This is a genomic window from Rhizobium sp. 21-4511-3d, assembly GCF_053522545.1.
Map to the genome: position 1 here is coordinate 55,125 of NZ_JBNWCF010000017.1, position 85,256 is coordinate 140,380.

The 85,256-nt window shown below is 62.1% G+C and carries 74 protein-coding genes and 1 pseudogene (1 of these 75 only partly in view); 34 read left to right on the top strand and 41 right to left on the bottom strand.

The window, feature by feature from the left end; all coding sequences use genetic code 11:
• Positions 1-1,176: the 3' end of a hybrid sensor histidine kinase/response regulator gene (locus ACQZ5H_RS28110; protein WP_449099636.1), read on the top strand. The gene continues 2,211 nt to the left of window position 1, outside the view; only the last 1,176 of its 3,387 coding nucleotides appear in the window; the start codon falls outside the window, past its left edge; the stop codon is at positions 1,174-1,176.
• A complete protein-coding gene (locus ACQZ5H_RS28115) occupies positions 1,169-2,086 on the top strand; it encodes a response regulator (RefSeq protein WP_449099637.1) in 918 nt (305 codons plus the stop codon). The genes ACQZ5H_RS28110 and ACQZ5H_RS28115 overlap by 8 nt, the downstream gene beginning before the upstream one ends.
• A 274-nt stretch (positions 2,087-2,360) precedes the next feature.
• On the opposite strand, the gene ACQZ5H_RS28120 is transcribed toward ACQZ5H_RS28115, so the two are convergent.
• The 7 genes from ACQZ5H_RS28120 to ACQZ5H_RS28150 form a co-directional block, all read right to left on the bottom strand.
• Positions 2,361-3,329 (bottom strand): 2-hydroxyacid dehydrogenase, encoded by a 969-nt coding sequence (locus ACQZ5H_RS28120; RefSeq protein WP_449099638.1) that lies wholly within the window; start codon positions 3,327-3,329, stop codon positions 2,361-2,363.
• Positions 3,330-3,483: 154 nt separating this feature from the next.
• On the bottom strand, positions 3,484-4,608 hold the full coding sequence (locus ACQZ5H_RS28125) for a branched-chain amino acid ABC transporter substrate-binding protein (RefSeq protein WP_112711427.1): 1,125 nt from the start codon (positions 4,606-4,608) through the stop codon (positions 3,484-3,486).
• Between the two features lie 219 nt (positions 4,609-4,827).
• The gene (locus ACQZ5H_RS28130; protein WP_112711428.1) at positions 4,828-5,181 is read right to left on the bottom strand and encodes a DUF6867 family protein; all 354 of its coding nucleotides are present in this window, start codon (positions 5,179-5,181) and stop codon (positions 4,828-4,830) included.
• A gap of 24 nt (positions 5,182-5,205) precedes the next feature.
• Positions 5,206-5,934 (bottom strand): ABC transporter ATP-binding protein, encoded by a 729-nt coding sequence (locus ACQZ5H_RS28135; RefSeq protein WP_075856526.1) that lies wholly within the window; start codon positions 5,932-5,934, stop codon positions 5,206-5,208.
• Positions 5,934-6,797: an ABC transporter ATP-binding protein gene (locus ACQZ5H_RS28140; protein WP_449099639.1), complete on the bottom strand. Its 864-nt coding sequence runs from the start codon at positions 6,795-6,797 to the stop codon at positions 5,934-5,936. The genes ACQZ5H_RS28135 and ACQZ5H_RS28140 overlap by 1 nt, the downstream gene beginning before the upstream one ends.
• Positions 6,797-8,188: a high-affinity branched-chain amino acid ABC transporter permease LivM gene (gene livM / locus ACQZ5H_RS28145; RefSeq protein WP_112711430.1), complete on the bottom strand. Its 1,392-nt coding sequence runs from the start codon at positions 8,186-8,188 to the stop codon at positions 6,797-6,799. The genes ACQZ5H_RS28140 and livM overlap by 1 nt, the downstream gene beginning before the upstream one ends.
• A 5-nt stretch (positions 8,189-8,193) precedes the next feature.
• Entirely contained in the window at positions 8,194-9,096 is a 903-nt protein-coding gene (locus ACQZ5H_RS28150; RefSeq protein WP_075856523.1) for a branched-chain amino acid ABC transporter permease, read from the bottom strand.
• A gap of 475 nt (positions 9,097-9,571) precedes the next feature.
• Here ACQZ5H_RS28150 and cysQ point away from each other — a divergent pair, with 475 nt between their 5' ends.
• On the top strand, positions 9,572-10,360 hold the full coding sequence (cysQ, locus tag ACQZ5H_RS28155) for a 3'(2'),5'-bisphosphate nucleotidase CysQ (RefSeq protein ID WP_449099640.1): 789 nt from the start codon (positions 9,572-9,574) through the stop codon (positions 10,358-10,360).
• A 102-nt stretch (positions 10,361-10,462) separates the two neighbouring features.
• A complete protein-coding gene (locus tag ACQZ5H_RS28160) occupies positions 10,463-11,500 on the top strand; it encodes a DUF2793 domain-containing protein (protein ID WP_449099641.1) in 1,038 nt (345 codons plus the stop codon).
• Between the two features lie 3 nt (positions 11,501-11,503).
• On the opposite strand, the gene ACQZ5H_RS28165 is transcribed toward ACQZ5H_RS28160, so the two are convergent.
• A complete protein-coding gene (locus ACQZ5H_RS28165) occupies positions 11,504-12,250 on the bottom strand; it encodes a LuxR C-terminal-related transcriptional regulator (RefSeq protein WP_130283983.1) in 747 nt (248 codons plus the stop codon).
• Positions 12,251-12,646: 396 nt separating this feature from the next.
• Between ACQZ5H_RS28165 and sciP the strand changes: the two genes are divergently transcribed.
• On the top strand, positions 12,647-12,922 hold the full coding sequence (gene sciP, locus ACQZ5H_RS28170) for a CtrA inhibitor SciP (protein WP_034476390.1): 276 nt from the start codon (positions 12,647-12,649) through the stop codon (positions 12,920-12,922).
• Positions 12,923-12,941: 19 nt separating this feature from the next.
• Here the strand turns inward: sciP and ACQZ5H_RS28175 are convergent, their stop codons facing one another.
• Positions 12,942-13,409, bottom strand: a complete 468-nt coding sequence (locus ACQZ5H_RS28175) for a paraquat-inducible protein A (RefSeq protein ID WP_449099642.1) — start codon at positions 13,407-13,409, stop codon at positions 12,942-12,944.
• 114 nt (positions 13,410-13,523) lie between these two features.
• Here ACQZ5H_RS28175 and ACQZ5H_RS28180 point away from each other — a divergent pair, with 114 nt between their 5' ends.
• Positions 13,524-13,802 (top strand): GNAT family N-acetyltransferase, encoded by a 279-nt coding sequence (locus ACQZ5H_RS28180; RefSeq protein WP_112711435.1) that lies wholly within the window; start codon positions 13,524-13,526, stop codon positions 13,800-13,802.
• Positions 13,803-13,912: 110 nt separating this feature from the next.
• On the opposite strand, the gene ACQZ5H_RS28185 is transcribed toward ACQZ5H_RS28180, so the two are convergent.
• Positions 13,913-14,263 carry a flagellar export protein FliJ gene (locus ACQZ5H_RS28185; RefSeq protein WP_112390402.1) on the bottom strand — a complete coding sequence of 117 codons (351 nt, stop codon included), beginning with the start codon at positions 14,261-14,263 and terminating at the stop codon, positions 13,913-13,915.
• 442 nt (positions 14,264-14,705) lie between these two features.
• Here ACQZ5H_RS28185 and ctrA point away from each other — a divergent pair, with 442 nt between their 5' ends.
• The gene (gene ctrA / locus ACQZ5H_RS28190; protein WP_112711438.1) at positions 14,706-15,407 is read left to right on the top strand and encodes a response regulator transcription factor CtrA; all 702 of its coding nucleotides are present in this window, start codon (positions 14,706-14,708) and stop codon (positions 15,405-15,407) included.
• Between the two features lie 155 nt (positions 15,408-15,562).
• Here the strand turns inward: ctrA and ACQZ5H_RS28195 are convergent, their stop codons facing one another.
• Both ACQZ5H_RS28195 and chpT read right to left on the bottom strand, forming a co-directional pair.
• Complete coding sequence (locus ACQZ5H_RS28195; RefSeq protein ID WP_112711439.1) at positions 15,563-15,925, bottom strand: response regulator; 363 nt, start codon at positions 15,923-15,925, stop codon at positions 15,563-15,565.
• A gap of 119 nt (positions 15,926-16,044) precedes the next feature.
• On the bottom strand, positions 16,045-16,692 hold the full coding sequence (gene chpT / locus ACQZ5H_RS28200; protein ID WP_112711440.1) for a histidine phosphotransferase ChpT: 648 nt from the start codon (positions 16,690-16,692) through the stop codon (positions 16,045-16,047).
• Positions 16,693-16,881: 189 nt separating this feature from the next.
• Between chpT and ACQZ5H_RS28205 the strand changes: the two genes are divergently transcribed.
• On the top strand, positions 16,882-17,478 hold the full coding sequence (locus ACQZ5H_RS28205; protein ID WP_449099643.1) for a DUF1134 domain-containing protein: 597 nt from the start codon (positions 16,882-16,884) through the stop codon (positions 17,476-17,478).
• A gap of 119 nt (positions 17,479-17,597) precedes the next feature.
• Positions 17,598-18,752, top strand: a complete 1,155-nt coding sequence (locus tag ACQZ5H_RS28210) for a hypothetical protein (protein WP_449099644.1) — start codon at positions 17,598-17,600, stop codon at positions 18,750-18,752.
• A 3-nt stretch (positions 18,753-18,755) separates the two neighbouring features.
• Here ACQZ5H_RS28210 and ACQZ5H_RS28215 read toward each other — a convergent pair whose 3' ends face one another.
• A complete protein-coding gene (locus ACQZ5H_RS28215; protein WP_449099645.1) occupies positions 18,756-19,574 on the bottom strand; it encodes a TrmH family RNA methyltransferase in 819 nt (272 codons plus the stop codon).
• A gap of 3 nt (positions 19,575-19,577) precedes the next feature.
• Positions 19,578-19,961 (bottom strand): hypothetical protein, encoded by a 384-nt coding sequence (locus ACQZ5H_RS28220; RefSeq protein WP_112711444.1) that lies wholly within the window; start codon positions 19,959-19,961, stop codon positions 19,578-19,580.
• A 36-nt stretch (positions 19,962-19,997) separates the two neighbouring features.
• Between ACQZ5H_RS28220 and ACQZ5H_RS28225 the strand changes: the two genes are divergently transcribed.
• On the top strand, positions 19,998-21,032 hold the full coding sequence (locus tag ACQZ5H_RS28225) for an RluA family pseudouridine synthase (protein WP_413710098.1): 1,035 nt from the start codon (positions 19,998-20,000) through the stop codon (positions 21,030-21,032).
• Positions 21,033-21,195: 163 nt separating this feature from the next.
• The gene (gene rpoH / locus ACQZ5H_RS28230) at positions 21,196-22,104 is read left to right on the top strand and encodes an RNA polymerase sigma factor RpoH (RefSeq protein ID WP_112711446.1); all 909 of its coding nucleotides are present in this window, start codon (positions 21,196-21,198) and stop codon (positions 22,102-22,104) included.
• 593 nt (positions 22,105-22,697) lie between these two features.
• Here the strand turns inward: rpoH and ACQZ5H_RS28235 are convergent.
• Entirely contained in the window at positions 22,698-25,145 is a 2,448-nt protein-coding gene (locus ACQZ5H_RS28235; protein WP_449099646.1) for a hypothetical protein, read from the bottom strand.
• A 59-nt stretch (positions 25,146-25,204) separates the two neighbouring features.
• The gene (locus tag ACQZ5H_RS28240; protein WP_112711449.1) at positions 25,205-26,500 is read right to left on the bottom strand and encodes an adenylosuccinate synthase; all 1,296 of its coding nucleotides are present in this window, start codon (positions 26,498-26,500) and stop codon (positions 25,205-25,207) included.
• Between the two features lie 196 nt (positions 26,501-26,696).
• Between ACQZ5H_RS28240 and ACQZ5H_RS28245 the strand changes: the two genes are divergently transcribed.
• Complete coding sequence (locus ACQZ5H_RS28245; RefSeq protein WP_449099647.1) at positions 26,697-27,614, top strand: DMT family transporter; 918 nt, start codon at positions 26,697-26,699, stop codon at positions 27,612-27,614.
• Here ACQZ5H_RS28245 and ACQZ5H_RS28250 read toward each other — a convergent pair.
• Complete coding sequence (locus ACQZ5H_RS28250; RefSeq protein WP_112711451.1) at positions 27,611-28,456, bottom strand: GNAT family N-acetyltransferase; 846 nt, start codon at positions 28,454-28,456, stop codon at positions 27,611-27,613. The genes ACQZ5H_RS28245 and ACQZ5H_RS28250 overlap by 4 nt on opposite strands.
• Before the next feature lie 403 nt (positions 28,457-28,859).
• On the opposite strand from ACQZ5H_RS28250, the gene ACQZ5H_RS28255 reads away from it, so the two are divergent.
• Positions 28,860-29,720 carry a DUF6030 family protein gene (locus tag ACQZ5H_RS28255; protein WP_449099648.1) on the top strand — a complete coding sequence of 287 codons (861 nt, stop codon included), beginning with the start codon at positions 28,860-28,862 and terminating at the stop codon, positions 29,718-29,720.
• A 3-nt stretch (positions 29,721-29,723) separates the two neighbouring features.
• Here the strand turns inward: ACQZ5H_RS28255 and ACQZ5H_RS28260 are convergent, their stop codons facing one another.
• From ACQZ5H_RS28260 to ung, 3 genes are all read right to left on the bottom strand, one after another.
• Positions 29,724-30,332 (bottom strand): alpha/beta hydrolase, encoded by a 609-nt coding sequence (locus ACQZ5H_RS28260; protein WP_449099649.1) that lies wholly within the window; start codon positions 30,330-30,332, stop codon positions 29,724-29,726.
• 13 nt (positions 30,333-30,345) lie between these two features.
• A complete protein-coding gene (locus ACQZ5H_RS28265; RefSeq protein ID WP_199627699.1) occupies positions 30,346-31,278 on the bottom strand; it encodes a VOC family protein in 933 nt (310 codons plus the stop codon).
• A gap of 138 nt (positions 31,279-31,416) precedes the next feature.
• Positions 31,417-32,118, bottom strand: a complete 702-nt coding sequence (gene ung / locus ACQZ5H_RS28270) for a uracil-DNA glycosylase (protein ID WP_449099650.1) — start codon at positions 32,116-32,118, stop codon at positions 31,417-31,419.
• Between the two features lie 152 nt (positions 32,119-32,270).
• Between ung and ACQZ5H_RS28275 the strand changes: the two genes are divergently transcribed.
• From ACQZ5H_RS28275 to ACQZ5H_RS28290, 4 genes are all read left to right on the top strand, one after another.
• A complete protein-coding gene (locus ACQZ5H_RS28275) occupies positions 32,271-33,692 on the top strand; it encodes a phosphomannomutase (RefSeq protein WP_449099651.1) in 1,422 nt (473 codons plus the stop codon).
• 31 nt (positions 33,693-33,723) lie between these two features.
• Positions 33,724-35,151 (top strand): mannose-1-phosphate guanylyltransferase/mannose-6-phosphate isomerase, encoded by a 1,428-nt coding sequence (locus ACQZ5H_RS28280; RefSeq protein WP_449099652.1) that lies wholly within the window; start codon positions 33,724-33,726, stop codon positions 35,149-35,151.
• A gap of 98 nt (positions 35,152-35,249) precedes the next feature.
• Complete coding sequence (locus ACQZ5H_RS28285) at positions 35,250-36,566, top strand: UDP-glucose dehydrogenase family protein (RefSeq protein WP_449099653.1); 1,317 nt, start codon at positions 35,250-35,252, stop codon at positions 36,564-36,566.
• 2 nt (positions 36,567-36,568) lie between these two features.
• Positions 36,569-37,591: an NAD-dependent epimerase gene (locus tag ACQZ5H_RS28290; protein WP_449099654.1), complete on the top strand. Its 1,023-nt coding sequence runs from the start codon at positions 36,569-36,571 to the stop codon at positions 37,589-37,591.
• Here the strand turns inward: ACQZ5H_RS28290 and ACQZ5H_RS28295 are convergent.
• From ACQZ5H_RS28295 to ACQZ5H_RS28320, 6 genes are all read right to left on the bottom strand, one after another.
• A complete protein-coding gene (locus tag ACQZ5H_RS28295; protein ID WP_449099655.1) occupies positions 37,588-39,375 on the bottom strand; it encodes a putative bifunctional diguanylate cyclase/phosphodiesterase in 1,788 nt (595 codons plus the stop codon). The two genes, ACQZ5H_RS28290 and ACQZ5H_RS28295, sit on opposite strands and share 4 nt — an antisense overlap.
• 186 nt (positions 39,376-39,561) lie before the next feature.
• On the bottom strand, positions 39,562-40,455 hold the full coding sequence (locus ACQZ5H_RS28300) for an NAD(P)-dependent oxidoreductase (RefSeq protein ID WP_449099656.1): 894 nt from the start codon (positions 40,453-40,455) through the stop codon (positions 39,562-39,564).
• On the bottom strand, positions 40,452-41,438 hold the full coding sequence (gene denD / locus ACQZ5H_RS28305) for a D-erythronate dehydrogenase (protein ID WP_449099657.1): 987 nt from the start codon (positions 41,436-41,438) through the stop codon (positions 40,452-40,454). The genes ACQZ5H_RS28300 and denD overlap by 4 nt, the downstream gene beginning before the upstream one ends.
• A 142-nt stretch (positions 41,439-41,580) precedes the next feature.
• Positions 41,581-44,778 carry an efflux RND transporter permease subunit gene (locus ACQZ5H_RS28310; protein WP_449099658.1) on the bottom strand — a complete coding sequence of 1,066 codons (3,198 nt, stop codon included), beginning with the start codon at positions 44,776-44,778 and terminating at the stop codon, positions 41,581-41,583.
• 232 nt (positions 44,779-45,010) lie between these two features.
• Positions 45,011-46,198: an efflux RND transporter periplasmic adaptor subunit gene (locus ACQZ5H_RS28315; protein ID WP_449099659.1), complete on the bottom strand. Its 1,188-nt coding sequence runs from the start codon at positions 46,196-46,198 to the stop codon at positions 45,011-45,013.
• 48 nt (positions 46,199-46,246) lie between these two features.
• Positions 46,247-47,059: an alpha/beta hydrolase fold domain-containing protein gene (locus ACQZ5H_RS28320; protein WP_449099660.1), complete on the bottom strand. Its 813-nt coding sequence runs from the start codon at positions 47,057-47,059 to the stop codon at positions 46,247-46,249.
• A gap of 165 nt (positions 47,060-47,224) precedes the next feature.
• Here ACQZ5H_RS28320 and ACQZ5H_RS28325 point away from each other — a divergent pair, with 165 nt between their 5' ends.
• Positions 47,225-48,136, top strand: a complete 912-nt coding sequence (locus ACQZ5H_RS28325; protein WP_449099661.1) for a LysR substrate-binding domain-containing protein — start codon at positions 47,225-47,227, stop codon at positions 48,134-48,136.
• A gap of 234 nt (positions 48,137-48,370) precedes the next feature.
• Here the strand turns inward: ACQZ5H_RS28325 and ACQZ5H_RS28330 are convergent, their stop codons facing one another.
• Together ACQZ5H_RS28330 and ACQZ5H_RS28335 are read right to left on the bottom strand one after the other, a co-directional pair.
• Positions 48,371-49,273: an SDR family oxidoreductase gene (locus ACQZ5H_RS28330; protein ID WP_449099662.1), complete on the bottom strand. Its 903-nt coding sequence runs from the start codon at positions 49,271-49,273 to the stop codon at positions 48,371-48,373.
• A 75-nt stretch (positions 49,274-49,348) separates the two neighbouring features.
• Positions 49,349-50,089 (bottom strand): SDR family oxidoreductase, encoded by a 741-nt coding sequence (locus tag ACQZ5H_RS28335; protein WP_449099663.1) that lies wholly within the window; start codon positions 50,087-50,089, stop codon positions 49,349-49,351.
• A 118-nt stretch (positions 50,090-50,207) separates the two neighbouring features.
• Between ACQZ5H_RS28335 and ACQZ5H_RS28340 the strand changes: the two genes are divergently transcribed.
• The gene (locus ACQZ5H_RS28340) at positions 50,208-51,125 is read left to right on the top strand and encodes a LysR family transcriptional regulator (RefSeq protein WP_449099664.1); all 918 of its coding nucleotides are present in this window, start codon (positions 50,208-50,210) and stop codon (positions 51,123-51,125) included.
• A complete protein-coding gene (locus ACQZ5H_RS28345; protein WP_449099665.1) occupies positions 51,122-51,709 on the top strand; it encodes a DNA-3-methyladenine glycosylase in 588 nt (195 codons plus the stop codon). Before ACQZ5H_RS28340 ends, ACQZ5H_RS28345 begins: the two co-directional genes overlap by 4 nt.
• Here ACQZ5H_RS28345 and ACQZ5H_RS28350 read toward each other — a convergent pair whose 3' ends face one another.
• Genes ACQZ5H_RS28350 through ACQZ5H_RS28360 form a run of 3 tightly spaced genes read right to left on the bottom strand, consistent with a single transcriptional unit; the run spans position 51,710 to position 54,941 of the window.
• Positions 51,710-53,254, bottom strand: coding sequence for a DHA2 family efflux MFS transporter permease subunit (locus ACQZ5H_RS28350; protein WP_449099666.1), 1,545 nt, complete (start codon positions 53,252-53,254; stop codon positions 51,710-51,712).
• Between the two features lie 12 nt (positions 53,255-53,266).
• Positions 53,267-54,484 (bottom strand): HlyD family secretion protein, encoded by a 1,218-nt coding sequence (locus tag ACQZ5H_RS28355; RefSeq protein WP_449099667.1) that lies wholly within the window; start codon positions 54,482-54,484, stop codon positions 53,267-53,269.
• A complete protein-coding gene (locus ACQZ5H_RS28360) occupies positions 54,477-54,941 on the bottom strand; it encodes a MarR family winged helix-turn-helix transcriptional regulator (RefSeq protein WP_112720030.1) in 465 nt (154 codons plus the stop codon). The genes ACQZ5H_RS28355 and ACQZ5H_RS28360 overlap by 8 nt, the downstream gene beginning before the upstream one ends.
• Positions 54,942-55,358: 417 nt before the next feature.
• Here ACQZ5H_RS28360 and ACQZ5H_RS28365 point away from each other — a divergent pair, with 417 nt between their 5' ends.
• Entirely contained in the window at positions 55,359-56,540 is a 1,182-nt protein-coding gene (locus ACQZ5H_RS28365; RefSeq protein ID WP_112720029.1) for an efflux RND transporter periplasmic adaptor subunit, read from the top strand.
• Positions 56,537-59,725: an efflux RND transporter permease subunit gene (locus tag ACQZ5H_RS28370; RefSeq protein ID WP_449099668.1), complete on the top strand. Its 3,189-nt coding sequence runs from the start codon at positions 56,537-56,539 to the stop codon at positions 59,723-59,725. Before ACQZ5H_RS28365 ends, ACQZ5H_RS28370 begins: the two co-directional genes overlap by 4 nt.
• A gap of 9 nt (positions 59,726-59,734) precedes the next feature.
• Here ACQZ5H_RS28370 and ACQZ5H_RS28375 read toward each other — a convergent pair whose 3' ends face one another.
• The 4 genes from ACQZ5H_RS28375 to ACQZ5H_RS28390 form a co-directional block, all read right to left on the bottom strand.
• Positions 59,735-60,742, bottom strand: a complete 1,008-nt coding sequence (locus ACQZ5H_RS28375; protein ID WP_449099669.1) for an acyltransferase family protein — start codon at positions 60,740-60,742, stop codon at positions 59,735-59,737.
• A gap of 47 nt (positions 60,743-60,789) precedes the next feature.
• Positions 60,790-62,055: an O-antigen ligase family protein gene (locus tag ACQZ5H_RS28380; protein WP_199627714.1), complete on the bottom strand. Its 1,266-nt coding sequence runs from the start codon at positions 62,053-62,055 to the stop codon at positions 60,790-60,792.
• 13 nt (positions 62,056-62,068) lie between these two features.
• A complete protein-coding gene (locus ACQZ5H_RS28385) occupies positions 62,069-63,334 on the bottom strand; it encodes a polysaccharide biosynthesis/export family protein (RefSeq protein WP_130284042.1) in 1,266 nt (421 codons plus the stop codon).
• Positions 63,335-63,409: 75 nt separating this feature from the next.
• A complete protein-coding gene (locus ACQZ5H_RS28390) occupies positions 63,410-64,090 on the bottom strand; it encodes a sugar transferase (protein WP_130284044.1) in 681 nt (226 codons plus the stop codon).
• 785 nt (positions 64,091-64,875) lie between these two features.
• Between ACQZ5H_RS28390 and ACQZ5H_RS28395 the strand changes: the two genes are divergently transcribed.
• Together ACQZ5H_RS28395 and ACQZ5H_RS28400 are read left to right on the top strand one after the other, a co-directional pair.
• Positions 64,876-65,160 (top strand): exopolysaccharide production repressor protein, encoded by a 285-nt coding sequence (locus ACQZ5H_RS28395; protein WP_449099670.1) that lies wholly within the window; start codon positions 64,876-64,878, stop codon positions 65,158-65,160.
• A 110-nt stretch (positions 65,161-65,270) separates the two neighbouring features.
• A complete protein-coding gene (locus ACQZ5H_RS28400) occupies positions 65,271-66,269 on the top strand; it encodes a glycosyltransferase family 2 protein (RefSeq protein WP_449099671.1) in 999 nt (332 codons plus the stop codon).
• A 3-nt stretch (positions 66,270-66,272) separates the two neighbouring features.
• On the opposite strand, the gene ACQZ5H_RS28405 is transcribed toward ACQZ5H_RS28400, so the two are convergent.
• Positions 66,273-67,232, bottom strand: coding sequence for a glycosyltransferase family 2 protein (locus ACQZ5H_RS28405; RefSeq protein WP_449099672.1), 960 nt, complete (start codon positions 67,230-67,232; stop codon positions 66,273-66,275).
• A gap of 532 nt (positions 67,233-67,764) precedes the next feature.
• Here ACQZ5H_RS28405 and ACQZ5H_RS28410 point away from each other — a divergent pair.
• The 7 genes and pseudogenes from ACQZ5H_RS28410 to ACQZ5H_RS28440 all read left to right on the top strand — a co-directional run bounded on the left by ACQZ5H_RS28410 (position 67,765) and on the right by ACQZ5H_RS28440 (position 76,249).
• Complete coding sequence (locus tag ACQZ5H_RS28410) at positions 67,765-68,883, top strand: acyltransferase family protein (RefSeq protein WP_130284050.1); 1,119 nt, start codon at positions 67,765-67,767, stop codon at positions 68,881-68,883.
• Positions 68,884-68,886: 3 nt separating this feature from the next.
• Positions 68,887-69,678 carry an endo-1,3-1,4-beta-glycanase ExoK gene (exoK, locus tag ACQZ5H_RS28415; RefSeq protein WP_449099673.1) on the top strand — a complete coding sequence of 264 codons (792 nt, stop codon included), beginning with the start codon at positions 68,887-68,889 and terminating at the stop codon, positions 69,676-69,678.
• Between the two features lie 81 nt (positions 69,679-69,759).
• A pseudogene (locus ACQZ5H_RS28420) lies at positions 69,760-70,902 on the top strand (glycosyltransferase); the annotation flags it as partial.
• Positions 70,903-70,962: 60 nt separating this feature from the next.
• Positions 70,963-71,958 carry a glycosyltransferase family 2 protein gene (locus ACQZ5H_RS28425; protein ID WP_449099681.1) on the top strand — a complete coding sequence of 332 codons (996 nt, stop codon included), beginning with the start codon at positions 70,963-70,965 and terminating at the stop codon, positions 71,956-71,958.
• Positions 71,958-72,884 (top strand): glycosyltransferase, encoded by a 927-nt coding sequence (locus ACQZ5H_RS28430; RefSeq protein WP_449099674.1) that lies wholly within the window; start codon positions 71,958-71,960, stop codon positions 72,882-72,884. The genes ACQZ5H_RS28425 and ACQZ5H_RS28430 overlap by 1 nt, the downstream gene beginning before the upstream one ends.
• Entirely contained in the window at positions 72,881-73,885 is a 1,005-nt protein-coding gene (locus ACQZ5H_RS28435; protein WP_449099675.1) for a glycosyltransferase family 2 protein, read from the top strand. The genes ACQZ5H_RS28430 and ACQZ5H_RS28435 overlap by 4 nt, the downstream gene beginning before the upstream one ends.
• A gap of 6 nt (positions 73,886-73,891) precedes the next feature.
• Positions 73,892-76,249, top strand: a complete 2,358-nt coding sequence (locus ACQZ5H_RS28440) for a polysaccharide biosynthesis tyrosine autokinase (protein WP_449099676.1) — start codon at positions 73,892-73,894, stop codon at positions 76,247-76,249.
• Here ACQZ5H_RS28440 and ACQZ5H_RS28445 read toward each other — a convergent pair whose 3' ends face one another.
• Positions 76,250-76,987 carry a metallophosphoesterase gene (locus ACQZ5H_RS28445; protein ID WP_449099682.1) on the bottom strand — a complete coding sequence of 246 codons (738 nt, stop codon included), beginning with the start codon at positions 76,985-76,987 and terminating at the stop codon, positions 76,250-76,252. It abuts the gene before it with no gap.
• A gap of 228 nt (positions 76,988-77,215) precedes the next feature.
• Here ACQZ5H_RS28445 and ACQZ5H_RS28450 point away from each other — a divergent pair, with 228 nt between their 5' ends.
• Complete coding sequence (locus ACQZ5H_RS28450; RefSeq protein ID WP_449099677.1) at positions 77,216-78,301, top strand: acyl-CoA dehydrogenase family protein; 1,086 nt, start codon at positions 77,216-77,218, stop codon at positions 78,299-78,301.
• Here the strand turns inward: ACQZ5H_RS28450 and ACQZ5H_RS28455 are convergent, their stop codons facing one another.
• Entirely contained in the window at positions 78,302-78,772 is a 471-nt protein-coding gene (locus ACQZ5H_RS28455) for an RrF2 family transcriptional regulator (RefSeq protein ID WP_112720013.1), read from the bottom strand. It lies immediately after the preceding gene.
• Positions 78,773-79,206: 434 nt separating this feature from the next.
• Between ACQZ5H_RS28455 and ACQZ5H_RS28460 the strand changes: the two genes are divergently transcribed.
• The gene (locus ACQZ5H_RS28460) at positions 79,207-80,346 is read left to right on the top strand and encodes a porin (protein WP_199627724.1); all 1,140 of its coding nucleotides are present in this window, start codon (positions 79,207-79,209) and stop codon (positions 80,344-80,346) included.
• A 105-nt stretch (positions 80,347-80,451) separates the two neighbouring features.
• Here ACQZ5H_RS28460 and ACQZ5H_RS28465 read toward each other — a convergent pair whose 3' ends face one another.
• The 3 genes from ACQZ5H_RS28465 to katG all read right to left on the bottom strand — a co-directional run bounded on the left by ACQZ5H_RS28465 (position 80,452) and on the right by katG (position 84,045).
• Positions 80,452-80,907: an RrF2 family transcriptional regulator gene (locus ACQZ5H_RS28465; protein ID WP_165402763.1), complete on the bottom strand. Its 456-nt coding sequence runs from the start codon at positions 80,905-80,907 to the stop codon at positions 80,452-80,454.
• Positions 80,908-80,986: 79 nt separating this feature from the next.
• Positions 80,987-81,490: a hypothetical protein gene (locus ACQZ5H_RS28470; RefSeq protein ID WP_199627725.1), complete on the bottom strand. Its 504-nt coding sequence runs from the start codon at positions 81,488-81,490 to the stop codon at positions 80,987-80,989.
• Between the two features lie 365 nt (positions 81,491-81,855).
• Positions 81,856-84,045 (bottom strand): catalase/peroxidase HPI, encoded by a 2,190-nt coding sequence (gene katG, locus ACQZ5H_RS28475; protein WP_203428146.1) that lies wholly within the window; start codon positions 84,043-84,045, stop codon positions 81,856-81,858.
• 161 nt (positions 84,046-84,206) lie between these two features.
• Between katG and ACQZ5H_RS28480 the strand changes: the two genes are divergently transcribed.
• Positions 84,207-85,127 carry a LysR substrate-binding domain-containing protein gene (locus ACQZ5H_RS28480; protein WP_449099678.1) on the top strand — a complete coding sequence of 307 codons (921 nt, stop codon included), beginning with the start codon at positions 84,207-84,209 and terminating at the stop codon, positions 85,125-85,127.
• Positions 85,128-85,256: the final 129 nt, after the last annotated feature.

An 85,256-nucleotide genomic window follows, 5' to 3' on the forward strand; every position in this document is an offset into this window, starting at 1 on the left:
AAGATCGAGGCCGGGCGCCTGCAGGTCTATTCCAACGAGATCAACATCCAGGATTTCCTCGACCAGATCGTCGACATGTTCCGCCCGCAGGCGCAGGCCAAGGGCCTCGCCTTCATTCACGACCGCACGCCGTCGCTGCCGCAATTCGTGCGCACCGACGAGAAGCGCCTGCGCCAGATCCTCGTCAACCTGCTCTCAAACGCCATCAAGTTCACCGACGAGGGCAGCGTCACCTTCGATGTCGGCTATCGCAGTCAGGTCGCGACCTTCACCGTTTCAGATACCGGCCGCGGCATCGCCGAGAAGGATCTGAGCCGCATCTACGAACCCTTCCAGCGCGGCGAGGCCGACAGCATCCGCCCGATGCCGGGCCTCGGCCTCGGCCTGACGATCACCCGGCTTCTGACCAATACGCTCGGCGGCGAAATTCTGGTGACGAGCGAGAAGGACCAGGGCTCGACCTTCCGCGTCCGCCTGATGCTCTCGGCCGTCATGCGCGAGATGACCGCGCCGCCACAGGAGAAGAAGATCGTCAGCTATGACGGCCCGCGCCGCACCATCGTCGTCGTCGACGACAACGAGGATCACCGCGAGATGATGCGGGAAATCCTGGCGCCGCTCGATTTCGTCGTGCTGACGGCGGCCAGCGGCACCGATTGCCTGACGCTGATCGAGGGCATCCAGCCCGATCTCTTCCTGGTCGATATCTCCATGCCCGGCATGAGCGGCTGGCAACTCGCCTCGCGCCTGCGCGAAAACGGCCAGACCTCGCCTATCGTCATGCTGTCCGCCAATATCGGCGATGCCGCAGCGACAGCCGAAAGCGATGACAGCCATAATGACGCGATCGGCAAGCCCGTCGATATCAGGCAGCTGCGCGACAAGCTGGCGCTGCATCTCGGCCTGAAATGGACCTACGCGGACACGGCGGCAGCGCCCGCCCCACCGCCGAAACCGCCGCTTGTCAGCCCCGGCATCGCCCATGTCGCGGAACTGATGCGGCTCTGCGAAATCGGCTACATCCGGGGTATCGAAGCCAAGCTCAACGACCTTGCCAAGGACGAGGCAAATCAGCCATTTACCGAGGAGCTTCGCGCCTATGTGGCGGCGTTCGATCTCGACGGCTGCATGACCTTCCTGCACCGGTTCAACGAAAAGGTGGAAACCATTGGCTGATCAGGCCCACCCCCGCGATATCGTGCTGCTGGTCGACGACTCGCCCGAGGCGCTCGGCTTCCTCACCGATGCGCTGGAGCAATCCGGTTTCTCCGTGCTGATCGCCACCTCCGGCTCGGCGGCACTCAATATCGTCGAGCGCATCACGCCGGATCTCATCCTGCTCGATGCCGTCATGCCCTCGATGGATGGCTTCGAGACCTGCCGCAAGCTGAAAGAGAACGCCGCCGTTAGCCAGGTGCCGGTGATCTTCATGACCGGCCTGACGGAAACCGAGCATGTGGTCCACGCGCTGGAATCCGGCGGTGTCGACTACCTGACGAAGCCGATCAATATCGACGAGCTGCGCGCCCGCATCCGCGTCCATCTGCGCAACGCCCGCTCGACGCAAAGCGCCCGCGTCGCCCTCGACGCCGCCGGCCGTCATCTTCTGGCGGTGAAGGGCGACGGCAAGATCCACTGGTCGACGCCCCAGGCAACCCGCCTCGTCAACGCCGCCATGGGCAGCGACGATGCGCTCGCCAGTGTCACCGCCCATATCGCCGTCTGGATGAAGGACCGCATGGCGACCGGCCGCGACGCCGCCTTCTCGATTACTCACGCCGGCCAACCCGCCCTCCAGCTCGCCTTCCTCGGCACCATCGGCCCCGACGAATACCTCTTCCGCCTGACCGCCATCAGCCAGCGCAGCGACGACGCGGTGCTGCGCCAGCATTTTTCGCTGACCCAGCGGGAGTCCGAAGTGCTGCTGTGGATCGCCAAGGGCAAGGCCAACCGCGATATCGGCGAGATCCTGGGGCTCTCGGCGCGGACGGTGAACAAGCATCTGGAGCAGATCTATGTGAAGCTCGGGGTGGAAAACCGGGCGTCGGCCGCGGTGAAGGCGGCGCATGTGTTGCATGAGGGGTAGGCGCGCGTTGGGCCTAGCTTGACCCGCGAGCTTCCAGCAAGTTCGCCCCCCTCTGCCCTGCCGGGCATCTCCCCCACAGGTGGGGAGATTGGCTGGGCGCACCCGCTCGCCCTGGCATCCAGAAATCGAAGCTGAGAGCACATTGGTTCAATGAATGCGGGAGCGCGCCACGAGTCATCTCCCCACCTGTGGGGGAGATGCCCGGCAGGGCAGAGGGGGGCGAACTTGCTCGGAGCCCGAAAGCAGACTTGCTCAACCCTCAGCCAACCAACCCTCAAACCACCCGATCCGCGGGCTCCCGACCCTCGAAGAACGCCGTGATATTCTCCACCACCTTCATCCCCATGGCCGTGCGCGTTTCCTCCGTCGCGCTGCCGAGATGCGGCAGAAGGACGACGTTTTCCATCGCCTTCAGCTTCTCCGGCACCTGCGGCTCCGCCTCGTAGACGTCGAGCCCGGCCCCACGGATCACACCGGTCTGCAGAGCCGCAATCAGCGCCGTCTCGTCGACGACATCGCCGCGCGCCGTGTTGATCAGGAACGCCCCCTTCTTCATCGCAGCAAAGCGCGCCGCATTCATCAGGTGCCGGTTTTCGGCCCCACCCGGGCAATGCAGCGATACGAAATCGGAAGCGCCGAGCGCGTCCTCGACGGTCGCAAGCTGACGGGCGCCGTAGCGGGCGGCTTCGGCCTCATCGACCTTGGAGCGATTGTAGAAGACGACATCCATGCCGAAGCCGAAATGGCAGCGCTGGGCGAAGGCCTTGCCGATGCGGCCGAAACCGATGATGCCGACGGTCTTGCTGGAGACTTTCGTGCCGATCATATGTGTCGGGCACCAGCCCTTCCATTCGTCGGCGCGGATCTGACGCTCGCCCTCTCCGCCGCGCCGCGCGACGGTAAGCAGCAGCAGCATGGCGATATCGGCGGTGCAGTCCGTCAGCACGCCCGGCGTATTCGTCACGGCAATGCCCTTGGCCTTGGCGGCCGCGACGTCGATGTGATTGTAGCCGACGCCGAAATTGCCGAGGATTTTTGCGCGCGGACTGCCCTCGAAGACGGATGCCGGCAGCTTGTCGGAGACGGTCGGCAGCACCGCGTCATAATCGGCGAGCGCCTGGCGCAGCTGATCGGCGGTCATCGGCAGGTCAGCTTCGTTGAGGGTCACGTCGAAACGCTCGGCAAGAGCGGTTTCGGCAGCGGCAGGCCAGCGGCGGGTGACGAGAATGCGCGGTCGGGACATCGAAATTTCCGTTTCTGAATTCTGGCAGGGCGTGAAAGCTAGCCCATCGCATCAGGATTGAAAACGTCACTCCGGCGCAGAACCGTCGCCAAAAACAAAGAAGCCCGGTCGAAACCGGGCTTCCTCTAAACGGTCGGAACCGTGCAAGCGATGCTTACTTCGCGGCCTGCGGGAAGTAGCTGTACTTGCCGTCCGGGCCCTTCTTCCATTCGTACATGATGTAGCCCGGGAGCTTCGGGTCGCCCTTTTCATCGAAGGACATGTCGCCGAGAACGGTCGGGAACGGACCCTTTTCCTTCATGGCCTTGGCAACGGCTTCCGGATCGTTAGAACCAGCGGCCTTTGCAGCGCCTGCGATCGACTGCATCGCAGCGTAGGAGTAGAGGGTGTAAGCTTCCGGGTTGAAGCCGGCAGCCTTGAACTTCTCGACGAGGTCCTTGTTGGCCGGGTTCAGCGTCGGATCCGGGCCGAAGGTGTTCAGCGTGCCTTCGACAGCGTCGCCAGCGATCGAAGCCAGTTCGTTCGAAACGATACCGTCACCCGATACGAGCGTTGCCTTCAGGCCCTGGTCCTTTGCCTGGCGGATGATGAGACCAGCTTCGGTGTGCAGACCACCCCAATAGATGATCGAAACGCCGGCTTCCTTCATCTTGGCGATGAGGGCCGAGAAGTCCTTGTCGCCGACGTTGATGCCTTCGTAGACGGCTTCGGTGATACCAGCGGCATTCATGGCCTTCTTGGTTTCGTCAGCGAGACCCTGGCCGTAAGGCGTCTTGTCGTGAACGACAGCGATCTTGGCGTCCTTGAAGTGGTCGGCAAGATACTTGCCGGCAATCGCGCCCTGCTGGTCGTCACGGCCGCAAGTACGGAACGTGTTCCAGAGACCACGCTCGGTGAACTGCGGGTTGGTCGCAGCCGGGGTGATTTCGAGGATGCCGTTTTCTGCGTAGACTTCAGAAGCCGGGATGGAAACGCCCGAGTTGAAGTGACCGACGACAAACTTGACGCCGTCAGCAACGAACTTGTTGGCGACCGAGATGCCCTGCTTCGGGTCGGAGACGTCGTCGCCGAGCTCGACCTTGATCTGCTCGCCGTTGATGCCGCCAGCAGCGTTGATGTCAGCAGCTGCCTGTTCGGCACCCTTCTGAAGCTGTGCACCGAACGCAGCGTTCGGGCCGGTCAGCGGACCACCAACACCAACCAGCAGGTCAGCGCGAGCGGCGTTGCTGAAAGCAACCATAGCCGTCAGAGCCACTGCCGACAGAAGATACTTCTTCATGTTTTTACTCCCAATTTTTGGGCGGGTTCCGGTCCAAACCCAAGCGCACTACCCACCAATAACTGCGCTGGGGAAAGCTGTTCCTCTCTGGGGGCATGAACCGGCTGCTTTACGCTTTGCCGGCCTGGGCCATGCCCTTCGATTTTTTATCAGTGGCGGATTTCCGTTTGCTTCCGGGCACCGCCGCTGAGGCAATTCATGCCTAGTTTCAACGGGCTGTCAATGTTTGTTCTTCCACGAAAACGCGGAAGTTTTTTCGTACAGCCAGTAATAGTTGTTGACCATCTGATTGGTACGGCGGAAGCGGAAGCCGGCCGTCGAGAAGACGAGCAGCAGCACGAAATCGATGATGTAGTAGAAGCCGCTCAGCATCGGGCCGTTGAACAGCGCGTGATGCAGGAACTGCATCACCCAGGCGAGCAGGAAGGTATAGGCGATCACCAGCGGGTAATCGCTCCAGCCCTCGGCTGCGGCCTTGCCGGCGCGCCATGCGGTCCAGAAACCGATGAGCATGACCAGCGCGCGGATGACGGTTCTGACGCCCATGTCCGGTTCGAAGAAAAGTCCCTGCATATCAAAGTCTCCCTTCTGCCCGGATCAATGCCGTCCGCCTTCGAGATAGGCGGCACGGACTTCGGGATTGGCGAGAAGTTCCTTGCCGGAACCGCTCATCGTCACCTTGCCGTTCACCATCACGTAGGCGCGATGCGAAAGCTTGAGGGCAGCAAATGCGTTCTGCTCGACGAGGAAGACGGTCAGGCCTTCGGTTTCGTTGAGCTTCTTGATCGCCTCGAAGATGCCCTTGACGATCAGCGGCGCGAGGCCGAGCGACGGCTCATCGAGAAGCAGCAGCTTCGGACGCGCCATCAGCGCGCGGCCGATCGACAGCATCTGCTGTTCGCCGCCCGAAAGCGTGCCGCCGCGCTGCGTCTGGCGTTCCTTGAGGCGCGGGAACATCACGAAGATCTTTTCGAGGTCTTCGTGGAAGTATTTGAGGTTATCGAGACCGGCGCCCATCTGCAGATTTTCCAGCACGGTCATGCGCGGGAAAATACGGCGTCCTTCCGGAGACTGGGCGATACGCAGACGCGCGATTTCGTGCGTCGGCATCTTGGTGATGTCGCGGCCGTCGAAGGTGATTGAGCCGGTGCGCGCCTGCGGGCTGCCGCAGATCGTCATCATCAGCGTCGACTTGCCGGCGCCATTGGCGCCGATCAGGCTGACGATCTCACCCTTGTTGACTTCGACATCGATGCCGGCGAGCGCGCGGATATTGCCGTAATAGGTCTCGACGCCCTGAACCTTGAGAAGCTGTTCCCCGGCCATCAGTGTGCGCCCCCTTCTACGGTCGCGATGACCTCTTCAACTTCTTCGTCTTCGACACCGAGATAGGCCGCGATGACCTTCGGGTCGTTCTTCACGTGTTCGGGCGTACCGTCGGAGATCTTCTGGCCGTATTCGAGAACGACGACGTGGTCGGAAATCTCCATGACCACGGACATGTCGTGCTCGATGAGCAGGATCGACGTTCCGGTTTCCGCGCGGATGCCGCGCAGCAGCTCGTTGAGTGCCAGCGATTCGCGCGGGTTGAGGCCGGCGGCCGGCTCGTCGAGGCAGAGCAGCTCCGGACCGGTGCACATGGCACGGGCGATTTCCAGGCGGCGCTGGGCGCCGTAAGGCAAGTCGCCCGCCGGATCGTCGGCGCGATCGATCAGATCGGCCTTTTCCAGCCAGTAGCGGGCAAGCTCGATGGAGGCTGCCGCTTCCTTCTTGTAGCCGCCGATGCCGAGCAGGCCGAGGATCGTGTAACCCGAGGCCTTCATCAGCTTGTTGTGCTGGGCGACGAGCAGGTTTTCCAGGACCGTCAGACCCGAGAACAGGCGAATGTTCTGGAAGGTACGGGCGACCTTGGCTTCCTTGGTGATGCGGAAGTCAGGCAGGCGCTCGAGCAGATACTGCTTTCCGCCCTTCTGGTTCATGGTGATCATGCCCATCGTCGGCTTGTAGAAGCCGGTGATGCAGTTGAACACGGTGGTCTTGCCTGCGCCGTTCGGGCCGATCAGCGCAGTGATATCGCCGCGCTTGGCTTCGAAGGAGAGATCGTTGATGGCCATCAGGCCGCCGAACTTCATCGACAGGTGCTCAACCTTGAGCAAGGTATCGTTGGACATCGTTTCTACAGGGCTCATCAGCCGTGGCCCTCCTTGGTGAAGCTTCCGGATACCGCCTTGCGCTCCTTGAGGAAGGCGGTCGGTTCACGCGAGCCGACGAAACCGCGCGGCTTGAACAGCATGACCACGACCATGGCCAGGCCGAAGAGCAGCATGCGGTAGAGTTCCGGCGTGAAATCGGGGCCGAAGACGACCTTCAGGAAGTCCATTTCGCGCAGCACTTCCGTGCCGCCGACCATGACGACAGCCGCAATCGCGATACCGGTCAGCGAACCCATGCCGCCGAGAACGACGATGGCAAGGATGACGGCCGATTCCAGGAAGACGAAGGATTCAGGCGAGACGAAGCCCTGGCGCGCAGCGAAGAACGAGCCGGCGAAACCGCCGAACATGGCGCCCGTCGCAAAGGCGGTGAGCTTGGTCGTGACCGTGTTGATGCCGAGTGAACGGCAGGCGATTTCGTCTTCGCGCAGAGCTTCCCAGGCGCGGCCGATCGGCATGCGGCGAAGCCGGATGGTGACGTAGGCCGTGATCAGGCAGAGCGCCAGGATCAGATAGAACAGGAAGATCTTGTAATAGGCGGACGACATCGGCAGGCCGAGCAGCTTGGCAAAGCCGCCGGCGGACGCATCGAACGGAATGCCGAACAGCGTTGCCTTCGGAATACCGGAGATACCGAAGGTACCCTTGGTCACGTCGGTCCAGTTGATGAGGACGAGACGGATGATTTCACCGAAGGCGAGCGTCACGATGGCGAGGTAGTCGCCGCGCAGACGCAGGACCGGGAAGCCGAGGATGATGCCCCAGAGAGCGGCGAAGATGCCCGAAAGCGGCAGCAGCACCCAGAAGGACAGGCCGAAATAGCTGGAGAGCAGCGCGTAGGAATAGGCGCCGACAGCGTAGAAGGCGACATAGCCGAGGTCGAGAAGACCGGCGAGACCGACGACGATGTTCAGACCCCAGGCCAGCATCACGTAGATAAGGATCTGGATACCGAAGTTGTCGACCCACTTCAGCGAGCCCTGTGCGCCGACCAGCGCATAGATCACCATCGGGTAGAGCAGCAGCGCCACCAGAGCGATCTTCAGGAAATGCGTGTGGAAGAAACCCTTGTCCGTCGAGATATCGAGCTCGCCGTGCTTTGCCTTGGCAAGTTTGCGGCGGTTGATGTTCGGCTGCACGAAGACGACCATGATGAAGCGGCCGATGGCGGCGATTGCGACGAAGATCGCAAGCAGGCCCCAGCGCTGGACGATGATCAGTTCGTTGTTGATGTTCTGCTGCGTGCCGAGACCGACATAGAGAACGAACAGGCCGAGCGAGACGAGACCGGTGAAGAAAGCTTCACGGATACCCTTCTGGACAAGCCCGGCCTCGGGCTTGCCTGCGGAAGTTTCGATGTTTGCCATGACGTTTATACCTTCTCGACTTCCGGCCGTCCGAGAATACCGGTCGGCTTGAAGATCAGGACGAAAGCCAGGATCGCGAAGGTCGCGACGTCCTTGTAGGCGATGGTGAAATATGCGGACCAGAGCGACTCGATGAGGCCGATCAGCAGACCACCGAAGACTGCACCCGGCAGCGAGCCGATACCGCCGAGAACGGCAGCCGTGAACGCCTTGACGCCAGGGGTGAAGCCATCCGTGAAGGACGCAACGCCATAATACATCAGGTACATCGTACCGGCGACGGCAGCGAGCGCGGCGCCCATGATGAAGGTGATGGAGATCGTCTGGTCGACATTGACGCCGAGAAGCGCCGCCATCTTGCGGTCCTGCTCGGTGGCGCGCTGGGCGCGGCCGAGCGCCGTGCGGTTCACGAGGTACCAGAAGGCAGCCAGGAGAACGACGGTGATGACGATGATGATGATCTGCTTCAGCGAGACCGAGATACCGCCGATATTATAGACCGAACTTACCAGCGGCGGGATCGGCTTGTTGCGCGGGCCCTGCGTCACCTGGATGAAGTTGGAAAGCGTGATCGACATGCCGATCGCGGTGATCAGCGGCGCCAGGCGGAACGAACCGCGCAGCGGACGGTATGCAACTCGCTCGATCGTCCAATTCCACAAACTCGTCATCAGCATCGCAACAACAAGCATCGCCAGCAGAAGAACTGCTACCGGAAGACCTGCAAAGATGGATGTGAGAACGAGAAAGACGATAAGAGCAGCGAAACCACCGAGCATGAAGACATCGCCATGGGCGAAATTGATCATGCCGACAATGCCGTAAACCATCGTATAGCCAATAGCGACGAGACCATAGATGGATCCAAGAGTCAGCCCATTGAAGAGCTGCTGGATAAAGTACTCCATATGTCATTTCCCCTGGATGCGAACCAACATGGCTGCATCTCTTTTTGGTTAGGGCTCCGCTTTTAAATCGGAACCTCGTAGCCGCATGCATAGCGCTTTCAGGGAAAATGTGAAGACAAAAAGGCTTTACTGAGTCAGATTCTTGCTCAACTGCGCTTAAATGGCGCGATACAAATCAAAATCCACACGAAAAAGGCATTATATGACAAAAATTTAGCCAAACCGCGCCTGTGGATTAACCATTGCGGCAATTCGGTGGCAGCCATCATTTCGGATTTGCGAATGCTATTCCACAAGACTGGAATTCGAAGCAAATTCTGACCAGCTAAAACGCGAGCCGGTGAAAACTATTCCAGGCCACCGCCTTTGACTGCGACGACCAGGAAAAATGCAAAACACTGGCCTCATCCCTATATTTGCGGCTATAGTTGCCGCTTCGCCGGGTTCGCTTCCCGGCCCCAAACCGCAAGAGCCGATGCTATCGACATTCGAAAATGCAGCCCTGGAAGCAGGACGGAAGATCATCGAGATATTCCGCGCCGGATGCGCCGTCTCGACCAAGGCCGATGCCACGCCGGTGACGCTCGCCGATCATGAAGCCGAGATCATCATCCTGGCGCATCTGAGCCGCGATTTTCCCGACATCCCTGTCATCGCCGAGGAATCGGTTGCCGCGGGACATGTGCCTGACATCGCCGGCCGACCGTTCTTCCTTGTCGATCCGCTCGATGGCACGCGCGAGTTCGTCGACAAGCGCAAGGAATTCACGGTCAATATCGCCTATATCGAAAACGGCGTACCGCTGGCGGGCATCGTCTACGCCCCTGCCCTCGGCGTCGCCTTCGTCGGCGAATCGGGCAGCGCCGAGAAACTGCATGTCGGCGACGACTTCACCGTTGACCGCCGCGAGAAGATCGCCGTGCGCGACGAGCCGGAGCATCGCCTGGCGCTCGCCAGCCGCTGCCACAACAGCCCGGCCACCGACAGCTTCCTGAAGAAGCACGCCATTTCCGAATGCACCAATATCGGTTCGTCGCTGAAATTCTGCCTGCTCGCCGAGGGCAAGGCCGATGTCTATCCGCGCTTTACCCGCACGATGGAATGGGACACGGCCGCGGGTGACGCCGTGCTCAGGGCCGCGGGCGGCACGACGCTGACGCTGGACGGCGAGCCTCTCGGCTACGGCAAGCCCGGCGATCCGGATTTCGTCAATCCGGATTTCATCTCCTGGGGCAGCCGCAAGCGGGCGCTGCAGCGCGCATAAGCAAGGCCGAAATGGCTTGGAGATCAGCGGGAAGCGAGCCTTGCCCTCCCCGCGCATCTGAGCGGACATAAGATCAGTGGCACCGCTATGGAGGCCGCATACATGTCCGACATGACAGTCAATCTCGCCCTTCCCTATATCCTGCCGTCGCAGGCCCAGAAGCACGTCACCCATAACGAAGCGCTGCAGCTGATCGATGCCGTCACCCAGTTAACGATATCAGCCGAAGCGTCCGCCGCGCCGGAAGACCCGGCCGAAGGCGCCTGCTATCTCATTGGGTCGGGAGCAACAGGCGCCTGGTCTGGTAAGGACGGCCGTCTCGCCTTCCGGCAGGACGGCGCCTGGATCTACATTCTGCCGCGCGATGGCTGGCGGGCCTATTTCGCCGCCGTATCGAGGCTCCGCGTCTTCGCCGCCGGCGTCTGGAGCGATCTGGTACCGCCACCGCCGGCCAGCCTGCCGCTTCTCGGCCTGAACGCCAGCGCCGACGCACAGAACCGGCTGGCCGTCGCCTCCCCCGCCAGCCTCTTCAATCACGAGGGCCACGGCCATCAGGTGAAGGTCAACAAGGCATCGGCCGCCGAAACGGCATCGCTGCTCTTCCAGTCCAACTGGTCGGGCCGCGCCGAGATGGGACTTGCCGGAAATGATGAATTCGCAATCAAGGTCAGCGGTGACGGGTCTGCCTGGGAGACGGCGCTGGCGATCGCCGCAGGTGGCATCGTCAAGACCCCTGCCCGCCCGGTCGCCCGCGCCGCACTGGCGGCGGCGACCACGACGCCCGGCAACAACACCCGCACCGGCTTCAACGCGCTGCATGTGCAGCAGGGCGGCTTTTCGCTTGGCGCAGCCGTCCCCTCCGGCAGCGGCAACCGCCTGACGGTTCCGGCCTCGGGTCTCTACCTGCTGATTCTGTCGGTGAGCACCGTGACGAGCTCGGCTTATGGCGCGCGGCTGGAAGCCAATGGCAGCACCGCGCTTGCGGCGATCGCCGGTGCGGCGACCACCGTCGCATCAAGACAGACGGCCTTCGGCCTCGCACAGCTTGCCGCCGGCGACTGGCTGTCGATCCTGCATACGGGAACGGCGCAATATAAGTTCGGCGCCGGAGAAACGGAGATCAGTGCGATCCTGCTCTAAGGATCAGAGCAGGCGGTAGCGGAGCGCACGGGCGACGGCCTGCATGCGATTGACTGAATCGAGCTTGCGCATCGCGCTCTTCAGATAGCCGACGACGGTATGCGACGAGAGATCGAGAATGATGGCAATCTCGTCGCTGCTTTTTCCAGCCGCCGACCAGCGCAGACATTCGATTTCGCGACGCGTCAGCGTTTCCGCCGGTCCTTCTTCGCCGCGATTGGCAATGCTGAACCGGTCAAGCGCCTGCATGGCCGCGAAGAAAAGTGCCATCTGCTCTTCATATTCCAGCGCAGCGCGTGTTCCCGAGAATGCAAAGATGTACTGTTTTAGATCAGCGTCATGCAGCGAAAAGCCGAAAGTTGCCTGCAGGCCATGCATCTGGAAGACCGCGTTCAACCGGCGGTTTTCAATATTTGCAGCCGCGCCGCCAAAAGTTCCCGCATTGCAATAGACCGGGATGATCGTGTGCTTCAGCGCGTTAACCAGCTCGCTGCAGTAAAACATGTCGGCCTCTTCATAGAGGTTGACGAGCGTCTGCGGCCAGTTACTGGCAATACGGTTTTCGACAAAGGAGGTGGCGTCGCCGCGTGGGAAGGATGCAATAAGGAAGAAATCGAAGCCCGCTTCCTTGGTCATGCGCTCAAGGCTGCGCTTGAACTCGATCTTGAGATCGCCTTGGCGGGCGGTGGTAGAAAGCGAAAAAGCGTTATCGTCTGCGCAGTTACGCACTGCGCGCTCACGTCTCGTCATCTCTTATGTCCTCAACCGCGCGCGCCTGCCCAGCTCTCGCACCGGCAGGCCATCCACGGCGCCGGAAACAGCAAAAGAAAGCCGCGAAGCCCCGCGTCGGTGTGACGGGAGCTGCAAACACTATTCTTTGACTGATACTGCGAGAAGAACGGAGACGATGTCTTGCGCTCATTCTTAATGTTGCAGCGCTTATAAATCTTCCCGCGAAATATAGATATTATTTATTACGCATGGGAGCCATGCAGCCGGCTCAAATTGACGTAACGGAAGTTCGTCCCGGGGTGGGTAGCTCCGGCACTTAAAGTTGTTATCAAAGTCTTACGATCAGTTTAGGCAATTTTTAAATGTGACGGGCTAGAGTGCCATCTGTGGTCTTGAGTTGTGTAGAGAGTCCCAATGACCGAAATGATACGACCCCGAGTAAAATATGTCATCGGCCCCGATGGCAGCCCGCTTACGATTGCGGACCTTCCCCCGCCGAATACCCGGCGCTGGGTGATCCGTCGCAAGGCTGAGGTTGTCGCGGCAGTTCGCGGTGGCCTGTTGAGCTTGGAAGAAGCGTGCGAGCGTTACACGCTCACCGTTGAAGAATTCCTGTCCTGGCAGTCGTCGATCAGCAGCCACGGCCTTGCCGGCCTGCGCACGACACGTATCCAGCAGTACCGCCACTAATCGCCGCAAGGCAACGACATTACTTCGGGCCGGACGCATTCTCGCTGAGAGAATGAAGAAGGCCCGAAATTATTGTCGACGCGGCGTAGCACCAGAGGCCGGGCTGGGTGAAAGCATCCGCAAGCCCCGTCGTCTTTGCCGCCGCAATCACGACCGCCACCAATAAAACGTCCATCATTGACCACTTGGACAGGTGAGGTACGGCGTGACGATAAAACCAGCTGCCGGTTCCGCCGCCGGCCGCTGTCGCCTCAACGGCGAGACTGACAATCTTGCAGACCGGCAGAATGATCGACACGAGAACGACGATCGCCGCAAGCAATGCATCGCCGCCGCTCCACAGCGAAGCGATGATCCCGATCAGCGACGGCGTCTCGTCGAAAAAGTAAAGCGTCTCGAAGCGGATCAGCGGCAGCACCAGCCCAAGCGCCAGAAAGAACGGCGCCGCAACCAGAAGCACCGGCTTTATCCACGACAATCTCGCCATCAATCCCTCTCCCCCGTCAATCCGATGAACACTGCGTCGCCACCTGCCCCGGCTTGTGAGCCCCTGCCCGCCATGCCACGTTCGGGCAACGCAACTCTTTCGGAGGACAATAGAATGGATATCCGCAACGAAGAAAATGCCTCGGGCGGCCGTTATGTCGCTGAAGTCGAGGGACACGAGGCCGAAATGAGCTATTCCCGCACCTCGCCGAAGCTCGTCATCATCGACCACACCGGCGTTCCCGATGCCCTGCGCGGCAAGGGCGTCGGCCAGGCACTCGCCCTGCACGCCGTCGAGGAAGCCCGCAAGGGCGGCTGGAAGATCTTCGCGCTCTGCCCTTTCTTCAAGGCACAGTCCCAGCGTCATGAGGAATGGCGCGATGTCGTGAACTGAGAGGCTAGAAAACACCAAAAGCCACGTATGACGGACTGAGGCCCATCATACGTGGCTTTTTCTTCGGCGATTCCCCAGGATGCCGGTGACGGCATCCATCGCCAGCTTGATTACGCCCGTGCGCGAATTGCGCCGTCACGCTCCTCGAGGGCGGCTGCGCGGGCATATTCTGCCTGCATCTCCTCGAGCGCCTGTTCCAGAGCTTCTTCCTGCATCTTCAGTTCCTTGATCGAAACCTGAAGATTGTCGGCACGCTGACGAGCGGCCTTGGCGAAGGTCGGGTAGGCGAAGTGATTCGGATCGGAAATGCCGGACTTCTTCTCTTCGACGACGATCTGGCTCTCCAGATCCTTCGTCATCCGTTCGAATTCCGACATCATCATCTGCAATTGCTGCAGCTGACGTCGTTTTTCGTTCACCTGAAATTCCTTCAGGCGAACTAGGCTCTCACGCGACTTCATACGCATTACTCCAGTGATGCGAGACCCCGGCTCTACTAAATTGCCCCTTGCGCACCGCTTTGAGACGGTCTGCCCAAAAAATTTCCGTCGGTATTAACAAAAACCTACCGCTGGTAACCTTTCGTTTACGGGCATCGTTAATGATAGGCCCGATGATTTAAGGCTCGGTAAACATCACTACGCGATTTCCGAAACCTTTTCATTGCTGAGTCGAATGAATCGCTTAGCGGCCGCTCTTAATGTAAAAGTTAAGGATTTGGCCTTGCGGATTCTCGTTGGAAAACAGCGGAATGGACAAAATATTTAATAAATTCGTTACCCCTTGCCAGAGTGGAATAGAATTTGTTAACCATTTCGTGGCAGCTTCCAAATCACGCAGTGACATATTTCGGTATCGCGTAGGGGGCCAGACCACCTTTCGGCGGCGGTAAAGGGGATAATAATGCGGGTACTACTGATTGAAGACGACAGCGCGACAGCGCAGAGCATCGAACTGATGCTCAAGTCCGAGAGTTTTAACGTTTACACCACCGATCTCGGTGAAGAAGGCGTCGACCTCGGCAAACTGTATGATTACGACATCATCCTTCTCGATTTGAACCTTCCCGACATGTCCGGATATGAAGTGCTTCGCACTCTCCGCCTGTCCAAGGTCAAGACACCGATCCTCATCCTCTCGGGTATGGCCGGCATCGAAGACAAGGTCCGCGGTCTCGGCTTCGGCGCCGACGACTACATGACCAAGCCGTTCCACAAGGACGAGCTCGTCGCCCGCATCCACGCCATCGTCCGCCGTTCGAAGGGCCACGCTCAGTCGGTCATCATGACGGGCGAGCTCATCGTCAACCTCGACGCCAAGACCGTCGAAGTCGGTGGCCAGCGCGTTCACCTGACGGGCAAGGAATACCAGATGCTGGAGCTGCTTTCGCTCCGCAAGGGCACCACGCTCACCAAGGAAATGTTCCTGAACCACCTCTATGGCGGCATGGACGAACCGGAACTGAAGATCATCGACGTCTTCATCTGCAAGCTGCGCAAGAAGCTTGCGAATGCTGCCGGCGGCGCCAACTACATCGAAACCGTCTGGGGCCGCGGCTATGTGCTGCGCGAGCCCGATGGCAGCGAATACGCCGAAAGCGCCTGATACCGAACCCCCTTTACCAATTCAGAAATCCCGCCCTTCCGGCGGGATTTTTTTGTTTTTGCGGGTCGAAGGTAGCGGGAATCTGCCACTGCATGGACAAACGCAAAATGCTCGGGACAGGCCCGAGCATCGTAAGAACTTGAAATGGAAGAGAATTAGGCGGCGATCGCCCGGTTGCCGAAGACGGCGGTCAGAATCTTACGGTCGAAGGGCTTCAGCAGAAAGTCGGTCGCCCCTGCCCGCTTGCCGGCCATCAGCTTCTTCAGATCGGCTTCGATGACGCAGTAATAGATCTTCACTTCCTTGCCGCCATCCATGCCGCGGATGGTGGTGATCAGCTCGAGGGCGCCCTCGATGCCGGAATCGACGATGAGGTAATCGGGCAGTTCCGTCTGGCAGGCCGACAGCGCTTCGGAAGCGTTTGACGCCTCGCTGACCAGGAAATCGAGTTCGGACAGGATACGCTTTCCGACCTTGCGAACGACGTCCGAACTGTCGGTGATCATGAAACGCTGCATGACTGCTCCTTCGCCCCACTTCTGTCCCGGTGGCGCTTCCTCAGCCTGAAAGGATAGGTCGATTAGGCTAAGGAAGTCTTACCGAGAAAGAGACAAACTGCTCTCATGCAACCGTAACGTTAGGCCGCAGCGATTTCGGCTGTAAAAATAATCTCTTCGCCGGTTGCCGAATGGCCGAGCTGCATGCCGCATTCCTCGGCGAGCAGGACGGTGTAATAGGGCTGGATCGAGTGAGCATCGACAGCCTCTTCGACATGGCCGGAAGCGATCTCGACGAATTTCGGCGGCATGCGCATCAGCTTGCCCTTGGCGACGAGCTTGAACTTGGCGTCGAATTCCGGATTTTCCAGCGTGATCTCGATCGAGCCGCCGCGCGGGATCGAGGAGTAGGCAACGAGGAACAGGTTCAGCAGCAGCTTCACGCGGTTCTTGGCGACGATGGCGCGCGGGCCAGTCCAGGTGACCTCGGTCTTCTTCTCCGCGGCCGCGAAATCCTTGGCGGCACGCTCGGCTTCGCCCGTGTCGATCGACGCGCCGACGGAGCCGGAGGCACCGAAGGCAAGGCGGGCGAACTTGAGGCGGACGGAGGCGTTCAGCGCGCTGGTGCGGATCAGATCCATGGCATCGGCGTCGGCGCCGCCCTCGTCGAGCAGTTCGAGACCGTTATTGATGGCGCCGACGGGCGAGATGACGTCATGGCACACGCGGCTGCAAAGAAGAGCAGCCAGGTCCGGGCCGGTCAAAGTAAGATTTGGGTTCTTGGACATCATCGTCTCCTGATGGCGAATACTTCATTCCGCCATATCTTGCCTGATCAAAATTGCACGAAGTTTGCGCCCGTACTCGGCGCCATAATGACACCATATTTGGTAAACCGATTGTTAAGACGATCGGAGCAAAATGCGTCAATTGCCGGAAACGGCTCATTGAACCGACCATGATGAACGGATGACACCATGCACCTTCAATCCCCAAGAAGATTTATGGGCTTCTGCCGGCTTATTGTCGCGCTGACCATTTCTGCATTCATGCTCTCCTCGCAGCAGGCGGCCGCCCAGCAGGCCAACAGCAGCCAGTACACCGTGCAGGAGATCGTCGACGCCGGCCACTCCTTCTTTGGCTCCACCAGCGGCGGCCTCGCCAAGGTTGTCGAAGCCGCATTCCAGAAATACGGCCTGCCGAACGGCTACATTCTCGGCCAGGAAGGCTCTGGCGCCTTCATCGCCGGCCTGACCTATGGCGAGGGCCAGCTCAACACCAAGAATGCCGGCGAGCATCCGCTCTACTGGCAGGGCCCGTCGCTCGGCATCGATTACGGCGGCCAGGGCACCCGCGTCATGATGCTGGTCTACGACCTTCCCTCGATCGACAGCATCTATGCCCGTTTCGGCGGCGTCAGCGGCCAGGCCTTCGTCATCGCCGGCTTCGGCATGACGCTTCTGAAGAACAACAATGTCCTCGTCGTGCCGATCCGCACCGGCGTCGGCGCCCGCCTCGGCGTCAATGTCGGCTACCTGAAGATCACCCCCGGCCCGACCTGGAACCCCTTCTGATAATGGAGTGGACGGCGGGATTCTTGCCCGCCGTCACCCATCCGCCACTTGCCGCGCGCGCATCGCGTGCGTAATCATTGGCGCGAAGCAAATCACTTTCTGGAAGCATTGACCGCGCCGTGATCGAATACGCTCTTCTATTCGGGCTGGGTTTTCTGACAGCGGCCTTCCTGGTCTTCCTGGTTTCCCCCGCCATCCACCGCCGCATCGTCTGGTATACGGAAAACCGGATGAAGGCGACGATGCCGCTGAGCCCGCAGGAAGTGCGCGCCCAGAAGGATATGGTCCGCGCCCTCTACGCCGCCGACAATGCCCGCACCACGCAGGATCTTGCCCGCGAGCGCGAGAAGTCGCTGTCGCTGCAGCTGCGCCACGATTCGCTGGCGCTCGATGCCGGCCGGCTGGCCGCCGAGATCAGCACCCTGCAGGGCCAGATCAGCGATCTCAACGTCGAGGCCGCCGAACTGCGCTCGCATCTGCGCAAGGACGAGAACTATATCAGCCAGCTGAAGACCAGCCTGCACATTGCCGAGCAGTCGAGCTCGCAGAAGGAAGGCGAACTCGAAGCGCTGCGCAGCCGCCTGAACAAGCTTGCCGAACAGTCCGACAACCTGAAGATCGACATGGCGGCTCGCGAAACCGAGATCGAAAGCGTCAAGTTCCGCGCCAATGCGCTGCGCGACGAGCGCGATACGCTGCGCCAGGACGTCAATCTCCTGCAGAAGCGTGCCAAAGATGCCGAGCAGAAGCTGACCCAGCAGGAACACATGGTGATCCGCCTGGAAGACAAGGCTGCCCGCGAAACGGCATCCGCTTCCGACAAGGAAACGCTGCTCACCCGCCGCCAGCAGGAAATCGCCAAGCTGAAGGAACAGCTGAAGGGCGCCAATTCCGAACTGCGCAAGGCAAGCCGCGCCATGCGCGACGCCGGCGTTTCCGGCTCACTGCTGAACGCGCTTCCCGACGCACCACCGGCCGAGCCGGAAGAGAGCATCGATCCTGCCGCCGTTGCCGCAAGTCTGGCCGACGATGTCCGCGCCCGCAGCGCCGACGTCTCCGACCGCATCCTCAAGGCCAAGACAGTCACCGGCAAGGACAGCGCGCTGCGCGAAGAGATCGCCTCGATCGCTGCCAAGGTGGTGGCGCTGACGGCATTGAAGGAAGGCGAGACCTCGCCGATCCGCAAGCTGCTGCCTGAAACCGCCGAGACCGGCGCTCAGGACCGCCTCAATCTCGCCGGCCGTGCCGCCGCGATCCTCACCGAAGACAAGTAAGCGTCAGATCCGCTTGGCGGCAGATGCCATGGAAAACAGCGCGATGCCTGTTGCCGTCGCGACGTTCAGGCTGTCCAGCCCCTCGGACTGTGGAATCCGGGCACTGCGGAAGCGCACGAGAATCTCCGCCGGCAGCCCCTCCCCCTCGGTTCCCGCCACCAGCGCCATGCGCGGCGACGCCGGGATGCCGCGGATATCGACGGTACCGCGCGGCGACAGCGTCCAGATATCGAAGCCGCGTTCCGCGAGCCCGCTCAACAGGCCCAGCGCAGAACCACTGCGCTCATAGGGAACGCTGAGCACCGAACCGACCGAGACGCGCAGCGCCTTGCGGTAGAGCGGATCGCAGGAGGTTTCGTCGAGGAAGATCGCATCGGCCTTGAAGGCCGCCGCATTGCGGAACATCGATCCCGCATTGTCGTGATTGGAAATGCCGCATCCGGCAATCACCAGCGCCTGTTCCGGCAGCCGGTCGAGGAGGCTCGTCTCGGGAGAAAGCTTCCGGCCGAGCGCCAGCACGCCGCGATGCAGGTGAAAGCCGACAATGCCATCGAGCGTTTCGGCTTCGGCAATATAGACTGGCACATCGTCCGGGAATTCGGCAAGGATATCGGCAACGCCTGCCGCCCGGTTGGCGAGCAGCAGGATCTTTTCGGCGGCGAAGGTGCCGCGGCGATGCGCCTGCGCCAGCATGCGCAACACGACGGTGCCCTCGGCGATGAACCGTCCCTGCCGCCCCGTCAGGTCACGCTCGCGGATCTCGCGGAACTCCGCGATCCGCGGATCCGCGGCATCAACGATCATGACGGGAGCGGCCGCCATGGCTCAGTTGCCGGCGACAGCGATATCGGCGACGGTGTGGCCCGTCTTGGTATCGACGACGATCGCCCGGTGCTTGCCATCGGCGCCCTGGCCGTAGAACAGGATCTGACTGCCCGAAAGCGAGGTCGACTGAACGGCAAAGCCTGAAGGCAGTGTGACCGTGCCGCTGACCGGCGAACCCGACGGCACGCCGTTCGAGGCGACGGGTGCGCTACCCGCAGGTTCCGTCCGCGTCACCTTGTAGACAACGGCGCCGAAGACCGCCATAAGGCTCACAAACATGATGGCGCCCGAGACGATCTGCAGGCGAACCATCTTGCGCCGGACATTTTCCATTGCCGGATCAAGGGGCTTTTCTTCCTGGTCGTCTATCTCGATTTTCGTCATTACGGCGTCCTATGAATTCCTCGGAGAAGAAGCGTCTTGAGCGACCCCTTTAAACAAGCATCCGGCATTAGGAAAGTCCTGACGGCAGACGAGAGCGCCGAAGGCCGCCTCGATGCCTGGCTGACGGCCCAGCTCGGCGCCGAATTTTCGCGCAGCCGCGTCAAGGTGCTGATCAAGGACGGCATGCTGACGGTGAACGGCGCTCCAGCCGCCGATCCGCAGAAGAAGGTGAAGCCCGGCGAGACCTACGAGATCCTGTTGCCCGAGCCTGAGGACCCGGAACCCAAGGGCGAGGACATCCCGCTCGACATCCTCTTCGAGGACGACGACGTCATCGTCATCTCCAAGCCGTCGGGCCTCGTCGTCCATCCGGCCGCCGGCAACTGGACCGGCACGCTGGTCAATGCGCTGATCCACCATTGCGGCGAGAGCCTTTCCGGCATCGGCGGCGTCAAGCGCCCCGGCATCGTCCACCGGCTGGACAAGGATACGACGGGCGTGATGATCGTGGCAAAGAACGACGTCGCCCATCGCCACTTGTCACTGCAATTCGCCGATCACGGCCGCACCATGCCGCTCGAACGCGCTTACCAGGCGATCGTCTGGGGCCGGCCACCGACGCTGAAGGGCACGATCGACGCGCCGCTCGGCCGCGGCACCGCCGACCGCACCCGCCGTGAAGTGAAGCGCGCCGGCAATCAGGAAGCTGACGAGGCGATCACCCATTACGAGGTGCTGGAGCGCTTTCACGAGACGTCGAACGCGCTGTCGCTGGCCTCGCTCGTCGAGTGCCATCTGGAAACCGGGCGCACACATCAGATCCGCGTCCACATGGCCCATATCGGCCACCCGCTGCTGGGCGACGCCGTCTATGGCGGCGGCTTCAAGACCAAGGCGAACCTCTTGCCCGATGATGCCCGCAAGGTCGTCAATGGCTTCAAGCGTCAGGCTCTCCACGCCTATATGCTGCAGTTCGAGCATCCCCGAACCGGTGAGATCATGCGCTTCGAGGCGCCACTGCCTGATGATATGATGGAGCTTGTCGAGGCTCTTCGCGGGGCGTCTCTATAACGCCTTCGTGAAGACCCCGCTGGCCTTGAACCCCTGTTCGGCCATACTTATCTGTATATGGACTTAGTGCGGGCTCTAGTTTGAGGCGCACGTCCCGGTTTGCCTTTATCGACGCGGGGACGCGTTCCATCGGGAACCGGAATCTATATAGGAGGGTGCAATCATGGCCCGTAACAACCTGCCATCCATTACGGCCGGCGAAGCCGGTCTGAACCGTTATCTCGACGAGATCCGCAAGTTCCCGATGCTGGAGCCCCAGCAGGAATACATGCTCGCCAAGCGCTATGCCGAACATGGCGACCGCGATGCTGCGCACAAGCTCGTCACCAGCCACCTGCGCCTCGTTGCGAAGATCGCAATGGGCTATCGCGGCTATGGTCTGCCGATCGGCGAAGTCGTCTCCGAAGGTAACGTCGGCCTCATGCAGGCCGTGAAGAAGTTCGACCCGGAACGCGGCTTCCGCCTGGCAACCTACGCCATGTGGTGGATCAAGGCCTCGATCCAGGAATATATCCTACGTTCGTGGTCGCTCGTGAAAATGGGTACGACCGCCAACCAGAAGCGTCTGTTCTTCAACCTGCGCCGCCTGAAGGGCCGCCTCCAGGCGATCGACGATGGCGACCTGAAGCCGGAACACGTTTCCGAGATCGCGACCAAGCTCAACGTCTCCGAGGAGGAGGTCGTATCGATGAACCGCCGCCTGTCTGGCGACGCGTCGCTCAACGCCTCGATCAAGGCGTCCGAAGGCGATAGCGGCCAGTGGCAGGATTGGCTGGTCGACGATCACGACAGCCAGGAAGAAGTGCTCATCGAGCAGGACGAACTCGACACCCGCCGCCGCATGCTGTCCAAGGCAATGAGCGTGCTGAACGACCGCGAACGCCGCATCTTCGAGGCACGCCGCCTCTCCGACGATCCGGTGACGCTGGAAGACCTGTCGTCCGAGTTCGACATCAGCCGCGAGCGCGTCCGCCAGATCGAAGTCCGCGCCTTTGAAAAGGTCCAGGACGCGGTCCGCAAGGAAGCGCTGGAAATGGCCAAAGCCGTCCGCGTGGTCGAAGCCACCGCCTAAGGCGCAAGCGTCAAGACAAACGAAAAGGCGGGTCAATGACCCGCCTTTTTGCGATTTGGAGACCCCAGACTCCGCACTGTAGGGCGTCGAGACTTGTAATGACCCGCATTACAATTCCTCAAGACGGCTTTGATACGCTTTGCAATGAAGGGTCGAGCGACTAGGACCCTCAGCAAAAAGTCAAAGCGAGGTGTGCATGAAGCTTCTTCTGCCAATCGCATCGTCTATAGGCCCAGTCTACTTCGCCCTCCAAGAAGCGTCCATCATATGGGTTCTATTGTGGGCAGCGCTTTGGAACTCTCTTCGATGGCTCGTAGGATGGAGGACCGCGCTCAACATTGCGCTTGAGCCTAGCGACCAGCCAGCGTCCTGGCTGGAGACCCATCCCGCCGTGTACATGGCACTTGCGTTCGTAACCTCACTCGCAGCCTTTATGTTTATCCACGTCACAGCTTATGTGATCGTGCGGCACATCATCTGAAGGTCTCGCGATGACGGCAATTGCCGCAAAGCGATCAGTGCAGCTTGAACACAAGACAAAATAAAAGGCGGGTCAATGACCCGCCTTTTTTGTTTCTGCGATGCGCCTCGCCTTACTGGCTGGTGCTGACGTCGCCGAGCGTGCCCCAGTCGCGGATCGCGGTGGTGAACGCCTGGGCGCCGGTCGAGCCCTTCTGCATGGTGATCAGGGCGCGGCGGCCGTTGCGGTAGGTGATCGGGATATCGATCCAGTCGCGGGTGGCGAGCAGGTCGAGGTTCGACTTGCGGGCATCCGGATAGTCGTTGAGCGCGATCATGTGGAAGTCGTCGGTGATCTTGGCGGGCACCGCGATCAGCGCGTCGCCGCGATCCTGCTCCGTGCGCTTCATCGAGATGCGCTGGACGCTGTCGATCTTGCCGCCTTCGAAATTCGGCGGCACCGAGAAGACAATCTCGACCAGATGGCTAGCCGGCAGCGACGGGTCGGAATTGCGCTTGAAGGTGACGAGAGCCGAGAGATTGCGCTCGGGAACGGTGACGTTGCCCTGAACGGTCGCGACGTCCTTGCCGCTTGCATCCTTCTCGTGCTGGACGCTCCAGACGACAGAGCCCTGGATCGCCGTCGGCGAGCTCTGGCCGATCCGCTCCTCATAGAGGAACATCTTTTCCGAAGCGCCGACCGGCGCGGTCACCTGCGGCTGCGCGGCCGCGGCATCGCCTGCAGCCGGCGGCTGGGCAGCGGCCGGATCCGTCTGGGCGGCCGGTTGCGCCGGAGCCTGGGCCGGTGCGGAAGAAGCAATGCTCTGCTGCGCGACCGACTTGCCTTCGGCAGTCGGCGTTGCGGCGGCGGTCGCCGGGCCGGCATCGGTTTCGGTGCCGTCGGCCATCAGGCGCTGGTTGAACTTGTTGGTGACGGAGGCGCCGTCATCGAGCGCAGCAACCTGCTTGTTGGCGTCGGCGGCAGGTGCTGCCGAGCTGCCATTGGCGGCCGGTGCCGCAGTGCCAGACGCAGGAGGCGTCGTTGCCGACGGCGTCGTGCTGGCGGCAGGCGCGGTCGTCTCGGCAGTCTTCGGCGCCGAGCTGATCAGGCCGTTGACCATGGCATTCAGCTGGTCGCGGTTCATCCATGCGGCATAGCCGGCACCGCCGAGAACGGCGAGCACCAGGACGATGCCGATGATGCGGCCGAGGCCGAAGCGGCGGCGCTTCGGCTCCATGCGGAAATTCTTGTTCTGCAGCTTGGCAGCGACGATCTGATCGATATCGGCAACCGGGGCCGTATCGTCATCGTCGTTGGCAACGGAACCGCGGCGGCCGTAGCCACGCAGCGCTTCGGCTTCCTTCCACTCGCTGCCGGGAACATCCGGCGCGGGCTGCTGCGGCTTGTTGCCGTGCACTTCGGAAAACAGATCGGAATCGTCTGTCCGCGCCTGTGCGTTGTCGGCCTTCTTCGGCGCATCGATCGGCGGCAGGTCGTCGAAAGCCGCGGCCTCCCACGAGAAGCCCTCGTTGGCAGCCGGCATCTTCGCCGTTTCAGGCGCGGTCTGCAGGCCGGACAGCGCTTCCTCGAAGGCGCGCGCACCGGCATCCGCCGAAGCGGCAGGGGCGAGGCCCGAGAAATTATGCAGTTCCTGGTCGGCCCAGACGGTATCGGCATCCTTCGGCGGCTCTGCCGGCGTCTCCGCGGCAGGCTCGTTCCATACGGGATCGAAGCGCGCGGCGGCTTCGCTCTGCAGCGGCTCTTCCTGCGTCTGTTCGACGAATTCCTGCGGCTTTTCGAAAGAAGCGAAGGGCTCTACCAGCCGGTTGGCCGGATTGTATTCGCTTGCCCGCACCGGCTCGACGGCTTCCACCGGCTCCGGCTCAACGACAGGCTCTTCATACACCGCCGGTTCGGCAGCGTGATATTCAGGCTCTACGGGCTCTTCGTGATGCGGCGCCTGCCAGGCTTCGGTGGGCGCATCCTCGACAGGCTGCTGCCACGGTGCCGGTTCGGCATGGACTTCAGGCTCGGCGTGAACCTCCGGCTCAGCGTGAACTTCAGGCTCCGCGTGAACGTCATGCTCTGCGTGAACTTCCGGCTCGGCATGAACCTCGTGCTCGACAGCATGCACCGGCTCGTCGTGATAGACGGCCTGCGGCTCTTCGTAAGCGGCTTCGGCGGCAACCGGCTCTTCGTAAACCGGATGCTCTTCGTGAGCGACTTCCTCGACCGGCTCGGCAGCCGCCTCGACGGCATGCTCCTCGGCGGCGGCAACCGGCTCTTCAGCCGGAGCGGCGGGCTCTTCGTAATGCGGCTCGGGTGCGGCCTCTTCGGCAACGGCCGCGGCGGCTGCCTCATCGGGCAGCGCCTCGGCATGTTCGGCCTCGACTTCGCGAATGGCGGCATCCAGCTTTTCAAGCTGCCGTTGCAACATCGCTTCCGGCGGACGCGGTTTCATGTTTTCGAGCTGCCGCTGCACTGCGCCGCGGGCACGCTCGTAAACCTTCACCCGCATCTCGGGGGTATTCTCGGTCAGACCGTCAACGGCCCGCCGGATGACTGCAATAAAATCCGCCATTCGTACTTTCTCAAAAGGCCCGGCTTAAAGCACGGGCCAAATCGGTATGACCCGCGACATTAATCCTCAAAGGGATCGGTCACAAGTATCGTGTCATCTCGCTCAGGGCTTGTGGACAACAGGGCCACCGGCGCGCCGATCAGTTCTTCGACCTGGCGCACATATTTGATCGCCTGCGCCGGAAGATCGGCCCAGCTGCGGGCGCCGACGGTGGATTCCTTCCAGCCTTCAAGCGTGATGTAGACCGGCTCGACGCGAGCCTGAGCAGCCTGGCTTGCCGGAAGATAATCGATCTCCTTCCCGTCAAGCTTGTAGGCGACGCAGATCTTCAGTTCGTCGAGACCGTCGAGAACGTCGAGCTTGGTGAGCGCGATGCCGGTGATGCCGGAGGTCTTCACGGTTTGGCGCACCAGAACCGAATCGAACCAGCCGCAGCGGCGCGGACGGCCGGTGTTGACGCCGACTTCGCGGCCGACGGTCGACAGGTGCTTGCCGATCTCGTCATGCAGCTCGCAGGGGAACGGGCCCTCGCCGACGCGGGTCGTGTAGGCCTTGGTGATGCCGAGGACGTAACCGATCGCCGTCGGGCCGAGGCCGGAACCTGCAGCCGCCTGACCGGCAACGGTGTTGGACGAGGTCACATAGGGGTAGGTGCCGTGGTCATTGTCGAGCAGCGCGCCCTGCGCACCTTCGAACAGGATGCGGGCGCCAGCCTTGCGCTGGTCGTCGAGGATGCGCCAGACCTGGTCGACATAGGGCAGGACCTGATCGGCAACGTCGTGCAGTTCCTTCTCGAGCGATTCCACCGAAATTTCCGGCAGGCCGAGGCCGCGGCGCAGCGCGTTGTGGTGCGTCAGCAGGCGGTCGATCTTGGCCGGCAGCGCTTCCTTGTCGGCAAGGTCGATGGCGCGGATGGCGCGGCGGCCGACCTTGTCTTCGTAGGCCGGGCCGATGCCGCGGCGGGTGGTGCCGATCTTCGTGCCGCTATTGGAAGCCGCATCTTCACGGAAACCGTCGAGGTCGCGGTGCAGCGACAGGATCAGCGGCGCGTTGTCGGCGATGCGCAGCACGTCAGGGTTCACGTTGACGCCCTGGGCGCGCAGCTTCTCGACTTCGGCGACGAAGTGATGCGGATCGACGACGACGCCGTTGCCGATGACGCTGAGCTTGCCGCGCACGAGGCCCGACGGCAGCAGCGCCAGCTTGTAGCTGACGCCGTCGATGACGAGCGTATGACCTGCATTATGGCCGCCCTGATAGCGGACGATGACATCCGCACGTTCCGAAAGCCAATCGACAATCTTGCCCTTGCCTTCGTCACCCCACTGGGAACCGACCACGACTACGTTCGTCATCCAACTCTTCCTGTTACCGGCGGATTATCCGCGCCCTGCTCAAACCCGCGCATCTATAAAGGTTTGTTTTTTGGAAAGCGACCCTGTTATCGCGGTGAAATGGGCTTTTTGCGTGACAAAACAGCCCGCAGCGGGCTATTGCCGCTCCGGTCCACGCCTTCCTCCCCAGCCTTTGCCGCATACGGAAAGAATCATCGTGCAGATCACGGCCTATATTTGCCTCGTCATCGCCACGCTGTGTTGGGGCGGCAATGCGGTGGCCGGCAAGCTGGCGCTGGGGCATGTGAGCCCGATGATGCTGACGCTGCTGCGCTGGACGCTGGCAACGCTGCTGATCGCCGCGGTCTCCCTGCCCTACCTGAAGCGCGACTGGCCGCTGGTGCGCAAGAACCTGCCGCTGCTCTTCTTCTACGGGATCATCGGCTACACGACCTTCAACGCCATGCTCTATTCCGCCGTGCAATATACGACGGCGATCAACGTGGCGATCGAGCAGGCCGGCATTCCGATGCTGATCTTCCTGCTGAACTTCGTCTTCTTCCGCACCAGCGTCTCGGCTGCCCAGTTCGCGGGCTTCGGCATGACGCTCATCGGTGTGGCGCTGACGGCTGCCCATGGCGATTTCGCGACACTGCTGCAGCTCAGCCTCAACCGCGGCGACGCACTGATGCTGATCGCCGTCGTCGCCTATTCCGTCTACACGATCTTCCTGCGCCGGAAGCCGCCGGTCGACTGGCGCACGCTGATGGCGATCCCGGCATTTGCCGCCGCGCTGACCTCTGTACCGCTGCTGATCTGGGAAAGCTCGAAGGGCAACGTCCAAGTGCCCGATGCGAATGGCTGGGTCATCGCCTTCTACACGGCGATCTTCGCCTCGCTGCTGGCGCAGATCCTCTATATCAAGGGTGTGGAGACGATCGGCGCCAATCGCGCCGGGCTGTTCATCAATCTGGTGCCGGTCTTCGGCACCCTGCTCTCGGTGCTCCTGCTCGCCGAAGAGCTGCAGACTTTCCACATGGTGGCACTTGCCCTGACGCTCGGCGGCATCGCGATCGCCGAAAAGGGCCGGCCTAAAGACGCCGCACCGACTGTGCCCGCCTCGCCGGTCGACTAGCCGAGTTCCAGCGTCGTCACGCCATAGACATTCCTAAGCGGGATCGACGGCGCCTTGCCGCGATACATGCGCATCGTCTCCAGCACGGGCACGAGGCCGATGCTTTCGGCCAGCGCCAGGCCGTCCTTGTTGTCTTCGGGCACGTCGATGAACACCTGCGCGCCATCGGCCTCGGTGATCAGCTGCGCCATCAGCGCGGCAGCCGTATCGGCATCGGCGGCAAACAGCGGGCCGATCTTGTAGCCCTCGTAACAGCGGCGGATCGTGCCATAGCCGCGGATCTTGCCGCTCTTACGCACCACGGCGCTCCTGCGGCCCTTGCGGCTGGTGCACCAGGCGCTGACGAATTCCGGCCGCGCCGCCGGGAAAATCGAGGCGTCGTAGCGCACGATGCCATCGGTCTTGTCGGTCACGGCCTGGGCGGTCAGCGACGAGGACGGAACGGAGGTGGCGACGCCGCCGAAGCGGATCGTCTTGTAGGCCGGCTCGAAGCCTGCCTTGCGGTAACTCGGCTGCTGCGCCTCGACGCCATCGAGACCGATCGCCCGGCCCTCGGCAGATGCCATGCCGGCATTCCAGATCGCCTTGCCATAGCCTTTGCCGCGGAAATCGGGATGGACGATGTAGAGGCCGAGAAAGGCGAATTCATCGCCATACTTGACGACCGAGATCGAGCCGACGGGGACTTCCCCGACAGCGCCGACGAAAAAGCCGGAAGGATCTGCATCATGAAACGCGAGGGAATCGTCGAGGCCCGGATTCCAGCCTTCCTGACGGGCCCATTCAAGCACAAGCTCCAACTCGCCCGGCCGCATGGGGCGAACCGCAAACTCCGAATTCATGCAACTTCCCTAACCAACTCTGCTGCAAACCCGCAAAGCGCAACATGAAGAAAAGCTAAAGTCTAGCTTTCCCAGCATCCCCGCCCCGTACGAAGAAACATGTTCATGACTGAAGCGATCAAGCATCGATCGCCATAAGGCACGGCGCGAAGAACTTCGTGCCGCAATTATCATGAAACAACGCTGTAACAATCTCAAGAAAATTACTTAACAAATCGGAAGCGGCGGGCCGCTGAAATAAGCGCGTTTTCGTGATTGCAGAATGCTTTATCGCTTTTTTGAATAGGCCCTGCGCGGCCTCAGTAGAATTTTCGTTATTTCCTTTGGCTTTTCGTTTTATCTTTACCGTTACGAAACGCGCTCTGCACGCCTAAGATGCGCCGCATCAGGTTTGGAAACGACGTTGGCAACCGACACGACAGGCCAGGGAATGAAGACCCCGCCGGCACGCCGCAGACGCGGCCTGGTGCTGTGGCTGATGCTTGCCCTCTCGCTCTCTCTCATCGGCGGCACCGTTCTGCTCTCGAACGACATGCGCCACCTGCGCGGCCTCGCCGAACGGCTGGGCTACAGTTTCGACAAGCCCAAACCGGTGGCGGCGCTGCCCCGCACCTCTCCACCACCGCCAAGACCGCGCCCGCCGGTAAAGCCGGTGCTCGCAAGCATCGAGCACGATCCGCGGCTGATGGAAGCGCCGCTCGACGAGCTCGCGGCCGCATTCTTCCGGACATGGTGGACGACGGGACCGGCGATCTGCGAGGCCTTGCGCAAGGCAGGCATCGAGACGACGCCCTGGCGCGCTGCCGCCATGAGCGGCGACACCTTCGAATGCACCTTCCAGCAGATCTACAAGCAGGATGCTGAAAAGCCACTGAGTTCCGTCTTCGTGATCATCCGTGGCGACCGCACCGGCGCGATCGCCAATATGCGAGCAAAGCTGGTCGGCCCGGAAACGGATACGGCAGGCAAGCTCGATCCGGCAGCGATGCGGATTTTCGAGACGCTGCTTGCCCAGCCGCACTGGCAGGATTTCTCCGCCATGCTGGCCGCGATCCGCGAGTTGAAGGATGCGAAGGAGGAAAGCTTCGGCGCCAGCATCAGCTTCGCTCGCGAAACGACGAGCGACAACAGCTTCAACTTCATCATCGCCATGAAGGCCGCACCCGGCCCGCAGGTCCGCACGCGGGCCTATTTCTCGGCCGCCCGCTGGCTCGAAATGCCGGAGCAGCCGCCTTCGGAAAAGCGGCCGCCCTATTTTCGCTAGAGCCTAAAAATACGGCTCGAAGAACGTCCTGATGGCGTCGATCTCGTTCGGCCGGATATCGTGGCCGCCCGCATGCCACTCCGTCGTCACCTTGGCCTTTTCGGTTTCGAAATAGGCCGCAAGCGCCTCGGTCAGCGGCACCGGGCAGATCGGGTCGCGCTGGCCGGCGGTGATCAGCACCCGGCGCCCGGCAAGCTCCAGATTGGGCTTCGGCTGGAACGGGATCAGCGGATGCATCAGCACCGAGGCATCGAACAGCCCCTTCTCGATCAGCACATTGGCAAGAATGTTGGCGCCATTCGAGAAGCCGAGGCCAAGGATTTGCGACGCGCCGTGGTCGACGGTCAGATCCTTGACATAAGCGGCCATCTTCTCCGTCGCCCGGGCAAGGTCTTCCATATCGTAGACGCCCTCGCCGGTGCGCTTGAAGAAGCGGGCGGCACCGTGTTCGGAGATATCGCCGCGCGGCGAGACGATCGTCGCTTCGGGCAGCAGGCGCCGCCCGAATTCGAAGAACTGGTTCTCGTCGCCCCCCGTGCCGTGCAGCACGAAGAGAATAGGCTTTCCGGGTGCACCGGCATGCAGCCGGTGCACATATGAAGTATCAGCCATTGCTGTTCTCCCGTTAGGCTTCGAGCGGCGGCAGATGCTGCTCGATCAGGTCACGCAGATGCGCGTGCTGCTGCGGCAGTTTCAGCGCCTCGCCGAGATGAGCGGTATCCTCGTCACGGTCGAAGCCGGGTTCGTTGGTGGCAATCTCGAACAGCACGCCGCCCGGCGTACGGAAGTAGATCGCCCAGAAGTAATCGCGGTCGATAACGGGCGTCACCTGGTATCCGGTATCCATCAGCGCCTTGCGCACTTCGAGCTGCTTTTCGCGGTTCTCGACGGCGAAGGCGACATGGTGGACCGAGCCGGCACCCGGAAGCGCGCGGTTGATGCTCGGCATCGTCTCGAGGTCGATCAGATGCGCGCCATTGCCGCCGGGCATGATCAGCCGCTTGACGCCGTCCTTCTCGTCCTGAACGTCGTAGCCCATGAACTTCAGGAGCTCGGACGTCGCACCATCGTCACGCAAGCGCATGGCGACCGAGTGGAAGCCGCGGATCGCGTGGTCTTCAGAAATACCGCCATGCGTCCAGGGCTGGCGGGCATCGTCCTTGACCTCGACAAGCGCAAAGCCGTCGCCGTCAGGACCGGCGAAGTTCAGGCGCTTCTCACCGAAGCTCTCTTCGGTCTTCAGGCCATCTGCATTGAGCTTCGTCAGGCGATCGCTCCAGAAGCCGATCGAGCCTTCCGGGATGGAGAATACGGTGGTGCCGACTTCACCGGTGCCCGGACGGCCCTTCGGCATCTTCGGGAACGGGAAATAGGTCATGATCGTGCCCGGCGAGCCGGTCTCGTCACCATAGTAGAGGTGATAGACATCGGGCGCGTCGAAGTTGACGGTCTTCTTGACACGGCGCAGGCCGAGCGCATCGGTGAAGAACGTATTGTTGGTGCGGGCATCCTCAGCCATCGACGTGACGTGGTGCAGGCCCTTGATCTGGTTCAACATGGAAAACCCCTTTCTTGCCCGCATCGGCGGGCTTTCGATGGGTGATAGATGATCCTTCATCCGCCGCAGGAATAGCCCCGCAGATCGACACGCATTGTCTCCAATTATTGAACGACAAAAGACACGCGTTCAGAAAATCTAGCCATCCTGCGGGTTTGGCGGCAGTACCCAATCGATCGGCGTCCGCCCATGGGACTGCAGATAGGCATTGGTCTTCGAGAACGGCTTGCTGCCGAAAAAGCCGTTATGAGCCGAAAGCGGCGACGGATGCGGCGCCTTCAGCACCAGATGCCGGGACGTGTCGACGAACGCTGCCTTGCGCTGAGCATAGGAGCCCCAGAGGATGAAGACGACATTCTGGCATTCCTCGTTGACCCTGCGGATCACCGCATCGGTGAACTGTTCCCAGCCCTTACCCTGATGCGAGGCCGCCTGCGATTCCTCAACGGTCAGCACGCTGTTCAGGAGCAGCACGCCCTGCTTCGCCCAATGTTCGAGGAAGCCATGGCGCGCGCGCTCGATGCCCAGATCGCTTTCCATTTCCTTGTAGATATTGACGAGCGATGGCGGGATGCGCACCTCGGGGCGCACGCTGAAGCAGAGCCCGTGTGCCTGGCCGAGACCGTGATAGGGATCCTGCCCGAGGATCACCACCTTCACATCCGCCAGCGGCGTCAGGTCGAGCGCCCGGAAATATTCCGAGCCCTTCGGAAAGATGTGCTTCCCCGCCTGCTTCTGCGCCTGCAGGAAGGCTTTCAGCTGGTGCATGTAGGGGCTGGAGAACTCGGAAGCGAGCGCCGCCTTCCAGCTGTCTTCAAGGGCAATCGTCTGTTCGGTCATCTGCTGTCCCGTTCTCGCCGAACGAGCTCTATGTGGCTCGAAAAGGGAATTCGGATGTAATTTAGCGATCCCTGCGGATCAAAATTTACGAAGTCCCGGTAGTGTGTTGATAATCGCCGACGGATTCAAGCGCTGGCTAGGGCTTATTCAGAATGAAATTTGGAACAAGTGGACTGCGCGGCCTCTCCGCCGATCTCAAGGGACGGGCCTCGGCGCTCTATGCGGCGGCCTTCGGTCATTACCTGCTGGAAAGCGGACGCGCCAAGGCGGGCGACCTGATCCTGCTCGGCCGGGATTTTCGCGATTCCAGCCCGGAGATTGCGCAAAACTGCACGGCTGCACTGACCGCCCTCGGCTTTCGCGTCGCCGATTGCGGCACCGTCCCGACACCTGCACTGGCGCTTTACGGCCTTCATGAGAAGGCCGCGAGCCTGATGATCACCGGCTCTCATATCCCCGCCGACCGCAACGGCATCAAGTTCTATCGGGCCGACGGCGAAATCGACAAGGCGGACGAAGTGGCGATCTCCGAGAGAGCCGCAAAGCTCGACGCCTCCTATGTCATGCCGCAGGCAACCGCGAGCGCGCTCGACCACGCCGCCGTCTGCGCCGAAGGCTTCTTTGCCCGCAACGCCGCGATCCTGCCCGCCAAGGCGCTCGCGGGTCTCAGGATCGGCGTCTACCAGCACAGCACCGTCGCTCGCGACATGCTGATCGAGCTGCTCGCCCATTACGGCGCCGACGCCATCCCGCTCGGCCGCTCCGAGACCTTTATCCCCGTCGACACCGAAGCCGTCTCGGCCGAAACCATCGATCTCCTCAAGGGCTGGGCCGCGGCCCACAAGCTCGATGCCATCGTCTCGGCCGACGGCGACGCCGACCGGCCGCTGGTGGCCGACGAAACAGGCACACCGCTGCGTGGCGACCTCCTTGGCCTGATCTCGGCGAAGGTCCTGAATGCGGCCGTGGTCGTCACCCCCGTCACCTCTAACTCGGGCATCGAAACCACCGGAAGCTTCGCGGTCACCCGCACCAGGGTCGGCTCGCCCTTCGTCATCTCCGGCATGCAGGAAGCCGTTGCCGCCGGCAAGGACCGCGTCATCGGTTTCGAGGCCAATGGCGGAACGCTGACCGCATCCGAATTCCAGCTGAATGGCGCCGCCCTCGCCCCGCTGCCCACTCGCGACTGCTTCCTGCCGATGCTGGCGGTGCTGTCGCTTGCAGCCTCCGAGCGCAAGCCGCTTTCGGCGGTCGCCGCCTCCTTCGCATTGCCCGTTGCCGCGGCCGACCGTCTGGAGAATTTCCCGGTCGAGACCAGTGCTAAACTGATGGCCTATCTGCGCCAATCGCCTGACAACCTCGCCGAATTCCTGAAGCCGATCGGCGAACCGGACAGGACCAGCGACATCGATGGCCTGCGCGTAACGCTTAAGGATGAACGCATCATCCACTTTCGGCCCTCCGGTAACGCACCGGAAATGCGCTGTTATGTGGAAGCAAAAGACGAAGCGGCGGCAGCCTCGCTTCTGGATGCTGGCCTGAACCGCATCCGGCAGTGGGCCAACGCGAATTGAACCAAGACCTACGACCGCAAGGAAACACCTTATGACGCAGAAGATCGTTCCCGTGATCATGGCCGGCGGCAAGGGCACGCGCCTGTGGCCGCTGTCGCGCGCATCAGCGCCGAAGCAGTTCATCCAGTTCATCGGCGACCGCACGCTGTTCCAGGAAACGCTCGCCCGCGTCTCCGACCCCGCGATGTACGAGGCGCCGGTCGTCCTGACCAACGAGGAATTCCGCTTCCTGGTGGCCGAACAGGCGCGCGAGCTCGGCCATGAGTTGAAGGCGATCCTGCTGGAGCCGTCCGCCCGCAATACCGCACCCGCCGTTGCCGCCGCCGCCGTGCTGATTGCCGATCTCTTCGGCAAGGACACGCTGATGCACGTCCTCGGCTCTGATTACGAAATCGTCGCCGACCAGAGCTATTTCGACAGCGTACGCGCCGCCGAAGCGACGGCCGCCAAGGGCAAACTCGTCACCTTCGGCATCGAGCCGACCGAAGCTGCGACCGGCTACGGCTATATCGAAGGCGGCGAGAAGCTCGCGACGGGTGCGCTCAGCGTCAAGCGCTTCATCGAAAAGCCGCCGCTTGCCAAGGCCGAGGAGATGCTGGCCGCCGGCGGCTTCTACTGGAACTCCGGCATGTTCATGTTCCAGGTTTCGGCCCTGCTTTCCGAGATGCGCGACTATGCGCCCGAAGCGCTGCGCGCCGCCGACGACGCGGTTTCCAAATCCGCCCGCGACCTTGACTTCATCCGTCTCGACGCCAAGGCCTTCGCCAAGGCGCCGAACATCTCGATCGACTATGCGATCATGGAAAAGACCGCCAACGCCGCCGTCGTCCCCTCGCCCTTCAAGTGGTCGGATCTCGGCAGCTGGGACAGCGTCTGGAAATCCGGCAAGCGCGACGAGCACGGCAATGTCGCGACCCAGAACACCACGCTGATGAACAGCCATAACTCGCTGGTCATGAGCCATGGAGTCCACCTCGCCGTCCAGGGCATGGACGACATCGCCGTCATCGCCAGCGAAGACGCCGTCTATGTCGGCCGCCTGCAGGACAGCCAGAGCGTCGGCGATATCGTCAAGACGCTGGCCGCGCTGCCGAAGACCGCGAAGCTCACCGAAACGCACCCGACCTCCTACCGCCCCTGGGGCGGCTATACCTCGATCCTCAACGGCGACCGCTTCCAGGTGAAGCGCATCTTCGTCACCCCCGGCAAGAAGCTCTCGCTGCAGAAGCACCATCACCGCTCCGAGCACTGGATCGTCGTCAAGGGCACGGCCGAGGTGACGATCGGCGAAAACGTCCAGATGCTGCGCGAAAATGAGTCCGTCTATATCCCGCTCGGCGAGGTCCACCGCCTTGCCAATCCGGGCAAGATCGTCCTCGAACTCATCGAGGTCCAGACCGGCTCCTATCTCGGCGAAGACGACATCATCCGCATCGTCGACGAGTTCGGACGCAACTGACAGCAGCGCTTGTCTTGAACTTATGACCTTCACTCTGTAACACGGTCGCGTTCTGCCACTGGCGGGACGCGACCGTTTTCAGGATGAAAGTTACCCCCATGCGTATTGTTATGATCGGTTCTGGTTACGTCGGCCTCGTGTCCGGCGCCTGCCTTGCGGATTTCGGCCACCACATCACCTGCGTGGACAAGTCCGAAGCCAAGATCGATGCCCTGGAGCGCGGCGAAGTGCCGATCTTCGAGCCGGGCCTCGATGCGATCATTGAGCATAACCGGGCGGCCGGCCGCCTCGACTTCTCCAAGGATCTGGCAGCCCCGGTTGGCGCCGCCGACGTCGTCTTCATCGCCGTCGGCACGCCGTCGCGCCGCGGCGATGGTCATGCGGACCTGAGCTACGTCTATGCCGCAGCCCGCGAGATCGCCGCTGCCGTCACCGGCTTCACCGTCGTCGTCACCAAGTCCACCGTTCCCGTCGGCACCGGCGACGAGATCGAGCGCATCTTCCGCGAAGAATTCCCGGGCAAGGATATCGCCGTCGTCTCGAACCCCGAGTTCCTGCGCGAAGGTGCCGCGATCACCGACTTCAAGCGCCCCGACCGCATCGTCATCGGCACCGAGGACGCCCGCGCCACCGAAGTCATGCGCGAAGTCTACCGCCCGCTCTATCTCAACGAGGCACCGCTCTATTTCTGCGAGCGCCGCACCTCCGAGCTGATCAAATATGCCGCCAACGCCTTCCTCGCGATGAAGATCACCTTCATCAACGAGATCGCCGACCTCTGCGAGCAGATCGGCGCCGACGTGCAGAAGGTCGCCAAGGGCATCGGCATGGACAAGCGCATCGGCGACAAGTTCCTGCATGCCGGCCCCGGCTACGGCGGCTCCTGCTTCCCGAAGGATACGCTGGCGCTGGTCAAGACGGCACAGGATTTCGACAGCCCGATGCGGCTGATCGAAACGACGGTCGCCATCAACGACAACCGCAAGCGCGCCATGGGCCGCAAGGTCATCGCCGCCTGCGACGGCAGCGTGCGCGGCAAGAAGATCGCCGTCCTCGGCCTGACCTTCAAGCCGAACACCGACGACATGCGCGATGCGCCCTCGATCACCATCATCCAGGCGCTGCTCGACGGCGGCGCGGCCGTTCACGCCTACGACCCCGAGGGCATGGAAGCCTCCAAGGGCATGCTCGGCCCGGTCGTCTATGGCAAGGATCCCTATGAGATCGCCGAGGATGCCGACGCGATCGTCATCGTCACCGAATGGGACGAATTCCGCGCTCTCGACTTCAAGCGCCTGAAGACCACGGTCAAGACGCCCACGATCGTCGACCTGCGCAACATCTACCCGGCCGCCGAAGTCAGCAAGCACGGCTTCAGCTACTTTGCCGTCGGCAAGAAGAGCGAGAAGAAATAAGCATGCATTATTTCATCACCGGCACGGCAGGCTTCATCGGCTTTCATCTGGCCCGGCGCCTGCTGCAGGATGGGCATCAGGTCACCGGCTTCGACGGCCTGACACCCTATTACAACGTCAAGCTCAAGCATATGCGCCATGCGGCACTGGCGCAGTTCCCGTCGTTCACTCCGGCAATTGCCATGCTGGAAGACCGGGAAGCGCTTGAGGCGGCTATGGATGCCGCCAAACCCGACGTCTTGATCCACCTCGCTGCCCAGGCCGGTGTCCGCTACAGCCTCGAAAACCCGCGCTCCTACCTGAGCTCGAATGTCGATGGCTCCTGGAACATCCTGGAACTTGCCGGCAAGCATAAGGTCAAGCACCTGATGCTCGCCTCGACCTCCTCGATCTACGGCGCCAACCCCGACGTGCCGTTCCGCGAAACCGACCGCGCCGACGAGCCGCTGACCATCTATGCCGCGACGAAGAAGTCGATGGAACTGATGGCGCACAGCTATTCGCACCTCTACAAGCTGCCGGTCACCGCCTTCCGCTTCTTTACCGTCTACGGCCCCTGGGGCCGCCCGGACATGGCGCTCTTCAAGTTCGTCAAGAACATGCTCGAAGACCAGCCGATCGAGATCTACGGCGAAGGCAAGATGAGCCGTGATTTCACCTATATCGACGATCTCGTGGAATCGATCGTGCGCCTTTCGGCGGTCATCCCGGCCGAAGACAACCGCGTCGGCGACACTGGGGTCGAGACCCTGTCGCGTCAGGCGCCGTTCCGCGTGGTCAATATCGGCGGCGGCCAGCCCGTCAGCCTGATGGACTTCGTCCAGACCGTCGAGCACGCTCTTGGCCAGTCCGCCAAGCGCACCATGCTGCCGATGCAGAAGGGCGACGTTCCGCGCACCTTCGCGGCCCCGGACCTGCTCGTGGCACTGACCGGCTACAAGCCGGAAACAACGCTGGACAAGGGCGTGAAGGCTTTCGTCGAGTGGTATCTCGAAGCCCGCGCCGACATGGAAATCCCGGCCTAGCGGCCGCTGGCGCCAGGCGTGGCATGATTGCGGGCGCGCGGCGAGATCAGCCGCGCGATATCCGCGGCCTGCGCCGGATAGCCGAGCGCATAGCCCTGCAGCGTATCGCAGCCGATCGCCGTCAGCACCTCGGCATGCCCTTCCGTCTCGACGCCTTCGGCGATGACTTCGACATTGAGCGCCTTCGCGATCTCGATGATCGAGCTGACGACGCGGTGCTGCTCTTCGGATTCGACGATATTGTTGACCAGCTGCCGGTCGATCTTCAGCCGCTTCGGGCGCAGTCGCGCAAGGCCGATCAGCGAGGCATGGCCGGAGCCGAAATCGTCGATCTCGATATCGATGCCCATCGTCTTGATCCGGTCGATATTGGCAAGCAGCCGGTCGTCGGAATCGTCGAGGAAGATCGTTTCCACCAGTTCGAACGACAGCGCGCCCTGTGGGATATTCAGCGCTTCGAGATTGGCAAGCAACGCGGGATCGAAGAGCCGCGGACCGGAAATGTTGACGGCAACCCGCGGCACCGTCGCACCCTGGTTCTGCCAGTCGAGGCGGTCTTCCAGCACCTTGCCGAGGATCGCAGCATCGATCTGCGCCGCCAGGCCCGCCTCGTCGGCAACCTTCAGGAAGACGGCGGGCGACAGCACGCCCTTCTCAGGATGCGCCCAGCGCGCCAGGGCTTCGAGGCCAGCGATCTCGCGCGTCTTGGCGTCGAGCTGGATCTGGTAATAGGGAATGATCTCGCCGCGTTCCAGCCCGAGCTTCAGCTCTTCGGCGAGCCGCCGCTTGCTCTGCAGATCCTCCTGCAGCTGGCGGCTGAAGAACTCGATGCGATTGCGGCCGAGCCGTTTTGCATGGAAAAGCGCCAGATCGGATTCCGTCAGCAGGTTGCGCGAGCTGCGGCCGTTGTTCCAGGCAATGCCGACCGAGGTGCCGGATTGCAGAAGCTCCTGGCCGAAGCGGATCTTCTTGCTGAGGCGGCGCTGCAGATCGGCAGCGATCCGCTCCAGCTCTTCCCTGCCCGCAAAATTCCAGAGGATGATGACGAACTCGTCGCCGCCGACGCGGGCGACCATGCCGTTTGCCGGAATACCCGCGGTGATGCGCAGCGCGGAGGTGCGCAGCACCGTGTCGCCGGCGGAATGGCCGTGGCTGTCGTTGATCTGCTTGAACTGGTCGAGATCGAGATGAAGGACGGCGAGCGACGAGACCGACTTGTCGCCATGCAGTTCGGCAAGACGCTTGTCGGCAAGACGGCGGTTCGGGAGTCCCGTCAGGTAATCGTGCTCCGCCGCATATTCGATCCGAGCGTTGCTCTCTTCGAGCGCCCGGGCGCGCGCCTCGGCGACCATGCGCTGGCGCTGCAGCTCGGCATTGAGCTCGACGTCGGCGGTGACATCCCATTCGGCACCGATGAAGGACGGCGCGCCCTCCTCGCTCAGGAAGAAATGCGCGCGCGAACGCAGGTGGCGGATTTCGCCATTCGGCCAGATGATGCGGAATTCGGAGTTATAGGCGCCGCGGCGCGCGATCGCGTCGTCGAACTCGGCGAAGGCGCGCTCCTTGTCGTCAGGGTGAATGGAGTTTTCCCAGATGGAGGTCGGCACCGCCCGGGTGTCCTGGCCCGTCTGGTAGATGCGATGCATCTGCGCGTCCCAGAGAATTTCGCTCTTGCGGACATCATGCTCCCACACGCCGATCTGCGACGCATCAAGCGCGAGCTCGAGGCGCCTCAATAGATCCTGAAATTCGCGTTCCGACCGGGTCGGTTTGTTATGGGGCAATGCAGTTCAACCTAACAGCGGCATTCGCCGTTCATACTACCTTCTCAAAGCCCGATTAACGAAGCCTTTTACGTATTATCGAACTAGTTACTAGGTGAACTGTTCCTTACGCCTGTCACAAAAGCGCTCATGGGTTGTGCCGCGGCGATATTTTCGCGGCGGCACAAAATGCCTCAAAACGGGCGTTCAGGCCTTCCCGGTGCCTGCCGCATGCTTCTCCTCGAAATGCTTCAGGAGGCCGCTGTGGTCGACATCGCCACCGCCATTGCCGACGAATTCCGCAAATTCCGCCCGCACCGCCTCCGTCAGAGGCAGGGTCAGCGACAGGCTCTCGGCGACTGCCAGAATATTGTTGAGATCCTTCAGCTGCAGCTTCGATGGTCCGCCATTGCCGTAGTTCCGCTCCACCATGCGCTGGCCATGCAGATCGAGAATGCGGCTCTCGGCAAAACCGCCGCGGATGGCGTTGCGGAAGGCTTCGCGCGAACCGCCACCAGCTTCCACCAGCATCATCGCCTCGGCCACCGCGCCGATGGTGACGGCGACGATCTGCTGATTGCCGAGTTTGGCAAGCTGCCCGGTCCCGTCAGGCCCGACATGGGTGACGCGGCCAAGCGGCGCGAAGACATCGGCAAGCTCGGCAACGACGGCGCCATCACCGCCCGCCATGATCGCCAGCGTTCCGGCCGCCGCACCGACGACACCGCCGGAAACCGGCGCGTCGAGATGGCGGATGCCGCGCTCGGCGAGCCGTGCCGCATGATCGCGCGCCGCCTTCGGCGCGATCGAGCTGCAGTCGATGACGGTCGCGCCCCGCGCCAGCACGTCGGCAACGCCCTGCCGGAAGAGCACGTCCTCGACGGCATTACCGTCTGTGAGCATGGTGAAGACGACATCCGCGCCTTCAGCCGCCTCTCGGGCGCTACCGGCCACACGCGCGCCGTCTGCGGCCAGTGGTGCGGCCTTGCTGCCATCGCGGTTCCAGGCCGCAAGCTCAAAGCCCGCGCCGAGCAGCCGCCGCGCCATCGGGGCGCCCATCAGGCCGGTGCCGATAAAGGCGATCTTGCGCGTCGTGGTCATGGAATGCGTCCTCCAAGCTCGTCGTCGATGTGAATGCGGATGATCTCGTCGAAGGAGCTGTCGGCACTGAAGCCGAGCGCGCGCGAACGCTTCGCCTCGAAGGCCTCCGGCCAGCCCGAGACGATGCGCATGATCAGTTCGTCCGGTTCGCGGCGGATGAGCTTCACCGCCTTGTCGCCCGCCACACGACGCAGCGCCTCGATCTGCTCTCCGACCGTGGCGCTGACGCCGGGCATGGTGAGGCTGCGCGCAGCACCGAGCGGTGCAAGATCGATCCGCGCCGCCTGCAGCAGGAAGCCGACGGCCGAGCGCGGCGACGCGTGCCAATGGCGCACGGTATCGGGCACGGGCAGCACTGCCTCCTGCCCCGCCAGCGGCTCACGCAGGATGCCGGAAAAGAAGCCTGAGGCCGCCTTGTTGGGCTTGCCCGGACGAATGCAGATCGTCGGCAGGCGGATGCCGATACCATCGAGGAAACCGCGGCGGCTGTAATCGGCGAGCAGCAGCTCGCTCATCGCCTTCTGCGCGCCATAGCTCGTCAGCGGCGTCTGGTGGAAATCATCGGGGATGACCTTCGGGAAGGGCGAACCGAACACCGCCAGCGACGAGGTGAAGACGACGCGCGGCTTGTAGCCATCCTCGGCATTGGCAAGCCGGATCGCTTCGAAGAGTTCGCGGGTGCCGTCGAGATTGATGCGGTAGCCCTTCTCGAAATCGAGCTCCGCCTCGCCCGAGACGATCGCCGCCAGATGGAAGATCACATCGGGACGCCCCACGACGATCTTCGCCGCCTCGCCGGGCGTGGAAATATCGGCAGCCCAGGCTTTGACCGTTCCTTCGAAGCCCGCCGGCCGCTCCGGCTCGATGACATCGACCAGCGACAGAGCCGCGATTTCGTGGCCATCCAGCCCCTTGTCCTTGACGAGGCGGGCCGTCAGCTTGCGGCCGACCATGCCGGCCGCACCGATAATGGCAATATGCATTGCAATCCTCCGCTTCTCGCAGCGTCGGCCTCTCTCCACCGACGTACGTTCATCAAAGACATACCCCCCTGACGGGGTGATGCAAATGAAAAAGGCGGGACCAAATGTCCCGCCTTGCTCTGTCTCTTTCATTGGCTGCCGCTTACTCGGCTGCGACCTTCATATGGTCTTCTTCATCCACCGGATGATTGTCGTTGTGCTGGATGAGCGGACGGTTGCCCGCCAGCCTGCGCAGCAGCACATAGAAGACCGGCGTCATGAAGATGCCGAAGAAGGTGACGCCGATCATGCCGGAGAACACCGCGACACCCATGGCGGCGCGCATTTCGGCACCCGCACCCGTCGATGTCACGAGCGGCACGACACCCATGATGAATGCCATGGAGGTCATCAGGATCGGGCGAAGACGCAGGCGGCTTGCCTCGATCGCAGCCTGAACCGGCGTGCGTCCCTCGAACTCCAGCTCGCGGGCGAATTCCACGATCAGGATCGCGTTCTTCGCCGAGAGACCCACAAGGACGACAAGGCCGATCTGCGTGAAGATGTTGTTGTCTCCACCGGTGAGCCAGACACCCGTCAAGGCGGCAAGCACACCCATCGGCACGATCATGATGATCGCCAGCGGCAGCGTCAGGCTTTCATACTGCGCAGCCAGCACCAGGAACACCAGCAGCAGGGCAAGCGGGAACACGATGATGCTCGAGTTGCCGGCGAGGATCTGCTGGTAGGTGAGATCCGTCCATTCGAAGTCGATGCCCGACGGCAGCGTCTCCTTCAAGATCTTCTCGATCGCAGCCTGCGCCTGGCCGGACGAGAAGCCCGGTGCCGGACCGCCGTTGATATCGGCAGCGAGGAAGCCGTTATAACGGTTCGTGCGTTCCGGACCGGTCGTGGCATCGACTTTCAGCAGGGCCGAAAGCGGGATCATCTGGCCCGATGCCGAACGGACCTTCAACTGGCCGATGTCTTCCGGCTGGGCACGGAACTTGGCATCGGCCTGCACACGGACGCTGTAGGTGCGGCCGAAGGCGTTGAAGTCGTTGACATAGAGCGAACCGAGATAGATCTGCAGCGTCTGGAAGACGTCGGTGACGGAAACCCCGAGCTGCTCGGCCTTGGCGCGGTCGAGATCGGCATAGAGCTGCGGCACGTTGATCTGGAAGCTCGAGAAGATGCCTGCGAGTTCCGGCGTCTGGTAGGCCTTGGCGAGCACGGCCTTGGTCGCCTCGTCGAGAGCCTGGTTGCCGAGACCGGCGCGGTCCTCGATCTGCAGCTTGAAGCCGCCTGTCGTGCCGAGACCGTTGACCGGCGGCGGCGGGAACATGGCGATAAAGGCATCCTGGATGGCACCGAACTTCTGGTTCAGCGCCATGGCGATCGCTCCGCCGGAGAGATCAGGCGTCTTGCGCTCCTCGAAATCCTTCAGCGTCACGAAGACGATGCCGGCGTTGGACGAGTTGGTGAAGCCGTTGATCGACAGGCCCGGGAAGGCGATCGCGTTGGCGACACCCGGCTGCTTCAGGGCGATATCGGTCATCCGCTTGATGACGTCTTCGGTACGGTCGAGGCTGGCGGCATCCGGCAGCTGTGCGAAGCCGATCAGATACTGCTTGTCCTGCGACGGCACGAAGCCGCCGGGCACTGCGGTGAACAGGCTGTAGGTTGCCCCCACCAGCGCCAGATAGATGACCATCACGATGCTCTTGCGCGACAGGAGACCGCCGACGCCCTTGCCATAGGCATTCGAGCCCGAGCCGAAGGCACGGTTGAAGCCGCGGAAGAACCAGCCGAAAATGGTATCCATGAACCGCGTCAGCCAGTCCTTCTTCGCACCGTGGCCCTTCAGGAGAAGGGCGGCAAGTGCCGGAGACAGCGTCAGCGAGTTGAAGGCCGAGATGACGGTCGAGATGGCGATCGTCAGTGCGAACTGGCGGTAGAACTGACCGGAGAGACCCGAGATGAAGGCGAGCGGCACGAAGACCGCGACCAGCACCAGGGCGATCGCGATGATCGGACCGGACACTTCCTTCATCGCCTTGTAGGTGGCGGCCCGCGGGCTGAGACCCGCCTCGATGTTTCGCTCGACGTTTTCGACGACGACGATCGCGTCGTCGACGACGATACCGATCGCCAGCACCAGCCCGAAGAGACTGAGCGCGTTGATCGAGAAGCCGAAGGCATACATCACGGCGAACGTACCGATAATCGACACGGGGACGGCGATCAGCGGAATGATCGAGGCACGCCACGTCTGCAGGAAGATGATGACGACGAGCACGACGAGCGCGATGGCTTCGAGCAGCGTGTCGATGACCTTCTCGATCGAAGCGCGAACGAACTTCGTCGTATCGTAGACGATCTCGTACTTGACGCCTGTCGGCATCGCCTTCTGCAGTTCCTGCATCGTCGCATTGACGTTGTCGGCGATCTGGATGGCGTTGGAACCAGGAGCCTGGAGCACGGCAACGGCAACGGCCGGCTCGCCGTCGAGCAGCGAGCGCAGCGTATAGTCGGCCGCGCCGAGCTCGATGCGGGCAACGTCGCGAAGGCGGGTGATCTCGCCGTTGGCGCCCGTCTTGACGATGATGTTGCCGAATTCCTCGGGCGTGCGCAGACGGCCCTGGGCATTGACGTTCAGCTGAAGATCGACGCCCTGCGGGCTGGGCGACGCACCGATGATACCGGCGGCCGCCTGAACGTTCTGGGAGCTGATCGCATTGCTGATGTCGCTGGCGGCGAGATTATGCTCGGCAGCTTTCTGCGGATCGATCCAGACGCGCATCGAATAGTCGCCGGCACCGAACACCTGCACCTGTCCAACGCCCTCGATGCGGGCGAGGCGGTCCTTGATGTTCAGGGTCGCATAGTTGCGCAGATAGGTGATGTCGTGATCACCGCCGGTCGAGACGATATTGACGACCATGATGAAGTTCGGCGAGCTCTTGACGGTCGTCAGACCAAGCGCGCGAACTTCGGCCGGCAGGCGCGGCTCGGCCTGCGACACGCGGTTCTGAACCAGCTGCTGGGCCTTGTCGGGATCGGTGCCGAGCTTGAAGGTGACGGTGACGTTGAGAACGCCGTCCGATGTCGCCTGGCTCGCCATGTAAAGCATACCTTCGACGCCGTTGATCTGTTCCTCAAGCGGTGTCGCCACAGTTTCGGCGATGACCGAGGGGTTGGCGCCGGGATAGGTGGCGCGCACGACGATCGACGGCGGCACGACCTCGGGATATTCCGAGATCGGCAGCGAACGCAGGCCGATCAAACCTGCGACGACGATCAGAACCGACAGCACGCCGGCAAAGACCGGCCGGTCGATAAAGAATCTGGAGATGTTCATATCAAAGCCCTCTCCGGGGTGAACATGGATGCAACGTCCCGCTCCGGCAGCCTGGGAGGCCGCCGGTGGGTGGTATGAATGTGTAGAAAGACCCTCTCTGGCCTGCCGGCCATCTCCCCCACGAGGGGGGAGAAGATCCGCTGCACCGTCTTGCCCAATCGTGGCTTCGGCGGTTCGGCAGGCTAGCCCTCCCCCTTGTGGGGAGGGGTTGGGGAGGGGTCTTACGCCGCGATCAGTTGGTCGCGACCTTCTCTTCCATCTGCGGCGCGACGACAGCGCCCGGACGGATGCGTTGCAGGCCGTTGACGACGATCTTTTCGCCGGCCTTCAGGCCGTCTTCGACGACACGCTGGCCGTCATAGATCGCGCCGAGCTTGACCTGGCGGTAGCCGACCTTGTTCTCGCCATCGACGACGAAGACGAACTTCTTGTCCTGGTCGGTGCCGACGGCGCGGTCACTGATGACGATCTTGTTCTCGGCCTTCGGCTGGCCCATGCGCACCCGCACGAACTGGCCGGGGATCAGCTTGCCGCCCGGATTGTCGAAGACGGCGCGAACGGCGATCGTGCCGCTCGCAGCGTCGACGACGTTGTCGACCAGCTGCAGCTTGCCCTTGATCGGCGTGCCCTCATCGGCAAGCGTGCCGACTTCGACCGGGATCTGCTCGACGGCAGGCAGGGCGCTATCGGTTGCCGGAAGCTCCGAGAGAGCCTTGGTGACCATCTCTTCGCTGGCGTTGAAGCTTGCGTAGATCGGATCGACGGAGACCAGCGTCGTCAGCTCGGGCGATGCCGAACCGGCGGCGACGAGGTTGCCGGCGGTGACTTCGATCTTGCCGATGCGGCCGGAAACCGGAGCCCGCACCTGCGTATAATCGAGGTCGAGCTGGGCGGACTGCAGGGCTGCCTGAGCCGAACGCAGACCTGCCTGCGCTTCGGCCAGCGTGCTCTGACGCTGATCGAGATCGCTCTGCGAGATCGTACGGTTGTCGGAAAGCTTGCGGCCGCGATCGAGCTCGGTCTGCGCCAGGCTGACCTTGGCATCGGCAGAGGCCACCTGGCCCTGTGCCTGCGCCACGGCTGCCTGGTACGGTGCCGGATCGATGGTGAACAGCAGGTCGCCAGTCTTCACCAGCGCGCCTTCACGGAAATGCACGGACTGGATCGCACCCGCAACGCGGGGACGGACCTGAACGCGGTCGACGGCTTCGAGACGGCCCGAGAAATTTTCCCAGGCGGTCACGTCACGGTTCTGGACTAGGGCGACGGTGACCGGCACAGCGGGAGCCTGTGCGGGTTCCGAAGCGGCGGTCGCGACCGTGCTCATCGGCAGTTCGAAAAAGATGGCAGCGGCTGAAACAGACGCAGCAAGGCCTAGGCCGGCGCCCACGAGGGCCCAGCGCTTCGTTCTGGACGTCATCGGTATCTCTCCTTGCGGCCTCAACGGCCGCTCATTCACAACAAGACTTCAATGCAATTGGGGTTGGAGGCTTAACTCGCGGATGAAGCTTCCGAACTCGCGGCTGATGGTCGCCTGCCAGTCGGACACTCCGTCCGTTTTCCCGCCGTAGAGTGACGGCCAGCCCTTCCCGGCGGGGAAAACGTGCTGGCGAACCGAAACTTCCGCCTTCTTGAGACGCGCGGCGTAGCCGAGGGTCTCGTCGCGAAGCGGGTCGTCTTCTGCTGTCATGATCAGCGCAGGCGCGACACCCGAAATCCGCGAGCAGAGGCACGGCGCCGCATAGGGGTGACAGCCGCCGCCGCTCAGATAATGGCTCCAGCCCTCGGTCCAGCGCTGGCGCATGCCGATGCCATCGGCCTTGCGGATCGACGACGTTCCCATGAAGGGATCGAGCAGCGGAGAAATCAGGATCTGGCCGTTCAGCGCATTGGCGTAATGGTCACGGGCCTTGAGCGCGACACCGGCGGCGATATTGCCGCCCGCTTCCTCGCCTGCCACCAGCAGCAGCGAATTGCGGTCACCGAGACCTGACGCCCGCTTGTTGGCCATGTAGGAGAACAGCGAATAGCCGACTTCGAGCGGCTTCGGGAAGACGCCGCCGAGCGGCGCGTTGTAATCGGCAACGACGACGATCGCACCGGCATTGGCAATGCTCTCGGCAACCGGATTGTCGAGAATGCCCGAGCTCTGGAAAGCGCCGCCGTGGAAATACAGCACGATGGGCGAACCCTTGCCGTATTCAGCACCCTGATAGACGCGCGTAGAGATGGGGCCGATGGCCACCTTCTCGAACACCATGTCTTTCACCTGCACCGTCATCGGACTTGTATTCCTGTTAGCTGCATAACACATGACGAAACGCCACGGCTTGCCAAACTTGTAAAAAACATATTGTTATTCAGGCCACGGAATAAGAACCGCCATTCTGATTACACTGTTCCGTATTTCGAATAATATCGCAGTGCAAACTGTGGAGATCCCATCATGGACCAGCTCTCGGCAATGCGCGCCTTCATCCGCGTAGTGGAGACGGGTAACTTTACACGGGCTGCCGACACCCTGTCGATGCCTAAGGCGACCGTGACCAATTTGATCCAGGGCCTCGAGGCCCATCTGCGCACCAAGCTGCTCAACCGTACGACGAGACGCGTCATGGTCACGACCGATGGCGCGCTCTATTACGAGCGTGCCTCGCAGATCGTCTCGGAACTGGAAGAACTGGACGGCAGCCTTTCCAATTCCCAAAGTCTTCCGACGGGCCGCTTACGTGTTGAAATGGCAGGGGCTTTTGCCGATTCCATCGTCGTCCCGGCGCTCTGCGACTTCTACCAGAAATATCCCGATATCCGCATCGATCTCGGCGTCGGTGACCGCACCGTCGACTACCTCGCCGAGAATGTCGACTGCGCACTGCGCGCCGGCACGCCGGCCGATCAGTCATTGATCGCCAGGCGTGTATCCGAGCTCGAAATCATCACCTGCGCGGCACCGCTCTACATCCAGAAATTCGGCGAGCCGGAACGGCCTCAGGATCTCGAAAACGACCATTACACGATCAACTATTTTCGCGCCCAGACGGGCCGCGCCCTGCCCTTCGAATTCGACCGCGACGACGAACATCTGGAGATCACGCCGCGCTACATGCTGGCCGTCGACGACGGCAGAACCTTCATAAGCGCGCTGACGACGGGATTGGGAATCGGGCAGACGCTGCGTTTCATGGCCCGCGACGCGATCAAGAAAGGTGAGCTGATCGAGGTTTTGCCGCAATGGTCGCGCGAGCCGATCCCGCTTTACATCGTCTATCCACCGAACCGTCACTTGAGCAACAAGGTCCGTGTCTTCGTCGACTGGATGGTGAAGCTGCTGGCCGATGCGCGGCTGAACGATCCCTGAAAATGAAAACGGCCCGGAAGGGAGGGAAACCTTCGACGGGCCGTTTTTCATCGACTTTGAATTACGGGGCCAGCCGCGTCACCAGGGGAAATGACCCGGCAGGCCTTGGAGGTGGGCTTCGGAACGGAGACTTTCCGTCGCCCCTTGCCCAATAGATATAAGCCCTAATGCGAACTTTGTAAGGCGTTTGATTCGCATAGCAGTGTTCGCAAAAATGCAACAATCAAGTCCGGATCAGCCGATGACGGCGGGTTTCAGTAGGTCGTCGAGACCGACCCGGTAGAAGAGTTCGGCCCGGACGCGATCGGCGACGCCGTTGACGATCTCCGCCCCATCCTGCGACGGATCGATATGGACGCGGAACGGGCGCTTTCCGAACGGCTTTCCGACGACATCGACGATGGCGCGGGCAACCTCTTCCGGATCGGCATCGGCGGGTTCCAGTGCCGCCAGCCCCTGCAGCGCCTTGTCCGATATGCCCTTATACGGGCCTTCCAGATATTCGGCGGCGCGGGCCGCATCGGCCGGCGAGCCGGAATGGGCGAAGTGATTGGTGCCCTTGGTGAAGGCGCCGGGCACGATGATCGAGGTCTCGATACCCCAGCGGGTCAGCTCGCTGGCATAGGAGACGGCAAGCGAATCCATCGCGGCCTTGGCGGCGAAGTAAGGTGCCAGGAACGGCGGCGTGCCGCCACGGGTGCTCGATGAGGACACCCAGACAATCAGACCCCTGCCCTGTTTGCGCAGCTGTGGCAGGGCGGCGCGGTTCAGCCGCTGGGTCGAGAGAACGTTGATGTCGAAAAGCTCGGCATATTGCTCCGGCGTAAAGGCCTCGGCCGGGCCAAAGGACATGTGGCCGGCATTGTGGACGATGACGTCGAGCCGCCCGTTCTCGGCAACGATGGTCTCGATGGCCTGCGCGATCGAGGCATCGTCCGTGACATCGAGTTCGACGCTGCGCAGATCGGCATTGTTTTCCTTCGCGAAGGCGGCGGCATCGGCAACGGCCTTGGCATTGCGGGTCGTGGTGGCGCGGATGCCGGCATAGACGGTGTGCCCCGCCTTGGCGAGCGCCCGTGCGCTCATGGCACCGAAGCCGCTGGATGCACCGGTGACGACGATAACTTGCTTGCTCATTGTCCTGCTCCTTGTTCAATCGGTTGGGGGATAGTCGCGGGAGTGGGAGGCGGGCGCTGCCGCCTCCTGGATTGTTCAGATCAGGCCGCCATTGGCGCGCAGCACCTGGCCGTTGATCCAGCCGCCATCGGGACCGGCGAGGAACGACACGGCAGCTGCGATATCCTCGGGCGTGCCGAGACGCTCCAGCGGGTTCGCCTTCGCCATACGGGCGACGAGCTCTTCGGACTTGCCGTTCAGGAAGAGGTCGGTGGCGGTCGGTCCGGGGGCGACGGCATTGACGGTGATGCCGCGGCCGCGCATTTCCTTGGCCATGATGCCGGTCATGGTTTCGACCGCAGCCTTGGTTCCGGCATAGACGGCATAGCTTTCGAGCTTCAGGCCAACGACGCTGGTCGAGAAATTCACGATACGGCCACCGTCGCGCAGGCGCTTGGCAGCTTCCCGCAGCGTGTTGAACGTGCCCTTCAGGTTGACTGCGATCTGCCGGTCGAAATTCTCGTCGCTCGCCTCGGCAAGCGTCGAAAGCATCATGATGCCGGCATTGTTGACGAGGACGTCGACGCCGCCGAAGGCAGCTTCCGCCGCATCGAACATCCGGCGCACGGCCTCGGCATCGCTGACATCGGCCTTCGCCGTCAGCGCCTTGCCACCCGCGGCCTCGATCTTGCCGGCCAGTTCTTCGGCGAGTGCCGCATTGCCGGAATAGTTGATGACGACGGTAAAGCCGTCCTTGGCCAAACGTTCGGCGATTGCCGCGCCGATGCCGCGCGATGCGCCCGTAACGAGAGCGACCTTGTTGTCCTGACTAGCCATCTTCAGTCTCCTTCATGGATCCGCGCCGCAGCGCCGTTTCGATGAGGGGAAGATGCACCTATCTTTCTTTCGGATAATCAGGCATTCTTCGGCATCACTATCCGGATAAAGCGAACAAATGGACAGGTTTGATGCCATGCGGGTCTATTCCCGCGTCGTGGAGCGCCGCAGCTTCACCGCCGCCGCCGAGGATACCGGCCTGCCGCGCTCGACGGTGACCGACGCGGTGAAGCAGCTCGAAGCGCGCCTCGGCGTGCAGCTTCTGCAGCGCACCACTCGCCATGTCAGCCCGACGCTCGATGGCGAAGCCTATTACCAGCGCTGCCTGTCGATCCTGGCCGATATCGAGGATGCCGAAGGCGCCTTTGCCGGCGCCAAGCCGAAGGGCATGCTGCGCGTCGATGTTCACGGCACGCTCGCCCGCCATTTCGTGCTGCCGAGCCTGCCGTCGTTTCTGGAGACCTATCCCGATATCGAATTCTACATGAGCGAGGGCGACCGGCTGGTGGATCTGGTGCGCGAAGGCATCGACTGCGTGCTGCGCGTCGGCGTTCCGCAGGATAGCGACATGGTGGCGAGGCGCGTCGCCATGCTCGAGGAGATCACGCTGGCCTCACCCGCCTATCTCGACCGCCACGGCATGCCCGACCATCCAGACAGGCTGGACGGCCACCGCATGGTCGGCTTCCGCTCCTCGGCGACGGGAACACTGATGCCGCTGGAATTCACCGTCGACGGCAAGGTGCGCGAGATCACCATTCCGGCGACCATCTCGGTCAACGCCGCCGAAAGCCTGCACGCCGCCGCCCGCTGCGGGCTCGGCATCATCCAGGTGCCGCGCTATCACATCGAGCGCTACCTCGCGAGTGGCGAACTCGTGCAGATCCTCAAGGATTATCCCTTGACGGAAACGCCGGTCTCGCTTCTCTACCCCCGCAACCGCCAGCTTTCGCCACGCGTGCGCGTCTTCATCGACTGGCTGGTGAAGATCTTCGCGCAGCACCGGCGCGATACGGGCAACGAGGGCGTCAGTTGAATAAAGAGGGATCGATCGGCACCGCAGCGCTTGCAGGCGATACGCTGCGCGGCTTCTTCGAGCGCGATGCGATAGCGGTGGCGCGAGACCTGCTCGGCTGCCTGCTGCTGGTCAATGGCGCCGGCGGCAGGATCACCGAGACGGAAGCCTATTTCCCCGACGACGAGGCCTCGCACAGCTTCCGCGGCCCGACCAAGCGCAATGGCGCCATGTATGGCACGCCCGGCAATGTCTATATCTACCGCATCTACGGCATGTACTGGTGCCTGAACTTCGTCTGCACGCCGGGCTCGGCGGTGCTGATCCGGGCGCTCGAACCGGAAACCGGCATCGCCGAGATGGCTGAGCGCCGCGGCACCGACCAGTTGACCGCGCTCTGCAGCGGCCCGGGCAAGCTCTGCCAGGCCCTCGATATCAGCATCGCCATCAACGACCGGCCGCTCGACCGCGAGCCCTACGCGCTCTTTCCCTCCGCCCCTGTCCCCATCGTCTCCGGCAAGCGGATCGGAATTACGAAAAATGCCGAAGCACCATGGCGCTTCGGCATTCAGGGATCGCGTTATCTCAGCAAGCCGTTCAGGTAATTATTCCATCACAGCCGCATGATCCATCGGCTCCTGAACCACCTTCGGCTTGCGAAGCAGGAAGACCAGCGGCATGACGGCGAGCGACATCAGCATCAAGAGCTTGAAGTCGTCCATATAGGCGATGATCGTCGACTGCAGCGTGATGACGTCGTTGAGCGCCGCACGCCCGGCCGCCGTCAGCGGGCTCAGCCCCTGCGCCGCCGTCGCATTGAAGGCATGGTTGAACGGCGTGACATAGGCGGCGATCGACTCGTGATTGCTCTGCGTATTCTCGACGATCAACGCCGAAACCACGGAGATACCGACCGACGAGCCGATGTTGCGCGACAGGTTATAGAGCCCCGTGCCATCGCCGCGCATCTGGGCCGGCAGCGTCGAGAAGGCCATCGTCGTCAGCGGCACGAACAGGAAGCCGAGGCCGGCACCCTGGATGAAGCCGACGGAAACGATCGTCCACTGCGAGACATCGGGCGTCCAGCCGGTCATGTCGTACATCGCCCAGGCCGTCAGTCCGAGACCGAGCGCCAGCAGCCAACGTGAATCCACCTTGCCGATCAGCCGTCCGACGATGAACATGCAGAGCATCGTGCCGAGACCGCGCGGACCCATGACGATACCCGCGGTGATAACGGGATAGCCCATCAGCGTCTGCAGGTAAGGCGTCATCAGCGCCAGCGAGGCGAGATAGGTGATGCCGATCACGAAGATGAAGATCATGCTGACGGTGAAGTTCTGGTCGAGGAAAAGCCTCGGATTGACGAAGGATTTCTCCGACGTCAACGTATGCACGACCAGCAGATAGAAGGCCGCCGCACAGACGATCGCCTCGATCACGATCTCGCCCGACGAGAACCAGTCGAGCTGTTCGCCGCGGTCGAGGAAAAGCTGCAATGCGGCGATGAACAGGCTCATCATCCCGAAGCCGAACCAGTCGAGCTTCGCCAGCGCATCCCTCTTGGTCTCGGTCACGAAGATGACGATCCCGGCAAAGGCCAGCGCCCCGATCGGCACGTTGATATAGAAGACCCAGCGCCAGCTGATATTGTCGGTCAGCCAGCCGCCGATAACAGGCCCGAGAACCGGGCCGACCATGACCGAGACGCCGAACAGCGCCATGGCCGAGCCGCGTTCTTCAGCCGTGTAGATGTCGAGCAGGATGCCCTGTGACAGCGGCACCAGCGAGGCGCCGAACAGGCCCTGCAGCAGGCGGAAGGCGACGATCTGGTTCAGCGATTGCGCCAGGCCGCAAAGGACCGATGCAGCGACGAAGCCGACGATCGCCGTCAGCAACACGTTCTTGCGGCCGAACTTAGCGGCAAGAAAGCCCGATGGCGGCGTCATGATCGCGGCGGCGACGATATAGGAGGTGAGAACCCAGTTGATCTGGTCGGCGGAGGCCGAGACGCTGCCCTGGATATAGGGCAGCGCAACGTTGGCGATCGTCGTATCCAGAGCCTGCATGATGACGGCCAGGATGACGCAGGCCGTGATCGCGCCGCGGTTGGCGACAGGTGTCGCCGGGCTTGCGGGAGCGTTGCTCATGGAAGTTGTCCGTTACTGGTGGCTGGTCTTCCGGCCAAGCAGGTTGTTGACGAAATCAGGCAGGCCGCGGGCATGGCCGGTATCGACATCGACGACCGTACTCATGCCGACGCGAAGCGGCGGCTTGCCCTGCTGATCCTCGATGCTGACGCGCATCGGGATACGCTGGACGACCTTCACCCAGTTGCCCGTGGTGTTCTGTGCCGGCAGCAGCGAGAAGCTGGAACCCGAAGCCGGGCTGATGCTCTCGACCTTGCCCTTCCAGGCAACGCCCGGATAGGTGTCGACATAGACGGTCGCTTCCTGGCCGGGCTTCACATAGGTCAGCTCGGTTTCCTTCGGGCTCGCGGCAATCCAGAGATTGTTGGTCGAAACCAGCGAGAAGGCCTGCTGCGAAGCCTGCAGGTAGGAGCCGACCTGCAGCGCGTTGACATTGGTGACGACGCCGTCGAACGGAGCCTTGACGACGCTGTGGTCAAGCTCGCGCTGGGCATTGTCGACATTCGACTTGGCCTGCAGGTAGAGCGGATTTTCCTCGACCGGCTGGTCGGCATTGCCGCCGAGCTGTGCGAGCGTCGTGGACGCCTCGGCCTTGGCGACCGAAACCTTCTGCTGCGCGACCTCGAGATTGTGCTTGGCTTCGTCATAGGCCGACTGCGTGGCACTGCCGTTGTTGACGAGGTTCTGCTGGCGGTCGAACTGGTCCTGGTAGTAGGGCAGATCGGCCTCGGCCTGGGTGATCTCGGCCAGCGACTGCTGGTAGCTCGCCTTCAGATTGGCAATCTGGTTGCGCTGAACGCCGAGCTGCGCCTTGGCGCCGTCGAGAGCGATCTTGAAGGTGTCGGACTGCAGGTTGAACAGCACCTGCCCGGCCTTCACCGTCTCGTTTTCATGAACATTGATCTTGTCGACGATACCCGAGACGTCGGTGGTGATGCCCACCATGTCCGCCTGGATATACGCATTGTCGGTCGACATGACCTGGCCGCCGTTCACATAGTAATAGCCGCCGACGACGAGAGCGACCGGCAGCAGTGCGAACAGAACGGGGCGCGTGAGGCTGCGCCGGCGGCGGACCGTGGTGCCGCCAGGCGCAGCGACAGCGGTAGCGGGCGCTGAATTGGATGAAGGCGCTTCTGCTACCGTTTCTTGCGTCTTTGCAGTTTCGATATCTTCGGCAGGCTTTGCGTTGGCATCAGCGACAACGCGGAGGGAGGATTTATCAGCCATGGCTTTGCTCTTTATCGGCGACCGGTGTCCGGCACGCCTGTACTAGGTTCGTCTTCATTTCGGACAGGATGTTGAAAAGGGCTTCGCGCTGTTCCGGCGTCACGCCTTGCAGTGCCTCGGCCCGGGTCAGATCGCCCAGCTCGCGCATTTCGGCGAGGATGGGATGGGCAGCTTCACGCATGTAAAGAAGCCAGATGCGCCTGTCCGTCGGATGTTGACGGCGCTCGATAAGGCCGCGGTCTGCGAGCTTGTCGAGAATGCGCACCAGCGTGATGGGCTCGATTTCGAGAATCTCGGCGAGTCCACCCTGATGAATGCCCTCGTTATTCGACAGATAGGCCAGCGTTTGCCACTGCGAGCGCGTCAGGCCCAGGCATTTCGCCCGCTGCTCGAACCGCTTGCGCAGCAGCCGGGCAACGTCGTGAAGAAGGAAGCCGAGGGTCGGGTTGGAGTTCATAAACTGTGCCAGCTATTAATAAGTGTGCTTATAATGTCTGTAGATATATTGAGCATGTGCAGCGCACAAGATCAGCCGGCTCAGATTCTGCAGATGCGGCTAAAATGCCGCAGCGGAGCGTTAAGCGAAGATTGATTTTCGTGCCGCATCCGCCCCCGCTGAGAGCTCTGCAACCGGCCACGAAAGAACGGTCGAGATGCAACCCATTGTCGTTTGCAATTTCCGGCAAGTGCCGCTTATAGTGCCGTTTCAGATGGTTAGCCCGGGACGAACCGGGCGGCTCGATTATTGGCCTGGCGCACTCAGCGCATTGAATGGAAGTGCAGACGCGCCCGCCGCGTTTGAAGCAGTGGATATGAGACGCATCATTTCAGCATGAGATTGGCGGCATAACGGCCGCCCATACGGGGGATCGCTATGCCTTACTCTCTTCGTGCCGCCATTGCATTCGGCTTCGTCACGGCGCTCTTGCCGCTGACCGCTGGGGCCCAGGAAGCCGCAGCCCCGCCTCCCCCGCCCGTCACGGTCGCCAAGCCCGTTGTGCGCGACGTCGTCGACAATGACGAGTTCATCGGCCGTTTCGAGGCCGTGGACGAGGTTGCGATCCGCTCGCGCGTCGGCGGCTATCTGCAGGAAGTGCATTTCAGCGACGGCGCGATCGTCAAGCAGGGCGACCTGCTCTTCGTCATCGATCAACGCCCGTTCCTGACCGCCGTCAACGAAGCGAATGCCGCTCTCGAAGTGGCGAAATCGACGCTTTCCTATGCCGAGACGCAGTTCAAGCGCGCGGAATCCCTCGCCAATAGCGGCAGCCAGTCGGTCTCGACACTTGATGACCGCCGCCGCGACTGGGTTTCCGCCCAGGCAAACGTCCGCGGCGCCCAGGCGACTGCCGACCGCGCCGCACTCGACCTCGAATATACCAAGATCACCGCGCCGATCGGCGGCCGCATCGACCGCCGCCTGATCTCCGCCGGCAACCTCGTGCAGGCCGACCAGTCGATACTGACGACCATCGTCTCGCTCGATCCGATCGATTTCTATTTCGACGTCGACGAACGGCGCCTCCTGAACTTCGCCGAGACCGCCCGCTCCCGCGGTAGCGACCTGCAGGAAGGCGGTGGCGGCGTTCCGGTTCAGGTCCGCATCAGCGATTCCAGCCAGAAGCCTTTCGCCGGCAAGCTGAACTTCGCCGAAAACCGCGTCGACAACGCTTCCGGCACCATGCGCATCCGCGCCCGCTTCGAAAATCCGAACCTGATCTTGCAGCCGGGCCTATTCGGCCGCGTGCAGATCGAGGCCTCCAATACCTATAAGGCGATCCTCGTTCCCGACGAGGCGATCGGCTCCGACCAGAACCAGCGCGTTGTCTATGTTGTTGGCGCCGATGGCACCGTTTCGACCAAGCCGGTGAGACCGGGGCCGCGGCTCTATGGCTATAGAGCGATCCGCGAAGGCATGGACGGCACCGAGACGATCGTCGTCAACGGCCTGATGCGCGCCCGCCCCGGCTCGAAGATCACGCCGCAGATGACCGAGCTGCCGCAGAGCCGCGACGACATCCCGCCGGAAGCCGCAGGCATGGAGATGGCGCAATGAGGTTCGCCCATTTCTTCGTCGACCGGCCGATCTTCGCGTCGGTCCTCTCCATCGTGCTGCTGATCGTCGGGGGGCTCGCCTATTTCCAGCTCCCCGTCGCGCAGTATCCAGAAATCGCCCCGCCTACGATCGTCGTGCGCACCGCCTATCCGGGCGCCGATTCCGAGACCATCGCCAACACGGTGGCAACGCCGATCGAGCAGGAAATCAACGGCGTCGAGGACATGCTCTATATGTCCTCCTACTCGACCGCCGACGGCTCGATGGCGCTGACCATCACCTTCAAGCTCGGCACCGATCTCGACAAGGCGCAGGTCCTCGTCCAGAATCGCGTGGCGATCGCCGAACCGCGCCTTCCCGAGGAAGTCCGCCGTATCGGCATCACCACGGCGAAGAGCTCGCCCGACCTGATGATGGTCGTGCATCTCCTGTCGCCGAACTCGCGCTACGATCAGCTCTACGTCTCCAACTACGCCCGCAGCCGCATCCGCGATACGCTGGTGCGCCTCGATGGCGTCGGCGACGTCATCATCTTCGGCGAACGCGAATATTCGCTGCGCATCTGGCTGGATCCGGAAAAGCTCTCGGCCTACGGCATGACCTCAAGCGACGTCGTCCAGGCGCTGCGCGATCAGAACGTCCAGGTCTCCGGCGGCTCGATCGGCGGCCCACCGACCTCCGGCACCAATGCGTTCCAATATACAGTCACGACGGAGGGACGTTTCTCCGATGCCCGCCAGTTCCGCTATGTCATCGTCAAGGCGACGGAAAGCGGCCGCCTGGTGCAGCTGCAGGACATCGCCCGCATCGAGCTCGGCGCCAAGGACTATGTCACCAACAGCTATCTGAATGGCAAACCCGCCGTCGCGCTCGGCATCTTCTCCCGCCCTGGCACCAATGCGCTGGCGGCGGCCGCCTCGATCAAGCAGGCGATGCAGACCGCCGAGCAGGACTTCCCGGACGGCCTCTCCTACGACATCGTCTACAATCCGACCGAGTTCATCTCGGAATCGATCAACGAGGTCTATAAGACGATTGCCGAAGCGGCGATCCTCGTCGCCCTCGTCGTGCTGGTCTTCCTGCAGTCCTGGCGCACCGCGATCATCCCGATCGTCGCCATCCCGGTCTCGCTGATCGGCACCTTCGCCTTCCTGCTCGCCTTCGGCTTCTCGCTCAACATGCTGACGCTGTTCGGCCTGGTGCTGGCGATCGGTATCGTCGTCGACGACGCGATCGTCGTCGTCGAGAATGTCGAGCGCAATCTCGCCAAAGGCATGAGCCCGCGCGAGGCGGCGCATGTGACGATGGACGAGGTCGGCACCGCCGTTCTCGCCATCTCGCTGGTGCTGATCGCCGTCTTCGTGCCGACGGCCTTCATTCCCGGCATTTCGGGCCAGTTCTACCGGCAGTTCGCCGTCACCATCTCGGTGGCAACGGCGATCTCCGCCCTGAACTCGCTGACCCTGTCGCCGGCGCTTGCCGCCATCGTGCTGAAGCCGCACGACGCCCATCACAAGCCGAAAAACCCGATCTCGCGCGCCGGCAATGCGCTCGCCAACGGCTTCAACCGCGGCTTCGACAAGATGAGCGCCGGCTATTCCTGGGTGGTCAGCCACCTGGTGCGCACCTGGGCGGCGATCGGCGTCGCCCTCCTCGTCTTCGCCGGATTGCTCGGCCTCACTTATTATATGGGCAACATCGTGCCGCGCGGCTTCGTGCCGGTCATGGACCAGGGCTATGCGATCGTCGTCGTGCAGCTCCCTGACGGCGCCTCGCTGGCCCGTACCGATGCGGTCGTGCAGCGGGCCTCCGAGATCATCCGCAACACGCCTGGTGTCAAGAATGCCGTCGCCTTCTCCGGGTTCAGCGGCGCCACCTTCACCAATGCCTCGAATGCCGGCGTCGTCTTCGCCGCCTTCGATACGTTCGAAAACCGTCTGGAGCACCACCAGAATGCCGGCCAGATCATCGGCCAGCTCTATGGCAGCCTGCAGAGCATCCAGGAGGCCTTCATCATCGCCATACCGCCGCCGCCGATTTCAGGCATCGGCAATGCCGGCGGCTTCAAGATGCAGCTGGTGGACCGCGAGGGTTCGGACATGCGCCGGGTTCTCGGCGCCGCCTACCAGATCATGGGCAAGGCCAACCAGACACCGGGACTTGCTGGCGTCTTCACCACCTTCTCGGCCTCCAGCCCGCAATATTTCCTGGAGATCGACCGCGACAAGGCACGCGCCTTGAACGTGCCGATCCCCAATATCTTCGATACGCTGTCGATCAATCTCGGTACGTCCTACGTCAACGACTTCAACGCCTTCGGCCGCGTCTATCAGGTCCGCGCCCAGGCCGATCAGCAGTACCGCGTCGAGCGTGACAATATTCTGGCGCTGAAGGTTCGCTCGGCGACCGGGGCGCTCGTGCCGCTCGGCACGCTGGTCGAGATCAAGGACACATCCGGTCCCTCACTCGTCCAGCATTATAATATGTATGTCTCGGTACCGCTGCAGGGCAACGCCGCCCCCGGCGTCTCCACCGGCAGCGCGCTCAACACCATGGAGGGTGTGGCAAAGAGCATCCTGCCGGCGGGCACGACCTTCGAATGGACCGAACTCGCCTACCAGGAAAGGAACACCGGCAACACGGCGATCTACATCTTCGCGCTCTCGGTGATCTTCGTCTTCCTGGCGCTTTCGGCGCAATATGAAAGCTGGATCCTGCCGCTGGCGATCATCCTGATCGTCCCGCTTGCCATCCTCGCGGCGCTGACAGGGGTGCATCTGCGCGGAATGGACAACAACATCCTGACGCAGATCGGCCTGATCGTGCTGATCGGCCTGGCCGCCAAGAACGCCATCCTGATCGTCGAATTCGCCAGACAGGCGGAAGAGGAAGGCAAGACGGCGATCGAAGCGGCGATCGAAGCCAGCCATCTGCGCCTGCGGCCGATCCTGATGACCGCCTTCGCCTTCATCTTCGGCGTCGTGCCGCTGATGATCGCGACCGGCCCCGGCGCGGAAATGCGCCAGTCGCTCGGCACGGCGGTCTTCTCGGGCATGCTGGGTGTTACGATCTTCGGCCTGTTCCTGACGCCGGTCTTCTACGTGCTGCTGCGCGCCCGCTACCGCAACAAGGCGGCGACGCGCGCAACCCCGCCCGAGCAGCAGGCCGAGGAGGCTGCGCAGTAAATCAGGAGATCAGGAGGGGCGCCGCTGCAGATCGCGGCGCTTCAGGCCTTCGCCGGAAAAGATCTTCCGCAGCGGCTTTTCGATCAGTTCGTAAGCCGCAACCCCGGTGATCGTGCCGCCGACGATGGCGCCGAGCAGCGTCAGTCCGCCGTCAAGGCCGAGGATTTCCGCGGCCTTGACGGCAACCGAGATCGTCAGCGTGTGCCAGAGATAGATCGAGTAGGAGGCGTCGCCGAGATAGGTGAGAACCGGCACCCGGCCGATGCTGCCGCCGGTTTCCAGCGACACCATGCCGAAGACCAGCGCCATGGCGAGCGGCCCGCAGATGAACTCGTCGAACTCCGCGCCCATCAGGTAGATCGCCGCAAAGCCGCAAAGAGCAGCGCCGACGCAGGCAAGCCCGAGGCTCGTCCCCGCCACCTTGCGCCGCAGCCAGAGCTCGGCGATGAAGACCCCACCGAGGAATTCGAGAATGATCGGCCGCGTATAGGTGGCGAGCGCTGCCGACTGCGGATCCCAGATGAGACCGGCAGCGAAGAACAGCCCGAAGACCACCGTCAGGAACAGCAGGCGCCAGGCGCGCGGCAGGAACAGCGCGCCGGCAAAGAGCACATAGAAGAACATCTCGAAATTCAGCGTCCAGCCCTGCACCAGCACCGGCCAGATCTCACCGGTGCTCGGTGACCGCACCGGAATGAAGAACAGCGAGCCGAGCAGATGGCCGGCGCTGAGCTGCAGGTTCGGGAAGAGCCCGGCGATCGCGCCCGCGACCATGATGCCGGTCACCAGCCAGTAGGACGGCGCAATGCGCTTCAGGCGGTCGAGCAGGAAGCGCTGCGGCGTTACCGGGCGCCGGTCGCTGATCACCCACATGATGAAACCCGAAATGACGAAGAACACGTCGACGCCTGCCGCGCCGATGGCGAAATGGCCACCGGTGCGCTCGGCCGCGTGGAACACCACGACCGCAAGCGCCGCAAAGGCACGCAAATACTGGATCCCGTAGAGGGTCTTCATGCAGTTTCCTCATGATGCCGCGAGACTGCGGCGGGGCAATGAAATGATCAGGAATGTGCAGCTGGTATGGATTCGTAGCGCCGCAGCTCGGCCATCGCCGAGCGCTTCCGCGCCCCGGCGAGCTTGCCCGCCGTGTAGTAAAGCAGGAAGGTGCCGACATTATACGGCGTCAGCACGTCGATCTCGACGAAGGAGCGGATCGTCAGCAGCACGGCAATGCCGAGCAGCAGATAGGACTCGTCGTTGCGGACGTCCTCGATGACGCGGCGTAGATGCCCCCAGATCATCGCCAGGATCGTGCCGGCGAGGATGAGGACGCCGGTCAGCCCGAGCTCCACGGCTGTCTCGATATAGGTATTGTGGAAGTGGAAGCCACTGCGCGAGCCGATGAAGAACTCTTCCCAGAGGCGCTCCGGCTCCGAGAAGCCCTGCACCCAGTAGGCCTGATAGCCGATGCCGACGGCCGGGTTCTGTTTCCAGGCCTCGATGCCCTGCTGCCAGAGATAGGTGCGGCCCGTCAGCGTCGAATCCTTGCCGAACAGCCCCAGCACCAGATCGACGACGCCGAGATAGACGCTCGCCACGATCAGGATGATCGCCGCGACACCGCCGCCGATGACGAGCAGTTTGCGCTGGTTTGGCGACAGGAACAGCACGCCGCGCAATCCGATCAGCAGCGCCACGATGACGGCGGTGGTCAGCACCGACGTTGCCGATTGCGAGGCGAGAAGGCAGTAGGCGGCCATCAGCCCGACAGCACCCGACACCATCATCCAGAGCCGCCGCTCGCCATAGATGAAGACAGCGGCGAAGGCGAAGATGATGCCGATCGAGGCATAGAAGCCGAGCTGGTTCTTCGAGGCAAACGCGCCGACGAAGCTGTAGGTCCCGTCGAGCGGATCATATTCGTAATAGCCGAACAGGATCGAATAGAGCAGCACGACCGCCGCGCCCGCCACCGCGCCGAGCGTCAGCGTGCGGACATCGACGGTGCGCACCGCGATCAGCGCGCAGAGCACCTGCGTGAAATACTGGATGCTGGCGCGCATCGACACGCTCGGCACCTGCGACCAAAACACCGAGAGGAAGGCGAAGGCGGCGAAGGCATAGAGCCAGACGAACTTGCTGTGACTGCCGAGCACCTTCTTGTAGTCGACGGCGATCAGCGGCAGCCAGAGCGCATAGTACAGCAGGATCGCCGCCTGCCCGAAACGGATCGAATAGGCAAAGCAGAACATCGAGAGCGCGACCGCCGGAATGGCATAGGCCGCGTTCACGCCTGGAGTAATAATTGCCGATTTGGCGATCCGCATGCGGTCTCCGCTTCTATCGCATCGCGACCCCGGCCGTGACCTTGATCAGGTCGCCCGGCTCGAGGGCCATGTTCTCCTGCACCGGAATTTCCTTCGACTGCCCGTCGACTTCGCGGACGATCGAATAGTTGATATTCGCGGCATTCTCGGGGTCGAAGCGCGCTGCATCGCTCGATTGCGCCAGCGCTTCCGACATCAGCGCATCGCTGGTCGAGAGTTTCAGGTTGAGCGTGTCGAGATCGGATTCGGTGTCCTGCAGCTCCTGGGCAAGCTTGGCGTCCCAGTCGTTGCGCAGCGTGATCTCGTCCTGGTTGGCCTTGCTGATATCCTGCTTGGCCTTCAGTGAATTGGTATCGATATCGAGAAGCGTTGCCTCGATATCGGCGGCGCGCTGTTCTGCGGTCAGTTTGCGGGCGCTGAGCGCCAGACCCTTTTCGGCAAGATTCTCGATCTTGTCGCGATCTTCCTTGGCGAGTTCGAGCTGACGCGTCTGCGTTTCGGTCTTCTTCGCCAGAGATTCGATTTCGGCCTGCAGCAGCGATTTCAGGTCGTCGAGCGCCTGAAGCTGCAGCGTCAGCCGCTTCTTGCGCGTATCCTTCAACGCCGCTTCGCTGGCCATCAAGGCTTTGCCATCCGGCAAATCCTTGAGTTCCGCCGGCATGTCGATGGCATCGCTGTTCTGCGTCTCGGCCTGCAGACGGGCGCGGCGCGCAATCAGCCGGTTCTTCTCCGAGGTGTAGACGACAGCGTCACCCTTGGCATTGATGAAGTCGCGAGCAAAGCGCTGGCCGGCGTCGGCGCGGCGAAGTCCGCCCGCAAGGCTCACGGCTTTGACCACCGTGAGATTGGGCGCGAACGGATATTCGCCGGGCTTTTCGACATCGCCTGTCAGAAACACGGGACGGAACTCGGCAAGTTCAACAGATGCCGAGGGCCGGTCCTTGAGACCGAACTGCTTTTGCAGTGCGGTACCGATTTCCTGCGCGATCGCGTCCGTCGTCTTTCCAGAGGCTGGGAGGTCGCCAATGAACGGCAGCGAGAGGCTGCCCGACGGGCCGATCGAGTAATCGCCGCTGACCACGGACCAGTCGCGGATCGCGCCCTCCGCCGTCTGCCATTCGGCAACGCGGATGCGCAGCTTGTCCATCGTGCCGAGCTGATAGTCGGCAGCGCCGGCAAGTCCGGCTGAGCCGATCAGAACACCAAAGCCCGCCACGATGGCGAGACTGGAGGTAATGGACCGGCGTGCCGTGAGGCGGCGAAAAAGGAAATCTTTCATTCAGTCTTCCTCGTGAATTTGCACGGCAAGCCAATCGGCGGCACCGTGCGAACGTATCGAGCTGTGGAAGCGGCGTTAGTAGCTACCGCGCTGCATGCAGACGGCAGGGATCGTCCGGGCGATGATCATGACGTCACGCGTCAGAGACCAGTTTTCGACATAGTGGGTGTCGAATGCGACACGCGTGGCATAGGAGACGTCGTTGCGTCCGCTGATCTGCCACAGGCCGGTGAGGCCGGGACGTGCCTGAAGATAGAAGACGGCCGAAGACTCATAGAGCTCCAGTTCGTCACGTACGACGGGACGCGGCCCGACGACGCTCATTTCGCCGCGAATGATATTGATGAGCTGCGGAAGCTCATCAAGGCTGAGCTTGCGAAGCACGCTGCCGATCACGGTCACCCGCGGATCGTCCTGCAGCTTGCGGGTCGCACGCCACTCATCCATCGCCTTCGGATTATTGCGCAGGTGCTCCTGCAGCACCCTGTCACCGTCGGTGACCATGGTGCGGAACTTCAGGCAACGGAATTCCTGTCCGTTATGTCCGATACGGCGATGACCATAGAAGGCCGGCCCCTTATCGGAGAGTTTGACGAGCAGCATCACCATCAGGAAAATCGGGCTCAGGAAAACGAGGCCGAGTGATGCAGCAGTAATATCGAATGCGCGCTTCATGATCCCGCCTGTCGGCGGAAACACGTTTGCATGAACCACGCCAAAGAATGGCGTACTGTCCGATCTCGTCGCAGACTTCATAGAGTTAACTCCACTTATGTTTGCCGTTTGGTCGGTATGCCCAGGTCGCTGAGGTAGCGCTGACAGGTTCGGAGTGTATGGGCGGATTTTGTTTTTTTAAGCCACAATTTGAAGACGGGTGTGTAACAGGGGGCTTTTGGAAACCGTGTTCACCTTTTTCTTTCTTTAGGATTAGCTCAAATTAATATGCAAAGCATGCAATGTTTCCGTCTAAGTCGGCTGCACTGCACTAATGCCGTCGGAGTTTGCTTTGCGCTGCAAAAAGACTGAAGAACAAATCCTTTCGGGAAATTCGAAAAGCATTTGCAAAAAGCCCGCGGCCACTATCGCGAGTACCGAAATGTTATTTGCGCGTAGCCGCATATATTGCGTCGCACCATCCATTTTGCACTGCACACTCAAATCGTTTTAGATGAAATCTTTGTAATAAAAGTTGAACGCATAGAGCTCTCAGGCGTTGTCCTGACAATGCAAATGTGGCGCGAGCCAAGGCGTGCAATGCCCCATTACAGACAACCCTGGGTAAGGTTTTGCCCTTTTCTGACGTACGGCCCGCAAATCGCATGGTTACCGGCCGTCCGGCGATTTTAGGCAAAGCTGGGAGGAAATCTTAAGCGGAGCACTGTAGAAAACCTGCAACGGCCTACGAAAGATTGAAGGTACTAATGCTTTCGTTCTGTTGAAACTCAGGGCCTGCTAAAATATATCGAGTAAAGGGTCCTTAGGAGGAAGCCCGAGTTCAGTGACTGTTCATTGAACCAACCTCCTAAAGGGAGGCAAACGTCATGTATGCACCTCGCGTTTTCGTTAGCATGATCGGCGCACTCGCCGTTTTTGCCGTGGCAACCTATGTGTTGAACGGTTCCCTGACGACGACTCTCATACAAACGGCGATCTGCGCGGTTCTCCTGCAGATAGGCTACTTCGGTGGCGTACTTTTCCTCGTGTGGAAGGAAGCGCGTGCGCGCAATGCCGCCAAGGGCATGTCATCCGCCATGGCGCCGGCGCGCGACGACAAGGACAAGATCCCGGTCAGCCCCTTCAACAATTCCGAGCCGTTCAATCAGTAAGCGGCCCTCGCCTGGGCCGTCCCGGGCGGCGTAATATCTTTTGAAGACCTCTCGCATTGCCCCCGCGGCGCTGGCGTCCTAACTGTTGCGGCAACAACGGAGGGCACGACGTGGTTGCAAGCGTATGCGTGATCATCGCCGCCAAGAACGCGGCTGATACGATCGGACTGGCCGTCAATTCGGCTTTGCGCGAGAAGGAAGTGGCCGAAGTCGTCGTCATCGACGACGGCTCCAGCGACGGCACGGCCGATGCGGCGCGCGCCGCGGATGATGCAAGCGGACGGCTGAACGTCGTCTCCTTCGAGAAGAACCGCGGCCCATCGGCAGCCCGCAATCACGCGATCGACATCTCCACAGCGCCGCTGATCGCCATCCTCGATGCCGACGACTTCTTCTTCGAGGGCCGCTTCGGGCGCATGCTGGCCGAGGACGACTGGGATTTCGTCGCCGACAACATCGCCTTCGTCGATTCGGAAACGGTGACGCGCGCCCCGGAGCAGCTCGACCGTTTTCCGGACCGCCCCCTCTTCCTCGATCTCGTCGCCTTCGTCGACGGCAACATCTCCAAGCGTGGCGTGCGCCGCGGCGAGATCGGCTTCCTGAAGCCGGTCATGCGCCGCAGCTTCCTCGATGCGCACAAGCTGCGCTACCGCGAGGAGATGCGTCTCGGCGAGGATTACGAGCTCTATGTCCGCGCGCTCGCCAATGGCGCCCGCTATAAGGTGATCCATTCCTGCGGCTATGGCGCGGTCGTGCGCGGCAACTCGCTGAGCGGCAGCCACCGCACCGACGACATCCGCAAGCTCTATGAGGCCGATCGCGCGATCCTCGCCTCCTGCAAGCTGACGGCGGAAGATGCGGCGGCTGTGCGCCGCCACGAAAGCCATGTGCGCGGCAAATACGAGCTGCGTCATTTCCTCGATGTGAAGAAGCAGTCCGGCCCGGCAGCCGCGCTAAGCTATGCGCTCGCCAATCCGGGTGCCGTCCCGGCGATCGCCGTCGGCATCTTCATGGACAAGACCGAGCGCTTCCGCAGTCCCGGCGGCGTCGAGATCGCGACGCGGGGTGCCGGCGGCTTGCGCTACCTGCTTCCCTCGCCGGCCGATTGACGGCTATTTCGAGAACTTGCCACCCGCGAGCTTGAAGGCGCTGGCAAACAGCGCCGGATCGCGGCATGCCCAGTGGAACAGCAGGCGGAAATCCGGCAGGCGCGCCTTGCGCATCCGCTTCGCCTGGCTCCAGAGCGCCATCTTGCGCGCCCGCGTCTTGTAATCCTTGATCGTCGAGATTTCGTTCGGCCGCGCCGCGAAGCGCGTTTCCAGCCGGTCGAGCGCCATCCAGGTGATGAACTGCTGCTTCAGGAACTGCGGCGATTCGTTATCGACGCCGTGGAAGATGTTGATCCCCTCGCCGCGCAACGCGCCCGCCTCGCCGCAGAGCAGCACCTGGCGCGCCGCCAGCATGCAATCGCAGAAGAACAGCACGTCCTCGGCCGCCAGCCTCAGCGCCGCGTCGAAGCGCACCGTCTCGATCAGCGGCCGGCCGATCACCATGCAGGACATGTGCAGGAACGCCCAGTTCTTCAGCATGACGCCGGCGATATCCGGCAGCTCGATGATCAGCGGCGCATCCGAAAGCCGATGCGCCCCTTCGCTCTTTTCGAGATCGGCGATGCCGAAATGATAGTCGAATTCCTCGCCGCCATGGATCGACGCCCAATAGCAATCGCCATCAAAGCTCTGCATCGCCGAATAGGCGTTCTGCAGATGGTCAGGCGTCCAGATATCGTCCGAATCGAGGAAGGCAGCATAGCGGCTGACAGCCGGGACATTGTCGAGGCCGGTATTACGCGCGCCGCCCGGCCCAGCATTCGCTTGGCGGATGACGGTGATTCTCGACCGCTCCTCGGCGCCAAGCGGCTTCAATTCGTCCTCGGCCGGATAGGGCGACTGGTCGTCGACCACGAGAACATCGAAATCCCTGTAGGTCTGCGCAAAGACCGAAGCCAGCGCCCGCCGCAGAATGCCGTCCTCGCGCTGGTAAAACGGGATGATGATCGTAAAGGTCGCCATTCTTTCTCCTGACAGGCCAGAGCGGTGAGTGCGCATCTAGCGCCGGATCATCCGGGGGCAAGTTGCTGCGCCGCAGCATGATGAAGGGCATTCCGGCCGAAATTTGTCAAAGGCAGACATCAGCGATACCAGCGGCGGCTGTGCCGATTAGACCCAAATGGGGGTGATCCGAACACATTTCAGCCGCAATCCGGACCTGCGCATTGTAACAAAACACAGGACATCCTTCACTAAAGCGGAAAAACTTTTCCACGCGGGTCACGCTTCTCAACAGGCGGAAACGTTTTATGATCACTTTCGGAAATACATTGGCGCAAAGGCCCTGCAGCATATTTGCAACTGCCGTAACGGCACCCGACACGCCATGGTAGCTGCGATTTCGCTCCGTTACAAAACGAGACTCGCGATCACTTTTTGCTGCAGTGCCATATTTTCTTCCGGCAAAACGCTCTAGCTTTTCGTCTGCGGGCCAGAGTCTGCTCTTTGAAACGGCTGCAGGGGAGGTGCAGCTCCAACAGGGGTGACAGATAACGTGAACGTTGACGCTAACGTATCCTCGCGGATCAACCTGATGCGCATCGTGCTCATTTCGGGCATTGTGTTCGTCCACATACCATTCGACCCTGCGAATACGCCGTTCAATGGAAACTACGGTTTCTTCGACTGGCTGCGGGTGTTCCTGAGCGAAGCGCTCTTCCGTGTCGGGGTCCCGTGCCTCAGCGCCATTTCCGGCTACCTGCTGTTTCGCGGCGGGATGGAAGGCTTCAACTATACGAAGACGGTGCGCACCAAGGCGCAGACCGTCTTCCTGCCGTTCCTGATCTGGAACACGCTGTTTTTCATCGCGGTCCTGGCGATCCTCGCGGTCGGCATCGGCGACGGCTATGTCATCAGTCCCTATCAATCGAGCTTCCGCGAACTGCTGAGCCAGCTGTTTGCCGCCGAAGCCTTCCCGGCGAATATCCCGCTCTACTTCCTGCGCGATCTCTTCGTCTGCATCCTGATTTCCCCGATCCTCGCGTGGCTGGTGCGCCGCGCGCCGCTTTTGACGCTCTCGACGCTGCTGCTGCTGGCGCTCGTGCCGCAGTTGTCGCTCTACATCGTCATCAAGCGCTCGATCCTGTTCAGCTTCACCTTCGGAATCTATGCCAGCCTCTACAAGCTGGACATCAAGGCGCTGGACCGCTTCGCCCCGCTCGGCGTTTTCCTGCTCTTCGCACTGTCGGCACTGCTGGCGACCGCGATCTATGCAACCGGCCCGTCGATGCCCGACTGGGTGGAGCTGTCGCGCAATGCGCTGGCGATCGGCGGCGCCGCCGGCTTCTGGATGTTGTCGGCACTGCTGATCAAGACCTCGGTCGGCCAGCGCCTGTCGAAGACCGGGAGCCTGAGCTTCTGGATCTTCTGCGCCCACTACCCCCTGCTCATCCTGCTCTTCATGGTCTGGGGCAAGACGGGCGTCGATTTCTACCCGCTCTTCTTCTGCGGCTGCCTGCTGGTGCTTTTCCCGCTGCTGGCGCTCTCGAACGGTCTGGTGCGCAGCAATGCGCCGAAGCTCTACGCCGTCCTGACCGGCGGCCGGACGAAGAAGGGTCCGCACTCCCCATCCCGCCGGGATATCCCGGCCGATTTCGTTCCACAGCAAAGGTGAGACATGACGACCACAATCGCCCATGCGCGACTGCTTTGGCTGACTTTGACTGCGGGTGCCGCCCTCGTCGGCGCCCTCCCCGCATCTGCCCAGCAGGCAACAGGCACATCCTTCGTCGATGACTTCGACAAGATCGACCGCAGCGTCTGGTATATTTCCGACGGCTGGAACAATGGCGCGCATCAGAACTGCACCTGGTCGAAGAACCAGGTGAAGACCGAAGACGGAAAGCTGGAACTGGGCTTTGCCGAGGGCAAGTCGAAGGACCGCAACTATCTCTGCGGCGAGATCCAGACCAAGAAGCGCTTCAGCTACGGCACCTACGAGGCGCGCATCAAGACGGCGACCGGCCCCGGCCTGAACTCGGCCTTCTTCACCTATATCGGCCCGGCCGACAAGCAGCAGCATGACGAGATCGATTTCGAAGTGCTCGGCAAGGATAGCGGCACCGTGCAGGTGAACCAGTACATCAAGGCCAAGGGCGGCAACGAGAAGCTGGTGCCGGTCGGCAAGCCCGCCGATCAGGGCTTCAACGACTATGCCTTCGTCTGGGAACAGAACCGCCTGCGCTACTACCTGAATGGCAAGCTGGTTCAGGACGTCACGGATCCCAGCAAGATCCCGCAGAGCCCGCAGAAGATCTTCTTCAGCCTCTGGGGCACGGACACCCTGGCCGGATGGATGGGCAAATTCGCCTACACCCAGCCGACGACGATGCAGATCGATCGGATCGCCTACACCGCGCCCGGCGACAAATGCCAGTTCCCGGAATCGATTGCCTGCACGCTCAACTGAGCGTGCATCCGGTCTCTGAGACTTGCCTAGCACACCCCCGAAACGGACTCCGGCAGAGCCGGTCTACGCACAGGAGCATTGATGCTGAAAGTCCTTTATCTGGTGCATGATCTGGCCGATCCGGCCGTGCGCCGCCGCGTGCTGATGCTGACCGAGGGCGGCGCTGCCGTCACCCTCGCCGGCTTCCGCCGCGGCGACAATGCACTTGCGGAGGTGAGCGGAGTAAAGCCGATCGAGCTCGGCCGCACGGCCGACGGAAGGTTCGCCCAGCGCATGGGCGCGGTCGCAAAGGCGGCAATCCGTCTGCGTGGACTGTTGAAGGGCGTCGAACGCCCCGATGTCATCATCGGCCGCAATCTGGAAGCGCTGGCCGTCGCCGATCGCGCGAGCACAATCTTCGGCGGCGTGCCCGTCGTCTATGAATGCCTCGATATCCACCGCCTTCTCCTCAGCGACAAGGCGCCGGGCAAGGCGCTGCGCCGGGCCGAGGCCCATTTCGGCCGCAACGCCCGCCTGGTCCTGACGAGCTCGCCGGCCTTCATCGAAAACTACTTTGCCCCGAAATCGGCCCTGAAGGCACCGATCGCGCTTCTGGAAAACAAGGTGCTTTCGCTGGCGGGAATGCCGCAGGCCGCCTCGCTGCGCCTGCCGCCGCAACAGGGCGAGCCCTGGAAGATCGGCTGGTTCGGCGCGCTCCGCTGCCGCAAGTCGCTGGAACTGCTTGCCGATTTCACCCGCCGCATGGAAGGCCGCGTCGAGGTCATCCTGCGCGGACGCCCGGCCTATTCCGAATTCGAGGATTTCGACGCCTTCGTCGCGAAAGAGCCCTATCTCAGTTTCCGCGGCGCCTACAAGAACCCGGAGGATCTCGCCGATATCTATGGCGAGGTGCATTTCTCCTGGGCGATCGACTTCTTCGAGGAAGGCCAGAACTCCTCCTGGCTGCTGCCGAACCGGCTCTATGAAGGCTGCCTCTATGGCAGCGTGCCGATCACCGTCGAGGGCACAGAGACCAATCGCTTCGTCGCATCGCGCGGTCTTGGCCTGACGCTCGGCGAACCATCCGCAGTCGCGCTGCAGGCGATGTTCGAGGGGCTGACGGCCGAACATTACGGCTCGCTCTCCTCGGCGGTTTCGTCCACCGACCGCCGCACCTGGATGACCGAACGCGCCGATTGCCGCGCGCTGGTCGAAACGCTCTCCAATCTTGGACCGGCCGCTGCCGAGGGGCGCGCCGCCGGTTCCGTTGTCACTGCTCCCGCAGCTCAAGAAGGGTTGACTGCAATGAAGACTGATGTTTGTTCCAGCGTCTCCAGCCTCATCATCATTCCCTGCCTGAACGAAGCCAAGCATATCGAGCCGCTGATCGAAAAGCTCGATCCGGCGCTCGAAGAGCTCAATGCCCGCATCGTCGTTGCCGATGGCGGCAGCACCGACGGCACCCGCGAGATCGTCGCCCGCATCAGCGAGAGCGATCCGCGCATCATCCTGCTCGACAATCCGCGCCGGCTGCAGAGCGCCGCGATCAATCTCGCCGTCAACACCTTCGGCCGCGACTACGAATATTTCATCCGCATCGACGCGCATGGCGACTATCCGGACGATTATTGCCAGCGCCTCGTTGAGGAAGCCGAACTGACGGAAGCCGATTCCGTCGTCGTCGCCATGGAAACGGTCGGCTTCGGCATTTTCCAGAAGGCAACGGCCTTCGCCCAGAACTCCAAGCTCGGCAATGGCGGCTCCAAACATCGCGAGGGCGCCGAGGGCCATTGGACCGATCACGGCCACCACGCGCTGATGCGCGTCAACGCCTTCGACACCGTCGGCGGCTACGACGAGACATTCAGCCATAATGAGGACGCGGAATTGGACTACCGTCTGAAAAAGGCGGGGTTCGGCATCTGGATGACCGACAAGACGCGGATGATCTACTATCCGCGTTCGAGCGTGAAGACGCTCTTCCGGCAATATCTCGGCTACGGCCGGGGACGCGCCAAGAACATCCTGAAGCATGGCAACTTGCCGAAGCTTCGTCAGATGCTGCCGCTTGCTGTCGTGCCGGTCTTCATCGGTGCGTTTCTTGCCGTGCTGAACTGGATCGCCGTGATCCCCTTCAGCCTGTGGGCAATCGCCTGCGTCGGCTACGGCTTCTGGATGGCCGTCGGCCAGCGCAATCCTTACGGGCCGCTCGCGGCCTTCTCGGCCATGGTGATGCATTTCGCCTGGTCCGCCGGTTTCTGGATGGAGCTCCTGAGCTTCCGCAACCGGAAGGTCTCCTGATGAAGGACCAGATCATGCAGATCGACATTGGTGTTTGCACATACCGGCGCGCGTCGCTGGACGAAGCCCTGCTTTCGCTCGCCGTCCTCGCCGTGCCCGAGAATGCCAGGCTGCGCATCATCGTTGCCGATAACGACCAGACCCGCAGCGCCGAAGGCCGCGTCGAGGCCCTGCGCTCGACCATTCCCCATGAGATCGCCTATGTGCATTGCCCGGCATCGAACATCTCGATCGCCCGCAACGCCTGCCTCGAAAACGCCACTGGCGACTACCTCGCCTTCATCGACGACGATGAGGACGCCTCGGAGAACTGGCTGGTAGAGCTGCTGCACACCGCTGAAAAGAGCGGCGCCGATGCCGTACTCGGCCCGGTCCGCAGCGTCTATTCGCAGACGGCACCCGCCTGGATGCGCGAGGGCGATTTCCACTCCACCCTGCCCGTCTGGGTCGATGGCGAAATCCGCACCGGCTATACCTGCAATGTTCTGCTCAATCTGAATTCGCCGCGCGTCGCCGGCCGCCGCTTCAATCTGGCGCTCGGCAAGACCGGCGGTGAGGACACCGAGTTCTTCAGCTACATGCATCACGACGGCGGCAAGATCGCCTTCGCGCCGGAAGCCCATGTCTATGAACCGGTTTCGGAAAACCGCGCCGGCCTCTCCTGGCTTGCCAAGCGCCGCTTCCGCTTCGGCCAGACGCATGGCCGCCTGCTGCAGGAAAAGAACAGCGGTTTCGCCCGCCTGAAGCATATCGGCCTCGCCACCGCCAAGGCCGGCTATTGCCTCGGCGTCGCGGCTGTCTGCGTTCTCGTTCCGGTTCCGCGCTATCGCTATGCGCTGCGCGGCACCATGCATATCGGCGTCGTCAGCGGGTTGCTCGGCGTTCGCGAAATCCGCCAATACGGCGCTGTCGAGGGGGCTGCATGAGCGAAAAGCTGCCCGACATCAGCTTTATCATTGCAGCCTACAATGCTGCCGAAACGCTGGACAAGGCGATCGGCAGCGCTTTGGCGCAGACGGATGCGACGGTGGAAATCATCGTCGCCGACGACTGCTCGAGCGATGCGACGCGTGCGGTCGCCGCTGCCTATGGCGGCAATGTCCGCCTCGTCGCCCTCGAAAAGAACGGCGGCCCCTCGGCAGCCCGCAATGCGGCGATCGATGCGGCCCGCGGCCGCTGGCTGGCAACACTGGACGCCGACGACACGATCGAGCCGGATCGCCTGAAGCGCATGATCGCGCGCGCCGAAGCAGCTGGTGCCCAAATCGCCGTCGACAACATGCGGGTGATCCGCGCCGACGGCACGGCACCCGAAACCATGTTCTCGCCCGCCGCTCTCGCCACGACGCCGGAGCTGACGCTTGCGAATTTCATCCGCTCCAACGCGCTGTTCCGCAACGAGCACAATTTCGGCTACCTGAAGCCGGTCTTCGAGCGCGCTTTCATCGAGCGGCACGGCCTGCGCTTCGACGAAAACCTGCGCATCGGCGAAGACTATCTCTTCCTCGCCTCGGCGATGGCGCTCGGCGCCACCTGCGTTTTCGAACCGGAGCCGGGCTACAACTATCACATCCGCGAGGGATCGATCTCCCGCGTCCTTCGTCTCGATCATATCGAGGCGATGATGGAAGGCGACCGCCGGTTTCTCGCCCGCCACAGCCTCGATGCCACGGCAACGGCAGCACAGAAATTCCGCGCCCGCAGCCTCCGCCAGGCGCATGCCTTCCTCGAACTGGTCGAAAGCATCAAGCGCCGCTCCCTCTCGGGAGCAATCCGGGCGGCCTGGCGCGATCCGCTGGCCGTTGCCCATCTCAGAATGCCCATCGCAGTCCGTTTCAACCGCATGACGGCGGCCCTTCGCGGCGCTGCCGCTCAGAATACGGAAATCACAGTCACAGGCGGCGCTTCGCGCTCGCGCAAAGGATAAGAGCCCATGAATCAACGAAACCTGACCCTGCACAGCACAGTTCCGAAGGCCCCTGACGATTCCGATAGCTTTATCGACATCGATCGCCTGATCGCCATTGTGATCCGCCGGGCCGGTTCGATTGCGCTCTGCGTTGCCGCGCTTGTGGCAGTCGCTGCCGTTTACCTGCTGTTCGCGACCCCGCAATATACCTCGATGACGCAGATCCTGCTGGATGACAGCATGACCAAATATGCCGAGGATCAGGCACCCGCCGCCAGCTCCCAGCAGGTGGACATGCAGATCGCCAGCGCCGTCGAGATCCTGAAATCGACCGAACTGGCGCTGCGCGTCGTCGACGCCCAGAACCTCTCGGAAAACCAGACGATCCTCGATCCCGGCCAGGGACCCGTGGATCTCGTCAAGTCCGGCCTCAAGGTCGTCGTCAGCGCATTGACGCCAGGCGGCCCGCCGGTCTCCGACGACGACGCCAAGGAAGGCCGCCGCCAGAAGGCCGCCGCTTTGCTGCAGCAGGCGCTCAACGTTTCGCGCGTTACCCGCAGCTCGGTCATCGCGGTCTCCTTCCGCTCGACCGACAAGCTGCTCGCCGCGCGCATCACCAAGGCCTATGCCGACGCCTATCTGAACGATACGCTTAACGCCAATTTCGACGCCACCGAGCGCGCCTCCGTCTGGCTGCAGGAACGCCTCGCCGACCTGCGCAACCGTTCGCAGGAAGCCGCACTCGACGTCGCCAAGTTCAAGAGCCAGAACGGCCTGACCTCGGCTAACGGCGAACTGATGTCCGAGCAGCAGCTCGCCGACCTCAACAAGCAGCTGATCGTCGCCCAGGCCGATACCGCCAGCGCCTCGGCCCGCTACAACCAGTTCAAGTCGATCGTCGATCAGGGACCTGAAGGCGCCGTCAACAACGCGGCGATCTCGTCCGGCCAGACCGACAATTCGGTCATCCAGGATCTGCGCACGCGCTATATCTCGGTCAGCCGCCGCGAAGCCGAGATCACCACCAATTTCGGCGCCGACCATCCGCAGGCCGTGCAGCTGCGCGGCGAGAAGGAAGACCTGACCCGCCAGATCTTCCAGGAACTGCAGCAGCTGACCTCAAGCTACCGCAACGAATTCGAAGTGGCCCGCTCGCGCGAAGCGTCGCTGCGCCAGAATATCGAGCACCTGACCGGCAAGAACTCCGAATCCAACGAGTCGATCGTCAAGCTCAACGATCTGGAACAGCGCGCAACGGCGCTGAAGACGCTCTACGAATCCTACCTAGCCCGCTACGAGCAGGCCTCGCAGCAGCAGTCCTTCCCGATCGCCAAGGCCCGCGTCATCTCGGAAGCCGGCGTTCCGGCATCGCCCTCCAGCCCGAAGAAGACCATGACGCTGGGCCTCGCCATCGTGCTCGGCCTGATGGCCGGCGGCGCGCTGACGGCGTTCCAGGAATTCCGCGAACGCTTCTTCCGCGTCGAGGGCGATGTACGCACCATCCTCGGCCTGAAGTTCCTCGGCTACCTGCCGCTGGTCGGCAAGCCGCCGAAGGAGCGCAAGGTCTTCAAGCCGCGCAAGGAGCCGCTGCCCAAGCCGGTGGAAATGCCGGCCGATGACGGCGCCAGCTTCGAGCGCATCATGCGCATCGTCCTCGAAGCGCCGCGCTCGGTCTTTGCCGAAACGCTGCGCAACGCCAAGCTCGCCAGCGATGTCATGTTCCAGGGCAAGTCGGACCGCGTCATCGGCGTCGTCTCCGCTCTCCCCGGCGAAGGCAAGTCGACGACTGCGGCGAACTTCGCCGCGCTGCTCGCCTCCAGCGGCAAGCGCACGCTGCTGATCGACGCCGACCTTCGCAACCCCGGCCTGACCCGCATGCTGAAGCAGCCGCCGGAAAAGGGTCTTGTGGAAGCCGTGCTCGGCGAAATCCCGTGGGCCAGCGCCGTCAAGGTCGACAACCGCACCAAGCTCGCCATCCTGCCGGTCGTTTCCAACGACAACCTGATGCACACGAGCGAGCTGCTGGCATCGCAGGGCATGTTCAACCTGATGGAAAACGCCCGCAAGATGTTCGACTACGTCGTCGTCGACCTGGCGCCGCTCGGCCCGGTCATCGACGCCAAGGCCTTCGCTCCGCAGGTGGACGGCTTCCTGTTCGTCACCGAATGGGGCCAGACGCCGACGACGGTGGTGCGCGACATTCTGAACGCCGAACCGCAGATCAAGCAGAAGATCCTCGGCGTCATCCTCAACAAGACGGATATGTCGGAGCTCAGCAAGTTCAGCAATTTCGGCGGCACCGAACGCTACCGCCAGAAATATGTGAGCTATTACACCGAGGAAATGCCGCGCAAACCGGAGCCGGCGGAAACCAACGCCTGATCAGGTGGAGAAGATATGGACCTGACCGCGCCAGAACCGGGCGACGGTCAGGCTGCCGCTCTTGAAGGCCCGGGTGTCGAGATTGAGCCGCATCGGCTGGATATCGGGCTCGGGCACCGGCGTATGACCATGTACGACGAGCTTCGGCAGCGACCGGTCGGCATAGAAGAAACGGTCGCGGATGAAGACCAGGTCCTCGTCGCTCTGCATGCTGAGCGGCACGCCGGGATCGATCCCGGCATGGACGAAGAGGATATCCGGCGTATCCGCATAGATCGGCATGTCGCGCATGAAATCGATATGCGACTTCGGCAGCGACTGGCGGATAAAGGTGTCGAGCTTCGAGGTCGTCGGGAAGATCAGCGGCAGATGATCGGGATCGAGCCCATAGGACCGCAGCAGCGCATCGGCCCCCATCCGCATCCATTCGGTGTAGGAAATCTTGCCGTCGATATAATCGAGCATCATGATTTCATGATTGCCGGTCAGGCAGATGCGATCGAAATTCTCCGGCGGCGGCATCATCAGATGCGAAATCACCTGCGCCGAGGACGGACCGCGGTCGATATAATCGCCGAGCGTGATGATAAGCTTGCGGCCCGGAAGGCGCGCCGCATCCCTGACAATCGTATGCTCCGCCATCTCCAGAAGGTCATGGCGGCCGTGGATATCCCCGATTGCATAGATCGGCATGTCGCCTGGATCGAATTGGAGGCGCTGCCGGGCTGGCGGTGACATGGTCTGAACCTCACGGTCGTCGTCTGCGAAAGAGTGAGCCATAATCGATCCCGGGCGATGCTGGAAGCGGTGACGTTCGAATTGTGAGCTTTACGAGATAGTTAGGCAAAGTGCCGCAGCTGACAAGCCGGTAGAAAAATTCAAACCATACCGATTTTGTAGAAAAACCGGCCTTATCAATCGAGGTAGGATCGATCACTCATACGGGCATCAGGAAGAGAATGACCGATGGGAACGATATCGCAACTGCACGACCGGCTGAGACCGCCGGCCGACCGGATCGAGAGCGAGGAGGCAGCCGTAGCCGCCGCCCGTAGGCTTGCCGCCGGCTTCCGCCGTCAATCGAGCGAGCGCGATATCAACCGCATTCTCCCCTTCCCGGAACTCGATGCCCTCTCGCTCTCGGGTCTGACCGGGATCACCGTTCCCCCGGAATATGAGGGCCTTGATGTCAGCAACGCGCTGCTTGCCGAGATCGTCGCGATCATCGCCGAGGGCGACGCCTCGATCGGCGAATGCCTGGCGATCCACTTCGCGGCGCTCGAAGGCCTGCGGCTGCACGGCGGCGAAGATCTGCAGCGGCTGTTATTCTCGCGGGCGCTATCAGGCGACCGCTTCGCTACAGCGTCATTTCCGGCTGATTCCATCACCACCTTACCGCTCGGCCATCGAATCGACGGCCGCAGCGCGCAGGCGCCGGGCGTACTTTTTGCCGACTGGCTGGTGATCTCAGGCGCGGCGGACAACCAACTCCTCTACGTCAACCGCAGAAGCGAGGGACTGCAATCCGTCGACAGCTGGGATGGTTTCGGACAGCGCACCAACGGAACCGCGCTGCTCGTTGCCGAAAACGTTCAGGCGCGCGCCGATGCGGCCGTCCGGCAGGGCGCACCGGCAGCAGCGATGACCGCCCTGCTCAATGCCGGAGTCGATCTCGGCATCGCCCGCGCTGTTCTGTCGGAATTGCAGGAGACCAGCGCCGTCCCGGCCGCGGCAGGCACCCTGATCGTCGGCATCGAGGCGGCAGCCGCCCTTCTGGAGCGCGCCGGTCACCGGCTCGATATCGCCCAGATCAATTCAGGCCCGGCAATCGCCGACGCCGAATTCTCCGCCACAGCCGCCCAAGCGCACGCGAGTGAGCTCGCGCTACGCACCGCAACCGCCATCTTCGAAATCGCCAAGGGGGATACGGGAGGCATCGGCCTCAATCTCGACCGCCACTGGCGCAACGCCCGTATCCGGGCGCTCGGCAGCAAACTCGAACGCCTGCATGCCAAGGCAGCAGCCCATTACAGCCATAGCTGGGAAATCTGATCAGCTGGCAGCAGAAACCGGCAGCACCTCGTCCTCGCCGCCGTCAGCAAGATTGCCGCCTTTGGCGACGAACTGTTCCAGCGTCATGTTGTCGAGAATATCGGCGATCGCATCGCGCACTTCGGTCATCGATCTGCGCACATGACAGGTTTCGGGATCCGAACAGTCGTCGCAGGCTTCGTAAGCCGTGCGGCTGGCGCAGCGAATCGGCGCCAACGGGCCGTCGAGCGTGCGGATTACATGACCGATCCTGATCTCGGAAGCCGGCTTCGACAGCGAGTAGCCGCCGCCCGGCCCCTTTTTCGAGCGCAGGATGCCGACATTGCGCAATTCGAGCAGGATCGTATCGAGGAACTTCTTCGGGATATTGTTGCGCGCGGCAACGTCATTGATGAAGGCCGTCTCGCCGGGCGCCAGCTTCGCCAGATCGACGAGCGCCTTGAGCCCGTACTTTCCCTTTTTCGTCAACATCTTCGATAGCCCTGCACAATCCGCGCCATATGCTTTCGCTTACTGCCAAATAACGCCGAAAGCGTGGGCACGCAACGAAATAGCCAGCTTTTATATAGGTTATGTCCAAATCTTTGCTGAAAGCGTCTTTTCGGCAGCACAAAAATCCGCCGCGATCGCGGATTTTCGTTGTTTTTCAATCATCAACGCCTTGTTTCCGCCCTCAGTTCCTCCCATATCTGCGCTTTCACAAGGCAATTTTGTGTCGTTTTGGCAACAGGGGTCCGCAACAGCGTGACTTAACCGTATCTTGGCTTGATACGGTTTGAGCGATGTGCGATCCAATCTCTCGCGGGTTGCCGCTTTCCCCCGAGGGGATTCGACAAAACTGGGATGGGTTTTTGACGCTGATTTCTCGGCGCGATTTCCTGCGCCCGATTGAAAAAGGAACTGCTATGAACATTCGTTCTATTCTCATTGGTTCGGCGGCTGCGCTGAGCTCGGTGTCCGGCGCATACGCGGCCGACGCCATTGTTGCAGCTGAGCCGGAAGCTGTTGAATACGTTCGCGTTTGCGACGCCTACGGCACTGGTTACTTCTACATCCCGGGCACCGAGACCTGCCTCAAGATCGGTGGCTACCTCCGCTTCGACGTCGGCTTCGGCTTCGGCGATGCATACGACAACAACAACGGTGAAGACTGGCAGTCCCGTACCCGCGCTCACGTCGCTTTCGACGCCAAGAGCGAAACCGAGTACGGCACGCTGACGAGCCGCATCGTTCTGGAATCCAACTTCCGCGGTGGCAACACCGACTTCGCACCGTCTGCATTCGGCGGCGCTTCGACGATGCTCGGCGGCGACGCCAACGAGACCGTTATCGATCAGGCTTACATCGACATCGCCGGCCTCCGCGTTGGTAAGTTCACGAGCTGGTGGGATAACGACTTCTCGGGTGAAACCGATGCAATGGCGAACATCACCAACACCAACGCTATCCGTTACCAGTACGACGCAGGCGACTTCTACGCTGGCGTAGCTCTGGAAGAACTCGGCGTTGGCCGTCCGAGCACCGGCGACAACGGCAATGACCTCGGCGTCGACGCTAGCGTTGGCGGCAAGTTCGGTACGGTTGCTTGGGCAGTTTACGGCGGTTACGACACCAAGGCTCAGGAAGGCGCGATCACTGCACGTATCGACGCTGACATCGGCCCGGGCACGCTCGATGTTGCAGCTCTGTGGTCGAGCGGCGCAGGCAAGGACGACGTTTCTGCCGACATCGGCAGCTACTCGAACGCCTACTACAACAAGGGTGAATGGTCGATCGTTGCTCAGTACGCTCTCAAGGCGACCGACAAGTTCACGATCACCCCTGGCGCTCAGTACGTTGACAACATCGTTGCAGACGCTAACGGCGAATGGGACGACGGCAACATGTGGCGCGCTGGCGTGACCCTTGACTATAAGGTCGTCGAAAACCTGAACGCTAAGTTTGCCGCTACCTACGTCAAGGAAGACTACGGCAACTACACCGTTAACGGTAAGGACTCCCAGGATTACGTTGAAGGCTTCTTCCGCCTGCAGCGCGACTTCTAATGAATTGACGTGCGGTTAGAGACGCACGTCATGTGATCTGGTTGACCTCCGATCACAGTGAAGAAGCCCGGATTTCCCTCCGGGCTTCTTTTTTATAAGTGCTTTTCAGGAATGGGAGGCGGCTGTGAGCGCGGCGCGGTCGAGCTGATTGATCCTGTCGATGCAATCCTGAACCGTAACGCCTTCGAGCACACCGGCGACAGCCTTGTCGGCCCGGGCGCTGAGTTGGTCGGATACTGCACTGATATTGCGCGTGACCGAGCAGATGGTGGGGATGTTTTCGCGTGCCGACCACGCCTTCTGTTCCGGCAGAACGCTGCCATGGATTTCCAGAAGCTTGATATCGGGCGCCGGACGCGCCAGGCGGATACCGCCACTGACGCCGTCTGAGGAAATGAGTATCCCCGATTTCGACAGGGTCGAAACGATTTTCCGGACAAAACTGGGATTTGTATCGAGGCTGGTTGCCAATTGCGGACTGGTCGTGCGAACGCCCGCGGCCTCATTGACCGCGACCGTCACGACGATTTGCAGCGCTGTTGGAAACCGTGTGTCACTCATCAATCGTGACATACCGCTGAAACAGCAGAAAATCCAGAACCACTATCGCCGATTGATACAAAATCGGCGATTGCAGGTCTTAGTGGCCGCGCTCGCCCATTTCGAGACTCGCGCCATGTTCGGTGCCGAGCAGATCGGCAAGCGTCGAGGACAGATCGATCCCGTCGAGATCGGCGATAGCCGCCGTCCGGGCCTTGTCGATGATCGCGTCATAGAGATGATCGAAGCTGGTCTTCGGAAGCATCCGCGCCGGCGTGATGGCGGCATAGATCTCGGCAAGCGAAACCATGCGCAGCGACCGGGTGATCCGGTAGCCGTTGTCATCGCCGGAGACGATATCGGCGAACTTGAGGAGATCGAGGATGGCATCGGCGTCGTGCGCGCCCATACCGCCGATCCGGCGGATCTTGCGATGCGGCGTCGTGCGCGACAGCGTCTGGTTATAGGCGATCGTCAGGACGATGCGCAGCGCCTTCCTGAAGGTCTGGCTCGGCATCAGGTCGCTTTCATCCATTTCCCGCGCAGCGGGATAGGAGGCGATGCCGAAGAGGGTTTTAAACAACTCGGGGCAAGGTGTGGTCATGATCAGTGTCGAATAGCAATTTTTCGGGAGGAATTATCAATGCGGACGCCCGCGTGAGCGCCTGGGAGGTGGCGCCGCGGAACAGTGGACGTGAAAAGAACTCTTCGCGTTGTTTTCGGGATCGACCGCCGTGCGTTTACCGTACGGCCGTCTTGTCACTCGCGCGGCAAAGATGCCAACAGCGATATATCACGAATCCACTGTTACGCCTCGCAACGGATATTTTCTACCCCCGGGAGCGGAACACAGTGTCCCAAAAATGTGATTAATCCCGTCGTAAATTAGTCAGGAATAAAACGGTTTAGCCGACGGAGCTGCCGTGAACTGGACGCGGCAGGGCCGCGTCCAGCACAATTCTCGATCGATCAGACGAGATCGAAACGGTCGGCGTTCATGACCTTGTTCCAGGCCGAAACGAAGTCCTTGACGAACTTCGCCTTGGCGTCGGACTGGCCGTAGACTTCGGCGATGGCGCGCAGCTGCGAGTGCGAACCGAAGATCAGGTCGACGCGGGTGCCGGTCCACTTGACGGCGTCGGTCTTGCGGTCGCGGCCTTCATAGACGCCGTCCTTGCCTGCCAGCGGTGCCCACTTCGTGCCCATGTCGAGCAGGTTCACGAAGAAGTCGTTGGTCAGTGTCTCAGGACGCGAGGTGAAGACGCCGTGCTCGGGAGCACCGGCCTTCAGCACGCGCAGACCGCCGATCAGCACCGTCATTTCGGGTGCCGACAGGGTCAGAAGCTGCGCCCGGTCGACGAGGGCTTCTTCGGCCTTCATGAACTGCTTGCGCTTGCCGTTGACATAGTTGCGGAACGCATCGGCGCGCGGCTCGAGTGCGGCGAAGGATGCCGCGTCGGTCTGTGCTTCGGAGGCATCGGTACGGCCCGGCGTAACGGGAACGTTGACCGGCTGACCGGCAGCCTTCGCAGCCTTTTCGACACCGGCAGCACCGGCAAGAACGATCAGGTCGGCAAGAGAGATCTTCTTGCCGCCGGTCTGGGCAGCGTTGAAGTCCTTCTGGATGCCTTCGAGAACGCCGAGAACCTTGGCGAGCTGCGCCGGCTGGTTGGCTTCCCAATCCTTCTGCGGAGCAAGACGGACGCGTGCGCCGTTGGCACCGCCGCGCTTGTCGGAACCGCGGAAGCTGGACGCGGATGCCCAGGCGGTCGAGACCAGTTCCTGCACGGAAAGACCCGTCGCCAGAACCTTTTCCTTGAGCGCTGCGATGTCGGCATCGTCGATCAGCTTGTGGTCGACGGCGGGCACGACGTCCTGCCAGATCAGGTCTTCAGCCGGAACTTCCGGTCCGAGATAGCGGGCCTTCGGTCCCATGTCGCGGTGGGTCAGCTTGAACCAGGCGCGGGCGAAGGCATCGGCGAACTCAGCCGGGTTTTCCAGGAAGCGGCGCGAAATCTTTTCATAGATCGGATCGACGCGCAGCGCGAGGTCGCTGGTCAGCATGGTCGGGCGATGCTTCTTCGAGGCGTCGAAGGCATCGGGAACGGAAGCTTCTGCATCCTTGGCGACCCACTGCTTGGCGCCGGCCGGGCTGGTGGTCAGTTCCCACTCGAAACCGAAGAGGTTTTCGAAGAAGTAGTTGCTCCACTGCGTCGGCGTCTGCGTCCAGGTGACTTCGAGACCGCTGCCGATCGTGTCGCCAGCCTTGCCCGAGCCGTGGGTGCTCTTCCAGCCGAGACCCTGGTCTTCGATCGCGCTGCCTTCCGGCTCGACGCCAACGAACGATGCATCGCCTGCACCGTGGGTCTTGCCGAAGGTGTGGCCGCCGGCGATCAGCGCGACGGTTTCTTCGTCGTCCATCGCCATGCGGGCAAAGGTGTCACGGATGTCGCGGGCCGAGGCCAGCGCATCCGGATTGCCGTTCGGGCCTTCCGGGTTGACGTAGATAAGGCCCATCTGCACGGCGCCGAGCGGCTCTGCGAGTTCGCGCTCGCCGCTGTAGCGCTCGTCGCCGAGCCAGGTGCCTTCAGGGCCCCAATAAAGCTCTTCCGGCTCCCAAACGTCGGCACGGCCGCCGGCGAAGCCGAAGGTCTTGAAGCCCATGGATTCGAGCGCCACGTTGCCGGTGAGGATCAGAAGGTCGGCCCAGGAAATGCTGTTGCCGTATTTCTGCTTGATCGGCCAGAGAAGGCGGCGGGCCTTGTCGAGGTTGACGTTGTCAGGCCAGCTGTTCAGCGGAGCAAAACGCTGCTGACCCTGACCGGCGCCACCACGGCCGTCGGTGATGCGATAGGTGCCGGCGCTGTGCCAGGCCATACGCACGAAGAGACCGCCGTAATGACCGAAGTCGGCCGGCCACCATTCCTGCGAATCGGTCATCAGCGCATGAAGGTCCTTCTTCAGCGCTTCGAAATCGAGCTTCTTGAATTCCTCGGCGTAATCGAACGCTTCGCCCATCGGATCGGAGCGGACGTTGTGACCGTGCAGAACCTGCACGTCGAGCTGGTTAGGCCACCAGTCGCGGTTGCCGGGGCGATGCGCGGCATTGCCGTGCGGCACGGGACATTTGCCTGCGCTGTCGGGTTTTTGGTCGTCCATAGCGTTCTCCTTGGATGATGCAATTCATCGGTTATTGAGAGGGAGTGCCAGTGGCGGACCGGCTGGCGCGGCGTTGCGCGCGCCCTCCCCTGTCTTCTTCTTATCGGAAGCGTGTGATAAATTTAAGTTGGATTTACTGATTGCCGCGATAAGATAAAGTTATGAAGAACCTGACATTGAAACAGCTGCGTTATTTCGAGGCGCTGGCCCGTCACGGCCGCTTTCGCCATGCCGCGGATGCCTGCGCCATCTCGCAACCGGCGCTGTCGATGCAGATCAAGGAGCTCGAGGAAGAGCTCGGCAACGAGCTCTTCGAGCGCAGCGCCCGCGAGGTGAAGCTCACTGCCTTCGGCCAGATGTTCGCGTCGCGCGCCCACGATATTCTCCGCGCCGTCGATGAACTCGGCGATCTCGCCCGCGCCTCGCGCGATCCGTTCCTGGCGCGTCTCAGGATCGGCGTCATCCCCACGGTCGCACCCTACCTGCTGCCCGCGATCATCAACGATCTCAACGCCACCTTCGACGGCATCCAGATCGAGGTGCGCGAAACCCAGACCGCCAAGCTGGTGCAGGAACTCTCCCGCGGCGATCTCGACCTCGCGATCGTCGCTCTTCCGGTCTCGGAGCCGTCGCTCACCGAGCTGAAGCTGTTTGACGAGGAATTCGTGCTGGTGCGCCGCCTCGAAGACGAAGGCCGCCCAGTGCCGGACCGCGACATGCTGCGTGAAATGCGCCTGCTGCTGCTAGAGGAAGGTCACTGCTTCCGCGACCAGGCGCTGTCCTTCTGCCGCATCGGCTCGGCGCGTCCCCGCGAAATCATGGAAGGCAGCTCGCTCTCCACCCTCGTCCAGATGGTCAGCGCCGGCATCGGCATCACATTGATTCCGGAAATGGCGGTGCCGGTCGAGACGCGCTCGGCGCAAGTCTCGATCGCCCGCTTCCAGTCGCCGCGCCCGTCACGCACGATCGGCATGATCTGGCGCAACTCGACGCCGCTCGTCCGGCAGTTGATGGAAATCGCCGAAGTCATCCGCCGCTCGGCCGGAAGTGTGCAGAAGCATCATTTTCATGCGGAGGCGTGAGGGCGCTTCGCTTGGGAAAGCAACCCTCTCGCCCGGAGCCCCCTCACCCTACCCTCTCCCCGAGGGGAGAGCGACTGTCTTCTGCGTCAAGCGTCTTGCCATGGTTTGTTGTCCCTGATGATGGCGTTG

Coding starts and splice junctions, on each gene's coding strand:
- ACQZ5H_RS28220 (WP_112711444.1), bottom strand. CDS start 19,961: ATGACGAAAATCGAGATAGACGACCAGGAAGAAAAGCCCCTTGATCCG.
- ACQZ5H_RS28150 (WP_075856523.1), bottom strand. CDS start 9,096: ATGGAGTACTTTATCCAGCAGCTCTTCAATGGGCTGACTCTTGGATCC.
- ctrA (WP_112711438.1), top strand. CDS start 14,706: ATGCGGGTACTACTGATTGAAGACGACAGCGCGACAGCGCAGAGCATC.
- ACQZ5H_RS28430 (WP_449099674.1), top strand. CDS start 71,958: ATGAAGGACCAGATCATGCAGATCGACATTGGTGTTTGCACATACCGG.
- ACQZ5H_RS28130 (WP_112711428.1), bottom strand. CDS start 5,181: ATGCAGGGACTTTTCTTCGAACCGGACATGGGCGTCAGAACCGTCATC.
- ACQZ5H_RS28450 (WP_449099677.1), top strand. CDS start 77,216: ATGGGAACGATATCGCAACTGCACGACCGGCTGAGACCGCCGGCCGAC.
- ACQZ5H_RS28250 (WP_112711451.1), bottom strand. CDS start 28,456: ATGAATTCGGAGTTTGCGGTTCGCCCCATGCGGCCGGGCGAGTTGGAG.
- ACQZ5H_RS28460 (WP_199627724.1), top strand. CDS start 79,207: ATGAACATTCGTTCTATTCTCATTGGTTCGGCGGCTGCGCTGAGCTCG.
- sciP (WP_034476390.1), top strand. CDS start 12,647: ATGACCGAAATGATACGACCCCGAGTAAAATATGTCATCGGCCCCGAT.
- ACQZ5H_RS28300 (WP_449099656.1), bottom strand. CDS start 40,455: ATGACCACGACGCGCAAGATCGCCTTTATCGGCACCGGCCTGATGGGC.
- ACQZ5H_RS28280 (WP_449099652.1), top strand. CDS start 33,724: ATGACGCAGAAGATCGTTCCCGTGATCATGGCCGGCGGCAAGGGCACG.
- ACQZ5H_RS28355 (WP_449099667.1), bottom strand. CDS start 54,484: ATGGCTGATAAATCCTCCCTCCGCGTTGTCGCTGATGCCAACGCAAAG.
- ACQZ5H_RS28330 (WP_449099662.1), bottom strand. CDS start 49,273: ATGAGCAAGCAAGTTATCGTCGTCACCGGTGCATCCAGCGGCTTCGGT.
- ACQZ5H_RS28235 (WP_449099646.1), bottom strand. CDS start 25,145: ATGGCGGATTTTATTGCAGTCATCCGGCGGGCCGTTGACGGTCTGACC.
- ACQZ5H_RS28120 (WP_449099638.1), bottom strand. CDS start 3,329: ATGTCCCGACCGCGCATTCTCGTCACCCGCCGCTGGCCTGCCGCTGCC.
- ACQZ5H_RS28455 (WP_112720013.1), bottom strand. CDS start 78,772: ATGTTGACGAAAAAGGGAAAGTACGGGCTCAAGGCGCTCGTCGATCTG.
- ACQZ5H_RS28470 (WP_199627725.1), bottom strand. CDS start 81,490: ATGACCACACCTTGCCCCGAGTTGTTTAAAACCCTCTTCGGCATCGCC.
- ACQZ5H_RS28135 (WP_075856526.1), bottom strand. CDS start 5,934: ATGGCCGGGGAACAGCTTCTCAAGGTTCAGGGCGTCGAGACCTATTAC.
- ACQZ5H_RS28360 (WP_112720030.1), bottom strand. CDS start 54,941: ATGAACTCCAACCCGACCCTCGGCTTCCTTCTTCACGACGTTGCCCGG.
- chpT (WP_112711440.1), bottom strand. CDS start 16,692: ATGTCCAAGAACCCAAATCTTACTTTGACCGGCCCGGACCTGGCTGCT.
- ACQZ5H_RS28320 (WP_449099660.1), bottom strand. CDS start 47,059: ATGACGGTGCAGGTGAAAGACATGGTGTTCGAGAAGGTGGCCATCGGC.
- ACQZ5H_RS28315 (WP_449099659.1), bottom strand. CDS start 46,198: ATGACGTCCAGAACGAAGCGCTGGGCCCTCGTGGGCGCCGGCCTAGGC.
- ACQZ5H_RS28380 (WP_199627714.1), bottom strand. CDS start 62,055: ATGCGGATCGCCAAATCGGCAATTATTACTCCAGGCGTGAACGCGGCC.
- ACQZ5H_RS28125 (WP_112711427.1), bottom strand. CDS start 4,608: ATGAAGAAGTATCTTCTGTCGGCAGTGGCTCTGACGGCTATGGTTGCT.
- ACQZ5H_RS28205 (WP_449099643.1), top strand. CDS start 16,882: ATGCACCTTCAATCCCCAAGAAGATTTATGGGCTTCTGCCGGCTTATT.
- ACQZ5H_RS28405 (WP_449099672.1), bottom strand. CDS start 67,232: ATGGCGACCTTTACGATCATCATCCCGTTTTACCAGCGCGAGGACGGC.
- ACQZ5H_RS28480 (WP_449099678.1), top strand. CDS start 84,207: ATGAAGAACCTGACATTGAAACAGCTGCGTTATTTCGAGGCGCTGGCC.
- ACQZ5H_RS28310 (WP_449099658.1), bottom strand. CDS start 44,778: ATGAACATCTCCAGATTCTTTATCGACCGGCCGGTCTTTGCCGGCGTG.
- ACQZ5H_RS28335 (WP_449099663.1), bottom strand. CDS start 50,089: ATGGCTAGTCAGGACAACAAGGTCGCTCTCGTTACGGGCGCATCGCGC.
- ACQZ5H_RS28165 (WP_130283983.1), bottom strand. CDS start 12,250: ATGACGAGACGTGAGCGCGCAGTGCGTAACTGCGCAGACGATAACGCT.
- ACQZ5H_RS28175 (WP_449099642.1), bottom strand. CDS start 13,409: ATGGCGAGATTGTCGTGGATAAAGCCGGTGCTTCTGGTTGCGGCGCCG.
- ACQZ5H_RS28140 (WP_449099639.1), bottom strand. CDS start 6,797: ATGAGCCCTGTAGAAACGATGTCCAACGATACCTTGCTCAAGGTTGAG.
- ACQZ5H_RS28385 (WP_130284042.1), bottom strand. CDS start 63,334: ATGAAAGATTTCCTTTTTCGCCGCCTCACGGCACGCCGGTCCATTACC.
- ACQZ5H_RS28395 (WP_449099670.1), top strand. CDS start 64,876: ATGTATGCACCTCGCGTTTTCGTTAGCATGATCGGCGCACTCGCCGTT.
- ACQZ5H_RS28185 (WP_112390402.1), bottom strand. CDS start 14,263: ATGAAGTCGCGTGAGAGCCTAGTTCGCCTGAAGGAATTTCAGGTGAAC.
- katG (WP_203428146.1), bottom strand. CDS start 84,045: ATGGACGACCAAAAACCCGACAGCGCAGGCAAATGTCCCGTGCCGCAC.
- rpoH (WP_112711446.1), top strand. CDS start 21,196: ATGGCCCGTAACAACCTGCCATCCATTACGGCCGGCGAAGCCGGTCTG.
- ACQZ5H_RS28215 (WP_449099645.1), bottom strand. CDS start 19,574: ATGGCGGCCGCTCCCGTCATGATCGTTGATGCCGCGGATCCGCGGATC.
- ACQZ5H_RS28390 (WP_130284044.1), bottom strand. CDS start 64,090: ATGAAGTCTGCGACGAGATCGGACAGTACGCCATTCTTTGGCGTGGTT.
- ACQZ5H_RS28350 (WP_449099666.1), bottom strand. CDS start 53,254: ATGAGCAACGCTCCCGCAAGCCCGGCGACACCTGTCGCCAACCGCGGC.
- ACQZ5H_RS28435 (WP_449099675.1), top strand. CDS start 72,881: ATGAGCGAAAAGCTGCCCGACATCAGCTTTATCATTGCAGCCTACAAT.
- ACQZ5H_RS28260 (WP_449099649.1), bottom strand. CDS start 30,332: ATGGCTGATACTTCATATGTGCACCGGCTGCATGCCGGTGCACCCGGA.
- ACQZ5H_RS28265 (WP_199627699.1), bottom strand. CDS start 31,278: ATGTTGAACCAGATCAAGGGCCTGCACCACGTCACGTCGATGGCTGAG.
- denD (WP_449099657.1), bottom strand. CDS start 41,438: ATGCATATTGCCATTATCGGTGCGGCCGGCATGGTCGGCCGCAAGCTG.
- ACQZ5H_RS28160 (WP_449099641.1), top strand. CDS start 10,463: ATGTCCGACATGACAGTCAATCTCGCCCTTCCCTATATCCTGCCGTCG.
- ACQZ5H_RS28425 (WP_449099681.1), top strand. CDS start 70,963: ATGAAGACTGATGTTTGTTCCAGCGTCTCCAGCCTCATCATCATTCCC.
- ACQZ5H_RS28445 (WP_449099682.1), bottom strand. CDS start 76,987: ATGTCACCGCCAGCCCGGCAGCGCCTCCAATTCGATCCAGGCGACATG.
- ACQZ5H_RS28180 (WP_112711435.1), top strand. CDS start 13,524: ATGGATATCCGCAACGAAGAAAATGCCTCGGGCGGCCGTTATGTCGCT.
- ACQZ5H_RS28340 (WP_449099664.1), top strand. CDS start 50,208: ATGGACAGGTTTGATGCCATGCGGGTCTATTCCCGCGTCGTGGAGCGC.
- cysQ (WP_449099640.1), top strand. CDS start 9,572: ATGCTATCGACATTCGAAAATGCAGCCCTGGAAGCAGGACGGAAGATC.
- exoK (WP_449099673.1), top strand. CDS start 68,887: ATGACGACCACAATCGCCCATGCGCGACTGCTTTGGCTGACTTTGACT.
- ACQZ5H_RS28285 (WP_449099653.1), top strand. CDS start 35,250: ATGCGTATTGTTATGATCGGTTCTGGTTACGTCGGCCTCGTGTCCGGC.
- ACQZ5H_RS28275 (WP_449099651.1), top strand. CDS start 32,271: ATGAAATTTGGAACAAGTGGACTGCGCGGCCTCTCCGCCGATCTCAAG.
- ACQZ5H_RS28290 (WP_449099654.1), top strand. CDS start 36,569: ATGCATTATTTCATCACCGGCACGGCAGGCTTCATCGGCTTTCATCTG.
- ACQZ5H_RS28370 (WP_449099668.1), top strand. CDS start 56,537: ATGAGGTTCGCCCATTTCTTCGTCGACCGGCCGATCTTCGCGTCGGTC.
- ACQZ5H_RS28195 (WP_112711439.1), bottom strand. CDS start 15,925: ATGCAGCGTTTCATGATCACCGACAGTTCGGACGTCGTTCGCAAGGTC.
- livM (WP_112711430.1), bottom strand. CDS start 8,188: ATGGCAAACATCGAAACTTCCGCAGGCAAGCCCGAGGCCGGGCTTGTC.
- ACQZ5H_RS28375 (WP_449099669.1), bottom strand. CDS start 60,742: ATGAAGACCCTCTACGGGATCCAGTATTTGCGTGCCTTTGCGGCGCTT.
- ACQZ5H_RS28325 (WP_449099661.1), top strand. CDS start 47,225: ATGGACCAGCTCTCGGCAATGCGCGCCTTCATCCGCGTAGTGGAGACG.
- ACQZ5H_RS28240 (WP_112711449.1), bottom strand. CDS start 26,500: ATGACGAACGTAGTCGTGGTCGGTTCCCAGTGGGGTGACGAAGGCAAG.
- ung (WP_449099650.1), bottom strand. CDS start 32,118: ATGACCGAACAGACGATTGCCCTTGAAGACAGCTGGAAGGCGGCGCTC.
- ACQZ5H_RS28365 (WP_112720029.1), top strand. CDS start 55,359: ATGCCTTACTCTCTTCGTGCCGCCATTGCATTCGGCTTCGTCACGGCG.
- ACQZ5H_RS28465 (WP_165402763.1), bottom strand. CDS start 80,907: ATGAGTGACACACGGTTTCCAACAGCGCTGCAAATCGTCGTGACGGTC.
- ACQZ5H_RS28440 (WP_449099676.1), top strand. CDS start 73,892: ATGAATCAACGAAACCTGACCCTGCACAGCACAGTTCCGAAGGCCCCT.